Source organism: Rhizobium sp. Root274, from assembly GCF_001429245.1.
Taxonomy (GTDB): Bacteria; Pseudomonadota; Alphaproteobacteria; order Rhizobiales; family Rhizobiaceae; genus Allorhizobium.
The window spans coordinates 1-105,127 of record NZ_LMJE01000001.1 but is presented as its reverse complement, the minus strand read 5'-3'; the positions used below and the strand labels follow the sequence as shown (position 1 = coordinate 105,127).

Sequence of the window (105,127 nt, the reverse complement as noted above, 5' to 3'; positions counted from 1 at the left end):
AAACAGGGCTTGGGCGATGAGCGCAGCAGCGGTAGCCTTAAGCGCATCAAGCAGCAGGGTTGCGGCAGCCAGCTTCTTGTTGCCGGTGCGCAGAACATTGGTCGCGCCGATATTGCCAGAGCCGATCGACCGGAGATCGCCGAGTCCGGCCATCTTGGTCAACAGCAGGCCGAACGGGATCGAGCCCAGCAGGTAGCCGAGCAGGAGCACGATGGCGACATTGGTTGGGCCGAGAGCGGAATAATCGACGGTAGGCATCAGTGTCCCCTTTTACGAAAGCGAGTGCACGCAGCGTCCTGCGACATAGGTCGCGACGGCGCGGCCCGAAAACCGTGCATCCTCGAAGGCAGTATTTTTCGACCGCGCCAGCAGGCTGTCGCGCGACACGAGCCACGGCTCATCGAGATCGATCAGCGCGATATCGCCGGCAGCGCCCGGCTTCAGCGTACCGCCGGGCAGACCGAAGATCTGCGCCGGTCGCGTCGACATGGCATCGATCAGCCGCATCAGCGGCACCTGGCCGGCATGATGCAGCCGAAGCGCAGCCGACAGCATGGTCTCAAGCCCGATCGCGCCGTCCGCGGCCTCGCCGAAGGGCAGGCGCTTGGTGTCGACATCCTGCGGGTCATGCGAGGAGACGATGATGTCGATCTGCCCCTTGGCCAAAGCCTCGACCATCGCCATCCGGTCGTCTTCCGAGCGCAGCGGCGGATAGAGCTTGAAGAAGGTCCGGTATTCGCCGATGTCGTTTTCGTTGAGGCTTAAGTGGTTGATCGAAATGCCGCAGGTAACCTTGGCGCCGCGCTTCCGCGCCACTTCGATCGCCTCGACCGATTCCGACACGGAGATCTGAGATGCGTGATACTTGGCGCGGGTGAGGCCGGCGATGCGCAGGTCGCGCTCCAGCGGAATGATCTCGGTTTCGCGCGGGATGCCGCCGAGCCCGAGCCAGCTTGCCAGCAGCCCCTCGTTCATCACGCCATTGGCGCCGAGATACTTTTCCCGCGTTTCAAGCGCGATAACGGCATCGAATTCGCGCGCATAGGTCATCGCGCGCCTGAGAACCTGGGTGTCGTTTAAGCCATGCCGGCCATTGGTGAAGGCGACGGCACCGGCAAGCTGCAACAGCCCCATCTCCGTCATTTCACCGCTGGTCATGCCCTTGGTCAGCGCCGCTGCCGGATAGACATTGACGTCGGCAGTATCGCGGGCGGTCTTCTTGACGAATTCGACCAATGCGATGTCGTCGATAACGGGATCGGTTTCCGGCATCATGATGAAGGAGGTAATGCCCCCGGCCGCAGCCGCCCGGCTGGCCGAGGCGATCGTCTCGCGATGCTCCGACCCCGGCTCTCCGACAAAGACGCGGGCGTCGACAAGGCCCGGAACGGCGGTGAGACCTTGTGCGTCGCGGATATCGGCACCCTCGGGCGCGCCTTGATTCTGCGCATCGGCACCGGCCGCCAGGATCAGCCCGTCATGGCCGACAATGATCGTCCCGACCTCGTCGAGCTTGCGCGACGGGTCGATGATGCGGGCATTCTTGAGGACGAGCGGTTTCATCATGCGCCCAATCCTTCCGAACGCGGCCCCTGGTTCTGCGACACAAGCAGCGTTTCCATGACCGCCATGCGCACGGCAACGCCCATTTCCACCTGGCTTTCGATGACGCTCTGCGGACCATCGGCTACTTCCGAGGCAATCTCGACGCCACGGTTCATCGGACCCGGATGCATGACGAGCGCATCTTCCTTCGCAGCTTTGAGCTTTTCGGCGTCGAGTCCATAGAAATGGAAGTATTCGCGCACCGACGGCACGAAGGAGCCGGACATGCGCTCGCGCTGCAAGCGCAGCATCATGACGACATCGGCATCTTTCAGACCTTCCTTCATGTCGTGAAAGACCTCGCAGCCCATGTCGGCGATGCCGGCTGGCAAAAGCGTTGCGGGCGCCACCACCCGAACACGGGCACCCATGGCATTGAGTAGCAGGATGTTGGAGCGCGCGACGCGCGAATGCAGGACATCTCCACAGATCGCAACGATGATGCGCGACAGCTTGCCGCGGGCGCGCCGGATCGTCAGCGCATCGAGCAACGCCTGGGTCGGATGCTCGTGCTGGCCGTCGCCGGCATTGACCACCGAGCAGGCCACCTTCTGCGCGAGCAGCGCTGCGGCACCTGCCGAGGAGTGCCGCACGACCAGCACGTCCGGCCGCATGGCATTCAGCGTCATCGCCGTATCGATCAGCGTCTCGCCCTTTTTCACCGACGAGTTGCCGACCGACATGTTCATCACATCAGCGCCGAGACGTTTTCCGGCAAGCTCGAACGAGGACTGGGTCCGCGTCGAGGCTTCGAAGAACAGGTTGATCTGGGTGAGGCCCCTCAGCGTGGAAGTCTTCTTCTCCCGCTGGCGGCTGATTTTGACGGCTTCGTCCGCCTTGTCGAGCAGGAACGTGATGTCCTGTTCGGTGAGGCCCTTGATGCCGATGAGATGGCGATGGGGAAAGAAGACCATGGAGACGTCCTCCTGAGATGTCACGCGGTCTATAATGATTGCCATGCAGGGGAGCAAGCATATGCTATGTGGATTGCGGCGCGTTCCCCATGTAATAGGAGCCAACTGCGGCTATGCAGGGCCCTTATGCAGCCGCATACCTAGGACCGGCATGCTCTATGGAAATTCGAGGCGGACCGCTGAAAGATCAGCGGACGCTGATTACGAGATCGGCTTTTGTTGAATGAACCGGACTGAAGAAAAACTCGCCGCCCTGAACCAGCCCAAGCCTTGGTCCGGCATCAATGCCTATCGCGCCGATCCGCTGCTCGTCGATCTCTCGTCTTCGCTGCCGCGCCCGCTGCGCGAGGAATACGATGTCATCGGCAAGTATGTGACCTCGCCGGAAGCGCAGGAACTGGCCCGCATGGCCAATGCCAGCCCGCCGCAACTGAGAACCCATGGCGTGCGCGGCGAACGGCTCGATGTCGTCGAGTTTCACCCGGCCTGGCACGCACTGATGCGCCGCTCCATGGCGTCGGGCCTGCATTCCTCCGTCTGGGAGGACCAGTCCGAGGCGCGGGGCCACGAACACAAGGCCCGCGCTGTCCGCTTCTTCCTGACGGCCCAGTTGGAATCGGGGCATCTCTGCCCGCTCACCATGACCAGCGCTTCGGTCGCTGCCCTCGTTGCATCGCCGGCCGTCCAAAAGGAATGGACGCCGAAGATCCTGTCGCGCAAATACGACAGCGGCAACAAGCCGCCGATGCAAAAGACCGCCGTCACCATCGGCATGGGCATGACGGAAAAGCAGGGCGGCACGGATGTGCGCGCCAACACCACGACTGGCGAACGGGTAGGCGAGGGCATCTACCGCCTTTCCGGCCACAAGTGGTTCATGTCCGCCCCAATGAGCGACGCCTTTGTCATGCTCGCCCAGACCAAGGACGGCATGGGCTGTTTCCTGGTGCCGCGCCTGCTCGAAGACGGCTCCGCCAACGGCCTCGAATTCCAGCGACTGAAGGACAAGGTCGGCAACCGATCCAATGCCTCGTCCGAAGTCGAATTCTCGGAAACCTTCGGCTTCCTGCTTGGCTCTCCGGGCGACGGTGTGCGCACCATCCTCGACATGGTGACGCTGACCCGCCTCGACTGCGCGCTGTCTTCGGCCGCGATGATGCGCGCCTCGATGGCCGAAGCCGTGCATCACGTGCGTGGTCGCGCCGTCTTCGGCAAGAACCTGATCGACCAGCCGCTGATGACCCGCGTGCTGGCCGACATGGCACTCGATGTTGCTGCCGCGACCGCACTCGCTTTCCGCCTGGCCGACAGTTTCGACAAGGCGCGCGAAAACCCTGTCGATGCGGCCTATGCCCGCGTCATGACGCCGGTTGCCAAATACTGGATCTGCAAGATCGCGCCCGGCCTGATCTACGAGGCGATGGAATGCATCGGCGGCAGCGGTTATGTCGAAGAGCGCCCGATCGCCCGCCACTACCGCGAAGCCCCGGTCAACGCGATCTGGGAAGGCTCCGGCAATGTCATGGCGCTCGATGTTCTCAGAGTGCTGAGCCGTGGCAAGGATCTGTTCGAAACCCTGTTTGCCGGCCTGGAGCGTGACCTCGGGCCGTCGGGCAAGAAGACCGTCGAAGTCCTGCGCGCCGCGACCGCACTTGCCGACCGCGACGAAGGGGCAGGGCGCCTGCTGATCGAGCAACTGGCGCTCGCCGCCGGTGCCGCCGAACTCTATCGTTTGGGCGCCGGCAAGATCGCCGATGCCTTTCTCGAATCGCGGCTTGCCGGCGGCTGGCGCCATACCTATGGCGTGCTCGATGCCCGCTTTGATTCGCGCTACGTGCTCGACTTGCTTTACCCGCCGGCCACCTGAGCCACGAAGTAGAGCACGACCGGAATGGTGAAGAAGGCAGCGACCGTCTGCACGGTGGCCGCTGCCGCATACAGCTCGGCGTCTCCACCCATTTGGCGGGCCAGCACATACCCGTTCATCGCAGTCGGCACGGCCGCCCCGAGCGCGATCATGACAACGGTCTGGCCGCTAAGCCCCGCCGCGAGCGCAAGAGCCACCGAAACCATCGGGAATAACACCAGCTTTAGCGCCACCGACAGGATGACCGCGCCACTGGGCCGCAGCGCATCGGCGATGCGCAGACCCGCACCGACATTGACCAGCCCGAGCGGCAGGGACGCCGCAGCCAGCAGTGCGATCGTCGTCAAAACCGGATCATAGACGGGGATGCCGCCCAGGTTGAGGATTACACCGAGGCCCGATCCGAGGATGATCGGATTGGTGATGATGCGCAGAGCAAAGGTCTTGAAGCTGCGGCTCTGCCCGGAAAACCAGACCATGACGCCGACATTGATCAGGTTCAGCGGAATGATGATGGCCGCCATGATGACCGCGATTACCGCCAGTCCCTCATGGCCGGCGAGTTTCTCGCCGATGGCGAGCGCTATGAAGCCGTTCCAGCGAGTCGCCGTCTGAAACACTGAGGTATAGGAGGCAGCCGGCATACCGCCTCGCCGCAGCAGGGGCCAGAGCGCCAAGGATACGCCGGTCATGATCCCGACAGCCATCAGCGACACAAGGCTCACCCGCCCGCCATCGAGCGCCGCAAAATCGATCTTCACCATGGTGTGGAAGAGAAGTGCGGGAAACAGCACGTAATAGCCGAACTGCTCAAGCCCGCTCCAGAAACTCTCCTGGATAACGGGCGCACGCCGCAGGCCGACCCCGATCACGACGAGGAGAAAGATCGGCAGCATGCTTTCGAAGATGATCAGCATGCGGGGTCCATGAAAGGGGCCGGAGACGGGATCGTTAAACCCGAGAGCCCCGGCAGGCAATGGCAAACCACCCGCCGCCGTGCGGGCGTCGCAAATCCTTGATCCTGTTCATCCACAGGGGCCGTTAACCTTAACAAAGGGTTTACGTTGCGCCGAGCGGGCGAACAGGACACCTTTTCCATGGGACAGGCGTTGAAAGGCGTAAGCGGTGAAAGTCGTGGCTCCGGCAAGACCGGTGATAACCATCATGATGATGGTCTTCTTCGCGGGGCTGGCACTCGATATCGCCGTGCCGGCTCTCGTGTTGACCACGATGGCCGGATTGAGATGGCTGGTAGAGAACTGGCCGGCGGCGAATGATTCGCTGCTGTTGCGAAAGGCAGAGACGGCATGAAGACATTTCTGCTCTTGTGGGCCATGCCCATTGCGTTTCTTGGCGCCTGGTACAGCCTGTCCTATTACGACATGAGCTTCGGCATCTTCATGCTCACGCGTCAGGCGCACGACCTCGTCTTCCAGATCTATGGCAATGTGCTCGGCATTCCGCCGGAAACCATTCCGCCGCTCGTCATGCGCGCGGTGGTCGTCGATAGCCTGGTGCTGTTTGCCATCATGGCCTTCCGTCGCCGCAAGGCGATCAAGGCCTGGTGGACTGCCCGTCAGGCGTCATCACCGGACGTGGCGGAAACCCGCGCCAGCCCGGAAAGCCTGTCCAGCGCGCCCTGAAGGATGAAGCTGGCGGCGGCCGAATCGATCCGTTCGCTGCGCTTGGCGCGTGAGACATCCATTTCCAGCAGCGCCCGTTCGGCGGCAACGGTCGACAGCCGCTCGTCCCAGTAGACGAAGGGAATGTCGGTTTTATCCGCCATGGCCCGCACAAAGGCCCTGGTCGCCTGGACCCGCGGCCCGGAAGAGCCGTCCATGTTGACCGGCAGCCCGATGACGAAGGCGACGACCCTCTCCTTGGCGGCAAAGGTCAGCAGCAGTTCGGCGTCCTGGGTAAACTTGATCCGCTTCAGCACCGGGCGAGGGGTCGAGAAGCGGCGCCCGAGATCCGAAACGGAAAGCCCGATCGTCTTCGTGCCGAGATCGAGGCCCGCAATCGCCTGGTTCGGCTGAAGCTGCTCGGCCAGTTCCTCGATGGTCAGTGTCGCCACGTCTCTTACCCCTTCAAAGCCTCAGCGCTTGCGAACGAACTCGGTGCGCAGCACCAGTCCCTTGATCGCATCATGCCGGCAGTCGACTTCTTCCGGATTGTCGGTGAGGCGGATCGAGCGGATGACCGTGCCCTGCTTCAGCGTCTGCCCGGCGCCCTTGACCTTCAGGTCCTTGACCAGCACGACGGAATCGCCGTCGGCCAGAATATTCCCGGACGCGTCGCGGGCTTCTGGCTTGGCATTCTTCGCCGCAGCCTCGGCTGCCGACAGCCATTCGCCCGTGGCCTCGTCATAGATGTAATCGTCGTCGGCCATGGTCTGTCCCTTTTCTTCCGCAGCAATACGGCTGCCATGAAGGTCGCATAGACCAGCGCTGACCCTTGCGCAACTGACGCAGCCTTCCAGCAGTTGCCGGGCTTGGCATTTGCCATATATTGCCGCGCAACACTGCAACCCGGAGATATCCCATGAAGATCACCTGGCTCGGCCATTCCGCCTTCCGCCTCGACAGCGCGACCGCTTCGATCCTGATCGATCCGTTTCTGTCCTACAATCCAAGCTTTGCCGATCTCGATCTCAAGGACCAGACGAAAGGCGTGACGCACATCCTGCTCACCCACGGTCATGGCGACCATGTCGGTGATACCGTCGCGCTCGCCAAGGAGACCGGCGCAACCGTTCTCGCCAATGCCGACCTCGCCGCCTGGCTGGGCTCCAAGGGCGTCGACAAGATTGAGATGGGCAATACCGGCGGCACCATCGGCTTCGAAGGTTTCTCCGTCACCTTCACCAACGCCCTGCATTCCTCCGCCCAGATCACCGAGGACGGCGTCTCCCACGCGCTTGGCAACGCCAATGGCCTGATGCTGCATTTCGACGACGAAGCTTCGCTGCTGCACATGGGCGATACTGACATCTTCTCCGACATGCAGTTGATCAAGGAACTGCATCAGCCGGATATCGGCCTCGTGCCGATCGGCGATCGCTTCACCATGGGCGGTGCAGTGGCAGCACTTGCCTGCCAGCGTTACTTCGACTTCAAGACCGCGATCCCCTGCCACTACGGCACCTTCCCGATCATCGACCAGACGCCGGAGAAATTCGTTGCCGGTCTCGATGGCACACGCACCCGCGTACTGACCCCGAAGCCGGGCTCCTCGGTCGAGGTCTGACGAAACCCCGTTGCCTCAGCGCTTGACGGCCATTATAGCGAAGAAAACAGTCCATCCGGAGAATGCCCATGTCTGTCGATCTCGCCACCGTCAAGCGCGTTGCCCGTCTTGCCCGTCTCGCCGTCAGCGAGGAGCAGGCCGAGCGCATGACCGGTGAACTGAACGGCATCCTCGGCTTCGTCGAGCAACTCGACGAGGTAGACGTCACAGGCGTCGAGCCGATGACGTCGGTGACCCCCATGGCAATGAAGAAGCGCGCCGATGTCGTGACCGACGGCAACAAGGCCGACGCCATCGTTGCCAATGCGCCGGCGACCGACCGCAATTTCTTCCAGGTCCCGAAGGTCGTCGAATAAGATCCGACCGCCGATCGCCTGCCAAGCCTCCGAAAATTCCCGCCCGTTTGGGCGCAGACAGTCTGAAGTGAACCTGCCATGAGCGAACTGACCAGCCTCACCATCGCCGAAGCCCGCGCGAAACTCGCCGCCAAGGAGATCAAGGCCGTCGAACTGACGGATGCCTATCTCTCCGCGATCGATGCCGCCAATGGTGCGCTGAACGCCTATGTTGCCGTCACCCCTGACATTGCCCGCGACATGGCGAAGGCCTCGGATGCCCGCATCGCGGAAGGCAAGGCCGGCGTGCTCGAAGGCATTCCCCTCGGCGTCAAGGACCTCTTCGCCACCAAGGGGGTACACACGCAGGCCTGCAGCCACATCCTCGACGGCTTCAAGCCGGAATATGAATCGACCGTGACGAGCAACCTGTGGAACGCCGGTGCCGTCATGCTCGGCAAGCTCAACATGGACGAATTCGCCATGGGTTCGTCGAACGAGAGCTCGTACTACGGCCCGGCCGTCAATCCGTGGAAAGCCACCGGCTCGGATGAAAAGCTGGTGCCCGGCGGCTCCTCGGGCGGTTCGGCCGCAGCTGTCGCCGCTCACCTTTGCGCCGGCGCAACCGCCACCGACACCGGCGGCTCGATCCGCCAGCCGGCCGCCTTCACCGGCACCGTCGGCATCAAGCCCACCTATGGCCGCTGCTCGCGCTGGGGCATCGTCGCCTTCGCCTCGTCGCTCGACCAGGCCGGCCCGATCGCCCGCGACGTGCGCGATGCCGCGATCCTTTTGAAGTCCATGGCCAGCACCGATGCGAAGGACACGACCTCCGTTGACCTGCCGGTGCCGGATTATGAGAAGGCCATCGGCGGCTCCGTGAAGGGCATGAAGATCGGTATCCCCAAGGAATACCGCGTCGAAGGCATGTCGGAAGAGATCCTGGCGCTCTGGCAACAGGGCATCGCCTGGTTGAAGGAAGCCGGTGCCGAGATTGTCGACATCTCGCTGCCGCATACCAAATACGCGCTGCCGGCCTATTACATCGTTGCCCCCGCCGAAGCCTCGTCGAACCTCGCCCGTTATGACGGCGTCCGCTACGGCCTGCGCGTTGACGGCAAGGACATTGCCGACATGTATGAAAAGACCCGTGCGGAAGGGTTTGGCAAGGAAGTTCAGCGCCGCATCATGATCGGCACCTATGTGCTGTCAGCCGGTTACTACGACGCCTATTACCTGAAGGCCCAGAAGGTCCGCACGCTGATCAAGCGCGACTTCGAATTGGCTTTTGAGGCCGGCGTCGATGCGATTCTGGCCCCGATCACCCCGACGTCTGCTTTCGCGATCGGCGACAAGGAACTCGCCGCCGATCCGGTCAAGATGTATCTGCAGGACGTCTTCACCATCACGTTGAACATGGCAGGCCTCCCGGGCATTTCGGTGCCTGCCGGCATCGACAGCAAGGGCCTGCCGCTCGGCCTGCAGATCATCGGCAAGCCTTTTGAAGAAGAAACCCTCTTCAAGACCGCCCATGTGATCGAACAGGCCGCCGGCAAGTTCACGCCGGCCAAGTGGTGGTAAGCGACTTTACCATTCGTGACATGAGAGCGGCCGATGCTGACAGCGTCGGCCGTGTCGGTTTTGAGGCCTGGGCATCCAATCCGGTGCTGAACGCCTATGGTCAGGACATGGTGGTCCGCATCCGCTCCAGCTTCCACGGCTTCGCCAGGGATCACTTTAACCTCATCACCGTCGGACAACTGGGCGACGAGATCGCCGGATGGATCGCCCGGGAAGGCGAGCGCGACTACATCTCCGACCTCTGGGTGAACCCGGCCTATCAGGGTCTCGGCATCGGCTCGGCCTTGCTGTCGGCCACGTTGCGCGCCATGCGCGCCAAGGGTCTAAAGCAGGCGAGAATCGACACCCACGCGGCCAACGAAGGCGCGATCCGGCTTTACGAAGAACTCGGCTTTGCCGTCGTCTGGCGCGGCCTGTTGCATTCGCCATCCATGGGCATGATGGTGGAGAAGGTGAAGATGCAGCAGGAGCTTTGAAGCGCACACCGCGTCCTTGCCAAGCGGTCATTCCTCGGATGGCGGATAGAGTTTGCGCTGGTGAAGGATGGTGACGATGTCGAGCTCCGCCGTCGAGACCACTCGGTAGATCACAGTATAGGGCAGACCATGGACCGCGAATTCTCGGGTCCCGTTAACAGCTCCAGGCCGCCCCAGAAGCGGAAACTGGCTAAGCGTCTCAGTGATCTGCCGCAACCATGACAGGATCCGCCCGGCAGCAGATGGATCCTGATCGGCGATATAGGTGTGAATGGCAATGAGGTCGGCGGTCGCTTGTGGAGAGAACTTAACGTTCAAAGCCAAAGCGCTCCCAGACATCAGCAGCCGGGATCATCGCATCACGATCCTCGCACTGTTTGAGCGCTTTGGTGACCTTCTCGATCTTCCAGGCTTCATATTCCGCCGGCGACACGTCCGCTGACGGCGGCGCGAAGTCGATCTCGTCGGAAGGTTTTGATCTCGGTTCAGCCATGACGACAGAATAACCCATAGTCGTGCGATCGCCAACAGCGTGAATGGCCAGCCAGCACCGCCTTAAGCAGTGCTGGCCCTAGGCCTATCTGTTATCCAGCTCTGCCCTCACGAGCCGCAAGCCCCGCTCGGTGATCCGATAAGGCCTGCCCTGTCGCGAGCTGATCGCCTTGAGCCGCTTCAGCCTGCGGAAAAGCTCTATGTCGAAGCCGGGATAGAGCCAGCCGTCGCGGGAAAAGCACAGGGCCTTCTCGATTTTGCGGCGTTCGTCGCGGTGAATTTCGATCCAGCCGCCTTGGGCCATGAGATGAAGGATACGCTGATCGTTGCGTGAGATGTCCATGAGATGATGTCCGGAGAAACGCGCTTGTATGCGCGCATGAAAACGGGTCCGGCGCCGCTGGGCGTCGGGGCTTCGTTTTCTGGCCCTGACCGCAGTGTCCGTGAAGGATCGCGGGGCAGGGCCTTTACCGGGTCTCGGACAAACCGAACATCAAAACTCCTATAGACGGCCAAGCGATAGCACATGGGGCCGAAGCCGTCCACGCCAGCGCCCGGGCCGCTCTGGCCACGAATCGTTGCAGGTGTTTAACTGCCGCAACAACGAGGGATAAATGATCACGATCCGCAAGGCGCGACAGGAGGAAGCCGAAACCCTGGCCGAAATCGGCCTGCGCGCCTGGCAAAAGGCGATGATCCCGGTCGGCGAAACGCTGGACATGACCGAAAATGCCCGAAATGCCTTTCTGCGTTTTGCCCGCGACGGCTGGATCTGCATCACCGTAATCGAAAAGTCCGGCCAGCCTGCGGGCTGGGCGGCTCGCGAAGATCTGGACGAGACGATTACGGATTTCTGGATTGATCCCGACTTCGAAGGGCAGGGGCTCGGCACCGAACTGCTGGCCGCCGTGGAAGCCGAAATCGTCGACAAGGGATTTTCTAAGGCCAGCCTGCAGACGCATGCCATGAACGCACAAGCCCTGCGCTTCTTCAAGAAGCACGGCTATGCGGTCAATTGGCTGACGGTCACCTACAATCCCAAGCTCGACAGAGACGTGCAGTCGGTGGGGCTGTCAAAGCAGTTGGCCCAGCAGGAAACGCGCGGATACGGCCAGGAGTTCTAGCCTTGGTTGGGCCTCGGGCTCAGGCTGAGATCAGCGGCCGCACCAGCTGCACGGCGGCAAAACCAGTCGCTAGGAATCCATGCAGCCCCGCCATGACCGGCAGCAGAAGCGGAAAGAGGCCTTTACGCGTCTTGTGCCGCATCCATCTTTGGCAGGAGAAAGCACCGATCCCGCCGCCGGCAACGGCAAGCAGGATCAACGTATCCTCGCGCACGCGCCAGCCGCCTCCGCGCGCCGCCAGCTTGTCGTAGGCGTAGAGGCAGAACACGACGAGGTTCCACAGTGCGAAGACTGCCAGCAGGGTGAGAAGCGTTTGAAACGGCATGCCGCGCAGAATAGCCGCCTTAGCTTAAGCCTTCGTGCAGCCCCTTTCTGCCGGTGATCGCCCCCGGCGAATGGCCCACAAGCCTTGCACCTTCGGCACAATTGCTCTACCTCACGACACGAAACGTCCACGCATGACACGAGCATCCGATGACCCTGGTAGACACGCGCACGCCCGACCCGAAACGCTTCATTCCCGGTGCCACCGGCGATTGGGAAGTCATCATCGGCATGGAAGTCCATGCCCAGGTGCTGTCGAAGTCCAAGCTGTTTTCCGGCGCCTCGACCGTCTTCGGCAATGCGCCCAATTCCAACGTCTCGCTCGTCGACGCCGCCATGCCCGGCATGCTGCCCGTGATCAACGAGGAATGCGTGGCCCAGGCCGTGCGAACCGGTCTCGGCCTGAAAGCCCAGATCAACAAGCGCTCGATCTTCGACCGCAAGAACTATTTCTATCCAGACCTGCCGCAGGGCTACCAGATCTCGCAGTTCAAGGATCCGATCGTCGGCGAGGGCAAGATCATCATCTCGCTTGGCCCCGATCGTCAGGGCAATTTCGAGGACATCGAGATCGGCATCGAGCGCCTGCATCTGGAGCAGGATGCCGGCAAGTCGATGCATGACCAGCATCCGACCATGTCCTATGTCGATCTCAACCGTTCGGGCGTGGCACTGATGGAAATCGTGTCCAAGCCCGACATGCGCTCGTCCGACGAAGCCAAGGCCTATATGACCAAGCTTCGCTCGATCGTGCGCTATCTCGGCACCTGCGACGGCAACATGGACGAAGGCTCGATGCGCGCCGACGTCAACGTCTCCGTGCGCAAGCCCGGCGGCGAATTCGGCACGCGCTGCGAAATCAAGAACGTCAACTCGATCCGCTTCATCGGCCAGGCCATCGAATACGAAGCCCGTCGCCAGATCGCGATCCTGGAAGATGGCGGCGTGATCGATCAGGAAACCCGTCTCTTCGACCCGAACAAGGGCGAGACGCGCTCCATGCGCTCCAAGGAAGATGCGCATGACTATCGCTACTTCCCCGATCCGGACCTGCTGCCGCTCGAATTCGACGATGCCTTCATCGAGAACCTGAAGAAGGATCTGCCGGAGCTGCCCGATGACAAGAAGGCACGCTTCGTGTCTGAACTCGGCCTCTCCGTCTACGATGCCTCGGTGCTCGTCTCGGAAAAGGCGATCGCTGACTACTTCGAAGCCGTGGCCGAAGGCCGAGACGGCAAGACGGCCGCCAACTGGGTCATCAACGACCTCCTGGGTGCGCTCAACAAGGCCGGCAAGACGATTGAGGAAACCCCGGTTTCGCCTGCACAGCTTGGTGGCATCATCGACCTCATCAAGGCCGAGACCATCTCCGGCAAGATCGCCAAGGATCTCTTCGAGATCGTCTGGAACGAAGGGGGGAACCCGGCGGAGATCGTCGAGAGCCGCGGCATGAAGCAGGTGACCGACACCGGCGCCATTGAAAAGGCCGTCGATGAGATCATCGCCGCCAACCCCGACCAGGTCGCCAAGGTGCTGGCGAAGCCCACGCTCGCCGGCTGGTTCGTCGGCCAGGTGATGAAGGCAACCGGCGGCAAGGCCAATCCCCAGGCTGTTCAAGCGCTGGTCAAGGCTAAGCTCGGCCTGCCGGAGGAGTAAGCGATTGTTCTTCGTCCGCACGGCCACCGACCGGGATGTCGAACCGCTCCGCGCCCTGCTGACGCAGAGTTTTCACGCGACCTACGATGCGCTTTACGGCGTGCCAAAGGTCGCTGAACTGATCGCTGCCTGGCATTCACCGGCGGAGATCAAGTCCCGGATCCACGCCAAGGGCGGCGAATACCTCGTTGCCGACGATGGCAAGCGGATCGGCGGCATGGCTTTTGCGGCCATGTCGGAAAAGCTGACGAAGACGGCGGTCCTGCATCAGCTCTATGTGCATCCGGATCACCAGCGCCAGGGCATCGGCCGCGATCTCTTCGCAGAAATCGAGACCTGCTTTCCCGATGCCGAAATTCTTCGTCTCGAGGTCGAGCCGAAGAACACAGCTGCCATCGCCTTTTACGAGGCGCATGATTTTGTTGAGGTAGACCGGACGAAGAATTGCGGCGGTCCGGGCAGCGGGATCGAGGCTCTGATCATGGAAAAGCCGCTCACGTGAGCGGCTTTTTTGCTGGCGGTATTGTCGTCAGTTGAACGGCGGTTCCGTAACCTTGCCATCCTCGTCGACCAGCTGCACAGCCGAACATTCTACGAGCCCATCCTTCTGTGCCGTGCTGCAGGCAAGATCGGCCGCCTTGATGGCGAGTTCCTTGGTCTGCCAGCCGCAGGAATATTGATGCCAGTGCGGCCCGCCATCGGCCATCATGAAGATGTCGACGCTCCAGTTGCCGGGAAAGCAGGTGGCATCGACCTGGCAGTCCTCTGCGGTGCCGCCGCCGTCGATGCATTGCTTCATCGCACAGTCGATCGCGCTCGCCGTGTCCTTGCCGACGCACTGGCCCGCACTCATCTCCGGTGCCTGGACGAAGGCAATCGCCTTGCGACCGCCTTCCTGGGCAGAACCCGTGGTGGAGATGAGCGTAGCGCACAGGATTGTTGCGAGCCGCAGCATTGGTGTCATCAAAACGTCCCCCGATAAAGATAGATCGGGGCAGACTAACGCAGGGAGAGGTGCGGCATGCAAGTCCAAACGCTGCAGATACGCGAAGCGACCGAAAATGATCTGGAAGCGATCATCGCGCTCTTCGCCGATGACCCGCTGGGCGGCCATGGCGACACCACCGACCTAGACGCCCAACCCAAATATCGCGCCGCCTTTGCTCGCATTGCCGCTTCTCCCAACGAAACACTGTATGTGGCCGAGCTGGACGGCGAGGTGGTCGGCACGTTCCAGACCATGATCACCACGACGATGACGGCGCTCGGCAGTTCCAGCATGATCATTGAGGCGGTCCAGACGCGCGCCGACATCAGGGGGCGGGGAATCGGCGCTGCGATGATCGGATATGCTGTCGAAAGGGCACGGACCGAAAGCATGCGCCTGGTCCAGCTGACCTCGAATGCCGCGCGCAAGGACGCCCACCGCTTCTACGAGCGCCTCGGCTTCGCCCCCTCTCATCTCGGCTTCAAGCTCAAGTTGAAATGAGGGGGCTGCGACCCAGAATCACTGGACAAGCGAAAGGCGAGGCGGCATAAGCGGATGCAAGATCGGTGGCCGCCCGCGGCTGCCAGCATAGCCACGGCAAAGCCCAAGGACACGCCATGAAGCAGTTTCTGTTGCAGATCTTCACCTGGTGGAACGGTCAGACCATGGGGACCCGCTTCTTCACCTGGCGTCAGGGCAAGCGGGTCGGCGAAGACGAAGCCGGCAATGTCTATTACGAAGGCCCGATGACAAGCTGGGGCCAGCCCAAGCGCTGGGTCATCTACAACGGCTATGCCGACGCCTCCAAGATCTCCGCCGGCTGGCACGGCTGGATGCATTACCGCACCAACACGCCGCCGTCGAAGGAAGACTACAAGGCCCGGGAATGGGAAAGGGCGCATCGTCCGAACCAGACTGGGACGGCAGACGCCTACCGCCCGCAGGGTTCGATTGCGGCAGCCGGCGAACGTCCGCGCGTCACCGGCGATTACGACGCCTGGACCCCCGGCAACTGAGCCGGTTACCCGATTTGGCCATAATCCGGCATTAGGGCCTCATCCGTGGGGCCCTTGTCATATCTGGCCTGCGGAACTCCCTTGGTAGTGGATTGACGAAAGCGAGCGGGACATGAAGCATAGCGTTTGGAGTTTGGCCGTTCCGGTTCTGGGATTTGCCATGCTCGCCCCGCTTCTGGCACCGGTGCCCGCCAATGCCACTCGCCTCGAAAATCCGGTGGCCGAATTCGCCGGCATCGACAAGATCACCGGCCGCATCACCACTTTTGACGTTTATGTGAACGAGACGGTGCAGTTCGGCGCGCTCCAGGTGACGCCGAAGGTCTGTTATTCCCGCGACGAGAGCGAAGCCCAGAAGATCGACGCCTTCATCGAGGTCGACGAGATTACCCTCGACCGCAAGATCCGCCGCATCTTTTCCGGCTGGATGTTTGCCGACAGCCCCGCGCTCAACGCGGTCGAACACCCGATCTATGACGTCTGGCTGACCGGCTGCAAGGTGAAGTCCGACGTGCCGGCCCCTCCCGGCGTCGAGGTCGCAGCGAAGCCAGCCCCGGAACCCGCCAAGCCCGATGCGGCGGCGACCTCAGCCCCGGCGACCGCCGCCCCGGCGACCGATCCGAACGCAGCATCCGATCCGAACGCCGTCCCGGGCAGTGGCCCGACCGCCGATCCGAATGCCGCACCACTGAGCGACATCGCACCGGCAGAGCCGGCGCCGGGAACCGTCCCGCCACTGGAAGCCCCGCAGGACGTGCCGGACGAGACCTATGGTGGCGCCCTGCCGCCCCCGGATGGCTACCCGCAGGACGGCGACCCGGCATTGCAGGATGGCGTCCCGCTGCTGCCGGGCGAGCCGCAGCCGACCGCCCCCCCGCCGACCCCACCCGGCGGCGTCGGCCTCTACTGAGACCGTCTTCGGCTCTCCCGACGTCTGGCAAGGCGTACGCATTCGTCCCGGCGTCTTTCTCGACGTTGCATCTCTTCTGAGCGAGATGAGGGGCAGACCAGTGCCGATCTCGTCACGCTGTGAATTCGGGGCGACCGGCGACCCAACCAATCTCCGCCCTCGAGGGGGAGATGCCCGGCAGGGCGGAGGGGGGACGTCACGCACCGCCTTTACTGATTGACATCCCCGACAATTGAGAACATTGAGAGAACAAATAGGAGTTCTCCGCCATGACGCTCGCCGAAAAATTCATCGTTCTTCCCTTCAAGAAGAACCGGGGCAACATCGTGCCGGGCGAGATGCGCCAGGCTTCGAGCGCCGCCGCCGCTGAAAAGATCGCCACCGCCATGTCCGCCCGCCACCTCGGCGTGGCCGCCTATTCTATCCAGGTCGATGAGGAAAGCGGCGACATGACCAGCCCCAAACTGATCGTCGCCTTTGGTGAGACGGCGGATCTGACGGTGAACTGAAGGCAGCTTCGGCCGCCTGTTGATCAGGTTTGACCGTTGCCAATCGTCATTTTTGGTTACAAAGATGACGCCATATTTTGTTCAATCGGGTGATATTGAGATGACTGATAGAGCCATGCAGTCCGGCGTCGTGGCGAGTGCATCCGTTGCCAAGATGAATGGCGAATTGCGGGCAGCAGATCCACTTCTGGTCGCAAACGATGCCCTGCTTGCAAGGCCGAAAAAGCCGAAGAGGCGCTCGAGTTCGTTTGGGAGGAAAGCGACGGGCCGCTTGTCGATACGCCGAAGACGGAAGGGTTCGGCTCCAAGCTCCTGTCACGGGTGCTGGCGGCCGATTGCGGCGGCCATGTCGATGTGCGTTACCACCCGACCGGCCTTGTCTGCACCATGAAGGCGCCGCTGCCCCAATAGGCGAGGGGAAGGCGGTAACGGCCCACCCATACACCCTTGACGCATTCCCCAGACAGGCGTGCAATGCCTCCTCATCCGATCTTTGGGAGGAGACATCATGCCAACACCGAAGAACACCATCTGCCTCTGGTACGACCGCGATGCCGAGGACGCCGCGCGCTTCTACGCATCCGTCTTCCCCGATAGCGAAGTGAAATCCGTCCACCGCGCGCCATCGGACTATCCCTCCGGCAAGGCGGGCGATGTCCTGACCGTGGATTTTACCGTCGCCGGCATCCCCTGCCTCGGCCTCAACGGTGGCCCTGCCTTCAAACAGTCGGAGGCCTTCTCCTTCCAGATCGCAACGGATGATCAGGAAGAAACCGACCGCTACTGGAACGCCATCGTCGGCAACGGCGGCCAGGAGAGCGCCTGCGGCTGGTGCAAGGACAGATGGGGCGTCAGCTGGCAAATCACCCCGCGCACGCTCACACAAGCACTGGCGGCCGGAGGTGCCGAGGCCAAACGCGCCTTCGAGGCGATGATGACGATGGGCAAGATCGACGTGGCGAAGATCGAGGCGGCGAGACGAGGGTGAGACTGTGCCTCAAGCGCACCGTCTGCTCCCCTGCCATGCGCACCTAAACAGACGGAACAGGCCCCGCATCAGTTGCCGGGCCACCCAGAAGTCCCGGGACCCTGGGGCGGTTAGAGACGGCTGGGCGATTCGATCGAATTTTCCCGCCAGGGCTGGAACCACACAGAGCCGCTGACATTCTCGCTCCAGCGCGATGTTGCTCGCTGCAATCTTGTCCTCGCCACCTTTGTAAGCCGGAGCGAAGTGGCTATGGTTCGAACTGCAGGTGAAGCGACGGTTGCGCTAGCCGATTCTGGCGACCCGGTGTCTGGAGTATCTGATGGCGCTTCCCCCTATGTTTTCGCCCGCCCGAAACTGCTGGCGTATCGAGACTGCCGACGATTTCTCCATTCTGGTCGATGCGGACAATTATTTCGCATCGGTCCGTGCGTCGATGATGGCTGCCAAGCGGTCGATCTTCTTTGTCGGATGGGACTTTGATGCGACGGTCGCGCTTGGCCATCCCAAGGTGGACGACGGAGCACCGCGCCGTGTCGGAGACTTCCTCCTCTGGCTGGCGCGTCGCACCCCGGGCCTTGAGATCAGGATTTTGCTGTGGAGCCCGGCGCCGCTTGCCAGCTGGGCAAGGCCGGCGAACCTTCCCTACCTTCTGCGCTGGAAGTGGAACCGGCAGATTTCCGTGCGCCTTGACGGCAAACATCCCCTTGGCAGCTCGCACCATCAGAAGATGCTGGTGATCGACGATGCCGTCGCCTATTGCGGTGGCATCGATGTGACCCTCGATCGATGGGACACGCGGCGCCATCTCGACGATGACCCCGACCGGCGCCGTCCCAACGGCAAGCCTTATGGTCCCTGGCATGACATATCGAGCCGGTTTACGGGTCCTGCCGCGCGTGCGCTGGGCGACTTGTGCCGGCATCGCTGGACGCGTGCCGGCGGAGAACATGTCCCTTTCGTCGAGCCAAGAGCCGTCGCCGCGGACGACGCCCCACATTTCTCCTTCGGCAAGGTCGATCTCGCGATCGCCCGCACAAGCCCGGCCTATCAGGATGAAACCGCCGTCACGGAGATCGAGCAGCTTGCACTCGATATGATCAATGCCGCGAAACGCACGGTTTATGCCGAAAGCCAGTATTTCGCCTCACGCGCCATCGCCCAGGCAATTGCCCGAAGGCTCGACGAACTCGACGGGCCGGAGATCGTGCTGATCAATCCGACGACATCCGACAACTGGCTCGGCCAAATCGCGATGGACACCGCCCGTGCCCGGCTTTTCGAATCCTTGCGTCGACACGACAAATCCGGGCGGTTCAAAATCTATCATCCCGTCACGGCGAAGGGCGAGCCGATCTACGTGCATGCCAAGCTGATGATCGTCGACGACCAGTATCTCCGCGTCGGCTCGTCCAACATCAACAACCGGTCGATGCGCTTCGACCAGGAATGCGACGTCGCGCTGGAGGCGGGCGCATCAGAGGCGCTGTCGGCAAGGATCGCGCGCTTCAGGAACGATTTGCTGGCCGAGCATCTGGGAACCGCACCCGAAACCGTCGAACAGACGATCCAGCAGGAGGGATCCCTGATCGCAGCCATCGAGCTCTTGCGTCAACGGAGCGGAGCAAGCCAGGGCCCAACCCTCAAGCCCTACGAGACCCCAGAGATCTCGGACATCGAAACATGGCTCGCCGACCACGAAATCCTCGACCCTGAAGGCTCCGACGCCGTGTTCGAGCCGATCGAGAAACGCGGGCTGTTTCGCGGAAGGCTGAAGCGGCCGCGGCGGCGGAAGGTGCGGGGGTAGGGGCTGGGTGCGCGTCGGGTAAAGGAAGCGGTCAGCAGCAAAAATCATGCCGAATGCAGAGTAAACTGGGCGCACAGCAGGCCACTGAGGCAAAGTGGACGCTACTTGGATTAAAGAGACAGGGAAAGTTGACACAGCTACACGGGTAGATGGCGCACGCTTAAGCTACGAGTGAAGTTTGGAGGGGCAATCCTATTTTTCGGTAGACTTCACAAGCGACCATATAATTTTTTTGCTATCGCCGTAGAACGTTTCAACACCCGCCAAACCTTTGTTACCATCTCCGCCATGGGCGATAGCATTCCTAATGGCATAAGCTGACGTCAACGACGAAATCCATTCGTCATTTGCATCGATTATTGAACGAAATTGACTTTCCCAATCTTGATCAAAACGGACCAAAAGTTGGCATATCGCCTCACAATCGTAGTTGGTGCCCCGCTTAAAGTGGGATTTTAAGAATTGAATTATGCGAGGGTGCGCCTTTTGGGAAAGGCGCTCAAGAATGATCACCTCCACGCATCGTTCAACAAAGCCACAGACCAGCACTGTACCGTATCGCGCCAAATCTGATTGCAACTCGCCATCTTCCACAGATCTCGCACGAGCGAAAAATCTGTCCAGCTTGCGCTCACGACTTTCGATAGCGTGCCGCATCACGTTTCCGCAAATGCTTCAGTCGCTAATGCGATGCGCTTACGAACGTTCTCTTCATCAGCCGTGGCGCGCTCGCAAGCCTGTCTAAATTCATCGGTTGCGATCAGCGAATTATACGCTGCCGCAACGTTTTCATCTGATGGGATTGCACCTGCATCTAGGCGTTTGGCCAAGCCAACCATTACAGCGTCAAAAGCAGCGGCGTTAAGTGCGCGAATTATGCGAAATGCACGCGAGCCAACTGCTGAGTTAATCTTATCGATTGTGCGCTCAAACACTCCAGCCAAACGATCGAGTTCTGCGTCCCCCACCTTGTTCATCTGGGCTGAAAACTTGTTTAGAAAACCATTCATTGGCCGAGAGTATTTTCCCCCGTCGCGGTACAACGCAAAAAATCTGACAATAAGCTCTTCGTCTTTGGCGCGATTGTTTTCGCTCGCGAAAACCGCCCGCCATGACGAATCCTTGTTAAGGAGGCGCACTCTTTCAATAAATGGTCCCAAACTAATGCAATTACGAATTTCCTGAGGGGAAAGCCTTATTCCTCCAGTGTTGATCCGCTCAAACACAAAGTATATGCTGTCAAGAACGTCTTCGGGTTTGTCCTGCTTGAAAACAGTCGCATGAACAATTGAGTCGTCAAGCTTCAAGACATCAGCGGCATCAAGAGTTTTGTATGTACGATTCAGCCAAGGTTCTCGGACCCCTTGAAGTTTAAATTCTTTGCCACGCAAAACTCCATCGTAAAAAGCCTGCAGAGTTCGCAATCGCTGTTGGCCGTCAATAACTAGATGTTCGTTTGTGTCGGCTTCTTTGTACAAAAAAACGCCTGGTACGGGTAGTCCCATCAACAAAGACTCGATGAATTTAGACGCATGTTTTGCGGTCCACACGAACTGTCTCTGGAAGTCCGGGACTTTGAATGCTCCGCCTCGCATCCGCTTTACCAAACTGTCTACGGTATAATCTGCGCCGTAGCTTGAGATGCTGAACTTAGTGGCTCCGGGATCTTCAAGAAGAGTCTCGTCTTCGATCCCTTCTTCAAGCGCCAGATCAAACTCGTCCTTTCGTACGTCGTCATCCCGATTGCTTTGAGGGGCTTCGGCTGTCATCGTTTTTCCTTGTCAGAAGTTCATTGAGCGTGATGACAACACGCCACGGTTTCTTCTGCAAGTCTGAGTTGGGTGTGCTTTCTATTAATTCGTTGGGCGATCATACGAAACCTACCGGCTTAAGCTAAAACCTCACCGTATCCCCCTCCATCGCCTTCTCCAGCAACACCCCATAGTCAGCCTTCGGAATATCCACCGCCCCAAACGTCTTCAGATGCTCGGTGGTGAACTGTGTATCCAAGAGCGTAAACCCGCGCTCCCGCATCCGCTCCACCAGATAGACGAGACAGATCTTCGACGCATTCGTGCGCCTTGAAAACATGCTCTCGCCAAAAAACGCCGAGCCGAGCGACACCCCGTAGAGACCACCAACCAGTTCCTCGCCTTCCCAGGCCTCGACGCTGTGCGCATGGCCGAGGCGGTGCAGTGCGCCATAGAGGTCGCGGATGGTCTGGTTGATCCAGGTGCTGGGCCGGTCAGGCGCCGCTTCCGCGCATTTGTCCACCACGGCGTCAAAGGCGGTGTTGACGCGGATGTCGAAGGGGCGTTTGCGGATCGCCTTCAAAAGGCTCGCGGAGACATGGAATTCGTCGAGGGGGATGATCCCCCGGATTTCCGGCTCGACCCAGAAGAGCTCCGGGTCGTCGGCGGAATCGGACATCGGGAAGAGCCCGATGGAATAGGCGCGCAGCAGGAGCTCCGGTGTTATCCTTTGATCCCGGCTGCGGCGCCCAGCCATGGTTTACGTGGCCGAGGTTTCGGCCAGATAGTGTTCCAGCCAGTGGATGTCGTAGTCGCCATTGGCGATGTCCTGGTTGGCCACGAGATCCTGGAACAGCGGCAGCGTCGTCTTGATGCCGTCGACGACGAATTCGTCGAGCACGCGGCGAAGGCGCATCATGCACTCGACGCGGGTGCGTCCATGCACGATCAGCTTGCCGATCAGGCTGTCATAGTAAGGCGGGATCTTGTAGCCGGCATAGACGCCAGAATCGACGCGAACGCCGAGACCACCCGGGGCATGGAAATGCGTGATCGTGCCGGGCGAGGGCACGAAGGTGCGCGGATCCTCGGCATTGATGCGGCATTCGATGGCATGGCCCGAAAAGACGATCTGATCCTGCGTGACCGAGAGGCCGGCGCCGGAGGCTACGCGGATCTGCTCATGCACGAGGTCGATGCCGGTGATGGCTTCGGTGATCGGATGTTCCACCTGCAGACGGGTGTTCATCTCGATGAAGAAGAACTCGCCGTTTTCGTAGAGGAATTCGATCGTGCCAGCGCCCCGGTATTTCATCTTCTTCATCGCGTCAGCGCAGATCTGGCCGATCTTCATGCGCTGCTCGACGTTGAGGGCAGGGGAGTTCGCTTCTTCCCAGACCTTCTGGTGGCGGCGCTGCAAAGAGCAGTCGCGTTCACCGAGATGGATGGCATTGCCGGCACCGTCGCCGACCACCTGCACCTCGATATGGCGCGGCTTGCCGAGATATTTTTCCATGTAGACGGCGTCATTGCCGAAAGCGGCCAGCGCTTCAGAGCGGGCAGTCGACACGGCTTCTTCCAGCTCAGCCTCGGTCTTCGCCACCTTCATGCCGCGGCCACCGCCGCCGGCGGTCGCCTTGATCAGAACCGGGAAGCCGATCTCGCGTGCGATCTTCATCGCGTTTTCCGGCAGCACTTCGCCATCCGAACCCGGAACGACCGGGATGCCGAGTTCAACCGCGGTCTTCTTCGCCGTGATCTTGTCGCCCATCAGGCGGATATGCTCCGCCGTCGGTCCAATGAAGGTGATGCCATGGGCGTCGAGGATATCCGCGAACTTGGCATTCTCCGACAGGAAGCCGTAGCCGGGATGCACGGCGTCAGCGCCGGTGATCTCGCAGGCCGCGACGATCTGGTGGATATTGAGATAGCTGTCGCGCGACGGCGGCGGGCCGATGCACACGCTTTCGTCGGCAAGGCGCACATGCATGGCGTCCGCATCGGCCGTCGAATGCACGGAGACGGTCGCAATGCCGAGTTCCTTGCAGGCGCGCAGAACACGCAGCGCGATTTCGCCGCGGTTGGCGATGAGGATCTTCGAGATATTGCTCATCGGCTTACTCGATGATGACCAGAGGCTCGCCGTATTCGACCGGGCTTGCATCGTCGATAACGATCTCGACGACCTTGCCGGACTTGGGCGAGGGGATCTGGTTCATGGTCTTCATGGCTTCGATGATCAGCAGCGTCTGGCCTTCCTTGACCGTCGCGCCGACTTCCACGAACGGGCGCGCGCCCGGAGCGGGCGACAGGTAGACGGTGCCGACCATCGGTGCGGTCACGGCCTTGGAGAGATCACGGCCGGCAGGCGCTGCAGGGGCAGCAACAGCGGCAGGCGCTGCGGGAGCAGCCGGTGCCGGTGCCTGATAGGCATAGCCCTGCATCTGCTGCGGCATCATGACAGGCGTGCCGTTGCGCGAAACGCGGATGCGCAGGTCGTCCTGCTCCACTTCGATCTCGGTCAGATCCGTGTCGTTGAGGATGTTTGCGAGATCGCGGATCAGCGCCTGGTCGATACCCGTTTTCTTGTCAGCCATGGATGGATGTCCTGTATTCTTGTTATTGCGTGAGGGTCTTGAGCGCATGGAGCGCCAGAATGTAGCTATGGGGGCCAAAACCGCAGATGACGCCCTTTGCGGCGGGCGCTATCATCGATTTGTGGCGGAATTCCTCGCGTGCATGCACGTTGGAAATATGCACCTCGATCACCGGCAGCGGCGAGATCGCGCGGATGGCGTCATGCAGGGCAACCGAAGTGTGGGTATAGGCGCCGGCATTGAAGGCCACGCCTGCTGCTTTCTCGCCGGCTTCATGCAGCCAGTCGACGAGCATGCCCTCGTGGTTCGACTGGCGGAAATCGACGATCAGGCCAAGGTCTGCGCCCGCCTTTTGGCAATCGGCCTCGATATCGGCGAGCGTCTTGCCGCCATAAATCCCCGGTTCCCGCTTGCCCAGCATGTTGAGATTGGGGCCGTTCAGCACGAAAATGGTTTTGCTCATCTACGCTTCCGTCGACTTTCAACCGCCTCCTATAGACCGAGAGCCCCTGCAGGGAAAGCCCTTAGGCCGGATCACGGCGCCCCATCCCCTGAAATCGGGGATAAGGTTAAGTCGACGGGCCCTGGCGCGCGTCCGATCTCAGCAGGAGGCCTTGCCGCAAGAGCGCACATTGCCGACCTTCTCTTCGATCGCGTCGGAGCCCACGGCACCCGGCACCATCTCGTTGCCGATGACGTATGACGGCGTGCCGGTGATGCCGAGGCTGGTGGCGAGCGCATAGGTTTCCTGCACCGACTCCTCGTTCGGGCTCTCAGCCATCTTGGCGCGGATGGCGTCTTCCTTGACGCCGAGACCGCCGGCAATCGCGATCGCACTTGTCTCATCGGCGCGTTCGCCCGAGGTCATCATCGCGCGGAAGAAGTCGCCGTATTTCTGAGGCGCCAGCTTGCGCACGGCATCCGACACCTTGTGGGCGGCGAGCGAATCCGGTCCGAGGATCGGGAATTCCTTCAGCACATAGCGGATGTTCTTGTCCTTCTCGAGCACCGCCTCCATGTCCGGATGGGCGCGACGGCAATAGCCGCAATTGTAGTCGAAGAACTCGACCACGGTGACGTCGCCCTTGGGATTGCCGATCGCGAGATCATGGCCGGATTCGAAGATCGTCTCCTTGTTGGTCGAGACGGCTGCCGCCGATTTCTCGATCCGCGCGGCGTCCTGCTTTTTCTGCAGCGCGTCCTGCACCTCCAGCATGATCTCCGGGTTCTCGATCAGATATTCCTTGATGAAGGCGCCCATTTCCTTCTTCTGCGCATCGTCGAGCGCGCTCGCAGGAAGCGGCATCAGAGCCGGCAGGAGAGCCACGGCGGTCGCGGCGATCATCTTGAAGTTCAGGCCCATGGTGTGTCTCGTCCTCGTATCTGCAAACAAACTCGTCCAGCCGGCCGCACTCGGCGGGCTCGCCTGCCTAGCCTAATGGCAAGCCTTGGCAAGGGAAATCCCATTTTTGCGGGCAACTGTCCCATGCCTCCATTGTGATGCCACGCGCTTTGCGGCAAATGTCTGGCAATCCTCACCGCGGAGCAGGAAACCTTGATCTCGATTTCAAAGCGCAGTGCCGTAGAACCCTTTCACGCCATGGATATCCTGGCCGAAGCCACCCGCCGCAAGGCGGAAGGGCGCCCCGTCATCTCCATGGCCGTCGGCCAGCCGGGTCATCCAGCCCCGCAGGCAGCGCTCGCCGCCGCCCGCACAGCGCTCGAAGGCGGCCGCATCGGCTATACCGACTCGCTCGGCATGACGGCACTGCGCAAGGCGCTTGCGGAAGAATATCAGCGCCGCCACAGCGTTGCCGTCGACTGGAACCGCATCGTCGTGACGACAGGCTCCTCCGCCGGCTTCAACCTCGCCTTCCTCTCGCTCTTCGACGTCGGCGATGCCGTGGCGATCGCACGGCCAGGCTACCCGGCCTATCGCAGCATCCTGGCGGCACTCGGCCTGAAGGTCATCGAAGTCGCCGTCGGCGCCGACACCGGTTATACCCTGACGCCTGAGAGCCTGGAGCGGGCGCAAACCGAAGCCGGCGTCCGGCTCAAGGGCGTGCTCCTCGCAAGCCCCGCCAATCCGACCGGCACGGTGACGACACGGGCCCAACTCGCCAATGTCTACCAATATTGCCAGGGGCAGGGGATCACGCTGATTTCAGACGAGATCTATCACGGCCTGACCTATGGCGCGGAGGAGACGACGGCGCTGGAGATCGGCGATGAGGCCGTCATCATCAACTCTTTCTCCAAATACTATTGCATGACCGGCTGGCGCATCGGCTGGATGGTCCTACCCGAAGACCTGGTCCGCCCGGTCGAATGCGTTGCCCAAAGCCTCTATATCTCGGCGCCCGAACTCTCCCAGATCGCAGCCCTCGCGGCCCTCAGCGCCACCGCCGAACTCGACGGCTACAAGGCCGCCTGCCGCGCCAACCGCGATTTCCTCGCCAAGCGCCTGCCGGAACTCGGCCTGCCTTTACTCTCCCCGATGGACGGCGCCTTTTACGCCTATGTCGATGCAAGCCGCTTCACCAATGACAGCATGGCTTTTGCCAAACGCATCCTTGCTGAGACCGATGTTGCCGTCACCCCCGGCCGCGATTTCGATCCGCTCGAAGGCCATCTGGCGCTCCGCCTCTCCTATGCAGGCACCATGCAGGAGATGGTCGAGGCGACGGAGAGGCTGGCGAAGTGGCTGGATTAAGCATTTCGGCAATTCGCGAAATGGATTCGTGGCCAACGACTTGGCGGCGTTTCCGGATTCACTTTCTCAAGGTCTTGAATCACCTTGTGAACGCGCCGACGACTGAAAGGCAGAGACCACGATGACTTCAGGACTTTCGCCCGCCACAAACACGGCACCCGAAATCCTCACCGCACGTACCCGAATGCGCGGTCATCGCGTCGGCGATTTCGATGCCATGGTCGCGATGTGGCGCGATGATATCGTGACACGCTACATCCTCGGTCGCCCCTCGACGGCAAGCGAAACATGGAGCCGGCTCTTGCGCTATGTCGGCCATTGGCAGGCCCTCGGCTTCGGCTACTGGGCCATCGAGGATCGCGACACCGGCCGCTTCATCGGTGAGGTGGGTTTCGCCGATTACAAGCGCGACATCGAGCCGAGGCTTGGAGACGCTCCCGAAGCCGGTTGGGTTTTGGTGCCGGAGATGCATGGCAAGGGCATCGCTACGGAAGTGATGACGGCGGCCCTCGACTGGGTCGATCGCAATGTCTCCGATCCGAAAACCGTCTGCATCTTCGACCCCGAGCATCAGGGCTCGATGCGGGTGGCGGAAAAACTCGGCTATCGCCCAAGCCATCTCGCCACATTCATGGACAAGCCGACCCAGGTGATGACGCGTCTGCGCCCGGGCGGCTGAGGTCGAACCTAGTTAGGCGAGGGCATATGTAGCCCTTGCCGACATCAACTCTTGCCCAAATGCAGAAGGCCCCGCGCGAGCGGGGCCTTCGACGTTTCAGTCTTTGCAGGCGGTTCTCAGAAGAAACCGCGCTTCTGCCACCATCCGCCCTTCTTGGGCTTGGAGGCGTCAGGCGTCTCTTCGGTCGCCTTGGCCGAGGTGACCACCGGCTCAGAGACGGTGACGTTGGATTCGCGATTGGCGCGGACCGGCTTTTCGTCGGCAACAACAGGCTCTTCCGCCACCGCAGGTGTTTCCATGACCGGCTCTGCCACAGCGACCGGTTCTGCCGCGACAACAGGCTCGGCAACTGACGTCGGTTCATGAGCCGGTGCGACTGCCTCGGTCACCACAGCTTCGACAGGCTCGGCAACAGCCTTGGCCTTGCGGGTCCGGCGCGGCTTCGGCCTATCGGCAACGACGGCAGCCTCTTCCTCGACGGCAGCCATGACCGGCGTCACTTCGACGACGCGCTCATGGGCGGCTTCTTCGGCCGTCTCGTCATCGCTGTCGGCGTCGTTATCGTCGCCTTCCTCGCCATTGCCCTCGATCGAGCCTTCTTCGCCCGGGCGATTGCGGCGACCACCGCGCTTGCCGCGACGGCGGCGCTTGCGCTTCTGGCCGTCTTCACCAACGGTATCGCCGTCGGCATCGGTGCGTGCTTCGCCATTGGTCTCGATGGCATCGTCTTCGCCTTCGTCGCCATCCTCGTCATCGGCATCGCTGCCATTGTCGTCGGAGGCCTGGCCTTCGATGCCGCCATTGCCGTTCTGGCCATTCTTGCCGCGACGGCGACGACGGCGCTTGCGCTTGCGGTTGCCCTGTTCGTCGCTGGAAGCGGCCGCAGCAGCAGACGGTGCACGAGCGGCAGGCTCGGCGGAGACGATGACGTCATCCTCCTCATCCTCGTCCTCAGGCTCCGGCACGTAATCGTCTTCTTCTTCGATCTCCGGCAGAAGCGACAAGAGGCTCTCGATCTTGACCGGGTTCTCGACTGCTTCGCCACGCTCGATGGTGAAGTGCTGCGAGCCGCCATGCTGGGCCGGCATGCCGCCATCGATCACGATCGAGACGCCGAAGCGCCCCTCGTAATCGACGATCGTGTCGCGCTTCTGGTTGAGGAGGTAGAGCGCCGTTTCCGGCGTCGTGTGCACGGTGATGTCGTGCGTGGTGCTCTTGAGCAGGAATTCCTCGATGCCGCGCAGAACATGCAAGGCGACGGAAGACTGCGAGCGGATGAGGCCGGTGCCTGCGCAATGCGGGCAGACCTGCGTCGTCGATTCCAGCACCGAAGCGCGAATGCGCTGGCGAGACATTTCGAGCAGGCCGAAATGCGAGATCCGGCCGACCTGGATGCGGGCGCGGTCGTTCTTCAGGCAGTCCTTCAGCTTCTTCTCGACAGCGCGGTTGTTGCGCTTTTCTTCCATGTCGATGAAGTCGATGACGATCAGGCCGGCGAGGTCGCGCAGACGCAGCTGGCGGGCGACTTCTTCGGCCGCTTCCAGGTTCGTCTGGAGAGCGGTGTCCTCGATCGAGTATTCGCGGGTCGAGCGGCCGGAGTTGACGTCGATCGAAACCAGCGCTTCGGTCTGGTTGATGATGATGTAGCCGCCGGATTTCAGCGTCACCTGCGGTTGCAGCATCTTGTCGAGCTGGGCTTCGATGCCCGAGCGCGCAAAGATCGGATGCAGGTCGCGATAGGGCTGAACCACCTTGGCATGGCTTGGCATCAGCATCTTCATGAAGTCTTTCGCTTCACGATAGCCTTCTTCGCCCGAGACGATGATCTCGGAAATGTCCTTGTTGTAGAGGTCGCGGATCGAGCGCTTGATCAGCGAACCCTCTTCATAGACCAGGCACGGTGCAGTCGAAGCGAGCGTCAGCGTGCGGACGTTTTCCCACAGGCGCATCAGATATTCGAAGTCGCGCTTGATCTCGACCTTGGTGCGGTTCGCGCCGGCGGTACGCAGGATCACGCCCATGCCCTGCGGCACTTCGAGACCACGAGCGATTTCCTTCAGACGCTTCCGGTCTGTCGGCTGGGTGATCTTGCGGGAAATGCCGCCGCCACGCGCGGTGTTCGGCATCAGAACCGAGTAACGACCGGCAAGCGACAGATAGGTGGTCAGCGCTGCACCCTTGTTGCCGCGTTCTTCCTTGGCGACCTGCACCAGCAGGATCTGCCGGCGCTTGATCACTTCCTGGATGCGATACTGCTTGCGCGGCTTGCGCACGACGCGATCCGGAACCTCTTCCATCGCGTCTTCGGCGCCGACGGATTCGATCTCTTCCTTTTCCTCGATATGGTCGTCGTCGTCATCATCGTCGTCATTGCGACCACGGCGACCGCCGGCATCTTCTGAAATCTCATCCATGTCGACCATGGCAGCAATCGTGCCGCCGGACGCGTCGTCGTCGGACGCTTCGTCCGACGTTGCTTCTTCGCCAGCGGCAGCCTTCTTGGCGCGCGGCTTGCGGACCCGCTTCGGCTTAGCCTTAGGCGCAACCTCTTCTTCAGCTACAGGTGCAGGATCGGCTTCGACTTCAACAGTCTCGGTTACGGCCTCCGGTTCTGCAGCCGTCTCATTTTCTTCGGAAGCAGCGGCAGCCTGGGCAACGATGCCGATGTCGGGCTGGTCCTGCTGGGCAGGGTCGTTGAAGACTTCGTCGCCTTCGACGTCGTTTTCCTTGCGGTGCTCTTCGGCTTCGGCACGAAGCAGAGCCTGACGGTCGGCAAGTGGGATCTGGTAATAGTCAGGGTGGATTTCGGCGAAGGCCAGGAAGCCGTGGCGGTTGCCGCCGTAATCGACGAAGGCGGCCTGCAGCGAGGGCTCGACCCTCGTTACCTTCGCGAGATAGATATTGCCTCGAATTTGCTTCTTGTGTTGGGACTCGAAGTCGAATTCTTCAATACGGTTACCGCGAACAACGACTACGCGCGTCTCTTCCTCGTGAGACGCGTCGATCAGCATTTTGTCTGCCATTTAAGCTGTGCTCCTCGGCGCCCTCGGTCGGTGGTCCACCCGCGCGCTGTACAAAGAAGCGGCTGGAACCTAGCGGACTGTGCGCCGGATATAGATGTGGACGCACGGAGGACCGGGTTTGCAACATCCGGACGGTCCTCGGGAAAACTTGAGTTCCCGGTCCGTTCGTGGTCATGTCAACCTGTTGCAAAGACATCAAAAACCGTACGTCAACGACAATGATATGGATCCCTCGGGACCCGATGAATGCTCGGTCAAGAGCGTTGGTGGAGAGCCACCGTTGATAGGCCGGCCAAGCCGGCATGTTGAACCAGTTTCAGGTAAAAAGTGCCGAGACGGCAGATGAACGTTCCGGCTGAACAGGCGCCAAATCCAGTGTTTGAGGTTGGCAGCCGTGGCGGAAACTCTATCCCGTTTGCACTTTTATCCCTCGTTTGCCTTGTATGTTTTCTGCGTCACAATAGCAAGAGCAAACGGATTTATGCCATATTGGCAGTCGATTAGAGCAGTTGCTTCAATCGCAGTGATTCAGTCGAAAACGAGGTCACATGACGAGATTTTCCGTCATGATTTGGTCATGGAGACGACACAGGCGGCATGCAAGCGGATGAAACGGCGCAAGGGGCGCGAATGTGACATCGATCACAAGCGATTGTTCCGCGCGATGGGGACGGGTTTTGAACAGCGAATTTCTGCACGCCGACGGCAAGGGAGCCGCCTCGATGGCCCGAATCGTCCTGGCGATCCTCTGGCTCGTGGCGCTGGTTCTGGCAGGGCAGGGGCCTGCCTTCGCATCTGCGACGGACGCGCCCACCGAAAAGCTGCTCGCTTATGCCGCACGCATTGCCGGTGACGATGCCCGCACCCGTATCGTCATCGATTTCGATCAGAAGCCCGAATTCGAGATCCGCTATATCGCAAGCCCCGACCGCATCGTCGTGGACCTGCCCGCGACTGCCTTCGGCTTTGCCGCAGAGACACTGGCCCCGACAGGCCTGTTCAGCGACATCCGCTACGGCTCCATGGATGACGCCTCCGCCCGTCTGGTCCTGACCGCCGCCCGGCCGGCCCGTCTCGTCACCGCGGAAGCAGTGGAGAATGAAGACGGCAAAGGATATCGTCTGGTCCTCGATGCGGAACTGGTGCCGCAGCAGGACTTCGCAGCCCTCGTGGCGGCCCAGGCCTGGACGCCCGCCGAAGCTCCGTCACCCCCGATCGACCCCGCCCAACTCCCCGTCGCTTCGGCTGCCTCCGACTTCGTCATCGCCATTGACGCCGGCCACGGTGGCATCGACACGGGCGCGACGGGTGCCACCAGCAAGACCGCTGAGAAGGACATAACGCTTGCCTTCGCCAAGGTGCTGCACGACAAGCTCGGCAGCGAGCCCGGTATCCGCACAGTTCTCACCCGCGATACCGATCGCTTCCTCTCCCTCTCCGAACGGGTCGTCGTGGCCCGCCAGAAGGGCGCCCAGCTTCTGATTTCGCTGCATGCCGACACGCTACGTCAGAGCGACATCCGGGGTGCGACCGTCTACACGATCTCCGACAAGGCGTCCGACCATATGGCGGCCCAACTTGCCGAGCGGGAAAACTTCTCCGACACGCTGGGCGGCGTCGAGATGCCGGCCGAGACGGAGGAGGTCAACGACATCCTGCTCGACCTCACGCGTCGTGAAACCCAGGCCTTCTCGATTTCGCTCGCCCAGGCCGTCGTCGGCTCCTTCGAAGGGCAGATTTCGCTGATCAACAATCCCCATCGCCACGCCGGTTTCCGGGTGTTGCAGGCGCCGGACATGCCGTCCATTCTGCTGGAGCTCGGTTTCCTGTCCAACAAGGATGACGAGAAGCTGCTGCTCGATCCGGCCTGGCGCGAGAAGGTCGCAGATCTACTGGTCGAAGCCGTCAGGCGCTACCGGGCGCCGCTCGTCGCCAATGGCGGATAGGTCACACTGGCGTGTAAGCTGTTGAGGCCGGTGGCAGATCCTTGAATCGGCCCTATTTTCCTCACAATGTGCCCGTTACTCGAACGCTCGTGTCTCACGGTCCACCGCGCCTCGAATCGCTTTGACCGTGCGAGTGCCTCGCATGTCTTGCCAACCATCGCATGACGTGCAAAACGCCACGGGGTGTGCGAAGCTTTTCGCGGCGCGCTGACCCTGAAGCCATAGCCGGTAGCGGAACATGATCAGACTGATTGGATATCTCTTCGGATTGGCGTCCGTGCTGGCGCTCGGCCTGGCTGTCGTCGTGGCCATCTATCTGAACGGGATGACCAAGGACCTGCCGAACTACGAGGTTCTGGCAAGCTACGCGCCGCCGGTCACCACCCGCATCCATGCCGGCAACGGCGCGCTGATGGCCGAATATGCCCGCGAACGCCGCCTCTTCCTGCCGATCCAGGCCATCCCGGATCGCGTAAAGGCAGCCTTCCTCTCCGCCGAAGACAAGAACTTCTACAATCACCCCGGCGTCGATATCTATGGTCTCGGTCGCGCCATCCTGGTCAACCTGCAGAACTTCGGCTCCGGCCGCCGCCCCGTCGGCGCCTCGACCATCACCCAGCAGGTTGCGAAGAACTTCCTGCTTAGCGCCGACCAGACCATGGACCGCAAGATCAAGGAAGCGATCCTCTCCTTCCGCATCGAGCAGACCTACTCCAAGGACAAGATCCTCGAACTCTATCTGAACGAGATCTTCTTCGGCATGAATGCCTATGGCATCGCCGGTGCAGCACTCACTTATTTCGACAAGTCGGTCACGGAACTGACCGTCGCCGAGACCGCCTATCTCGCGGCGCTCCCCAAGGGCCCGAACAACTATCATCCCTTCCGCCGCGAGGCTGCCGCCATCGAGCGCCGCAACTGGGTCATCGACCGCATGGTCGAGAACGGCTTTGTGACCAAGGAAGAGGGTGAGAGCGCGAAGCAGCAGCCACTGGGCGTGAAGATCCGCCGCACCGGTTCCTATCTCTTCGCCTCGGACTATTTCTCCGAGGAGGTCCGCCGCCAGATCATCGAAAAGTATGGCGACAAGGCTCTGTACGAAGGCGGCCTGTCTGTCCGCACCTCGCTCGATCCCGACATGCAGGTCGCCGCCCGCAAGGCGCTGCAGTCGACGCTCCTGACCTATGACCAGCGCCGTGGCTATCGCGGCCCGCTCAAGCAGATCCCGCTGACGCCCGATTGGGGCGTACCGCTCGCCGAGATCCCGACCTTGGCCGACGTTCCCGAGTGGAAGGTAGCGGTTGTTCTCGACGTGTCGTCCGATGGCGTCGACATCGGCCTTCAGCCCTCCAAGGAAGGTGGCGGCAAGGTCGCGGCCGAGCGTACGCGTGGCCGCATCGAGCCCGACAATATGGAATGGGCTTACCGCTCCGCGAGCGGCGATCGCAAGTCTGCGAAGTCGCCCCAGGGTGTGCTGAAGCCTGGTGATGTCGTCTATGTCGAGGCGCTTGAGCCGAACGGCAATTCCTATCGCCTGCGCCAGTTGCCCAAAGTCCAGGGCGGCCTCGTTGCCATGGACCCGCATACCGGTCGCGTGCTGGCGATTTCCGGCGGCTTCTCCTATTCGCAGTCGGAGTTCAACCGCGCCACCCAGGCCATGCGCCAGCCCGGTTCCTCCTTTAAGCCCTTCGTCTATGCGGCAGCACTCGACACCGGCTACACCCCGGCCTCGGTCATTCTCGATGCGCCGATCGAATTCGTCTCCGGTGGCCAGGTCTGGCGCCCGCAGAACTATGGCGGCGGTTCCGCCGGCCCGCAGACCCTGCGCATGGGCATTGAAAAGTCGCGCAATCTGATGACGGTGCGGCTTGCCAACGACATGGGCATGAACCTGGTCGCCGAATATGCGGAACGCTTCGGTGTCTATGACAAGATGAACCCGGTGCTCGCCATGTCGCTCGGCTCGGGCGAAACCACGGTGCTGCGCATGGTCTCCGCCTATGCGGTCTTCGCCAATGGCGGCAAGCAGATCAAGCCGACGCTGATCGACCGCATCCAGGACCGTCACGGCAAGACCATCTTCCGCCACGAAGACCGGATCTGCGAAGCCTGTAACGCCGAGACCTACAACGGCCAGGAAGAGCCGGCGGTCGTCGACAATCGCGAGCAGGTCCTTGATCCGATGACCGCCTACCAGATTACCTCGATGATGGAAGGTGTCGTGACGCGCGGAACCGCCGCCGGCAAGATCAAGCTCGACCGTCCGGTCGCCGGCAAGACCGGAACGTCGAATGACGAAAAGGACGCCTGGTTCGTCGGCTACACGCCCGACCTCGTCGCAGGCGTCTATATCGGCTTCGACAATCCGGCACCGCTTGGCCGCGGCTCAACGGGTGGTGCTCTGGCCGCACCGATTTTCAACGACTTCATGCAGATGGCAACGGCAAATACCCCGCCCGGCAAGTTCTTCGTGCCGGCCGGCATGAGCTTCATCCCGGTCAACCGCACCACCGGCATGTTTGCGCTCGAAGGCGAGCCGGACACGATCATCGAAGCCTTCAAGCCCGGTACGGGCCCGGCGGATTCGCTCTCGGTCATCGGCATGGACGGCTATGCACCGCCGGAGGAAATTCTGAAGGCCTCGCCCCAGGCGAACCAGGCCGTGACCTCGGGTGCCGGCGGCCTCTTCTGACCTGACACCATCCATGTCCCTCCGCGCCGGCTCTTTACATCAGGGGCCGGCGCAACTATTCGAGGGTCCAGTTTTTGCCCTGTCTCTCATCGAGACGCACTTTATCGAGGTTGAGAACCAGACTTATGCGGAATGAAATCGAGAACGTAGTCGACGAAATCAAGCAGGCCATAACCCTGCTGAGGAGGCATCTTTGACTGGGACCAGGCGATAAGACGACTGGACTGGTTGAACAACAAGGCCGAAGACCCGAACCTCTGGAACGACGCGCAGGAAGCCCAGAAGCTGATGCGCGAGCGTCAGCAACTGGATGACAGCATTGCCGGGGTGAAGCGTCTCGAACAGGCGATGAATGACAACATCGAACTGATCGAGATGGGTGAGGAAGAGGGCGACGAATCGGTCATCAAGGATGCCGAGGACCAGCTCAAGGCGCTGAAGACGGAAGCAGCCCGCCGCCAGGTTGAGGCCATGCTGTCGGGCGAGGCTGACGGCAACGACACCTATATCGAAGTCCATTCCGGCGCCGGCGGCACGGAAAGCCAGGACTGGGCCAACATGCTGTTGCGCATGTACACCCGCTGGGCCGAGCGCTCGGGCTTCAAGGTCGAAGTGCTGGAAGTGCATGACGGTGAAGAAGCCGGCATCAAGTCTGCGACCATCCTGGTCAAGGGCCACAACGCCTATGGCTGGATGAAGACCGAATCGGGCGTGCACCGCCTGGTCCGCATCTCGCCCTATGATTCGAACGCCCGTCGTCACACGTCCTTCTCGTCGATCTGGGTTTATCCAGTCGTCGACGACTCGATCAACATCGAGATCAACGAAAGCGACTGCCGCATCGACACCTATCGCTCGTCGGGCGCCGGTGGCCAGCACGTCAACACGACCGACTCGGCCGTCCGTATCACGCACATCCCGACCGGCATCGTGGTCGCCTGCCAGCAGGAACGCTCACAGCACAAGAACAAGGCCAAGGCCTGGGAAATGCTGCGTGCCCGCATGTACGAGGCCGAACTGATGAAGCGGGAGGCCGCTGCCAACGCCGAAGCCGCCTCGAAGACGGATATCGGCTGGGGCCACCAGATCCGCTCTTACGTCCTGCAGCCTTACCAGCTGGTCAAGGACCTGCGCACAGGCGTTGAAAGCACCGATCCGGATAGCGTGCTGAACGGCGAGCTGAACCCGTTCATGGAAGCAGCCCTTGCCCACCGCATCAGCGGCAAGGCCTCGGAAGTGTCGGACATCGACTGATCCTCAGGCGGCGGTAGATCTAAGTAAGAAGGCGGCGTGTCCCGGGACATGCCGCCTTTCGTCTGTCAGGGTCGATCGCGGTGTGCGATCAAAGGCCGGGCCGGGGGGACTCTTCAGTTGCTCGCCCGCTCGACCCTGATATCGCCGAGTTCGTCAATCAGCACCGTCCATTCCTCGACCGGATCGCGCGTCGGGTCGGTGCGCAGATAGACCGTCGCCATAAAGCCGGGCGTGCCGGACACTCCGCTGGTACTCTCCGGCTGGATACCCGTGACATAAGGCTTGATTGCCGTGAACTCTTCCAGTTCGACACTTTCGACGAGCCGCGGCCCGCTCTCTTCTGCGGCGATCATCTGGAGATAGACGCGCGCTGTCCGGTCCGGCTGGCGGATCGCGACCAGCTTGTAATAGCCGCGGCCATTGGCGGAGGCGTTTGCCGCATCCCCGGCCTTGGCGCCCGGCGCGCCGTCGACGCCGCCTTCCCAGTAACCGCCGCTCACGACAAACGTGGCCGTCACTGGCAGCTGGTCGATATCCTCCGCCCGCGAAAGGGATGCTGCGGCGAGGAAAACAATCAGGCTGACGGCAATGCGCTTCATCGACACCTCAATCGGAAAACTGTTCGGCAAGGATGCGATCCGACCAGGACCGATCGGGATCGGACAGGATATGCGCGGTCGTATCCTCGGACTGGCGGATCTCCACCCTCAGAACGGATTTCACCTCATAATGATCCGCAACTGCGTTGACCGGCCGCTTTTCCGGCTCCAGCACTTCCAGCACGACCGTCACCTTGTTCGGCAAGAGCGCGCCCCGCCAGCGGCGCGGACGAAAGGCGCTGACCGGCGTCAGTGCCAGAAGCGGCGCCTCGAGCGGTAGGATAGGGCCGTGGGCCGAAAGATTATAGGCGGTCGAGCCGACCGGGGTCGCCACCATCAACCCGTCGCAGATCAGCTCTTCGAGCCGCACCTGCCCGTCGATCAGCACCCTGAGCTTTGCCGCCTGATAGGACTGCCGAAGCAGCGACACCTCGTTGATCGCAAGTGCAAACGAGGTGGAGCCGTCGGCATTTTCCGTGGTCATCTGCAACGGATGGAAATCATTCTCGACCGCTTCGGCAATTCGCTCGCGCAACCCCTCGACGGCATAGTCGTTCATCAGGAAGCCGACGGACCCCCTGTTCATTCCGTAGATGAGTTTCCCGCTGTTCATCGTATCGTGCAGTGTCTGCAACATGAACCCGTCACCGCCGAGCGCGACGATCACGTCGGCATCGCGCGTGTCGGTATCGCCATAGGTGCGAATCAGCTCCTGCCGCGAAGCTTGCGCTTCTTCGGTGTTGGAAGCGATGAAGGACAGCGACCGGAACGTACGCGACATGGCAGGCCCTTGTGGAACAGGCGCCAGTGGTACATGACAAATGCCTGTAACCACAAGTCATTTGCAGCCGCAAACGGTTCGCCCCATGGGGTCTCGGCCGTCAGAACCTCGTGAACGCCATTCACCATACACGCTAACCGTCCGTCGATTTTTTGCTTTACGACAAACCTATTTCCGCCTAAAGACGCCTCACTGCCCTTGTAGCTCAGTTGGTAGAGCACCTGATTTGTAATCAGGGGGTCCCGGGTTCGAACCCTGGCGGGGGCACCACAAATCCCTTATTCTTCATACTATGCGCCATTCCTCCAATGGATGGCGTTTTACCGCGTGTCGCGCGTTTTACAGTTTGTGCTCACTTTGTCCCGCGGCTGATGGCGTCAACCACCTCCTGTCCTGCCAGGTAGTGCCGCCGAATGATCCCCTCTGCATCCTCCCTGGAATGCCCAGAGATCTCGGCAATGAGCTGGATCTTTTCGCCATGTGGCCGGTCCAGCATCGCATAGGCGTATGTGATTGCCGTCCCTCTGAGGTCATGGAACGTCACGCCCGAAATCCCCAGTCGCGCAATTTCCTTGCGCCACGATGCCTTGAACCCGCTCGAGGTCCAGTTCTGGCCGTAGGAGTTCACAAGCACCCTCTGGCGCCCTTCCTCCTTCGCCTTTCTCAAGATCGGCAGGATATCCGTTGCCGCCGTGATTCTTACCCGGGCCCCCGTCTTCTGCTGTCGGATTGACACCCGCTCATTGTCAAAGGCCAGTGTTGGCATCGTCAACAGATCCGACTGTCTCTGCATCGTCCAGAGTGCCATGCAGGCCACGTCCCTGATGTGCGGTGCGCCTTCGGTCAGGATCTTGTTGATCTGGTCAAGGCTCCAGACGGTATCACGCCGGCTGCCCTCGTGAAGCTTCTCGACACGTTCGAGCGGGTTGCGCAGGATGATCTCGCTATCCTTCGCCCACGCAAAGACCCTCGCCAACAAGCCTAGATGCATGTCAGCGGAGCGTGGAGCGTCCTTCATGGTGTCTCTCCACTCCAGGAACCTCTTTCGGCTTCCACGGGCTTCCACGGCGGAAACAATAAGAGAGCCGAAGTCTTCTCTGATTAGCCCGAACATGCGCTCATAGTCCTTACGAGTGGACGCGGCCAACGCCTTGTATTTCGCCGTTGCGCGAAATTCATCGATCAGGGACCCAATTGTCCCCTCGGTTGCCGCACTGGTGGGCCGGTCCCGTGTCAAGCGGATGAACTCTTGGGTGAATGCCTTTGTCCCAGGCTTTGCCATGATCCGGGGGGCACCTTTGCCCCGCCATGCGTAGTAGTAAGTAACCGGGGTGCCGTCAGCCAGCTTCGTATCAACCTTATGGACGCCCACGAGCTTTCCTTCCATTCTCCCAGTCCTTCCAAGCTTTTTCCGCTGTATCTTCTTCTCGATCGACCACAGCGAAGCTCTTCGGGGCGAATTCGATTTCGCCTGATGGGTGCATCACCACCCGAACGTTGTGCATTGCTGCGGCGGCCGCAGCATCGGAGATTTCCGTCTTGGTGTAAGTGCGGGCTCGGCTCATGGTGCTCTATCCACATTGTTTCCACAGGCTGGGGAGCCAAGAGGCTCGGCCCCCCCCTCCCGTTGAGCGGGCGGCAGGGGTGATGATTGGAACCTCGGCGCCTCGTTTCTGTTGGAAGGTGACAGTTCGACGGAGGCAGCATGCCCAGATACTATTTCCACGTCCGACGACACGATGTTTTCGAGGAGGACCCGATGGGTTTGGAGTTTCCCTCGCTTGACGTCGCCCACAATGAAGCCGTCCTGGCTGCTCGCGAGATGATTTCCGAGAAGGTCCTTACCGACGAAGTTATTGACGCTCAGAGTTTCGAGATCACTGCTGAGGACGGAGATGTGCTCGATACCGTGCCCTTCAGGTCGGTTCTCCGTTTCGAATAACACCGCCGCCCTCGGTTGGGGCGGTGGGCATCGGACAACGCGGCGGAAGTGATGGGCGTATGCACCGACCGCCTTCCAGTATGCCGCCATCGGACCTTTGTTCTTCGCCCAGCTCTGCTGCGCTCTGGTTCTGGCGTCGATGACCAAGTCGCCGAGTATGTCGGCGATGACGGCCCGGGCCTCCGGTGAAAGCTCGTCGAGCCGCTTCACTGATGGCAGGGACAGGACGGGGTTGCGCACCTCGCGGCGATTGCTGCGGTCGCTCATGCTGCGATCCTCGATTGTAGCGATTGGGTTGCGCCAACTGAAATCCCGTGTTCAGTTGGGGTAGAAACCAAACCGGCACAGGAGGGCTTGATAGTGTACGACGCTATGGACAGTTTCTTGAAAGTTGAGACTTGGCACACCAACCATCCGCTTGACGAGGAACGCTTTTTTAGAGCGCTTTCAACCATAGTCCGCCGTCCGGATTTCAACTCCGACGACATGCGCCAATACATGCGAAGCCAGAAGAACATCACTACCCATGATGGCAGCAACGGGTTCGAACGTGTTGTCGATGAGTTGGCCCTCAAGGCATCGGCCGTAAGAGAGTACCTAAAAATTACCGGGGAGTAGCTTTCAGCTCGTCTCATCCTTCCGAGCCCCCCGTGGTTTCAGGGAAAAGGATCTCCTGCGCTTGGGTGAATAGCCCCATCAGGCCCACGTCGGGGTTCCGACGGGAGCTGCCTGACATTCCGTCGCCCATGCAGACGTCTTGAAGGTTCGCTAGAAAGTTGCGAACGTGCCGAGATATTGGGTGGCTGGGAGATTCAACGTGGACGGACGTGATCGGAAGTTTTTTAGCGCTTTGCTCGTTGGCGGCATTGTCTACGGCGTTGCGACTTTTGTTGACGTCAAGGCGGCTCTCGCCCTCGGCGTGTTCTTGATTCTTTTCAGGATCGAGCTTCTTTCTCTCGAAAGGAAGTGATCCCCCCAAATAATGCTCGGAATATACAAGGAGGAGGCCGCGATGGGATGGACTCTGACCAGGGTGATTGTTGCAGGTAGTCTGCTGACGTTCGTCTGTTTGCTGCTCCCAGCTATTTTCGGCGGGCGGGATGACGTTTGGGGGCAGTTCATCTACGACTACCAGTCGCTGATCGCAGGCATGCTGGCTGTGTTTGCCGCTGCGATTGCTGTCAGTCAGTCGGCAGTTGCCGAAGCGTCTCAGGAGAGACGCCACCGGGAACAGATGTTTCTTAGCCAGCGCCGCGATCTTTTTGCCATCAGCCGCATGGCAAACGATCTGACTCTTCGCTTGAATTACGTAGCCGAACGCTCCCGCGAATTCGACGAGTTCGAGCTGCCGAACAGCGTGGACGGTTGGTCGCGCGAGGCTTGCACCACTTATCTTTCTTTGCTTCGTTCCGCGTCGCGCCTCTTCGATCGGATTGAGACAATCGGCGACCTGGAGAGGGGGCTTTTTGATGCGGAGCTTGAAGTCTCGTTTGTGCTCTACCGTCGACAGCTTGAAGAGCTGCTTCAAAACTTCCCCGACAGGGACAGCGGATTTCCTGAGCAATATCCTAACTCTAATCATGCTCCCGCAAAGTATGATCAAGGAATACGAGCCCAATGCATTGGACTGGCGAATGATAGTCGAGATTTCTTGAGCCAACTCCAGCGGTGGCGCGATGAGATTGAGAAAATCTACCAGACTTGACGATCGGGTCAGCTGACCGGGATGAGCAATGGGTCGATCTGAGATGATCATTTAGGGTTACCCACCACATGTGTTGAGGGCGGTGGGGGCAGCATAACCCGAAGAACCTCGCCTGAGCGCTCCTGATATCCGCGACGGATATCCTCGCCCACCACGTCGCGGCCAAGTGCGCCCGGTTCAGACATCCTCGATTGGAAATCTGTCACCGCGACCCTCACGACCACAGCTTGGGCTTCTGTCAGTGATGTGCCGTTCACGGTGATAGCTGGTTCAAGCATCAGTGTTCTCCTTCTCGAGTTCGGCGATGAGAGCGTCAGCATATTGCTTGGCGAAGAAAGCAGCATCTCCGCCACCGTTGATGTCATCGTGAGGGATGGTGTCTGCGAACCTTCCAGCCAGGATGCCCTGAAGGGCCAGACCGGCGTAGTGCTGGCGAAGCGTCATCCCAGGATGGCCGCCATAGGCGTCGGTGTACTGGGCGTTCTGGATCGGAAACGCGGGGGTGTTGGCGATCTTGCTCACTGGTCGATCTCCCTGAGTGCTTCATCGCGGGCGCGGTTCAGCTCCGACATCTTTTCGTGGGAACCGTCCGGCTTGTCGGGGTGGTAATCGCGAGCCATTTCCCGATACAGGAGGTCGATCTCTTGTCGGTCCAGAGTGGCGTTGGCCGAAACCATGAACACCTGCCGCCACGTCCGCCTGACTACGCCTCCGGGAGCCGGCAACGCAGTGAAGCCAGTGAATGTGGCTTTGACCAGCGCCAGCGTTCCGTGGCGCAGCTCGGTGCGACGGGCCTCGACGATGTGATGGATCGCCTGCAGGTTCGCTTCGACCTTGCTGTATCGATCCACCGGAATGCAGAGCGTCAGGCCATCCCAGGTGAACCAGACCGCCACGCCGGGATCGCTTGGCTTGTCGACGCCCAAGGTCACGTTGCTGGAGATTACGGCACCGGTGAGGGGCTTGCCGCTGTCCGATGCGAAAAGCTTCAAGCTGCCCTGCACGTTTTTGATCGCAGCCGAGAGGCCGGTGCGGAAGTTCCCGGGTTCACGCGGTTTCGACCAGCGAGGCATCGTGTCCGGCCACTGGAGTGGGTAAGGGATCATGATGTCACCTGCTCGTTATCGAGGAGCACCGTGTCCTTCGCTGGAAACGTCTGCATGGCTTCGTTGTCGAGCTTCACCCAGACGTAGCCGTCGACTACAGCCTTCACCTTGCCTTGAGGACTGGGCTCTTCGTTTTCCAGCTTGAAACCGACACGATCGCCGACGTTGAAATGAGGGGTGACGAGCTGAACGCTGGTCTTGGGGACGAACAGCTTCTCGTAGTGGCCGACGAGCTCGAGCCTGACCTTGGGTCCACCATCGCCCCAGACCTTGTCATCTCCCTGGTATTCGTCATCGGCGATCGTCGCATGGACGGTGACGATGTCACCCTTGCGGTAAATGTGGGTCATGCTCCACCGCCTTCCGCCGGAAAGAAGCCGACATGAGCGACGTGCAGGGCGTTCATCTTCGCAACGGCATCTTCGCCGCGCTTCACGATGAACCAGGTGATGCCGTAGCTGCCGAGGTTTTCGGTCTGCTCCTCGATTGAGGTAACCTCATTGCACCCGACGAGGTAGCACCACCCATATTCGCCCTCGCGATGCGGCTCAGGCCCGTCGATCCTGTTGATCTTCATGCTTCCTGCTCCTTCAGAACCTTGACCTTGGTGATGATGGCGCCGGGGCGAAGGGCCTTTGCTCTCTCCCGCGCCTCGGACGCGGTCAAAGCCTCGACGTCGACCTGGTCTGCCTGCATGTGGATCCGGAACTTCGTGAGCTCCGGCGCTTCAGGTGTCTTGCTCATAGCTCCCTCGTCGGAAGTTTGCCCCGCATCGCGAGGTGCTGGTTGATAATGGCAACGGCATACGGCTCAGCGTCTTCACCGTGATCGGACCAGACCCCGAACAGGGAGAGGGCCAGGGTGTGGGGATCGACGCCGTGGCGCGCCCAGAAGCCGAGTTCGTTTCCTTGGTGCTGCTCCCGATGAAGATCGGGATGCAGGGGGAGCGCCCACCTGTCAGGCGCCTTCGTTCCCTTGCCCCTTCCGTAGTGTCCCATCGGAGGGTTCGCCGTGGAGAGGTGAGCGGCCTCAACAGGCCGCCGGCCGGAAACTGCGCAGGGCAGGGACCGGATGAAGTCGAGGTAGTCGCCCCGCTTCTTCGGTTTCGCCTTCGGGACCGGCGTCATCGATTGCTTGCGGATCTCAAAAGCCATCAGGATTTCCCCTCGAGCTTGTCGGCCAGTTCCCGCAGGTTTGCTGCGACGCGGGCAACTGCGGACGGTGAAGCCGGCACCAAGGCGGCGACAGGGGCGCGGAGATCTTCGAGAACCGCCTCACGGCGCATCTCATGCTTGATCTCCACCAGCGCCTTCTCCAGGCGCATGTTGGGGCGGCGCTGGGCGAGCGCCTCGGCGATCGCAAGAGGGTCAGCCATTGACCACCCCCACGATCCAGTCGGCCAGTTCGCCGACAGTTGCCTCCCGTGCAGGAGCGTTGGCATCGGGGACCTCCTTGTCGAGGTCGAGCTCCATCTCAACTCCGAGCAGAAGCTCGAGATATTCCAGGCTGTCGCCACTGAAGTCGGAGATCTTCATCTCCTCGGTGACAGCGGGGTGGAGGTTGAGCATGCTGGCTGAGGCGACGATGGCCCCCAGCACCTGGGTGCGATCGGTCACCATTGGCGCGGCCCTCCGAGATTGTGGAAGAGGTAGAAGGACACCCTGCCGGCCACCAGCGCGAGGCCGAGATAGACGCCGCGCGGGAGTTCCCTGTCCGCTTCCTTGGCGTTCACCAACAGCAGGGAGGCGAGCGACATGAAGCCGGTAAAAGCGCAGGTCAGCCAAGCAGCAAACGAGAGGGCGAGGAGGATCATGCCTTCCTCCCGGAGCGCTCGACGAGCACCTTCTCCTCGACGCCCACGATTCCGGCAACGATGGCAAGCCCATCGGAAGGCTCGACTTCACCCGCCACTACAGACATGCAGTGGTTGAACGCAGAGTTCGCCTTGTCGCGGAACTGCTTAGGGATGCCGGATGGATCGTAGCAGTCCATCGCGATCTTCTTCTGGGACTTCAGCAGTTCCTGGTCACCGTTGAAGTTCGTGGCAGCCCAGAGCATGCCGGCAACATCGAGCAACCATTGCTTCCCATCAGGTTCGGAGGGAGCCGAAGACTCACCGACTGCAACATCGGCTCCCTCTCCACCTTTGCCGGCCTCGGGGGCAGGGCCGGAGTCAACCGAGGTGGAAGCCGTGGGGGCAGCCTCCACCTCATTGGCGGAGGTGCCATCACCTGCCACCTCCTCACCACTGCGCGGCGGCGCAGCGGAATTCAGATCCTTGTTGACGCGATCCGGATCGAAGCCGTCGGCGTTCTTGCTCTGGTTGGCCTTGAGGCGATCGATGACGGACTGGCCGGCGCCTGCCGTGGGGGCGGCGGGCGTGATGTCGCGGGCGTTGTAAGCAGGATCGTATTCATCCTCGGTGATGACCCCCAGCATGACGCCGGGTTCATAGATGCGGGCGAACTCCCGGGTGCCGCGGTAGACCAGCATCACGCGATTGCGGCCGACGCGCCAAGGGGTGTTGGCCCCTGTCGTCTTCCATCCCCCGACGTGCCCGTCGACGAACCGCCCGGTGAACACTGCCACGCCGTCTTCGTTGTATCGTCCTTCACCGATCCGGATGGCGAGGGCATCGCCAGTTCCGTCCTCGCCAAGAATGCAGGCCTCTTTTGCCGGGTCCCACTTGCCGTAGGTATGGACCAGTTTGATGCCGAGCTTGGCCTCGATGACGGAGGAAACCAGCTTGCCCTCGAACATCAGGCGCCCATGAACAACCGAGCTGCACTGCGCCACCGCGAAGGGGTCCATGCCCCAGTTCACCGCCTGGTTCGCGACCAAGAAGCAGTTGGCGCGGACAGTCTCGGGTGCCAGGGGCTTCTTCTTGTCCCCGGACCCCTCGTAAGCCAAGCTCTCCGGGATCAGCGAGGCGGAAGCCATAATGGAGGCGATCTCCGCGATCTGCTGAAAGGTCTCCTTGTCCATCAAGGTGCTGGGGCGAGCGCTGATACCGCGCTCCTGGTATGTGGCCAGTTCGTTCACAGGCTGAATCCTTCTTGCTGGAGGGCGGTTTCGATGCGCTTCCGCGACCAATCGTTCATCCCGATCGGAAGGTTTTCGCGGGCGTAGGTGCTGATCCCAGGCCACTCGCCGGTAGCGAGTCCGTGCCGGATCTTGGAGAGGCCGTAGCGGATCACCTTCTCACCCAGGAGGATGTCGCCCTCGTAGGCGACGCGAAAATCGGAGTCCGCGTACCCATCGGTCAGGGTGTAGAGGAAGGTGAAGCTGGCAAATGGGATGCCGAGGAGGTCACAGACCATCTTCGTCATCGCAGGCTGTAGGTAGTAGCCGGCATCGTGGAACTGGCGTTCGAGGAACTGCTGGTCCAGAGATCCAGCAGTCTTCAGGTCGACATAGACACCGTCGGCCGCGAGGTTGTCCGGGCGTGACTTTAGCCAGATCCCGGTCACCGGATCCTTGGCAAACATTGAGACTTCGACCTGACCGTTGAGGCCGCCGGCGATGACCAGAGGGTGCTGGGCGAGATCTTCCGCCATGAGGCGGATCTGCTCGATCTGCTCCTCGGTGATAACGGTGAGGCCTTCCTGTTCCTGCTCCCGGTACCAGCGCTTCCAGACCGTCTTCTGGCCGTGGTAGGTCTCGCCCTCGACCTTCTCGGGCCGGATGATGAACTTCTCGTCGAAGACTTCGTCCCCAAGGATCAGGGCGTGGACGGCCTTGCCGAAGTCCATCGCCTTGGAGGACTTCGACTTCACTCGCCGGGGGTTCCCGGCCCATGTCTGCCAGAACTGCTTCGGGCTACCATCGGGAGGAGCGATAGCCTTCAGGGAGGACTTGGAGACAGAGGGGCCGGGGAGGAGGCTCTGGTCGTTGTGATAGGTCTCAAGCGGGATGCCGGAGTAGAGCCCGGGCTCATTGATGACGGTCCCGTCCCATTCGATGATTTCCAGCATGGTCATGCCTCAAACACGAGATGCGGGATCGTCTTCTCAGCGATGGCATCAACGACCTGCCGGCAGACGTCAGCGCTCTGAATGAACGGGAACAGAGCTTGGACGGCCTTTGCCTTCGATTCCTCGATGCAGGCTTCTGCTGCAGCGGCGCGCCGATCGCGTTCCGCAGCAATCTTCCGATCCTCCTCGGCCTGTTGCTCAGCCTTGATGCGCTCGTCCTCGACCCGACGTTCTTCAGCAGCGCGTTCCTCGTCCTGCCGGCGGCGTTCGTCCTCAACGGCCTTCGCCTCGCGCTCCTGGGCTTCCTTCGCAGTTTTCTCGGCGTCGGCAGCTTTGCGGTTTGCCTCGTCAAGCTGGCGCTGCAGTTCGGCCTGCTTGCGTTCGGCCTCCGCCCGTTCGGCCGCAACTTTCTCATCCGCCTCACGCTGCGCCTGATCGCGACGTGCTTCCTCGGCCTTGCGCTCCTCTTCCGCAGCGCGTTCCTTCGCGAGCCGTTCCTCCTCAGCCTTCTTCAGGCGGGCGAGCTCGGCACGTTCTGCCTCTCGCTCGGCCGCTTCCTTCTCCGCGTTGAGTGCGGCGGTCTTTGCAATCGAAAGACCGTTGAACGCAGCTTGGATGACGAGATCAGCCTCGTCTTTGAATTCGGCATACCAGTCGAGGTCGTGGGTAGGGAGCTTGTCCATCCGATCCTGGATCTGCCGGGAGGTCTCACCGAAGCGGACCTGGCCGAGCGAACGGGCATCCTCGATCGTCTTCCGGATGGTTTCGACGCGGAGCTTCTCCGCCTCCTCCCAGTCCGTGAGGGGCTGGCGAACCGTGGTGTGGAGCTCCTCGAGGCGCTCGACCATGGCGGCGCCACGGGCATTGATCGCCGAAATCTGCTTCCGCATATCCTCGGTGAGGTCGGTACGAACATCGTCAATACGGGCCTTGGTCTTCCGGATCTTGAAGCAGAACGATTTGTGTTCCTTGCGGCCCTTGGCGGAGGTGAGGTCTGGCTTCACTTCCTCGGCCAGCGCCTTGATCGAGGTGAACATGGCCTCAAAGGCCTGCTCGTCGGTGAAGGCTTTGAGAGCGTCTTCGCGCTCGATGACAATCAGTTCGTCGCTCATTTCAGCGTCCTGTGATCTGGAGAAAGACTGTGATTGCTGCGCGGGCTTCTTCGATGAAGTAACTGCGCACCTGTGGCTTCAGGTTGGACCAGCGGCGGTCCAACTCGTTCGGGTCACTGATGCGACGGAATTGCCCGTACACATGCTTCCCGGCTTCCGTGATTGGATCCGCGTCCATGAATTTCCTCGTAGAGATTGTGGTATTCGGTGATGGCGGCAGCGCGCTGGGCGCGGTCGGTCTCGTTGCAGATCAGCCATTCAAGCTCGTCGAGCCGGCTGTGCTTTTGGAGGGACGGGGTCATGCCGCTTCCTCCGCACGTTCGACCTTTTTGATTTGCGCGCGCACGGCTTCGATCTCGTTATCCCGCATCCGCTTGCGGCCGGACGTGAAGTAGCTGTCGTCCGACATCGCGGACTGCTCCTGACCGGACTGCAGACGTTTGAGTTCAGCGCGGAGGCGCATCAAAACTTCGGCGCGGGACAGGGCTTGGTCGGCCGCGAGGGACGCCTGCTGCATTCCGATGTCGGGATTCTTACGCTTCGCCTTGATCTGGGCTTCGCGGACGTTGATCCGGCGTAGGCATTCGTGAGCGAACAGGGCCTCATCAGCGGAGACGAACCCGGCAAAGCTGCCTTGCAGGTTCACCCGCACGGCGCCCTTGATGACGGACTTCAGATAGTTTGGACCACCGCAGTAGTCGCGGAGGAAGGCGTCGATCAGTCGGCGAGACAGCGTAGGGAAGTGATCCCGAGCTGCAGCCATGAGATCCTGACGGATGCCAATCTTGAGGGGTTTCTTCTTGCCGCTTTTGCGGGCGATGCACTCCGGGAATGCCAGCGATAGCGCTGCACGGACCTGCTGAATTTCGGGCTTGGAAGCCTTGTTCTTGCTCATGCCACTGCTCCGTTCGATTTTCAGAACGTAGCAATGACCATGTTACGTGTCAACACACAAAATGTTTATTGGCAGAAATCGTGTTGACATAAACACGGAAGGTGGAGCAAATAAAAAGGCCTCCGAGGAAAACCCTGGAGGCCTTGCAAGCTTTGAACGTGGCATGTTCGGGATTCGTTCTATCAGCGAATCTCAGTTCCATCAATCCCTTGCAAGTCCAAGTCGCAGGTACAGGGTGCAAATCCCTTACTGGTTCGTCTGCGGGCGCGGGGAGCGAAAGTCCTACTGTGCTGCCAGAAAATGAGGACGGATTGCTGAGAGGCGTCCTGACACGTGTCCCATCCCGGCTCCGGCCTTCAGGATGTGTCATGCGCTCCTCCTTCCTCCTTGGGGTTTCCTGAGGGGGAGGGGGGAGCTTTGACCGGAACCCTCCCTCACCATCCTTCAAAACCTCCAGTTTAACTCAACCTTAATGATGTCTCCTTCATCAGAGACATTGAGATTCAGGAGAATCGTCATGGCTGATACCTCTATCGAATGGACAGACGCGACTTGGAATCCGGTTGCCGGCTGCAGCATCATGAGCGCGGGCTGCACGAACTGCTACGCGATGCGGATGGCCGCGCGCCTCGAGGCCATGGGTGTCGAGAAGTACCGCGGACTGACGCGGAAAAGCGGCGGCAGGGCGAAGTGGACCGGTGATCTATATCTCGACGACAAGGCTCTTGAGATCCCAGCCAGCTGGTCGAAACCCAGGAACGTTTTCGTAAACTCGATGTCAGATCTCTTCCACCCGGATGTCCCGGTGGATTTCATCCGCAAAGTTTGGGATGTGATGTCCGCAACCAAGCGTCATACCTACCAGATCCTGACGAAGCGGCCGGACCGAATGGCCGAAATCCTGTCGGATGGGTTCTCCGTCCTGCCGAACGTCTGGCTGGGCACCAGTGTTGAAGATGGCAAGGTCATTCATCGCCTCGACGAGCTGCGCGCCGTCCCTGCAGCTGTGCGCTTCGTCTCGTTTGAGCCCCTGATCGGCTCAGTTTCCGCCGGTCGGCTCGACGGAATCCAATGGGCGATCGTCGGCGGTGAGAGCGGACCTGGTGCCAGAGCAATGGATCCAGCTTGGATCGACGAGATCTTCGATATGTGCGAGGAAGCAGGGTCAGCGTTCTTCTTCAAGCAGTGGGGCGGGAAGAACAAAAAAGCTGCAGGCAGGTCATATCGTGGCCGGACCTGGGATGAGATGCCTCAAGCCGCTGTTATGGCTTGAGGATGCTATTGCCAATCCTGGTGGCCAGCCCGATCGCTTTCGGAGCAGGGTTCGAGATTGCCAGGAAGAGCGAAAACATTGGGACGCCCCGTCCATTCTTCAGTCGAAGCGGCTTGAGGACTTTGGGAAACAGCTTCCCAAGGCGATCCCCGACAAATTTCTCTATTTGCTCAACGTTTGCAGTGCGTTGATGGACTTCATCGAAGACGCCCAGAAGATCTTGTTTCTGCGGTGAGTCGTACCAGGCATCAAACCATTCGTCGGTGCCAAGCATTCGGGTGATAGCCGCCCGCTTTTTCTCATCTAGCTTCGTAGGGTCCAGCGTCGCTTGCCTGAACAGGCCGGCCAGAGAAACCAGGTACCAGACATCTATGGCCTCAGTGGCGCGGATCTCTTCCAGCGTGGTCCAATTCAGCTCCATCCCATATGGGTCGAGAAACATGACTGCCCGCTTGCCGGCCCAGCGAATGTCTCGGATAGCGGATGTAACAGCCTCATTGGCGTCACCTTTGACAATGTCAATCTGGCGCCCCGGATACTGCTCCCGCAAGCCCTCAAGGGCTTTGCAGTAAGATCTCTTCTTCTCCATGAAAACGACGCGATCGAACGCTGGCTGCACGTCGAGCGCAATCCGGGCTGATCCACGGCGTCTTTCGATCTTTTCTTCGAGCCCGGGAAGCAAATCATCCGGTGTAGCTTGCTGCTTCACCACTCGCTCGCCAGTCCCAGCGAAAGCGTCGATGTACCACAACTCGGAGAACTGCGGCCGCAGCGCCGTAGCGAACGCCTTCAGGTATTCCTCGATCTTGGTCAGCTTCAGATCGGTAGAGACGTTGCCAAATGCATGGTCTGCCACGAGTGCCCCTTGTGCTATTCCCGAACTTCAGCCTGTTCATATCCGAGAGCGAAGAGATGGCCGTTCTCATTCACTGTGGCTTTGAGGTAGAGCCGACAGCTCGGTCTCACTGTCCCTGATGGGAGGCGGCCGTTCCCGCATTCGGTCACCAGATCCGCCCCGGCTTTCGGGTCGATCTGCTCAAGGAAATACATCGCGCGTCCGGACTCCTCGTCGACCTCGTTGAGGACCGCGCACTGGATTGCAGTGACATCAACCTCGATTGCGAAGCAAAGGGCCTCTATCTCCTTGCCGACGAACGGGGCGCTATTGATGGCGACCTCAAGCCCGGTTCTCCGGGCGGCCTCGTAGCGTCCGTCTGAAGCGATTGCTGCGCTAGAAAGCAACGCGGCAGATATAGCGACCCAGTATGCTGATCTCATTGAGCAGCAACTCCTTGTCCCGGTAATGCGGGTTGTCGGACGAGACACGCACCATCACATCTTCGTCTCGAGGCTTTGAAATCACTTCAAGTCTTTTCACTACGACCCCGCCAAACTCGTCGGCGATCGCATAAATTCCTGGCGGCGAGGGGACCCGATGACGGGTGTCGATGAAGATCACGTCGCCGTCGCTTATCGTGGGGGACATGGAGTCGCCCTGACAGGGGAAGCAGGCGACGTTGTGGGCCCGAACGTTTAGCTTGCTGAGGACCCAGGACGGCATCTCCCAGTGAGCCCTTACCACTTCGGACTGAAACGAAATGCCGTTGGCCGTAGAAATCTCTGTAGCGGCAAGCCCGCCTCCACCCATGCCGGCGACAAGGTCTATCTCAGCGATCTTTCCGCTCTCACGCCCGTCTGCAAATGTCCTCGGCTCCGACGCAGCAACAGCCCCACGCTCTTCGGCTCGGTCGCGGGCACCGCGCCACCCGATCGGTGTCTCAGAGATCGGAGGAGGTTGCACAAACTCGCCGTCCACGAACAGTCGGCTCTCGTCGTCTGCCTCATCTGCCGGTGTCCGACCGATAGCCCGAACCATGCCCATCTGGGCGTGTCTGTCGCTTGGCTCAATGGGCACGCCTGTCAGCAGCCAACTCGCGGACACTCCGAAGGCGGACGAGTAAAGTTCAGCATCTCGCGGCTTGAAGTTGTTTTGTCCGTTCTCATGGGCGCCATAGGTCGAGGGATTGATGCCGATCGCCAACGCTGCCGAACGCGCGCTGTTGTAGCCTGCAAATTCCCGGGCAAGCCGGAGCCTGTCGCTCATCGAGTGATTCATAAATTCCACGCTAGCTCCTTTCGCGACAGAAATCATGTTGACACGCAACCACGTTTCATGTTCACATGCTCAACATGAGCAATGTTGATAAAATTCGATCCGTAGCCGATGTCATTGAAGCCCTTGGCGGTAACGCCGAGATCGCACGCTACATGGGCTGGCAGCCCAGCCGTGTCAGCGAGATCAAGCGCCGTGGCCAGATGAAGGCTCAGGACTTCCGTTCCTTCCTTCGTATGGCCGAGGACAAGGGTGTCGGGACCATCACCGCCGACCTGCTCATCGATTTGCACTGGGTCCGCCCGGAGCGCTTCGCATGATGTCCATCTCCTTCCGTTCGTTTCGTCGAGCCGGAGATAGCAGGGAGGCGCTGTCGTGAGGGCCATTCCTGTTTCCGTATTCGCCAAAAGTGTTTCCCCGGAGAACGTGGTCGAGACCGCCACGTTTTGGTCTGAGGAAATGCAGAAGGTCTTCTTCCGCGGCCTCGGGGATACCCGTGACGCGGCCCGCGGGCGCCTCGCCAGAGAGATCGGGGTGCCGGAGAGCTATCTGAAGCGCCTCCGATACAAAGTCCGCGATCTCTCTGACATCCCGGGCTCGATCCTGATCCGTCTCGCCATCGGCTACGACCGGATCTGCTTGTCCGCTGAGCAACGGGCCGACGCCATAAAGGCGGAACGCGCCGAACTGAAAGCACCCCATGCGTCTCATCAGGAGCTTGGTGGCTCTTGCCACTGAATGGCTGCTTCTCCGCTGGGAGAGGCTGAAACAGAGGAAACGGAAATGACTGAATCAGCAAAGGCAGGCCACAACAGCGGCCTTGATCCCGCCCAGGAGCGTGCCTTCATCCGAGAATTCGGCGCCGTCAAGGAAGCCGAGGCTGAAATGGCCGAACAGAAGGGCGTCCTCTCCGGCGTCTACAAGCGGCTCGAGAACGCCGGCTTCACCAAGGATGACGTCAAGTGGGCCAAGGATCTCGAGAAGAAGAACGTCTCCGAGGTCGTCGCCACCATGCGTCGCCGCATCGCGATCGCCACCATCATGGGCCATGCCGTTGGCCGGCAGATGGACATCTTCGAAAAGGACCGGACCCCGCTCGAAGATGCCGCATACCTCGAGGGTCTCGGCGCCGGCCGCATGCGCAAGGCGAACGCGAACCCATACGGCATGGAAACCGCTGCCGGCCAGAACTGGCAGAAGGGTTTCAATGAAGGGACCGCAGAGGCTAACCAGGCGCTCGCCGAGGCCATGAACGACAACCTGATCAAGGCTGGCGATGAAAGCTCCGAAGACGGCGAGGGCGGCGATGCCCCGGAAACCGAGACCGAGGAAGCAGAAGGCGCCGAGGAAGACGATGACTGGGAAGCCTCTGCTCCCAAGCCGGAAGCGGCCGAGTAAACTGGACTGACACCGCTGGCGGCCCGGATATGGCCGCCACTCATTCCCTACATCGAAATGGACCGAGGCCATGGCCAAGGAATTGAAAGCAGAGTTCGCCTCTGAGGCGGAGCTTTGCGCGACATTCATCAAGCAGCTGCCCCAGGGCTGGACTGCCTACCCGGAAACGGCTGGCTTCGATATCGTCCTGGTTCGCGATGCCGACGGTGCGCAGATCGGCGTGGAGGCAAAGCTCTCCCTGAATGCCAAGGTCGTTCTGCAGGCCGCTGAGAGCCGTGGAAGTTATCACGTTGACTGGGCAGGCCCCGATTTCCGCGCCGTGCTCGTTCCTTTTGGCAAGGCAGGCTCGGAGTTGTCTGCGGTATGCCGACTCCTCTCCATCACTGTCATCGAGATGAAGACGAAGGTTGTCTTCCAACAGCAGCAGTGGGGCCAGAAGAAGAAGTTCACCCCAGATCTCCCCGTAACCGGAGAGCACTACTGGCGAGAGGACTGGTTCGACTTGGCGCCGTGGAAGCGCTGCCCACTGCCGGAATATGTGCCGGACGTCACTGCCGGCGCGTCCGCTCCGTCGACGCTGTCCAGCTGGAAGATCTCGGCAATCAAGATCTGCATTCTGGTCGAGCGAACTGGGTTCGTGACGCGGACCGATTTCGCCCAGCTGAAGATCAATCACCGTCGCTTCCTCGACATGGGCTGGCTCAAGCAAAGCGATGAGCGCGGCAAGTACGTGCTCGGCCCATACCCCCTGGATCTCCGTGCGCAGCATCCGACGGTCTACCCACAGATCGAAGCTGATTTCGATAAATGGTGCCCGACGGATCGGCTGAACTCGCCACTCCTCCAGAAGCAGGAAATTCTCCTATGACCGTCGTCGCATCCGGCTACGAGCGCCGGAAGAATGAGCTGTACGAAACCGAGCGTTGGGTGACGAGCGCATTCTGCCGCCACTTTCCCGTCTACGGCATAAATATGTGGGAGCCAGCTGCTGGCAACCATCTCATCGTCAAAGAACTCGAGGCCAAAGGGGCCATAGTCACCACCTCAGACATTGAGACCTATGACGTCGGGCACGACTTCCTGTTCGACTTCCTCTCCGACCGCGAGGACTACGAAGTCTTCGACGGCATCTTCACGAACCCGCCCTTCGGCAAGGGCAATCGAATGGCTGTCTCTTTCGCCGAGAAGGCATTGCAGCGCTGCGGCGGTCTAGTTGGTCTAGTCCTCACAGCCAAGTTCGATTCCGGCTCCTCGCGCCGTCACCTCTTCCGAGACAATCCTCGCTTCGCAGCGAAGATCGTTCTGACCGATCGCATCAGTTGGACCCTCGATGGCATCACCGGCACCGAAGACCACGCGATCTACGTCTGGACCGAGAGGCCGCGCCTCCCTCGTCAACCCGTCATCCTCTACGCCGGCCGCCGTGACGCGGCTCAAGGAGAAGCAGCATGATCAATTGGTACTGGCTCCTCGTCATCGTGATCATGGTGATGATCATCACCGCCGCCTTCTTCGTTGACAGCGACGATTTCTGAGGAGGTGGAGATGACGCGAATCCTCGCCTTGGACCCTGCGACCGTCATCGGTTGGTCGCTCTATGACACCGAGAACCCGATCTCCGCGATCCAGTGCGGTTCGATCACCCTTGAGGGCAAAGGAGCCTTCGAGAAGGTGAAGTCGGTCCGGCAACTTCTGCCGAAGCTGATCAGAGAGCATCAGCCGGATTTCATCGTTTTCGAGACCCCGCTTTCTCACATCCCCCAATACGAGAAGAAGGGGAAAGCCGACATGCTGGGCAACGAGCAGGTGTCCACCACGATCAATGCCGGCACCATTCTCCAACTCAACCGGATCTCGGGTGCCGTCCAAGCCGTCATTGAGGGCTTCAACATCCCCTGCGAAGAGGTCCGGCCGATGACGTGGCAGACCGTGATCCCGAAAAAGATCAAGGGTGGCACCAAGGATCGGGTCCGCCAGTTCTGCGACATGTTCAACATCATCGGCAAGAACGCCGATGCCCGCGACGCCGCAGTAATCGCGCTCTGGGCCGCCGGCCGCAGTCAAGTTCTCAAGCTCGAGAAGAACGCGGGGAGGGCGGCATGAAGGCGGTTCCTCGTGTTCTCGTCGGCTGTGAGTACTCTGGCATTGTCCGCAACGCCTTCCTGGAGCTGGGTTTCGACGCTTGGTCTTGTGACCTCCTCCCGGCAGAGGACCGCAGTAATCGGCATATCCGGGGCGACATCCGCGATGTGCTCTATGACGGCTGGGACTTGCTGGTCGTCGTTCATCCACCTTGCACAAGGCTGTGTCGATCCGGGCGCCGCTGGCTGTCCGGCCCGGGCAAAATGACCCCTCCTAAATCCTTGCCAAGAGGTCGGACATGGCAAGATCTGCAAGACGAGTTCGATGCTGGTGTCGACCTCTTTCTTGCCTGCTGGAAAGCGCCGATCGTCCGGGTCGCGATCGAGAACCCGGAGATGCATGAACTGGCGCGGGATCGCATGCCGGCGGACCTGCCGGCGCCGCAGATCGTTCAGCCGCACTGGTTCGGTCACCCCGAATACAAGGGCACTGGCTGGTATCTTCGCGGCCTGGACGCTCTCACGCCGACAGACAAGCTCCTAGAGCCAGAGAAGGGCTCTGAAGAGTGGAAACGCTGGAACCGGGTTCACCGCATGCCGCCCGGTGCTGATCGCGGCAAGGAGCGAGCTCGTTTCTTCCCAGGCATGGCTCGCGCGTTGGCGGCGCAGTGGGGCGTGCAGGCAATGATGGAGATGATGGGCGTCGAGCACGTCCGCAATCACGTCGACCTGCAGCTGGCTCTGGCATTTGAGGGGCAGATGGCATGACCACAGCCCTGGATACGGCCCACCAATTCATTGCAGCAAACCCAGAAGCCGCTGAGATCGTGCACCAGCTCATCTCCGACCGTCGCAAGCTTGGGCTGACGGAGAGGCAGATCGAAGTGCTGGATTTCATCCGGGTCTATTCGGTCACCAACGGCGTGATGCCTACGTTCGCCGAGATCGCTGACCACTTCGGTTTGGCGTCAAAATCCGGGGTCCACCGCCTCATCACTGCGCTCGAGGAGCGCGGCCACATCGAACGCATCCCGGGACGGGTCCGGGCAATGAAGCTGAAATGATCATGACAGAACGTGAGCGCCACCAGGCGCCTTACAAAGCCGCCCGCGAAATGCCCAACAACATTGAGGCCGAGCAAGCCCTGATCGGGGCCGCTTTGGTGAATAACCAGGCCTACCACGTCGTCTCCGCCTACCTGATCCCGGAGGACTTCTACGAGCCTATCCACCAGAAGATATGGAAGGCGATCGCTGAGATCACCCTAACCGATCGCGTCGCCAACCCGGTCACCGTCAAGGCGCGATTGAAGGATGTAGATATCGGGGACATGAAGCTCTCCGACTACCTTGGCATCCTTTCCGGCGCTGCGGTGAACATCGTCAACGCTCCCGATTATGCCTCGGTTGTCCACGACCTCTCCCTTCGACGCTCAATGATCGTCATCGGGGAGGAGATGGTGAACAACGCCTATGATGCGGAATACTCCGAACCGATCCAGGGGCAGATCGAGGACTTGGAACAGCGGATCTTTGAGCTCTCCGCAGCACACCGCGAGCAGAGCGGGAGCGGACGATTTGCTGGGACGACAATGCTCACCCAGTACCTCGAGCACGTCACCCCGGATCCGCAGAGGCGGACCATGCACGGCGTCCCCATCGGGCTTCCAGAACTTGCCACAGTCCTCTCGGAGCGCGTTTTCGAACCCACCAACGTCTACGGCATGATCTCCTCCTCGGGCGAGGGGAAGACTTCCTTGGTCCTGGTCCTGATCCGACACGCCGTCGCCAAGGGGAACCCAGTCCTGTTCCTGTCCTACGACCAGAGCGGGACGCAGATCGTCTCCCAGATGGTAGCGCAGGAGCTCGGGATTGAAACCCGGATTCAGCGCGCCGGCAACATGACGGAGAAGCAGATCGACAGGGCGGCCGACTACGTCCGGAAGTTGGCCGGGGCTCCGTTCGAGGTCAAAGACTGCGATTCCTCCAAGGACACCCCGAAGCGGCTCTCCAGGTACGTCAAGGAATTCATCCGGAAGAACAGCAACGGGAAAACCCCGCTCGTCGTCATCGACCACGCCGGCACCATTCGCCCGGAAAGAGAGGATGCCAGCTCAGATCAGGGCACCAAGGCTCGCAATGCCATCCAGGAGCTCAAGGCCTGCGCCAAATCCACCAAGGCCGCCATCCTGGTCCTGATGCAGCGCAGCTCGGAGGGGATGAAGAGGTTCAATCCACGCCCCACGAAAAGCGACGTCTATGGCGGGCAGTCAGCGGTCCAGCCGTATGACGGGATTTTCTATCTCTACCGCGGCGAGTTCCACCTCGAGGAGCAGAAGAAAACCGCCAAGGACGAGAAAGAGCAGATCGCGATCGAGACCAGGTTTCTTCAGCAATACGGGCCCGACATCGAGGGCACCGCCGAGCTCGGCGCCGTCAAGGTCAGGTTCGGCACCAATTCCCAGCGGCGAAAAGTCCGCTTCATCCCAGAATTCACCCTCTACGAGTCGATGTATCGACCGGAGTACGATCAGGAGGCCATGTTTTGAAGTCCGATTTTCTCCCCGAGTACGGTCACATGTCCCTGCACGGGCAGTATGCCGCCCTCTACCGGTTCTTCACCAACCAATCCTGGCGCCACGTCTGCGATCCGAAGACGAAGAAGCCTCTCCTGTTCGGGAGCGTCGGCAAAGCGATCGAGGCAGCCAAAGAGCACGTCCGCGAGAAGCTGAATCCCGATCTCAAGAGTGCGGAACCCGTCGTCGACGAGGACGATAAGGCTCTGCAGGACGTCCTCGGCATCGAGCAGTGGCGCGCTGCGAAGGTCGAAGAAAGGGCCGAGAACCAGATCATCCGAAACCGCAAGACCAAGTCCCGCGTCCAGGTCGAACGCAAGGGGGAGGGCCGGCGCCGTGTCGGGAAAAAGGTCTAAGCCGCCTCCGACGAAGAGGCACCATTCCGAGCGCTTCCGGTTCCCAGGGGCGCGGACTGAAAGATGGACAAACGCGAAGGCGGCGTGGATCGCCTTCCACCTCGGGCAGCAGCTTTCCTCTGTGGATGTGGCGGAACTGATGCGGGACGGCACCTCCGCCCCGACAATCCGGAGGATGATTAAGCTCTGGGGGCTTCCAATGAAGGGCATGCGGCGCGGAATTGTGGTATCCATCCCACGCCAGAGCCGTGTTAGGCTCGAAAAGCTGGCTTCCAAACGTGGCATCACCCCAGAGCGTTACTTGGATCGGATCTGCTTCTTCGCGATCCGGGACGACATGTTCGATGCAATCGTGGACGAGGGCGGCGATGACGACTGAATGGACACCTGAATTGGTGAAGGCGGCTTTGGTCGACGCCTTCGAAATCGACTACGACACCGGCGGTCGGGTCGGGCCGAAGATGTATGGCTCGGCAATGCCGGAGTACCTGGTCGACTCCAAGGATCTGTGGTGGCAACGGGAATCCGGCTCGAACAAGGTCGGCCGCATGCGGGCGAAGGTGCAGCGGCGATCGGTAGAGATCTCCCGCATGGAAATCGTCCTCCTAGGTCATAGGGACCCGCGCGGCCGAGATCTGCCGAATTGGCTGGGTGGTTATCTCAGGGATATGGAAGGCCCGCGGAATTGCCTCGAGGCGCATGCAGTGAATTCCGCGTTCTGGAACATTCGGGGCAAGAGTTTCGACGCCAAGCGGTTCTGCAAACGGGTGGGCTGGTCATACTGGACATTCCGTTCGCGCCGCGATCGAGGTGCTGCGATCATCGCTCATCACCTCAACGAGCTTGGGCTTGCCCCGTGGAGGTAACCTCGCCTCCCGTTTCTAGGCCTCAGGACGTCACTGAATAGGCTTGGCAAGCGGTTAGTGCCGAAACGGTTCGCTACAAACTGGTGTTGTCGCTCGTTGGTGGAGTAGACAAAACGCCCCGCGCCCTCAACGACGGCCCGGTTTGTCTCTCTCGCCAGCAAGTGCCGGTCGACCCGCTCCATTTCGGCAAGGAACTTCGTATCTTCTGACGCCAAGAAAAGCTTTCTGGGACCTATCGGAATCGCGATGTGACCGTACGGTGGCTTCAAGGCATTGCTTCGGATTATGGGCCGATCTGAGGTAAGCAGCTCGTGCGCAGTTCGAGGAATCTCGATCACTCGCCAGTCCATATTGTTGATCGTACCCCCGAGGCGATGATTGTCGATGAGACTGAAAAAGATCTCAAACTGATGCTTTTCGATCAGCTGCAACGGCGCTGTACTGAGCCATTCTGCAAACGTTTCTGGATCGTCGGGCGTTTTCATGACCCGGTATCGGGCTTCCATTTCGTCCGTCGTTTCAACCCAGTCTTTACGATACTGCTTTCTGAAAGTGGCTATGTCGTCAGGCCCTCTCAGCAGCATCGAAATCATGAACCTCGTCCAGGCTGACCTTGATTCCACTGTCCAGGCAGCCGCGTTACCGTGCGTATGCAGGTTCTCCAGCGCGTCAGCAGCCATGGTGTCGACCGGCTTGAAGAAACGCTCCTCCACCTGTTGCGCAAGCTCTGGCTCGAAGCCTTCTAACTCGTATAATCGTTCCTGAAACCCCGTGTACTCAGGGCCTACTGCCTTTGCGATGACCGTTTTGTGAGGCATGGAGAACTCTACCACCCTCCCGTTTACTGCCCATCGTCTCAAGTAGAATGCTGGTATGAAATGATGCTTTTTGGGTGGGTTTTGCACGGGTTAAACGCTCATATACCTATCAGTTGAGAACAAACGAAAGCGCGGTAACTGATCCAACGAAAACGCCGGACCAAAGGCAGATTTGTCGGACATAGTGGCCTTTTCCGAGACTGCGTGGAGCCCTCGGCGCGAAGTCCGGCACGAATTGAGCATAGGAGCCGGGAACCCAAGGTTCGTTGGTCTCCATCGCCGGACGGGCCAGTCCGCGCGCCTCGCGCATCCGGTCACGGAACCGCCAGATCGCTTCCTCCGAATTCTCCACATCAGCGTAGCGAGCGAGAAGGGGTGTCGAGGCCATCACGGCATCCCGTTCCATCTGGGAAATCGGCCCGACCTGGGCTGAGGGCGGTAGGATTTCGACCTTCTCCACCTTGGTGGGGACAACGGTATCGTCGAGCACCGAGATCAGAGCCTCACCGACTGCCAGCGCTGTGATCTCCTTGCGTACATCGACCTCCCTGTTCTCCCTGAATGCCTGGGCCGCCGCCTTCACCATCCGCTGGTCCTTCGGGGTATAGGCGCGCAGCGCATGCTGGATCCGAGAGCCGAGCTGGGCCAGCACGGTGTCCGGGATATCAGCCGGGGACTGGGTGACAAAGAAAACGCCGACACCCTTGGAGCGGACGAGACGGACGAGGCGTTCAATTTGCTGCACCAATTCCTTCGGGGCATCAGAGAACAGCAGGTGAGCCTCATCGAAAAAGAACACCAGTTTCGGTTTATCGACGTCGCCGGCCTCCGGCAGAACCCGAAACAATTCGGTCAGGAGCCATAACAGGAAGACGGCGTAAAGCTTTGGGCATTCCATCAGGGTGTCGGCATGGAGGAGGTTGATCACCCCTCTACCGAAATCGTCGACGCGCATGAAGTCGGTGATGTCAAAAGGTGGCTCCCCGAACAGCTTGTCCCCACCCTGGCTATCCAGCGAGAGCAATTGCCGCTGGATCGAGGCAATGGAGGCCGAGGTGATGTTTCCGTACTGCCGGCAGATATCCTCGCGGTTATCCATCATGTCGTTCAACGACCAGCGGAGATCGTCGAGGGTCAGCATCCAGTCCCGATCATCCTCGGACTTCCTGAAGCAGATCTCGAGGGCGCCCTCTTGGGTCTGGTTCAGCTTCAGCATGCGGGCGAGCAGTCCGGGACCAATTGCCTGCACCGAGGTCCTGATCTTGGTGCCGTGCGTCCCGAAGATGTCCCAGAGCTGCACCGGAAACCGGTCCGGGGTGAATCGCCCCGCCATCGCCACAGCGCGGGCAGCCAGCGGGCTTCCATGATCACCAAGGGCGGCGACACCGGAGAGGTCCCCTTTGACGTCAGCGGCGAACACAGGGACCCCAGCGCGCGAGAATTCTTCTGCAAGCCGCTGAAGCGTTACCGTCTTGCCGCCGCCGGTGGAGCCGGTAACGAGTCCGTGGCGGTTGGCCCGGGCGAGGGGGAGCGAAACGATCTTCCCGGACGCGGTCTTGCCGATATCAATTCGCATCGTCGCCCTCCTTGGCAAGGAAGGGGTATTCGCCATCCTGGGGCCGGAAGTTGTCGCGGATAATGATCTCTGCAGCGGCCTGACGCGCCTCCGGGATCGCCCCGGAAACATTCTTCAGCATCTGGAGCACGGGGAATACCCAGATCGGCACCTCCTGCTCTCCTGTCGTCCATTGCCGGATCCGCTTCTCCTCAAACCCGAAGATGCGGCCGAAAGCCAGCGGGGGCATGCTAATCTGGTCGAGACCGGTCCGGAATTCCTCCGCAGTCATGCGGCGATAATCGTAGCGTCTGGACACGTCATTCCTTTCGAGTTGGCCACAATTGGCAGGGGAGAGCATAGCAGTTCCTTTCATAATTGGCACAGTTGCCGGGAGAGAATTTGGTGGCTCCAGCCATTCACAGGGCCGGGGGCTGGAGCCGATGACCGGCCAAGATCAATAGGCGGCTTTCAGACGACCCGCCGCATGGCTGCCTCCCTCGTTTCGTTGATCGAGGCGGTGGATTTCAGACGCGCTGCGCTCTGCTCCAGCAGATCGGCATAACGCTCGTGAATGCTGCTGACTGTCAGGTGCTGGGAATTGAAGCCGTAGAGGTCGCTGATCTCGTCACGAGTTGCAGCGAGAATTGACGCCTCGTCGTCCGTCAGCATTCGGGTCGGCCAGCCCTTCACGTAGAGCATCGGTTTCGTGATCCGGGCCTCGATCTCTTTGCGGAGAGCGGCACGTTGTTTCGCTGCCGCCAATTGATCCCGCTGTACGTTCGACAGCAGGCCCGGGGCGACGTCGCCCAGCCACCTGGAGCCCTGGAACGCGAACCCGCTTACAGCCTCCAACGATACCATGCGGCGGTAAAGCTCTTGACTTTCGGGCACAGCAGTGGCGGCCGTTAGATCTGCGATATTGGACATTATGCAGAACCGGCAGGAAACCCGGCTCATGCCATGGACGCGATAGGCCGGATGAGGACGCAAGCCGGACGCGTCGATCATCGCGAAAACGTCCTCGGTCTTGAGATCTATAATTGGGCGCCAGGTCCACACCTGTCCGCCGGCATCGCGGTCGGCCACGGCCATTCTTGCCCGGGCTGCGCTTTCCTCTCGACGAACGCCAATTACGTTGAGAACCCTTTGCCCTTTGAACCTGCGTTTCAGCTCGGACATGATGACATGCGTCTTGAGCTCAGAGGTGCAGAACCGCATTGCAGGCGTCGACCAGCAAGGGACCAGCGTGACAGTGCTAAGCTCCTCGTATCTGGTCTTGCTGGAGAGCCAACGGCTTTCCCAGCGTTCCATGAGTCCGCCAGCCTTGCGCCGAACGACAACCAAATCGCATTGCAGGTGCTCGGCCAATTCCTCGCAGATGTCTAGGCTGTCATCCCATTCGACAGTGCCGAGATCAGCATGCACAAGAATTCGCGGGCCGCTGTGGCCGACCTGGTCGAGGTGTCGGACTGTGGCCAGAGCTGCGGCCTGGCTGTCTTTCCCACCTGACACGCCAATTGCTACCGGTGCATTCTCTGCAATGAGGGCGCGCACGTCTTCAGTGATGGCAAGATTTTCCATCGTAAAATCCTTTTCTGAGCGGGCACAATTGCCCTGAGGAAGTTCAGGCCGCCGCTTGCTGCGGGGGCTCGAGTTCTAGTGTGATGACGCGGGCGTCCCAGCCCTCGAGGAACAGCCGTTCGAATTTGGCTGCTGCTGTGGGGCTCATGATGTAAGCCCCTTCGCGCCCGGTGTAGCGGCCCCTGGCAATTGCACCGGCGAGCCGAGCTGCACGGGTTTTCCATCCATCGATGGACGGGCAGCGAATGGCCAGCTTGCCTTTCGCGTACCGAGCAAGGGAAACGGTGTAATCCATGGTCACACCTCCGCCTCTATACGGGCCAGGACGGTTTCGGCCTGCTGGACCTCGGCAAAGTCAAGCCACCGAGATTTGCAGGTCTCGACGAGCGCCCGCAGCGCGCTTTCCAGATCGCTGGCCAGCCATGCGGCGCCCTCGCTGCAGTCGATGACCCGGCCCCCTTCGCCGTCCATCTCCTCGCCGTATTGCTCCGCATAGGCCTGGCGCATTTTATCCCGTGCCTTGGTCTCTGCGTCGTCGTACCCCGTGGCCCGGACATAGCAGCCGAATTCGCCCTGGTCGGGGTCGTTGTCTTGCCAGGCCAGAAGGACGGAGAAAGTCTTGAGCTCAGCCATTGGCGCGGCCCTCCGCTTTCTCGATTGCCGAATCGACCAACCGGCAAGCGGCCTGCTCAAAGGGTGATGCGCCGCAGTTTCCGCGCGCTTTCTTGATCGCCTTCAACGCTGCCAGCATGTCGGGCGCGGCTTCGCGGACAGGATCCGGGGTGTACTCGGAGGGGTGCCATTCCATGCCGGCGCGTAGGTTGACACCTTTCAAAGTCGCGATGGCGTCCGGCGTAGCATATGCGCAGTGGCTCGGGGCTCCGTCTCCCTTGTGCGCAACGTTCCAATGGCCGGAATCGTCGCGCCAAAAATCATAGCCGTCACAGGTGAAAATCTTTTGCATTGCATTCAGCCTTTCAGATGGGGCCACAATCGGCCCAGGGGTTAACCGTGGATGGCTCCGGCAATCGCCGGTAGCCAGAGAAAGAGAGCGGCAAGGAAAGAAGCCAGCGCCGCGAATTCGAGGGCGGCGCGGGTCATGGGCGTACGATCCGAATGATTTTCGTGTTGACCTTTGCCGTTGCGAAGGTGTCCGGGGGCAAGATCTCCACCGTTTCGGCGTCGTCGTTCTGGTAGGTGATCGGCACCAGTGCGACCAGAACGGGCGCGGTATCGTGGCCATTCCTGCCCATCAGAGACAGAGCCGCCGCGATGTGAGAACGAACCGCGCTGAATGGCGGGTTCATGATCACCCGGGGGAACTCCACTTTGCCCCGTGCTTCCGCCGCATATTCGAGAAAGCAACGCTGGAAGACTGGACCCAGGCGCCGTAGCTCCGAGGCGAGGGCGTGGTGTCGCTCGACCATTGTCAGCTCAAAGCGGCTATGACCGGCGGCGAAGAGCGCGCGGACAAGCTGCCCCGTGCCTGCGCTTGGCTCCAAGGTGAGAAAGTCACCTTGCGGGCCCAGATAGCGCACCATGCGCGCGGCCACGTCGTCGGGGGTGACATGGCATTCCGTCGCCTTGTCCACGATCAGCGGAGCGGGCACGTCGCCTTTCTTGATCTCGGTGAATTCCTCCCGCGTCTTAACCGGAATTCGCATCGGCTTTGCCGGTCGCTTGTAGAGATCACGCCGCATCGGTCTTGCCCTCTTCCATCGGGGAATAGGACGGCGGGACGTCGTGCGCCTTGGAGTCCGTTAGGAAGACGGCAACCCATCCGCGCTGATATGCGGGGCCGGTGTGCGACGGGTCCAGGCAGATTTTGAACCTGAATTCCCCGCAGATGGATTCGCGCGTTCCCCTGTAATCGGTGCCGATCTTGGAATATTCCGCCTTCGTCATGTGGGCGACGCGAAACCGGTTGATTTCCTTGGTGCGGTTCCATTTGTTGTATGCGTAGAGTTCCGAGACCTTGAGATTGAGGATCGGCGGTTTTGCATCGGCCTTTGCGGGGACCTCATAGCCGACTGACTGCATGAGTTCCGCCCACTCTTCCGGGGTCATCTCAATTTCGTTTCCATCTGCCAGGTGCACCGGCAGCGCAACAGGGCTTGTCAGCAGGAAAGAACCATCGGGAAGGCGCTTTGCTTCCGGCTTGTAAGCGCCATGCGTCCGCGCGAAGATCTGCAGAGTTGCCGGCGTGATCGTCCCAGCGAAAAGCGGCACAGGTCCCAGCAATTCCCGCTCATATCCAAGGCGGTTCAACAGGTGTTCGATCCAGCGGCGGCGCTTCGGGCCGCTGATTGTCCTGTTCGCCGCCTCGATCGAGCTTTCGCGCACCTGCTGCAATGTCAGCTCTCCCCGCTCGATGCGAGTTCCGACATCCCAGTGAAGGACGGACCCGGTATCAATCGCATTCACGCGGACGACGGCGGCGATCTGTGAATCCGTCGTGCAACGATCCCAGAGGCGCAGAACGTTGTGGGCATGATTGACGCCGCGTTGCAGGTCGCGAAGCTCCGCCAGAAGGGTTTCGATGCGATTAGCCCGGACGCGAGGGCTGTTTTTGAAATTGGCGTGATGCTCGACCGAGGTCGCCCGATACAGCCAGTAATTAGCGTCCTTAGACAGCTTGACGGCGGCATTCATTGCCGAGTGCATCCGCTCTTGCGTCTTGCGGGCCTTCCGTTCTGAGTGGTGCCCAACAAGGATTGGCTGCCCCATGTAAAATGCCTGCGACAACTCGTTAGCGCGGGCATGGAATGCGTTTGCGTCCCGGTTGCGCTTGTGAGCGATCCCCTCCAATCGTTCGGCCTTCAGCTGCGCACGGTCGGCAAGGGTCATCTCTTCCGGTTCGATTTCACCGGCGAGCTCAATGGCGAGATCCTCGCGATCCGGTGTCCATTTCGGAGCGACGAAAAGCTCCTGTTTCGGCGCCCAGATAAAACCGGCTTCCCTCACTCGCGCATAGGTCTCCGCATCCGAGCGAGAGGAGGCATAGAGGCGCAGCTTATTGTCTTCCGGGGAATAGGTCGCTGTAATCGTGGTCATCGGTTGAACCTTTCAAAATCGGGCACAATTGCCCTTGTCTGGCTTGCGGCCATGTATCCGGCCCCCGTGGGGGTGAGGGCCGGTAACATCGCGGCAAAGTCAATGAATGCGGACGGTCAGACCATCGATCAGGAAGGCGGATTTCCGGGCGATGGTGGCGCGCCGATCGTTGCGGCGGACCTTGCCGGGAAGACGCTTTGCAAAAGTATCGCGGCGGTTCTCGTGGGTGGTGGTCATGGGTAAAGTCTCCTCTTCTAGCTGTCACAGTTGACGGGGGTGGAAAGGCTTAGGTCATGAAACTGGTTACGGTGGTTCCGGATCGTCTGCGGCGAGGGCATCACCGGCGATTGCAAGGGCGATACAGGCGAGGAAGGCGCGTCGGTTCATCGGTCACCCTTTCAGAATGCGGAAGATTTCCGCCTTGCATTCCTGATTAGTCGGTTCCCGGCCCAATCTCGCTTTCAGGCGGTTATAGATCGTGCCGGGGTTGTTGTTGGTCACCGTAACGTTGATCTGAATGGCCATGGTCACGGCTCCCAATGTTCGACGGCCTGTAGGATCGCGGCCCAGTCATCGGACTGGATTTCGCCGCTTGCTTCCTGCGACGCGCCATTGACAAAGACCACGGCGAAACGGGCGCTATTCGGATATTCCCGCGCCGATGGCTCGGCATAATCGATGAAGACGTGGGCGAAAGGTCCCTGACAGGTGAAGTCACCGGCCGCGATGAAAGAGGGGCAGATATCACCGGCCCAGCTCGAGTCCTGCCAGCCGCCGGGAATGGCCGGCAATGTGGATTGATCGAATGACGGAAAAGCGTCTGCCATCTGTGGAAAGGTGGTCATGTCACGCGCCTTTCGCGGGGTTAAGGACGGGGGCGGAATCGATCACCTTGCGGACACGTTCAACGCCATGGTTCGAGATGATTTCATCCAAAAGCGCTTGCGCCATCTTCCGATAATCCGGCTTGTGTGCATGGCCTAGACTCATGAGTTGGCGAATGGCGCGATCCTGCAGGTCCCCGGGCATTTTCTGCCCTTTTGCGTAGTGGGTGACATAGCGGGGCCGGTCGTCGATCCCGTCAAACTGCAGAATGAAGCGTTCACGCTTTCCAGCCATATCGAGAAAGGCAACGGCGCCTGTTACGTCGATGGTGACGATTTTCCCGGCTGCCTTGTCGAAAGCGGGGGCTTTGATGGTAGCGGTTTTCATGGTCGCCCCCTTCAAGCCGCGCGACGGATGCGCGGAACATCTGCCAACATTGCCCGGGCTTCCTTAATGGCGGTCCGCACCATGTCCGAAAAATACGAACCATGGCCGCGCGCGTTCATGCCGAGATGATCGCGGAAAGTCTCTACCTGTTGCGCGTAGTAGACGGACCCGCCCAGATAGTCGGCGGAGATCTCGCAACCGTCCAGCAAAACGGAAACCTTGCTGTCGAAAGCGACCATCTCCCCGCTATCGATAGCGGCTTGAATAGAACCGTCTTCGTCGTCGCCATCGTAGCGATAGGAAGGGTCGAACTCGACTTGCCACTTCACAACGAAGCGCGCGGTTTTGAACGTCCAGAGCGTTTCCATGGGTCTTACCTTTCAATACGGCACTGTTGCCAGATAACGGCCCGAAGGCCGTTGCCTCGTAACAGGTCAGAAAGTGAGAAGGGGCAAAGCGAGGCAGGCACAAGCCGCCACGCCGAACCAATCAACGGCAACTGACCCACGGTCGCGCTTGGCCGTCTTGCTGATATGGAATGATCCGCCGACAGAGCCGACGCGCCAGAAATAGATGCCACCAACTTTGCGAATGGTCATGGTCTTAAGCCTTTCAGGTCCGGCACACTTGCCGCTTTCGATGGTTTGACCATACCATGAACACAGATCATGTCAACATAAAACGTGCGAACGATGGCCCGGAACTGCAGAAAGTTTGCCGAAAAATGCTTTCGCACCAATGCGACGGCAACGCCTGGCACTGGGTGCAACATCCAACATGTTAACGTGATCTCTCCGCCGGTCCGCTGCCGTGTCCCTTGATCTTCCCCCGCCTGACTCCACCGCGCCTTTGCCATCGATGCAACTCGAGGGCATAAACGGCACAACAAAACGTTATGATGGCCACAGTCGACGAAGGGCGGGGGCGATACCTTCAAGGCCTGCACCACCATCACCGGCCAAGCCTTCCCGCTGTCCGGTTGCGGGGTGATCACAGGCGGGGGCCAGGTAAGGGCAGGACAAGCACCGGCCACCATGACCCACGGGGCAGGGGCTGGGCTGGGTAGGCCAGCAGCTCACCAAGGGCAGGCAGAGAGCAAAGCCACACAGAGCGCCAGAGACAGCAGCTCGGGCCTGGGTAGTGAGACCCAGCGCGCGACATGAGCGAGACCCTTCCTGGGCCAGCCATGGCGGCAAATGAAGGCTCTAGGGACCGTATGAGGGGCAGGCGGCATGCGGGGCGCAGCACCCCCGATCTTGGCGGAAGTTATTTTGCATAGGGGAGGTCTTCCCCTGCCTAGTTTGCGAGGCCGAAATGGCGCCGGCTGAAGGCGAGAAACGTGACCTCCACTGGCCGGAAACGCGGTCGATGGTTCGGGTCCATGATGCTGAAATCAATGGGAAACCGGGCGCTGTTTGCATCGACGATGCCGGCGAGGTCGTGTTTCACAGCAATAACCGTTCGGCGGTCTGGTTCTTCGTCACCGAGAACGATCTCGAGGCGGTTCAGCTTCACTGATTGAGACGGGAGCGCCGCGATCGGTCCCTTCCTCCTCGTGGGGGTCGAGAAGCCCATCGCCGGTGGTCTCCCAGGCCGGTGGAAACAGCGGCAAAAATGCGGATGTAGCTCAGTGGTAGAGCAGTGGGTTTCCACCCCATGTGCGCGGGTTCAATTCCCGCTTTCCGCTCCATTTCGCCTGACAAGGCCCGAACCGGCGGCCCCGGCAAAAGGAGAAGACGCATGAGCGCCCCAGTATGCAGAGCAAAATTCAAGCTTACCGCCCGCATCGAGAACCAAGTAGGCCATTCCCTGACTTTCGAGCCTGTGACCACCGGCAGCCCGGAGAACGATCAGTTCTTCAAGTGGACGCCGTGGGGCAAGGTCGAGATCGGCACGGTCAATCCTGAAGCAGCCGCGGGGTTCAAAGTCGGCGACGAATACTATCTCGACTTCACGCCGGCCAACTGACGGCGTCGGTCTCAAGACCACTTCGGACTTGGAGTTCCGCAGTGGCTGCTTCCGGGAGCACAGACCGGATAGGAGTAGGCAAGCCTCCAAGGGCGAAACCAGGTGCGGCCTACCTGAGCATACGCCAGCCTGGGGCAGAGACACGGCGCCGATCCCGACCAACCGGGCATCTGCAAAAGGCGCCGCCAATGGGCCTCACCGGGAAACTGGTGGGGCCTGCCTTTCCCCCTATTGCAACTCTCGCATGAGTTGGCCAATTTGAGATGCCAACCATTGAGAGGGGTAGGAAAGTGAAATTCGCATTGACTGTTATCGCAGCCGTGATCGCTGCAAGCCCTGCAGCGGCGGGGATGTCGGCCAGTTTCGACTGGGGGCCGACGAAGAAGTGCTTCGACTCTAAGTCTCCACCGTTCAAGGTGACTGGGGTCCCAGATGGGACCGCCAAGCTCAGTTTCTCGATGACTGATCTCGATGCCCCGGACTACCGTCATGGTGGAGGGAAGGTCGAGTACAGCGGCCAAGGCGACATCCCCTACGGCGCGTTCCGATACAAGGGCCCATGCCCGCCGTCGAAGCACAAGTACCGCTTCACGGTGAAGGCGCTGGATGCAAAGGGCAAAGAGATCGCGAAGACTACGGCAACGAAGTCGTTCCCGTAAGGTAGCGAAACGACAGATTTCAGAGGCCTCGTCGGTGATCCCGGCGGGGCCTTTTGCGTTCCAGCGGTTGCAAAACAGCCGCGAAAGTGCCGGATCAGACGGCAAAACAGCACCAAAAGGTTGAAGCAGTGAAAATCCGGGTCGATGTGCATCAGGCCAAGGGCTTCGAAGCCTTCCTGAACTCGATCGGCACTGAACTTCGTCCAGCCGCGGCCATGGGCCTGAACGAGCATGTCGCCGAGCAGCGCCGTCAGTCCGTTGTCCGGATCTCAGACTTCACCGGCGTCCCGAAGGGGCGCGTCGGGGGGAAGACACGGCTCATCAAGGCCTCAGCAGGCGCCACCATGCAGGCAGTGGTTCGCACCTCTGATATCGCGATCCCGCTTGCTGAATACGGCAACCCGGTCTGGGTTCGGGATCTTAACCCGATGGCCGACGGCAAGCGCGGTGGTTCGGTGTCCTCCATGAAGGGCGCAGAGGCCACAGGCTGGAACGTCCGCCGGCAGTTCCCGGGCGCATTTGTCGCCAACGGCCAGGTCGTCGTCCGCAAAGGCAAAGGGAAAGGGCCTCTCAAGGTCCTCTCCATGGCGGTACTCGCCAACGAACTGGCGAAACCGACGAGACCAAACACGAAAGCGGCGGAGCAATTCGCCGCGATCGACATGCAGAAGCGAGTTATGCGCCATGTAATTCGGGCGCTCGGTACCTGAGTTATGGCGAGTAAGGCGAAGACGGCAGGTCACTGGATCCCGGAGACCTGCACGAAAGCCGACTTGTCCGTCATCCTGGGTATCTCGCTGCGCAGTCTGACCGATCTGGACACCAAGGGCATCCTGGTTCGGGCGCCGAAACGGAACCTGTACCTCACCAAGCCTTCGATGGACGCCTATCTCGGCCGCCTCCGGCAAACAGCCGCAGGGCGATCGGAGGAGGTCCGGAATCCGCTGGCTGATGAGCGTCTCGCCAATGAGAAGCTTGTCCGACAGATGAATGAGCTCAAGCTCGCCCAGATCAAGGGCGAGAACCTGACGCTCGATGAAGTCTCGGAAAGCTGGACCGCGTTTGCGGCTCAGGTGAAGTCGGCGGTGCTGACGATCCCCGGGAAAGCCCGGACTTCGATCCCGCACCTCACCAACCATGATGGTGAGACCCTGAAAAAGATGTGCCGTGACGTCCTCAACGATCTCGCTAACGAGGTCGAGGCAGGGGTCATCGGTGGGAACAAGAACGATGTCAAACCGAAGTAGCGCTGTTCAGCGGCTCTTCGGCGACATCTCCAAGTCGCTGCGGCCCCCGCAGGAGATGTCCTTTTCCGAATGGGCGTCGTCAGGGGCCTTCAGGATCGCCACGGGTGCCTCGATCGGCCGCTTCCATCCTTGGAAGTTCCAGCGCGGCATCCTGGATGCCATGGGAGACCCGACCATCGAGAAGGTGTCCGTCATCAAGGCGGCCCGAACCGGTTACACCCTGTCTCTCGTGGCGACGATCGGGGCTTACGCGGTCAATGACCCCAGCCCGATCATCCTGCTGATGCCCACGGATGATGATGCCAGAGGCATCGCAGTCGACGAAATCGATCCGGCATTCCGGCAGAGCCCAGCGCTCAGAGGGCTGATGAAGGTCGGCCGCTTCGACGGCCGCAACACACTGACGCAGCGCGCGCTCCTCGGCGGTGGCTCGCTCAAGATCCTGTCAGCGATGGCGCCGCGCAACCTGCGCCGTCACACCGCGAAGGTCCTGCTCTGCGACGAAGTCGACGGCATGAAGATCACCAAGGAAGGTGATCCCATAACGCTGGCGATTAAGCGCACAACATCGTTCGCGGATCGAAAGATCATCATGGGGTCCACCCCCACGGATCAGGCGACCTCGATCATCATCAAGCGGTACGAGGAATCGGATCGCCGCATCTTTCAGATGCCTTGCATGCACTGCGGAGATTTCTTCGAGCTGCTCTGGGAGCACTTGGATTGGAAAGCGGGGCTGCCGGAAACGGTGGTCTGTTTCTGCCCGAAATGTGGTCTCGAGATCCAGGAACGGCATAAACCAGCGATGGTGGAAGAGGGCGACTGGTTTGCCACTCATCCCGAGGTCAAGGACCACGCCGGCTTCCGGCTCAATGCCCTGATTTCGATGTTCGCGAATGCCTCCTGGGTTAAACTGGTCGAGGAATACGAGAACGCGAAGAAGAACGGGCCTGCTGACATGCAGGTCTTTCACAACACCGTCCTCGGCAAGGTGTGGTCGAACGCCATCGACTACGTCACCGAGGAGCAGCTCATCGCTCGGGCCGAGGATTTCGGCCTGGCATGGAAGGTCGAGAAGGGCCGTTGGCGCGAGGATATCCCAACGGATGTCGCTTACATCACAGCCGGGGTCGACGTTCAGGTCGATCGCCTCGAGATCAGCTTCATCGGTCACAGCTCGCGCCACCGCTACATCCTTGGCCACCACGTCATCTACGGGGCAACGAACCTGCAGACGACGTGGGATGAGCTCGATGCAGTTCTGGCAACCGAGTTCAAGCATCCGCTTGGTGGCAACATCGGGATTGAGGCCGCGGGGGTCGACTCCGGTGACGGCAATCGGACCCAGTACGTCTACGACTTCTGCGAAGGCGTCCAGAGCCGCCGGATCGTGGCCATCAAAGGGCGCGCCGGCCCGCACAAGGTCATAGAGGCCAGCCGAACGAAACGCAGAAACCGGACGGCCCCGCTGTATCTGATCGCAGTCGACCAGGTGAAAACAGACATTCTTGCTTCTCTGCCCCTCGGGAATGAGGAGGAGCAGTCCATACGCTTCAGCAACGAGCTGACAGCGGAATACTACGACCAGCTCAACTCGGAACGGAGGGAGCTGAAATACAAAAGCGGCCGGCCCGAGATCGTTTTCGAGCGCATCGGCCGCCGCAAGGCAGAAGCGCTGGACACCGTCGTTTACGGCTTGGCCGTGAAGTACCTGTGCCGCTTCGATTTCGAGAAACGCTACGAGGAACTGCGCGGAGCTCCGGTCAGAAAACTGGGGCTGCGAGAGCTGTCCTCGAAACTCCATGGGTAAGAGATGACGGAACTTGCTGAAAAGCCGCGCGTCCGCGTGAAGGCGCGCGGCGCGCAGTCCGCTTTCTTCCAGGGAGGGCGCAACCCACTCATGGTCTCCTGGAACCCGAGCCTTCGGGAGCATCAGGATGATGTGCGGAAGGACTGGGAAAAAGCGGCGGCACGTGCCGTCGAGGGCGTTCAGAACTCGGGCTTCCTGACCAAAGTTCTGGAAACAGAAGTCGGCTCGGTGGTCGGCGCTGGGCTCCGCCTCTCAGCCAGGCCGGATGCTGAAGGGCTCGGTATTTCTCAGGAGGCCGCGAACAAGCTGGCGCGCCAGGTCGAGGGCCTATTCCGGTCCTACTCGCGCAATCCAATCGAATGCGATGCCGGCGGACGGATGTCGTTCGGCAAGATGCAACAGGCATATTTTGCGTCCTACAAGTGCTACGGCGAAGGCTTGGCACTGCTGCCCAAGGTGGTTCGCCCTGGCGCGCGGTACATCAGCAAGGTCGCGCTACTTCCACCGTCAAGGCTTTGCCAGAAGACGGACGAGACCGAGAACATCGTCCAGGGTGTTCGCTGCGATCGCGATTGGGGCTACCCCACGGGGTACGTGATCAAGCGCAAGGATCGCGCGCTTGGATGGCAGGAAGTTGAGATCGCCGCCTTCGACAAGGATGGTGCTCCTCAGGTCGTTCACACCTTCGACCCAGCCATGGGGGTCACGCGTGGCATCTCCCCGATGGCGCCGATCCTGAAGGTCGTCCGCCAAGTCGATCAGTTCGCTGATGCTACACTGACCACAGCGCTGCTGCAGACCATCTTCGCCGCAACCATGAAGACCACGATCCCAGGCCTGGCCGGGTTCGATGGTTTGATGACCGGCAAGGACCGAGACTCAGGCATCCTCGACATGGAGGCCTTCGCGTCTGCCAAGGGTGAGTGGTACGACGGCGCAAAAATTGACCTCACCCAGCATGGGCGCATCGCCCAGCTATTTCCGGGTGACGAACTCGTTTTCAACGAGGCTAAGGCGCCGGGAGCGCAATTCGACCAGTTCATGGGCTGGTTGATGAGGGAGATCGCGGCTGGCGCCGGGGTAACCTACGAGAGTGCCACTGGCGACTATCGCGGGGCCACCTATTCGTCGATCCGCATGGCGGGCGCCATTGAATGGCTGAACGTCCTGCGCCGGCGGGAGAACATTATCCAGCCGTTCTGCCAGGCTGTCTATGAGGCCTTCCTCGAGGAGGCCATCTTCACAGGGCGGGTGCAGTTCCCGGGTGGTTACTCGAACTTCCTTGCCAAGCGCGAAGCCGCCTGCCGAGCCTCTTGGTCGGGCCCAGCCCAGCCTCAGGCCGACGACTTCAAAGCGGCTCGCTCGCACGAAGTCCTCAAGGATATGGGCGCCACCACGCTCATGGAGATCTCGGCCTCCTACGGTCGGGACTGGGACGACGACATGCGCCAGCGCGCCGAGGAGAATCGCTTGGCCGAGGAGCTTGATCTCCCGCTGCCGTGGGCCCCGACGGACCCTCTGGAGACCAAGGACGGCCAGGAGCTCGCGCTCAAGGCCCCGCCGGCAGGTGAGGGGGAAAAGAAGCAGAGCGGGAACCGAAAGAAGTCCACACGGAAGGGCGCCGAGGATCCGCCGCAGCGCGATCCGGCTGATGCCCTCGAGGATGAACTGCAGGCCGACGTGGAGAGCAACGATGGCGATTGATTACACGACCCTGTTCGGGTCCGAGGAATACGATCCCTGTGCCGCTCTTCAGGCCCTTCGTCCCGTCTACATGAAACTCCGCGTCGAGGGAGGGGTGCAACGCGTCACCTTCCGCGATCGCACCGTCGAAATGTCGCGTCCGGACATCACCGGGCTCGGAAGCCTGATCGCCCAGCTCGAGAGCGAATGCGCTGCGAAGAGCGGACGTGGCCCCACCCGGTTCGCCATCACGGCCGGCAGCCGCCACATGCGGTCATAGGAGACCACCACGATGAAATTCATGGATGTCGTAGCGTCCCAGCCTTGGGCGCTCGAGGGCTCCCGCGCGCAGGAGTACAAGGCGATCCTCGAGGGAGAAGGGGACGTCAGTCCTCAGGCTCTGGAAGCCTACCGTGCCCGTGCCTCGGCCCGTGGCGAACGGATGGGTGTCCGCGACGGTGTTGCCATCCTCAACGTTGAAGGCCCGCTGTTCAAGAAGGCGAACCTGTTCGTCGAGTTCTGCGGGGCAACCTCCTACGAGATCCTGCGGCGCGATCTGCAGGCCGCCCTCGATGATCCCTCCATCACAGCGATCCTGCTCAATGTGGACTCGCCCGGTGGTGAAGCCAACGGCTGCGATGAGCTCGCTGCCGCGATCTATGACGCCAGAGGCAAGAAGCCGATCACCGCTTACGTCAGCGGCATGGCTGCATCAGGTGGCTACTGGATCGCCTCTGCTGCCGATCGCGTCGTCATCTCCGAGCTCGCCGTCTTGGGCTCCATCGGTGTGGTTCTCGGCGTCGAGGACCGCAGCAGCGCGGATGAGCGCCGGGGCGTCCGGAAGGTGGAGATCGTCTCCTCTCAGTCGCCAGGCAAGCGGCCAGATGTGAACACGGAAGAGGGCAGGACCCAGATCCAGACCATGGTGGACGACCTCGCTGAGGTCTTCGTCTCCGCCGTGGCGAAACACCGTGGCGTCTCGTCCGAGGACGTCATCAGCAAGTTTGGCGCCGGTGGCGTCAAAGTCGGGGCGAAAGCAGTGGCATCCGGAATGGCCGATGAAGTCGGCCAGTTCGAGGCCGTGCTGGCGTCCCTCTCCCCCAGCGGCTCGGGCCGCTTCTCCAACCGATCGAAAGGGACATTCGTCATGACCGATCAGAACACCGGCCCTACCGCAGAGGAAATCGCTGCCAAGGCCACCGCAGACACCCAGGCCCGCATCAAGGCCATCGTCTCTTCCGACCTCGGCAAGACGATGCCGACGCTCGCCAATCATCTCGCCTTCGACACCACGATTACCTCGGAAGTCGCGGTGAAGATCCTGGAGACCGCCAAGGCCGACATGCCGGAAAAGAAGCCGGAAACCGGCGGCGAGCAGTCCCAGAGCAAGACCTACGAGCAGCAGAAGGCGGAAGCCGGCGCTCTCGGGCTCGCCCAGCCGCAGGGCACCAATGCCTCGGCGCCCAATGTCGACCCCTTTGCCAAGGCGGTCGCCAACCACAATCGCAAGTTCGCCTAAGGAGGGTGACCGATGCAGAAGGTTTTCAATGAAGGCCGCCATGCGGCTGAGTTCCTGCTGTGGGAACAGGGCATTACCTATTCCCGCGACAACATCGTGATCGTCTCCGGCGCCGGCATCCTCAAGGCAGGCACCGTGCTCGGCAAGATCACGACCGGCGGCAAGTATAAGCCGTCGACCGCTACCGGCTCCGACGGGGCTCAGACCGCCGCAGCTGTCCTGCTCTACGACGTCGATGCCACCAGCGCTGACGTAAAGGTTGCCGCGATCACCCGCGGTGCCGAAGTCAACGGCAAGATCCTTGCCTACGACGCAACCGTCGACGACGACGCGAAGAAGGCGGCCAAGGCCGTCCAGCTCGCCGCCGTCGGCATCATCGTTCGCTAAGGAGGCGAGACATGCTCGATATCTTCAATGCTGACGCTTTCAGCGTTGTTCGCCTGACCCAGGTGATCAACGATCTGAAGCACAAGCCGTCCCGCATCGCGGAACTCGGTCTGTTCGACGAGGAGTCTCAGGACACCACCAAGGTCTCGATCGAAAAGAAAGGCGAGATCCTCGTTCTGGTGCCGCCGACGCCTCGTGGTGGACCTGGCATCACCATCGACAAGGAAAAGCGCGATCTGCGCATCCTCAATGTGCCGCACTTCGAAATCAACGATGCTGTCTATGCTGAAGAGGTTCAGAACGTCCGCGCTCTGGGTCAGGAGGCCGCACTCGAAACCGTGGCGGCAAAGGTTTCCAACCGCCTCGTTACCCACGTGAACTCTCATGCGGTTACCGAGGAATATTCCCGCATGGGCGCGATCAAAGGCGTGGTCACCTATGCCGACAACTCGACGCTGGATCTCTTCGCCGAGTTCGGCGTGTCGGCAGAGGCCACGGTCGCGTTTGACCTCGCAGCAGCTTCGCCGGCCGACGGTGTTCTCCGTGAGAAGTGCGCTGGCATCACCCGCAAGGTGGCTGACATTCTGGGTGGCCTCCCGTTTACGGGGCTCCACGCCTTCTGCGGCGACAACTTCTTCGACTCGCTGCTGAAGTTCAAAGAAGTCCGGGATACCTATAAGGGCTGGAACGAGGCGACCATCCTCCGCGATAGTTACATCGGTCCGAACCGCTCGAGCTACGGTATCTTCCAGTTCGGCGGGATCGTGTTCGAAAACTACCGTGGCAACGTCAACGGCACCGCGTTCATCGGCACCGATGAATGCCAGATCTTCCCCCTCGGGGTTCCCGGGCTCTTCAAGTCGGTCCGCTCGCCGGCTGACTATATCGAGACCGTCAACACGATGGGCGAGCGCCTCTATGCGAAGCAGTACCGCATGCCCAACGACAAGGGCGTTCACCTGGATAGCCAGACGAACTCGCTCCACTACTGCTCGCGGCCCAAGGCCCTGATCAAGGGCGTTCGGACCACGGTCTGACCCAGGCACAAAGGCGGACCTGAGCCATGACATCACTGTTCGCGGGTCTTGAGGAGCTGGTCTCCTCTGCTGTCGATCGCTTCCACGGTGAAACCACCGTGATCGTTCGCCAGCAGAAGGGCCAGTATCTCGCCCGATCCGCGGACAGTTCTCGTCCCGACCTCGAGGTAGACGGCGTCGTCGACAGGAACCCGGTTACTGCAAAGCCTCAGGATGAAGGTGCATACGACGGCTTTCAGCCCTCCATCGGCGGCGACCGCTTCCATGTCTCCTACAACAAGCGCCTTTTCGCCAGCCGTGATGAATGGCCAGCGCAGGGCGATCACATCGAAATTCCGACCAACCCGTCGATCCCGACGCTGAAGGTGGTCAAGACCCCCGAAGACGACGGTATCGGCCGCATCGTCTGCATCTGTGAGAAAGCCTGATGAGCCTCGTCGCCCAAGCGCTTTGCATCACTGCGCAGAACCTCATCAAAGGTCAGACGTGGGCCGGCAACGATGTCCTCCTGCAGCCGGTTTATCCGCTCGAGGCAGTCATGAGAGAAGGCCGTGACGCCGCCCCGGTGATCGCGGTGTTTGCGGAGCACACCAAATTCGACGTCGAGGGCAGGGCCACTCAGGGGCGTGAGGCCCGGGTCGAGCTCAAGTTCTTCGTCTACAACGCGCCGGGAACGCAGCGCATCATCATTGATGGCGCCGAGGCCATTGAAATCAGCCTCGACACCGAGACCGCTGGCCTGACCCTGAACGCCGTTGCCCGCCAGATCGATGCTGCCCTCCATTTCGGGCCGGATCTCTGGCTGGAGTGCTGGAACAAGATGGTTCTGTCCATCGATGACCGTGAAATCCGCTACGTTCTCATCGAGATCGAGGACGGCGTAAAGATCCCGGCGGCTGAGATCGGCTACACCCTCAAGGCCATCCCTGACCCTGACTTCGGCGGTGCGCTGACGGTGGCCTGGCAGAAGTTCGATGCAGCCTTGAAGGCCACGGCTGAGGGGGCCTTAGTCGCCAGGCTGTTCGAGACGCTAATCACCGACCCCATGGGTCTACCGGACTGGCAGCTGGTTAAGCGTAATTTCGGCCTGACCTCCGGTGCAATTGGCACGATCGGTCTCGGACCATACCAGGGCGTCACGCTGCCCGATGGTGAGGTTCCTCCCTTCAACGACCACACCGTCACTCCCGACGCGCTGGAGCCCTGATGTCTGCGCTGGTCAGAACGCTGCTCAGCCGGATCACCGAGCTCGAGCGGCGGATCGGTGGCATGAACATGAAGGGCAGGGTGACCGACGTCGACCCAGCCACCAAGAAAGTCCGGTTCGAGATCGGGCAAGATGAGGACGGCAATCCGGTGAAGTCGCCGTGGGTGCTGGTCAAGCAGCGGGCAGGGGCTCTTAAGATCTTCAGCATGCCGTCCGTCGGTGAACTGGTGGAGGGTGCCTCGGATTGCGGCGATATCGCCCAGGCTACGGTCTCGCCCTGCCATTGGACCGACGACAATCAGTCTCCATCGGACGATGGGGAGATCCACAAGCTCACCTTCGGAGACGTCGCCTTCACGCTCACCGGTGACGGCGTCCTGCTGGAAGCTGGGGGCGTCACCTTCCGTTTCGATGGCGCCGGCTTCGTCCAGGACGGCGGCAAGCAAGAGCACAACGGCAAGAACGTTGGCTTTGACCACAAGCACGTTACCGCACCTCCAGGGCCTCCTGGAGTGGTGCTTTAAGGAGTTCAGATATGCCCAAATTCATCGTGACCAAGCTCGCCGGCAAGGAAGTCGCTGGGTTTCCGAACCCCGGCGCAGGAAAGGTGATCGAGCTTACGGACATCCAGGCCCAGCATCCTCTTCGGATCGGCCACCTCGAACGGGACAAACCGGCCGCACCGGCCCTGTCTACCAAGCCTAAGGACTGACGGATGACCGGCATCAACGCGCGCACCGGGGAGGTCCTGACCGGCTTTCCCGAGGTGCTGCAATCGCTGCAGAAGGTCTTCTCGACCTGGCAGGGCGAGCGCGTGATGCGGGAGTGGTTCGGCAATCCTGGGCTCAAGCTTCTCGGGGAGAACCAGACCGAGGCAACGGTCATCCAGTGGTTCAACATTCTCTACATGCTCACTGAGCTCTTTGAGCCCCGCTACAAGATCTCGCATTTCGAGGCCAACGACATGACCCAGCTCGGGTTCAGCGATTTCACCTTGGTTGGCCGGTACCGGCCGTATGCGCACCTGGATTGGGAGCAGGCTAGGGCCTTCGTTTCCGTCCGGGGCGACACCATCACCTTGAGGGCGGCGAACTGATGTTTGACCTGACGACGCTGCCGCCGCCGGTCGTGATCGAAGAGCTTTCGTACGAGGCCGTCAACACTCGGCAGATCGCGCAGTTCAAGTCCCACTGGGCGGAGCTGCGGATCACGTACCCGGAGCTCCCGGATTACGACGTCACCATGCTGGAGACCGATCCGGCGGTGATACTAACCGAGACGGAGTCCTACCGTGAATTGCTGCTGCGCGCCCGTATCAACGAGGCAGCGCGCGCCAGGTTGCTCGCCTTCGCTCAGAAGGGGGACCTCGACCAGCTCGCCGCTTTCTATGACATCGTCCGACAGCCCGGTGAGGCCGACACCCGCCTCAAGCTGCGGGTCATCTTGGCGATCCAAGGCCGCTCAACCGGTGGCCCGAAAGAGCGCTACAAGAGCATCGCAATGAACGCGGACATCCGCGTTGATTCCGTCGAGGTGTATCGGATCTACCGATCGCCGCTGATCTACGTTGCCGTCTATTCCACTGAGCCAAACGGGGTGGCGAGCCCCGCGCTTCTTGAAACGATCCGGGGGGCCTTGACTGATGAGGACGTGCAGCTCGTCAATGACGAGTTCGTCGTCTCCTCTGCCATCTTGAATGTGGTCAATCTGGCTTTCGACATCTGGCTTCTTCCGGATGCCGACGAAGCCACCGTCACCAGAGCTATTGACGCATTGAAAACCGCTTGGGCGGTGGAGCAGTCACTTGGCCGCGATCTCGTCCGGGAATGGTGGGTATCCAAGCTCATGATCTCCGGTGTCCACAAGGTCACCCCGACTGCGCCCATGGCTGATGTCATCGCGCCGCCTTCCGAGGCTCTGGCTATCGGCACCGTCACCCCCAATCTCCGAGGGAGAGCATTTTGATGTCGCTTCTGCCGTCCTCTGCTGAGCCGTTTGAGCTCGCTATCGAGGAGACGCATCGCGGACGGTGGGACAGCATGAACGCAGCCGTTCCGGCAATCACCACGGCAAAGGAAAACCCGCCACCATCGTTCCTACCCTTCCTGGTGTGGGAATACGGCTTGGGCATGCTGACCCCTTACGTCGGCAACCTCTACAACCTGATCAACGAAGGCGTGGCGTGGGAGCGAGTTCGCGGAACCTATGCCGGCGTCAGGCGCGGGCTCGCATTCATCAACATCACGGCCACCGTGGAGCCGGCTTGGCATGGTCGGGTCTGGTGGAACTCCAGCCAGCTCCGCTTTCCGGAACTCCCTGCCAACGACAATCCTCTCCTCGAAAACATCGAGGGGATCACACGTCTATCTCTGCCGTTCCGGTCAGATCTTCGTCGCGGCGTCTTTGAGTACGACATCCCGCCGGCCGAAGCTGATGGCACTGCCCTTGATGAAGCGCACCTCGAGGAGGAGAGCGGCATCAAGCTGAAGACCAACGGCACCGTCTGGTCTTTCGGACGCACCACGGAATTCGACCATTTCCTCACCGAAGAGGAAGGCACCGCCATCGGCAACTGGCTCGAGATCCCCGAAGAAGGCGGGATTCCATGGGCCAGCATGACCTATCCCTGGGTCACGGCAACGTTCAAATGGGCAGACAATCCGGAGGCGCAGAGACGCTCCCTGATGGCTGCCTGGTTCGAAGATCATGAGATCTTTGTGGCTTTCCGGGATGCTGACGATGAGGTCATCGGCTACCGGCGCGCCCGGGCGTGCCGACCCGTCACACCGATCTTCGGTGGCGTCTATTCGCTTGCCGGGCAACCCTATGCGCCGCAGGCCGGCGGCCAGCGTGTCTATCTCGAGGCGATGACGGACTTCGAAGAGAACTTCGATGTCACCGCCACATCCGTTGCTCTCATCGCAAATGCAGACCGCGCCTCCGGCATTCCGGCTGGCCGGCTGTGGCTCGCGCCGTCAGAGCTCTCCGGCGGCCAAGCCTTCGCTCAAAAAGCAGTTTCCATACCGCTCCGGAAGACAGTCCGTGAGCGGATCAAGTTCATCGTGAGGTTCTGATGGCATTCGAACATTCCAGCGGGCTGCCCAACGCCTTTGACCGGGCGCAGGGTCGCAGCGAGTGGCAGGGTGTCGTCCATTACGGCGATCGCCATTTCATCCAGGGGGCGGAGCTCAACGAGGCTCAGACCATCCAGCGCGCCCGAACCGAGCGCATCGGTCGGCTTGTGGTGAGCGATGGTGACCGCATCGAACGCGGAGAGGCCGTCGTCGACCAGGAAGAAGAAACCGTCATCCTGACCGCCGGCCGCGTTTACGCCTCTGGCGATGTCTGGGACGTCGAGGGCGCAACCCTGATCGATGTCCCCATGACCGGACGCGTCGAAGTCGGCATCCGGCTGGTGAAAACCTACATCACCCATGAGGATGACCCGACCCTGGTTGGCCTCGTCCCGGGTTCGGCTGCTGAGGGCGAACCGGGTGCTGCGCGAGAAGTTGGCACCGCCGCTTGGGCCTGGGAAGGCGATGATGGCGAAGGTGAGTTCTTTGCCGTCTACACGCTGCAGGACGGTGTCATCCTTGACCAGGTCGGGCCGAACATCCTGGCGCCAGCGCTGCAGGCCATCCAGGAATATGACCGGCCCAACGGGAACTACATCGTCTCCGGCTGCAAGGTGACGGCGCTCGGCGCCAATGCCGGCAACCAGGTCTTTACGATTTCCGAGGGCGAGGCGAACATCAATGGACTGAAGCGGACGCGGCTCGTCTCGCTGCGCCATCTCGAACCCCTGGAGTGGGACGAACTCGCGATCCCTGGAGAGACGGCTACCTATCCCGGCGGTGCATCCCACACTTATACCGTTGCCGAAGGACCGATCGGGGTCATCAACTCGATCCTCCTCACCAAAGAGAAGACTGTGAGCGTCACCCGTGGCGCGATCGCCAACGGTTCCGATGGACTACCAGATACCAGCGTTATCGAGATTATCTCGGTCGTCCAGGGCGGCACCACCTATGTCCAGGGCGTTGCCTACACCCGGGTGAACAACTCGGTGGACTGGGGTCTTGCCGGGCCGGAGCCGGCTGTCGGGTCGAGCTATACCGTCACCTATCGGTACCGCGCTTCCGTCGTTGCCACCAGTTATACTAATTACACGATCACGGTTTCGGGCGGGGCGGCAGGCGGTGATATTATCACTGCCTATACAAAGAAGATGCCGCGTGTAGACCGTCTTTGTCTCGCTGAAGATGGCTCACCGCTCTACGTGAAAGGGATTTCGGCCCGCAGCAATCCACGGGCTCCATTTTCACCGGCGAATGCACTCAATCTCGCCAAGATCGAGAACAACTGGGTCGACACGCCAGTCGTTACCAATGACGGCACTCCATCATTGAGCTGGGATCAGCTCTGGCCTTACCTTGACCGGATCGTTGACCTCGATCGCTTGATACAGCTCGACCGCCTGAAGAATGCGATCGACTTCCGCGAACCTGTCGCCAAGCGTGGCACCTTCGTCGATCCATTCATTGATGACACATACCGGGATGCCGGCACGGCCCAGACCGGCGCGATTGCGGATGGCATGCTGACGCTTGCCATTGCTCCAACCTTTTACACTGCCGCTCTGAACGCACCGGTGATGCTCGATGCGATCGAGGAGGTGATCATCTCGCAGCCGCTGAAGACGCTTTGCGAAAAGATCAACCCTTATGCCAACTTCACACCGCTTCCCGGTGCGCTCAGCCTGACGCCGGCAGTCGACTTCTGGACTGTGAGCCAAACCCAATGGCTGTCTGCTCAAACGCAGGAGTTCAACCGGGGTACGACCACGGCCAGTGGGCCGCTTGTGACTACGACCGCGGAAAATCGCCTGGTCGACCGCCGTGTCGAGCAGGCTGAATTTCTTCGGCAGATCAGCGTGGCTTTCACGATCTCTGGCTTTGGGGTCGGTGAGGTTCTCCAGGAACTGACCTTCGACGACGTCAACGTGAAACCGGCAGGGGTTCAAACTGCGAATGGCGCCGGACAGATCTCAGGTTCCTTCATCATCCCGACGAACATCACGGCCGGCACAAAGACCGTCTACGCGAAGGGTGCCGGTGGGACTGAAGCGACCGCTCTGTTTACTGGTCAGGGGACAGTCGAGATCGATGTGATGCGCCGGGTCACGACGATCAACAGATGGACCCGTGCTCAGGTCGAAAGACGCGAGTCGGGCGGCGGAACCCGTGATAACGGTTCAGACCCGCAGGCACAGATCTTTGCCCTGACGGAGCTGCGCCAAATCGCTGGAGTGGATTTCCGCCTCTGCTCAATCGGCAATACCTTGAACAACATCGTCGTTGACCAGGTCACGACGGACAATGGCTATCCAACCACCGATATCGTCGCCGAGGCCTTCGTCCCGATGGCAGGCGCTGTCGTCGGCTGGAAGTCGGCGCGCTTCAATCTCCCCGCAACCACGGGCCCGGAGGCGAAGCATGCGTTTGTCATCAAGACTGACGACAACGAGCATTCTATCTCGATCGCCAAGCTCGGTGGGTTTGATACTGACCTACAGCGCTTCGTCACCTCGCATCCCTATGTGACCGGTCCTCGCTTCTCGTCTGTGAATGCTGAGACCTGGACCGCACACCAGGACGAGGCCCTCGCGTTCCGTGTCGTAGCAAACCGCTACCCTGTCACTACAAAGACAGTCGAGCTTGGTTCCTATGCGCTGGTCAACTGCTCTGATCTTCAGGTCCGGGCGGCCGTCGAACTGCCATCTGCCGGTTGCTCGGTCGTCTTTGAAATCGAGCGGACCAACGGGACGATCTACCGTCTTGCACCCTTCCAGGTGCTGCAACTGACCGAGTTCATCACTGAGACAGTCGAGCTGCGTGCGGTGCTCATCGGGACCGAAAAACTGTCGCCAATCCTGTTCGCACCGATTGAGTTGATCGCCGGGCGGATTGAAACCGCGTTTACATACGTGACCCGCGCGTTCGATCTCGGGACCGCCGTCCGCATTGCGACCTACCTCAAGTCCTATCTGCCGGGAGGATCGACGTTGACGCTTGCCCTGTCAAAAGACGGCGGAGCTTGGACCAATATGCCGCTGGTGGAGACGGTCGCACTGGCTGAGCCGCTCTGGACAGAGCGCAAATACGAACTGACAGGCCAGACGGCAACATTGGCGCGCCTGAGGATCTCCGGCACGGGCGGGCCTGCGGCGCGTCTCATCGTCGGCGATCTCGGCGCCGGGATTATGTGAGGTTAGAGCATGGCACAGACAGCAAATTTTCTCCTCGAAAAGCCAGACGCATCGCGAGACGTCGACGAGGAGTTCCTGCAGCTCCAGGTGACCTTGGACTTGCTGGACGCCATTCTCAAATCGCTGCTTGACGCGGTCAACGCAAAAGCAGCCGCGACCCACACCCACGCGATTTCTCAAGTCGTTGGTCTGGCAGCGGAGCTCGCAGCGAAGATGCCGGCGAGCCAAACTTTCAAACTTGATGACCTGACCGACGTCTCCGGGGCGGATGCTGCTTCCAACAACTATATCCTGGTGAAGTCGGCGTTGGGCTGGATCCCGTCATCGGCGCTTGCCGCACTTGGCACCCACGGACATCTCATATCCGAGATCAGCGGCTTGGTATCCGCTCTGGCTGCGAAAGCCGACGCTTCATCCCTGGCGGCTGGGCTTGGCGGGAAATCAGACGTCGGGCACAGCCACGCAATATCGGACGTCACCGGGCTGTCAGATGCTCTACTCGCTGCCGTGCCAGCCGGGCTGGTCGCTGCGTTTGCCATGTCTTCGGCCCCGACAGGGTGGCTCAAGGCGAATGGCGCCGCAGTATCACGAACCACTTACGCCGCACTCTTCGCTGCAATTGGTACGACCTTTGGCGCCGGCAATGGGTCAACGACTTTCAACGTTCCCGACCTTCGCGGCGAATTTGTTCGTGGTCTTGACGACGGCAGGGGCGTTGACGCGAGCCGCGCTCTTGGGTCGGCGCAGTCCAGCCAGAACCTTTCGCACAGCCACACAGGGACTGCGGACAGCGCCGGAGCGCATACCCACCCTATCGATGCTTACGACAGCAATTCGGCCAGCCCCGGCTCGGGTCGTGCGGAAGTTTCTTCTCAGACTGCCACCTCGACCATCAACACCGGCTCTGCCGGAGCACACGCACACAATCTGACTATCGCCGCGAACGGAGGCACCGAAGCTCGCCCCCGCAACGTCGCGCTGCTGTTGTGCATCAAGTTCTAAGAGGTTCAGATGAACGTTTTTCACTATCACCCAGAAACGGGTCACTATCTTGGGAGTTCAGAGGCCGATGAAAGCCCGCTGGAGGAGGGTGTGTTTCTGATACCCGCGCACGCGACAACCGAAGCCCCACCCGAGGAACAGGCGGGGTTTCTTCGCAGGTTTTTCGAAGGCGCCTGGGGCTATACACCCGTGGAGGCACCCGAAGAACCTCCAACTGACGAGCCTACCGTTACCTCCGCAATGGTCAATGGTGAACGCGACCAACGGATCGCGGCCGGCTTCACCTTCAACGGCGTTCACTACGACTTCGACTCCCGCGCGAAAGCCAATATCTCGGGCGCCGCTCAACTCGCCTTCATGGCAATCGTTGCGGGCGCCGAGGCGGGAGACCCGATCTGGAACGGAGGCGTCGATCCGTTCAAGTGGATTGCGGCTGATAACACGCTGGTGACCATGGACGCGCAAACCGTCGTTGAGTTCGGCCGAGCTGCGGCGCAGCGCGAACAGGCTCACATCTTCGCGGCCCGTGCTTTGAAGGATTTCGATCCTATCCCGCTCGATTACACGGATGATGGCTACTGGCCCTGAAGGCTGGAGCTCGACGCTAAACCCAAACCGCCCTGACCGGCGGGTTTTTTTGTTGCCCAACGGCCGAGGTCGGCCACTGAACTGAATGGAGAGTACGATGGCCCAGGTCATGGGAATCAAGCATATCCGTGACGGCGTCGAGGCTCAGGCAGTCCTCGGCGCCGACATGAGCGTAATCGCGGTCATCGGCACCGCGCCGTTGGCGAATGCCACCACGTTTCCGCTGAACCGTGTCGTGCTGGTTCGCACAAACGACCAGGCGCTGCGGCAGGCCCTCGGTAGCACCGGCACCATTCCGGATTCCTTGTCCGCGATCTCTGCCCAGATCACGGATGCTGCGGCTAAGGTCGTTGTCCTCCGCATCGAGGACGATGAAGACGCTGATGCGGTCATCGCGAACATTCTGGGGTCCGAGGCAAACGGTACCGGCATGTGGGCGCTGCTCGATGCGCCGGAAGAGCTTGGGGAAACTCCGAGGCTCATCATCGTTCCCGGGTACACCTCGCAGACGGAATCAGGTGTGACTTCCATTGCGGTTTCCAACGGTGGATCCGGCTACACGGCAGACTTCGCGGTCACAGGCACTGGTGGGTCCGGTACCGGGTTCGCCGGGGTCGCCCGTGTGGCCGATGGTGAGGTCCAGTCGATCGACATCATCAACCCCGGTAAAGACTACGCGACGGCACCGACCTTGGTGCTCACCGCCGGTGACGGAACTGGTGCGGCTGCAACGGCCACGGTTGGTGATGCCGCCAATCAGATCTGCCAGACCTTGCCGGCGATCGCTGAGCGATTGAAGGCCCAGTTCGTCCCGGAGGGGCCGACGGCGTCTCGCGCGTTGGCGCTGGCATGGATGGAAACCCTTCCTCGCTCTGTGGCTATCACGCACCCGCTGCGCCAGGACGCCAAGGTGTCCGTCAACGGCTCCGTGGTGACCAAGCCGCTGTCCCCCTTCATCATCGCCCAGTACGCGCGGCGCGATGCTGAAGTCGACGGCATCCCGAGCCGGTCCATCGCAAACCAGTCCATCAACGGTCTTGTTGGGGTGACCCCGAAGATCCGTCTCGACATCACGTCGGATGCTTCCGAGGGCATGGCGGACATCGAGGCCCGGTTCGGCATCGTGGTCCGTGGTGAGGCTGGGGTCGATGGCTCCCTGTCTGATGGCGGCTACGTCTTCTGGGGCACCGATACCTTGTCGGCGGACAGCCAGTGGCTCTTTGCCAACGTGGTCCGGCTCCGCTCCTACGTCGAGATCAACCAGATCAAGGCGATCCGGTTCTACCTCGGCCGCTACAATCTGACGGTCCAGACCGTGCAGGCCGTGGCGAACACGATGGAAACGATGCTGTCAGGCCTCCGCGCCGAGGGTCACATCATCGATTACCGGGTTCTGTTCGAGCCGGACAATAACAGCCCGGAAGAGCTCCGCCTCGGCTTCCTCGACATCACCTTCAAGATGGAAGAGCCGGCGCCGCTGCGGAAGGTCACCATTCGCTCCCGCCGGTACCCGGAGGCCCTGGACACCATGGTTTCCAACATCGCCATCCAGCTCGGCACTCTGACCGCGGCGTGAGCCGTGGCTATTGATCAGGAGAATTGATCATGTCCGCTACCATTTACAATCTGGATACGGCGAACCTCTTCGTGGGGGACGACAATCCGGACACCTCTCAGTTCCTCACGCTCAACGGGGTGAAGATCCCGATGCTCGAGGAATCCACCCGCACCATCAACCCCGGCGGCGGCATCGTGGCGATGGACATCGGCATGCGGAAGATCACGATCTCCCCGCTGACCTTCAAGCTGAACGGCTTGAACCCGGATGTCATGCCGAAGTTCATGACGACGCGTCGGATCAAGTACACGATCCGGGCCAACGTCTCGAACGTGCGGACTCAGGAGGACATCCCTCTGGTGGCCGTGGTCGAGGGCCGGATGATCAAGGTCGACGTTGGTGAGTTCCGCAAGGATACCGAGGTCGACACCGACTACGAGATCCGGGAGATCGTCCATTACATGCTGAAGCTGGGCGACCAGGAGAAGTATTATCTGGATGTCTTCGCCGGTCCCAACGGCGTCCGGATCGATGGCAACCCCATCTTCCGGGATGTCGCCCGCAACATCGGCCTCGGGGTGTAATCCATGACGGAACAGAACACGGCTGACGGCTCCACTAAGGAGCCGCCTGTTGCTCGTATCGTGAACCCGGCGGGGCGCTCCACGGTGGTGCCTCTCCAGTTCCCAGTCGAGTTCGATGGAAAGCACTGGGAAAGCGTCGAGATCCGGCGCTGCACCGGCAAGGAAGTCCAGGACTATCTGGAAGGCATGGGAACGGCTGCCGAGTTTGTGCTTCCTCCAGTGATCCAGTGCCCCCTCGCGGTCTGGCATGCGATGGATGCCGATGACCAGTACACGGTCGACGAGGCCGCCCAGGCTTTTATGCCCCGCCGTTTGAAGGCGGCGGTAGAGCTGCTGTCCGGAACTGGCGCGAATACGTCGGACAAGTAAGCAGCACCTTCTCCACTCCGATCCCGACCGTCCTCTCATGGGACTGGAACGAGATCCTTGAGTGGTTCTGCGAAGCATACAACGTCGAGGTCACCAAGGCCTCGTTCCAGGCCCGGATCGCGGGCATGAGGTTCAACGGCTAATGCGCACTTTCATCGGCGAGCTGATCTTCCGATTCAAGGACGATGCCAGCGGCAAGGCGAAGCAGACGGCACAAGCTGTCGGCGGAGCTGTATCCTCAATTGAGCAAGCAGCTCGCCGTCTGAACTCCATGCCGTTCGGCGGTCGCTTCACGGCTCAGCTCGACAAGCTTGGGGCCTCGGCGTCCGATCTCGACAAAGTCCGGGCGGCGTGGGAGCGGCTGCATTCATCCATGGCAAGCCGGAACCTGTCCAAGGCTGCGGCGAAGTCGGAGATCGAGAATTTCAAAGTCGCCACGCTCGGCCACTTTGCCGCGATCCAGAACGCCTCGAACGCTCACTTCCGCGAGATGGAAAAGCGGACGCGCAGCTTCTCGAGCAACCTGCAAATGATCATGAAACCGGCCCTGGTTGCTATGGGTGGCTACACCGGCGCGTATATGGTTGGTGTCGGTGCCCGGGCAGGGATCACGGCATCCTCTAACGAGCAGCGTGAACGGGCTCGCCAGCACTTCGCTGGGCTCCCGGTTGGCGAGCAGCAGCAGATTGAAAAGCAGTCCGGTGAACTGGCGCAGCGCTTCCGTATTGCTCAGGCCGATGCAATGGAGATCATGCGCGAGGCACGGCTGGCCATGCCGAGTGCTGAGGCTGCCTTCGGTGTCGCCGAGGAGATGGTGCAGGCCTACAAGATGCTGGGCCTGTCCTTCGGATCTGACCAGGCCATCACCGGTCTCCGCGCCTTCAACAAGGCGATGGATAACATCAACGTCACGGAAGATACCGGCCTCTACAAGCAAATGCTCGATGCCTTCGTCCGTGCCCAACAGATCACGGGCAAGGACATGGACCCCGAGGCTTTCGCCCAGGCGGTGAAATACGCCCGGACCTCCGGCAAGGTCTTTAGTCCGGACTTCCTGCAGAACATGCTTCCATTCCTCATCGCGGAATCCGGCGGATCAGACACCGGTACCCAGCTCCGGGCCACGTTCGATAACTTCGTTGGGGGCACCGCGACGAAGTCCGCTCTCGGGGAGCAGGGCCGCCTGGGCCTCCGCGACCAGAACGGCATCAAGGACGCCGAAGGGTTTGCTCAGGACCCCCTGAAGTGGGTGAATGATAACATCGTGCCGGCGCTGCAGAAGGATGGCGTCGACCTCAACTCCGAAGTTGCGATTGCCCAAGCGGTGCAGAAGTTTGCCAGCAACCGGCTCGCCCGCGATTTCATCCAGCGCGCCATCACCCAGCGCGATGTCTACCTCCGTCTCTCCGGGATGATGCAGGGCGCCATTGGGCTTGAGGGGGCGTCATCAGTCGACGCACTGGACCCATTTTCCGCATTCAAGGGGTTCAAGGACTCGATGTCTAACCTGGCCGCCGCCATCCTGCCGGCCGAGCAGATCGCCGCTGGTCTGAATACACTGGCCGACGGGATCAACGCTCTCCAGCGGTCTTGGCGCGATGGCGACACCGCCACCCGCCTCGGGATCGGTGCTGCCGGCGCCGGTGCTGCGTTCGGAGCATGGAAGGTGACCGCTGCGATCTGGGGCCTCATGACCGCCGGCACCAATTTAAACGCAGCTGCGGTCGCGCTACAGGTCGCCGCCGCGAACCTCAACGGTGGATCCGGAGCCAACGTCGCGAACGGCGGAAAGGGCAAAGGCTCCGCATTAGGGGGCTGGGCAGCGCTTGTCGGTCGAATTGCGGGCGTCGCCGGTCTCGGAACGCTGCTCTCCGGCTCATCTGGTCCAGTTGACCCGAAGGCGCGCGATAACATGCTCCGTCGTGATTTCGAGGAGTGGGTGAAGACGCACCCTTTCATTCCCGACAGGAAGGCAATCCAGGAGCAGCCCGCCATCCCTTATGGCTCGCTAGTCCGAGACCCGGGCGCCCACGGCGATCGCCTTGCCAATTACCCAGGGGTCGATGCTGCAAAGCATGCAGGTCAGCAGATCCAGGACTCGCTCAATGTCACCGCGAAGCCAAACGTCGATAGATCCGACCTCGAGGCCACATTGGCTCTGATTAACCAGATCAAAAGCGGGCTCGGAGGCATCGGTGCTGCCATGTCAGGAGCTGCGCAGAGGGCTCGGCAGCAAGCTGATGCAGAAGTCCGCCGCTCGTTCTCTGACTATGGGGTGGCGCCGTAATGCTTTGCTGCTTGGGTCCCGTTGCATTTGACGTCAAGAACGATCTGCAGTCGATTGATTTCGATACACAATCGAATTTCGCTCGGCATGAAGTGATGGGGGCTGGCCCGGTCTATGAAGATACCGGCGACGGGGAGTCGACCATCACCCTCAGCGGCACTTTGCTCCCGTTCTTCTTCACTGGCGCGCTCCAGGGGATATCGCTGCTGGAGGCCGCCCGCCGGCAGAAGGTGCCGCTCACCATGATCCGCGGCGACTTCACTCCCATGGGCTGGGTGCTGATCGATTCGATCTCGCACTCCCATAGCGATCTCGACGCCCGAGACGGTGTCGGTCACGTCGTTGAATACACGATCAACCTCCTCCGGGTGGCCACGCCGGCTTCAGGAGCCATCTCAATATTGAGGCTGTTCCAGTGACCGAACTTCGTGAAACCGTCTGGATCGAGGACTGCACCTTGGCAAATCTGATCTGGCGCAAGCTGGGGAAGCAGCCCGACGGGTTTATTGAAAAAGTGATCAATCGGAACCCTGGGCTCTCAGTTGATCAGTACATCCCGGTCGGGACGGAGATCATATTCCCGGTGAGCGAGATCGCAGAGACCTCTGCGACGGCTGACGTGGTGAGGCTCTGGGACTAATGGGCTTCGTCTCGAATGACTATGCTGTCTGGCTCAACGGCCAGAACGTAACGTCGCGCCTTGATCCGCTTCTCACCTCGATCAAGGCCACTCGCGCTGCCGATGCAGCGGCTGATACATGCGACATCTCCCTTGCGGATGCTGATGGGCGGATCGCATTGCCAGGCGAACGGGCGCCTGTCTTGGTCTTCATCAACGGGGCCCGAGTCTTCAGCGGGTTCGTTTCCGACGTCACAGCTTCGTTCGGCAAAGGTGAGGGTCGGACAATCGATGTCAGCGCCAGCTCTGTTCAGAACGGTTCGAAGGTCACGGAGCCAGTGCTTCGGAGCGCCGACAACCTCTCCTTCACCGATGCTGCGAAGCAGTGGGGCGAAAAAGCTGGGCTGTCGGTGACCGTGGCAGGCAGCATCGCCTCAGTGACCCGGCCGTACTGGATCATGCAGAACGAGAGCTTCATGTCCTGGGGCCAGCGCATGGCTCGGGAGATCGGCGCTTCCTTCAAGATCCTTGGTTCCGAGGCATACTTCGTCGGGGTCAATGAGGGCATCTCCGGATCCGGCAAGACGTTGACGCCGATCGATGCCGTTTACGGTGACAACCTGATCTCCGGCTCTATCAGCCCCATCATCAGTCGGCCAAAGTTCAAAAACGTCGAGATCTCCTACTTCGACGTCCAAAAGGGTAGGCGGGTCAACGTCCCGGTAGAGACCGGCATCGACGATGTCGACACCGCGCTGCGCACCGTGATTTCCGCTGCAGACGAGGCCGAGGCCAAGCAGAAGGCTCAAGCCATCGGCAAGCAGTCCGATCGCGAAAAAGGCGGCGGCTCCGTGGTCATCCTCGGCGCCGAATATGCTGAGCCGGAAGCGATCTGCAACATCCGTGGGGTCCGCCCTGGGGTCGACGGCGGCTACCGCATCGCATCCGTCACCCATGAACTCACCAAGAGCGGTGGCTTCCTATCCACCCTCGACATCAAACAGCCGCAGGGCGGCGCCGGCACCGACACCAGGTAGCCCGTTCAGAGGACATCGCCATGAACTTCATTGGAACCGGGCACACGCTGTCCGGAGAGGACTTCGCGCGCGCTGCTGCCACCATCGGCTGCGATGACTCCGTTATCAGAGCGGTGACTGTCGTCGAGGCGCGAGGGCAGGGCTTCGATACGAAGAAGCGCCCCGTCATGCTGTTCGAGCCCCACGTCTTCTGGCGCTGCCTGCCGAAGTCGAAGCGGGGCGAGGCGCAGCGGCAAGGGCTCGCCTATCCGAAGTGGAAGCCGGGCAACTATCCCGACACTCAAGACGAGCGGTATGTCCAGCTTGCCCGCGCCATGGTCATTGATCGTGATGCCGCGCTGAAAGCCTGCAGCTGGGGTATCGGGCAGGTCCTCGGTGAAAACTGGGAGATGTGCAAATTCAACTCGGTAGAGGCCTTCGTTCGGAAGAACCAGGAAGGCGAGGGCGGCCAGCTCGATGTCATGGTGGCCTTCATCATCGGTGCCGGTCTTCGCAATCATCTGCGTAATCGGAACTGGGCGGCCTTCGCGCGTGGCTACAACGGTCCGAAGTTCGCCGAAAACAAATACGACCAGAAGCTGGCTACCGCTCACGATCGCATCATTCGGGGAGCGCCAGCCGCATATAACCCGCTTGCGGACGGGCTCTTGTCTATCGGGGACAAGGGCGACGTCGTCAAGGCGCTGCAGCGCGCGCTCGGCCTCCATGCCGATGGCGACTTCGGTCCTCTAACCGCGCAGGCTGTGGAGCGCTTCCAGCGCGAGCATGGGCTGACCCAAGACGGCAAGGTCGGCAAGCAGACCGGATCGCTGCTGGGGCTCCACTTCTGGGGTTCAGCGCCGGTCTCGACTGATGTCCCAGTCCCGGCTCCTGCCGCGCCAACGCCTGTTGCCCCTGAACCTACCCCGGACCCGAAGCCAGGGCCGGCCAAAGCGGATCCCGTGAAGGTTTGGGGGACCATCGCATTCGCAGTCTCAGCGGCCGCAGTCGGTTTCTGGGACGATCTCACCACCTGGATCGGAGGGCTTTTCCAGTGACCGTACACGCTCGCATCATTCTCTTCATGCTCGTTGGTTATCTGTACGCGGCCGGCTGGATCTCGGAAGAGATCAAGACCATGCTGACCACTGACCCGGAAGTCGCGTCGGCCTTGCAGGTGGCCCTTGCAGCTGTCGCGGCGGCAATCGGGTACGGCTGGCGCTGGGTGGCCAGGAAGATGGGGTGGAGCACCTGATGCTGGCCGCTCTTGTTTCAAAGCTCCTCGGGGCGGCCGGAACGGCTTTCCTCGATCGCGTCCTCACCCATGTCGAGCGCAAGGCCGACAGCGAAACGGAGCGGCAGCGCATTCATGCCGCCCGTGAGAAGGCGGCCAATGCGGAGTCATCCGGGGTGATCAAGGAGGCGATGGCCCATCGGATCTTCTGGGTCGTGTGGTTCATCGCGGCCGCCCCAACCGCACTCTGGTTCGGGTGGGGCATGCTGGACTCCTTCATGAATGGCCAGCTTCGCGACGTCGCCGCGCTGCCGCCACAACTGAAGACCTATGCCGACATCGTCTTCACCAATATATTCTACGTCGGCGGAGGCGCCGTCGGCCTTCAGGCTCTGGCAAAGGCGATCGGCAGACGATGAGCATTGAGACAACGCTGGCGGAACTTGCCGTCGAGATCCGCCACATGCGCGAGGATATCGGCGAAATGAAAAAGCAGACCGAGCGCGACCAGGACAGGGCTGATGTCAGCCGCACCAAGGTTCACGCCCGGCTCGACGAGGTCGCAAAATCGGTGACAGTGCTCGAACAGCAACGCAAAACCGACGCCGAGAGACTGGGCGCGCTTGCCACCGCCACGGCAGAGCGGATCGATTCCATCGAGTCGGTGACTAATGAGGTGAAGCGGTGGAAGATCATGGGCATGACCTCGATCTCGATCATCGGGATTGGCGCAGCGGCCTTTGGTGTCACGTTCTCGGACGCGATCAAGCGGCTGTTCATGCTTGTGACTGGCAGGCTTTGAGGTGCCGTTCAGATGCTGGGCTCGCGCCCGAGCTTCCAGCGGATCATATCCGGAAAAGATACGCCGCACACTTCGTTGAGGCGGCTGATGTCGTTCGTCTTGCTGCAGGTCGATTCGAAGCGGCGGCGCAAATCCATGAAGCTTAGGTCGGCGCCGTGTTCCTCGATTAACCGAACTGTCGCATAACGTCCTGAGCGCCAGCATTTGCGGCAGACCACCTCGACATAGGGATAGGGGAAGTCCCCAAGCGTCGAGGACTTGTTGTCGGGAAGCGGGATCTGGCGCGTCATTTAAAAAAGCCCCAGACGTGGCCGCCCACGGACACGAGAGCCATAACGGCAAGAACCGCGATCAGGATAAGTTCGTATCTCATCGATCTCTGAACCTCGCTATCAACCGATCGGTTTCTTCATTCTCTCCGATTGCCAGCATTCGGTTTTCCGCGACCGCCACGATCGCAGCTACGGCCTCAACCTCCCCCCAGCCTGCTGCCACCGCCCTTTCCACCAGATCCAGAACAGCGCCCTCAAGCGCTTCCTGCGCGTCGAGCAATCTATCTGGATACTGTGGCGGTTGCGCAGGTGGGTTGATTGCCATGAGCAATGATAGTGCCCTTGGCGCAATCTAAGCAAGCTCGTCCGAGGTGTCGTTTCCGATTCGGCCATGCAGGTTTTCGACGATCTCTTGCAATCTTGCGACCAACTGGTTGAGGTGGATCGGCACCTCAAATAGATCATCCAATGTGATGGCGCGCAGATCGCGGCGGCCGCCAGATTTGGAAAATCTGGCGAAGATCACCCGTCTTGTTTCCTCGACATAGGCGGTAAGCGTTCCGTGACAGACGGTGTGCCTGAACTCTCCCAGTTGTTCGCATTGTGCAATGGCCGCTTCGATTTCTTGCAAGATGGGAGCGGCGGCTGGTTCGGTGCGCAACGCTCGCTTCAAGAATTTCATTTTGTCAGCGAAATTTGTTGGTTTGGCGCGCGCTCCGTTGCGATCAACTTTAAGGTGTTTTGCAGCCCCCGGCGTCTCTGCCATCATCGAGACTAGAATATCAACGATGCGGTCCACAAAAGACCATGTGACCACAATCGCTCCCACTGGTGTCGATAGGAGGCTAAGCACCTCCTCTGTAAAGCCTTGGTCATCTGAAGTTGATTGCAACTGGTCCGCCTTGGTAGAGTCTCTGGGGCTACAGAGGTAGCAGCACGAGGTCGTGAGAGGGGAGTGGCCGCTGGAGCGCCTTCGCCTCCGCCCAGGGCGCATTCAGCCACACGTCTATTTCTTCCTCGGTGGTCAGAATGACAGGCATGGCCTTCGGGTGGATCGGCTTGACGATTGCGTTCGGCTCACAGGTGAGAAAGCCGTAGAGTTCATGCTCGCCCGGCCTCGGATTCTTAATAGAGCCGCGCTCTCCGTGCCACGTGGTCCAGATGCCGGCGAAGAAGGCGATGGGCTTTTCCTCATCGATCGCGAACCAGCGCTTGGTCTTCTTAGGCTTAGTGTCTTCCCATTCACAGAAGCTCGTCCAGGGCACGATGCAGCGGTTCTCAGGCCCCAGCCAGCGGCGCCAGTGCGGCGACGCGGTATTGCGGATGTTGGTTACTCCGGTGTCCGGCTTCCCCTGGGTGATGGATGACGGGGAGGGCATGCCCCAAGTCAGGCGCACGATCTCCCGGCCCTCGGGCGTTGACCGGATGACAGGCGCTGGCCGATCCGGATAGACGTCGAGCGACGGCTCCAGATTGCCGGCATGGTCGATCATCGCGCGAGTGATGGCGCGTAGCGCTTCTTGGTTCGTGGTGATGTTGTAGAGATTGCACACCTGAACTCCTCCTAAGGCCGTGTTCGTTTGGCCTGCAGGTAACCGTCACTCAGGTGTGCGGCCTACCATGTTGGACCGCGCCATCTCAGCTCTTTCAGTTTTTGAAAGAGGCGCGATTCGCGGCACGCTGGATCCAAAATGCTTTTTCAGTTCGGCGGACATTTGAGAAACCAATTGGTCTGCCTCCTCGATGTAGAACGGCAGGAAATTCAGCATAGAATTGCCGAGAGTGTCGATCTCCAGCATTACGGTTCGCGCTTCGGAGGACAATGTCCGATAGTCGGAAGAAGCAACAGAGCCTTCCACATCGAATACCTCCACAATTCCTCCCAAATGAATGCGACGGGCGCTGTAGTGGTCAATTGCATCACATACGGCTTTGTGCCGCATGCTGACTGTCATCATCCGCTCCACCAAGCTGTAAAGACCAAGCTCGCTGAAGGTTAGAAGATCGTCAGAGGTCATGACGATTGGCTCGCTCTTTCCCGGGACAGGCGGGACCTTAGTCCAAAGGGCGTCGTCTGCGCGACCCGAGAGGTCAGCGTTTTCAATTGCGATTAGGAAATGGTCTTGAACGTTCCTGAAATCCGACCCTATCAAGGAGGCCTTTAGTAGCGCTTTCACTGCGTTGGACCGGCTAACTTCACGCGACTGCAGTCTGAACTGGAAGTAGCTCGCGACGAAAGTCGCCAATCCGCCAGCAAGGGCTCCCACAAGTCCTCCGGCAAGTGCTGAGGCAAAAGCCACCCAATCAGATGTGGAAAGTTCCGGTCCCATGCAACTATCTGCTCCACTCAATTGAATGGTGTCAACCGCTCAGAGCGGTATGGAACAAAAGTTGCGCACGCCCTTGATTGTCACCTAGGCGAGCAACACATGTAGCGCGCCATAACTGAGGAGGCGTCTATGACTGAAACCCTGCTTGCCGCGATGTACGAGACGAAGAGACAAAATTTTCTAATTGGATTCGTGAACAATCCTGAGCGCTTCGACCCCGCGCTGGCTTTTGCATACTACCATCGGATGGCTCCGATATTCCATGAGGACGACCTCAGAGAGACCGAGGGCGGGGATCCGTTTGAGTCTATTTACAGCGTGAAGCGGCAGTTCGTCGTGGACGTTACCAATCACATCGACGAAAACTGGCTCAACCGAACGACCGATAATGTCCAGTTCAACAAGCTAGAAGATCGCTTCGGGGGCTACAAGGCCAACCGAATGGAAATCCTTGTTGTGCTTGAGTATTCCCGGATTGCTGGACGGTTTGATGACGAACTCTTCGACGCAGTGGTGAAGGGCGCTCCGATAGAGGCCAGCAAGATCGACGCAACCTTTAGGCCGGAAGATATCTATTTCGATTAAAGAGAGGGGCGCGCATGATCGCTGAGACCTTGATGATATGCGCGTCCTTGACCGTCTACGATGGTGACACAGTCCGCTGTGACGGCCAGCGGCTTAGGCTGCTCGGAGAAGGTGTTGTCGACGTGCGAGGCATCGACACGCCGGAACTCTCACGATGGAAATGCGAGAAAGAGCGCCGGCTCGCGAAAATCGCCAAAGCTCGACTGAAGCAACTCATCGACGGCAAGAAGGTGAAGATCGTCTCTTTCGGTCCTGGGCGTGGTGACACCCGACCGCTGGTGAACATCTACCTTTCTGATGGGCGGGAAGTGGGGCAAATCCTTCTGAAAGAAGGGCATGCCCGCGTCTGGCTCCCGAAGCGGAAGAACGATTGGTGCGATTGACCTCGGGCGGGCTTATCCACAGCGGTCTATTTCTGTGGATTTCATTTTGCAATTCGTTGTTGACAGAACAGAATTGATTGAGCTTTTTCGGCTGCACTTTACAGCCCGCATTTGCGGATGCCTTTGATATCCCCCGATATGCGATCGGATTTGTAATCAGGGGGTCGCGGGTTCGAACCCTGCCGGGGGCACCATCCTTTCTCGCCATATGACGGATTTTTCGCTGTTGTGCCGCGCGTTTCTTTGGCATGCTTTCGCCGCACCGAGGACAATTGCATGCGAAGACATTTCCTGGCCGGCCTGGCGTCCCTGATCCTGTTTCATCTGGCTTCCACACTTTCCGCCCAAGCCGCCGACATCCGTTATGCCTGCGACAATGGCACAGTCCTGACCGTTGCCTTCTCCGAGGCGGCGGCCAATGTGACTTTGCCCGACGGTGCCAAGGTTTCGCTGCCGCAACAGGTGTCCGGTTCCGGTTTCTGGTATTCCAATGGCCGCTACGAATTGCGCGGCAAGGGGGATGAGGCGCAGTTTGCGATTGGCCGCATGGCACCCGCCAACTGCAAGGTCGACGGCCAGCCCGCCGATGTCTTCGATCGCTCGACCCGCGCGGAAGTCGACGTTCCGGCCGGCGAGACCGGCTTCGATATGCCGGGCAAGCTCACCTGCCTGCGTTACCCCAACTTCGCCCTGAAGCAGCTGGATCTCGGAGAAAAGGGCGCAGCCGGCCTGTACATCGCGCCGTCGGAAGGCCCCTGCAAGCTCGATCCAGCCGTCGACCGCAAGATCGTCGATGATGCGGCCGGTTATCTCTGGGGCGCGGTCGGCCCTTACGCCATATTCCGGGGTGCCGATGGCTGGAACGGCGGCATGCCTTTCGTCGTCTACGACGCCCGCACGGCAACCCGTCTTCTCGACGATGTCGTTGCCGACAATTTTGAGTCCCTCACACTTGCCGGCGAGGAGCTCACCCTGCGCTATCGCCGGACCTATGGCGCTGAATGCTCGCTGCTCGCCGATCCGCAAGGCTGCGCCAAGACAATCCGCGAGGCGCTGGGCCTCGCCCCCGACCGCGCCATGCCTGACTGCCGGTCTGCCTACAAGCCGGCGATCGATGCCGACCCGAAGGCGGCCAAGGATATCGAAGCCTGGCCAAGCGTCATTGATTACCCGGTGCAGCGCCAACTCACTCCCACCGGCACGACACTGACGCCCGCCGAAGGTGAACTCACCTGCCGCCCGTCGATGTAATCCGGCACCAGGCCGTGTCACGGGACGGCAGGCGCGGATAGACGGTGGACTCAGTCCTCGGCGTCCAGCCGTGCTGCTTCCTGAATGTCGCGCAAGAGGTCCGGAAGCGCGCTTTGCACCCGGTTCCAGCTGGGCATGAAGGGCGTTGCATTCGGATTGTCGAGATAGACCTGACCAGCTTCGATTAGATTGGCGGCAAACAGCTCGACCGCCTGTTCTTCGCGATGCCGGTCGGTAGTGAGCCCGTTCATCCGCGCATCGTGATAATAGGTCTCCACCAGGTCGAGCGCCGTCCGGTAATAGGTTGCCTTCAGCGTCCTGAACGCATCCTGGCTGAAGACCACGCCATCGGTCGCGAGCTTGCGGTAGAGCGCCTTGGTGATGTCGATCGACATGCGAGACAGCCCCTTGGCCGCATCTTCCGGCGACAGCGGCTGATGCTTGTGGTCATAGGCGTCGGCGATATCCACCTGGCAGATCGCATGGTTGGACTGGTTGCGCCACAGCTCCGAAAGCACGCCGATTTCCAGGCCCCAGTCGGAGGGAATGCGGATATCCGAAAGGATCTGTGTCTGCATGGCGAATTCGCCGGCGAGCGGATAGCGGAAGGCCTTGAGGTAGTCGATATAGGGATGGTGGCCGATGACCTTTTCGAGGCTGAGCAGCAGCGGCGTGACCAGAAGCCGGGTCACGCGACCATTGAGCGACCGGTCGGCGATCCGCGGATAATAACCTTTGGAAAAAACGTAAGGAAAACGCGGATTGGCGACGGGATAGACCAGCCGCGCCAGCATGTCGCGGGAATAGGTGACGATATCGCAGTCATGCAGGGCCACCACGCCCGCCTGTCGACCCGCCAGCACATACCCCATGCAGAACCAGACATTGCGTCCCTTGCCCGGCTGGTCGGGCGACAGATCCTCCGCCTTCAGCTTTTCGTCGACGGCGCGCAGCCGCGGGCCGTCATGCCAGAGAATCGTATGTTTCTGCGGAAGGCGGGAGAAATATTGCTTGGCATGGCGAAATTGTTCTTCATCCGCCTGATCCAGGCCGATGACGATCTCCGCAATATAAGGGGCTTGCGAGAGTTCGGAAACGATATGCTCAAGGGCAGGGGCTTCGAGCTCGGAATAGAGCGACGGCAGGATCAGCGTGATCGGCCGCGACGAGGAAAAGACCGTCAGCTCCTTTTCCATCCTTTCCAGCGAACGCTCCCTGAGATTGTGCAGGGTGGCAACCACGCCATTCTGATGAAAATCCGCCATGTCTGAAATCCTTTCGTGATGACGCCGGTTGCGGCCGGCTCAGAGAAACCCCGTGGCAACGAGTTCATGGATCATGATGTTCCAGCCATCCGGGCCGGAGCGTTCCGAACGCAGGATAGCTCCCGCTCTTTCCCGTTCTGTCACGGGCAGCGGCGAATGCGCCGGATTGGCGATGATGATGCCGCAATCGGCAGCTTCCAGCATGGCGAGATCGTTGGGCGCATCGCCCAGTGCAACCGTGCGCACAGCTTCATCTAGTCCGCACTGATAATGGGCGACGACCTCCGCCATCCGCTCGGCCTTGGACGTCTTTGGCATCAGCGTGAAAAAGCGTCCGCCCTGGGCCGCGGTGAAGCCTTCCGACTCAATCGCCCCGAGAAAGGCCCGCTTCTGCGCTTCGTTCCCCTTAAAATGCCCCGGCTCGGAAAACCGTCGCTGTCGCGCAAGTTCCGCAGACGCCAGCGGAAGCCCGGTTTCCCGCGAAACCCTGAGAGCGTCCCAGTCGCCAAAGCCCTCGAAACAACCGCCAAGTTCTTTAGGTAATTTCCGAAGAAGCGAGCGCAGCTGGTTGTAGGGACTCGATGAATGCGCGTCCGGCCTCTCTCCGTCCTGCCCCAGCCCGACGACGCCCGCACCGTTTTCCACGATCATCGGGTGATCGATCCCGATCGCCTCGGCAATCGGGAGCATTTCCGCTTCGGTCTTGCTGCTGGCAAGGATCAGGGGAATGCCCCGCGCCTTGAGAAGATCAAGCGCCGGCCGCGCCGCCTCGAAGGAATAGCTGTCGTGATCGAGCAGCGTCCCGTCGAGGTCGGTGAAGACGAGCTTCATCAGCCCTTGGCCGCCAGATGCTGCCGCGAGGCGTAGAGGGCAATGGCGGCGGCATTGGATACGTTGAGCGACTTGATCGCGCCCGGCATGTCGAGACGGGCGAGCGCCGAGACGGTCTCACGCGTCTTCTGCCTCAACCCCTTGCCCTCCGATCCGAGCACCAGCGCGATCCTGTCGCCGACAAGCGTGCCTTCCATCGGGGCGGGCCCTTCCGAATCGAGGCCGACCGAGAAGAAGCCGAGCTTGTGCAGTTCATTTAGTGCGTCGGCGAGATTGGTCACCTGGATATAGGGAATGAGTTCGAGCGCCCCGGAGGCCGATTTCGCCAGCACTCCCGATTCCGTCGGGCTGTGCCGCTGCGTCGTGATGACCGCGCCCGCATCGAAGGCGACCGCCGAGCGCATGATCGCCCCGACATTGTGCGGATCGGTGACCTGGTCGAGCACCAGGATCAGCGGGCTGTCCTTCAGCGCCTCCAGCCGGCGAACCGGCAGCGGCCGCGTTTCCAGCATCACGCCCTGATGGATCGCCTCCGGTCCGAGGATCTTGTCGAGGTCCTGTGGTGTCACCGTTTCGAACGGGATGCCGAGCTTTTCCACAGATTGAATTTCGAGCCTGACCAGCGCGTTCTGCGTCGCCAAAAGCTTAATGAGCTTGCGCTCCGGATTGTCGAGAGCGGCGCGCACCGTATGCAGCCCGTAGAGCAGAACCTGCTCTGGCGCCAGCTTCGGCGGGGTCCAGTCCGCATTGCTCTTGCGCGGCTTTTGCGGCCCGGGCGTGGGGATTTCGCCCCGCTCACGCTTGGCATCGCGCACCTGTCGGCGCAGCGTTGCATAATGGGTGTCACGGGCGGTTTTATCGGTTTTGGGATCTTTGGCCATGCGCTCTTATAACGAGGGGCAGGGGGCGGGCATAGACCCGGCCGCAAATTCAGGCTCATGTCGGGCCTATGAAACTTTTCGGAATTTTTCGTCAAACTTCGTGTTGACATGAGCCGGTTGGGCCGTCATATACCCGCCGCAGATCAGGGGGCGACGCACTCTGATCGAGACTGAAAAGCTTGGTCGCCAGATCCGGACGAAAGAATGGAGAGATGCCCGAGTGGTTAAAGGGGACGGACTGTAAATCCGTTGGCTCAGCCTACGTTGGTTCAAATCCAACTCTCTCCACCATTCGTCCTCGGATCTGAATATGCGGGTATAGCTCAATGGTAGAGCAGCAGCCTTCCAAGCTGAATACACGGGTTCGATTCCCGTTACCCGCTCCAGATCACACTCTCTTATAACAGTCTGATTTATTTCCCTTTCGATCTTCGGTCTCGTGCAGTGCATGCCGCTTTCCGTAAGGTCAGTCGAGCGCCTTTCACCACCCACAGTTCCGGCCCGAAGTGGCCCCGCATTTAAGGCTTGCGCATTGCGAGTGAAAGCCTTAAACGGCGGGACCAAACCGGTTCGCCGGGGTAACCCCGTTTCGTTCACAGGAAGCATTCAAATGGCAAAGAGTAAGTTTGAGCGCACAAAGCCGCACGTCAACATTGGGACGATCGGCCACGTCGACCACGGCAAGACGTCTCTGACGGCAGCGATCACCAAATACTTCGGTGAATTCAAGGCCTATGACCAGATCGACGCTGCTCCGGAAGAAAAGGCACGCGGCATCACCATCTCGACGGCGCACGTCGAGTATGAGACGNAAATGGCAAAGAGTAAGTTTGAGCGCACAAAGCCGCACGTCAACATTGGGACGATCGGCCACGTCGACCACGGCAAGACGTCTCTGACGGCAGCGATCACCAAGTACTTCGGTGAATTCAAGGCCTATGACCAGATCGACGCTGCTCCGGAAGAAAAGGCACGCGGCATCACCATCTCGACGGCGCACGTCGAGTATGAGACGGCCAACCGTCACTACGCCCACGTCGACTGCCCCGGCCACGCCGACTACGTCAAGAACATGATCACCGGTGCTGCCCAGATGGACGGCGCGATCCTGGTTTGCTCGGCTGCCGACGGCCCGATGCCGCAGACCCGCGAGCACATCCTGCTCGCTCGTCAGGTTGGCGTTCCSGCRATCGTYGTCTTCCTCAACAAGGTTGACCAGGTCGACGACGCAGAACTTCTGGAACTCGTTGAACTCGAAGTTCGCGAACTCCTGTCGTCCTACGACTTCCCCGGCGACGACATCCCGTTCGTCAAGGGTTCGGCTCTGGCTGCCCTGAACGACAGCGACAAGAAGATCGGCGAAGACGCCGTTCGCGAGCTGATGGCTCAGGTCGACGCCTACATCCCGACGCCTGAGCGTCCGGTTGACCAGCCCTTCCTGATGCCGATCGAAGACGTGTTCTCGATCTCGGGTCGTGGTACGGTTGTGACGGGCCGCGTTGAGCGTGGTATCGTGAAGGTTGGCGAAGAAGTCGAATTCGTCGGCATCCGCGACACAAAGAAGACGACGGTTACCGGCGTTGAAATGTTCCGCAAGCTGCTCGACCAGGGCCAGGCCGGCGACAACATCGGTGCACTCGTCCGTGGTATCCAGCGCGACGACGTCGAGCGTGGCCAGGTTCTCTGCAAGCCGGGTTCGGTCAAGCCGCACAAGAAGTTCATGGCTGAAGCCTACATCCTGACGAAGGAAGAAGGCGGCCGTCATACGCCGTTCTTCACCAACTATCGTCCGCAGTTCTACTTCCGCACCACCGACGTGACCGGCATCGTGTCGCTTCCGGAAGGCACGGAAATGGTTATGCCGGGCGATAACGTCACGGTTCAGGTTGAGCTGATCGTTCCGATCGCGATGGAAGAAAAGCTGCGCTTCGCGATCCGCGAAGGCGGCCGCACCGTCGGCGCCGGTATCGTTGCCTCGATCATCGAGTAATCGATT

At 60.6% G+C, this 105,127-nt stretch carries 137 protein-coding genes, 4 tRNA genes and 2 pseudogenes (1 of these 143 cut by a window edge); 79 read left to right on the top strand and 64 right to left on the bottom strand.

Features of this window, described 5'->3' with window-relative positions; genetic code table 11:
• The 3 genes in view from plsY to ASE36_RS00655 are tightly spaced (at most 12 nt apart) and all read right to left on the bottom strand, a layout consistent with a single transcriptional unit that may run on beyond the window.
• On the bottom strand, positions 1-258 hold the start of the coding sequence (gene plsY / locus ASE36_RS00665; RefSeq protein WP_062274531.1) for a glycerol-3-phosphate 1-O-acyltransferase PlsY. It extends 360 nt beyond the left edge of the window; the window shows 258 of its 618 coding nt (coding positions 1-258); its start codon is at positions 256-258; the stop codon falls past the left edge of the window.
• A gap of 12 nt (positions 259-270) precedes the next feature.
• Entirely contained in the window at positions 271-1,566 is a 1,296-nt protein-coding gene (locus tag ASE36_RS00660) for a dihydroorotase (RefSeq protein WP_062274528.1), read from the bottom strand.
• On the bottom strand, positions 1,563-2,519 hold the full coding sequence (locus ASE36_RS00655; protein ID WP_062274525.1) for an aspartate carbamoyltransferase catalytic subunit: 957 nt from the start codon (positions 2,517-2,519) through the stop codon (positions 1,563-1,565). Before ASE36_RS00655 ends, ASE36_RS00660 begins: the two co-directional genes overlap by 4 nt.
• A 223-nt stretch (positions 2,520-2,742) precedes the next feature.
• On the opposite strand from ASE36_RS00655, the gene ASE36_RS00650 reads away from it, so the two are divergent.
• Complete coding sequence (locus tag ASE36_RS00650; protein WP_062274521.1) at positions 2,743-4,386, top strand: acyl-CoA dehydrogenase family protein; 1,644 nt, start codon at positions 2,743-2,745, stop codon at positions 4,384-4,386.
• Here ASE36_RS00650 and ASE36_RS00645 read toward each other — a convergent pair.
• Entirely contained in the window at positions 4,368-5,303 is a 936-nt protein-coding gene (locus tag ASE36_RS00645; protein ID WP_062274518.1) for an AEC family transporter, read from the bottom strand. The two genes, ASE36_RS00650 and ASE36_RS00645, sit on opposite strands and share 19 nt — an antisense overlap.
• 247 nt (positions 5,304-5,550) lie before the next feature.
• Here ASE36_RS00645 and ASE36_RS22820 point away from each other — a divergent pair, with 247 nt between their 5' ends.
• On the top strand, positions 5,551-5,697 hold the full coding sequence (locus tag ASE36_RS22820; RefSeq protein WP_200945145.1) for a hypothetical protein: 147 nt from the start codon (positions 5,551-5,553) through the stop codon (positions 5,695-5,697).
• Positions 5,694-6,029 carry a DUF6105 family protein gene (locus ASE36_RS00640; RefSeq protein ID WP_062274515.1) on the top strand — a complete coding sequence of 112 codons (336 nt, stop codon included), beginning with the start codon at positions 5,694-5,696 and terminating at the stop codon, positions 6,027-6,029. The genes ASE36_RS22820 and ASE36_RS00640 overlap by 4 nt, the downstream gene beginning before the upstream one ends.
• Here the strand turns inward: ASE36_RS00640 and ruvX are convergent.
• Both ruvX and ASE36_RS00630 read right to left on the bottom strand, forming a co-directional pair.
• Positions 5,963-6,460, bottom strand: a complete 498-nt coding sequence (gene ruvX / locus ASE36_RS00635) for a Holliday junction resolvase RuvX (RefSeq protein ID WP_062274511.1) — start codon at positions 6,458-6,460, stop codon at positions 5,963-5,965. The two genes, ASE36_RS00640 and ruvX, sit on opposite strands and share 67 nt — an antisense overlap.
• 21 nt (positions 6,461-6,481) lie before the next feature.
• Entirely contained in the window at positions 6,482-6,775 is a 294-nt protein-coding gene (locus tag ASE36_RS00630; RefSeq protein WP_062274507.1) for an alkylphosphonate utilization protein, read from the bottom strand.
• Positions 6,776-6,927: 152 nt separating this feature from the next.
• Here ASE36_RS00630 and ASE36_RS00625 point away from each other — a divergent pair, with 152 nt between their 5' ends.
• The 4 genes from ASE36_RS00625 (at position 6,928) to ASE36_RS00610 (ending at position 10,024) form a co-directional block, all read left to right on the top strand.
• Positions 6,928-7,632, top strand: coding sequence for a metal-dependent hydrolase (locus ASE36_RS00625; RefSeq protein ID WP_062274504.1), 705 nt, complete (start codon positions 6,928-6,930; stop codon positions 7,630-7,632).
• 68 nt (positions 7,633-7,700) lie between these two features.
• Positions 7,701-7,988, top strand: a complete 288-nt coding sequence (gatC, locus tag ASE36_RS00620; protein ID WP_062274501.1) for an Asp-tRNA(Asn)/Glu-tRNA(Gln) amidotransferase subunit GatC — start codon at positions 7,701-7,703, stop codon at positions 7,986-7,988.
• A gap of 78 nt (positions 7,989-8,066) precedes the next feature.
• Positions 8,067-9,548 (top strand): Asp-tRNA(Asn)/Glu-tRNA(Gln) amidotransferase subunit GatA, encoded by a 1,482-nt coding sequence (gene gatA / locus ASE36_RS00615; RefSeq protein WP_062274498.1) that lies wholly within the window; start codon positions 8,067-8,069, stop codon positions 9,546-9,548.
• A gap of 20 nt (positions 9,549-9,568) precedes the next feature.
• Complete coding sequence (locus ASE36_RS00610) at positions 9,569-10,024, top strand: GNAT family N-acetyltransferase (protein WP_062274494.1); 456 nt, start codon at positions 9,569-9,571, stop codon at positions 10,022-10,024.
• Positions 10,025-10,051: 27 nt separating this feature from the next.
• Here the strand turns inward: ASE36_RS00610 and ASE36_RS00605 are convergent, their stop codons facing one another.
• The 3 genes from ASE36_RS00605 to ASE36_RS00595 form a co-directional block, all read right to left on the bottom strand.
• Complete coding sequence (locus ASE36_RS00605; protein WP_062274492.1) at positions 10,052-10,342, bottom strand: type II toxin-antitoxin system RelE/ParE family toxin; 291 nt, start codon at positions 10,340-10,342, stop codon at positions 10,052-10,054.
• A complete protein-coding gene (locus ASE36_RS00600) occupies positions 10,332-10,517 on the bottom strand; it encodes a hypothetical protein (protein ID WP_156378539.1) in 186 nt (61 codons plus the stop codon). Before ASE36_RS00600 ends, ASE36_RS00605 begins: the two co-directional genes overlap by 11 nt.
• An 84-nt stretch (positions 10,518-10,601) precedes the next feature.
• Complete coding sequence (locus ASE36_RS00595; protein WP_062274486.1) at positions 10,602-10,859, bottom strand: YjhX family toxin; 258 nt, start codon at positions 10,857-10,859, stop codon at positions 10,602-10,604.
• A gap of 271 nt (positions 10,860-11,130) precedes the next feature.
• Between ASE36_RS00595 and ASE36_RS00590 the strand changes: the two genes are divergently transcribed.
• Positions 11,131-11,640: a GNAT family N-acetyltransferase gene (locus tag ASE36_RS00590; RefSeq protein ID WP_062274484.1), complete on the top strand. Its 510-nt coding sequence runs from the start codon at positions 11,131-11,133 to the stop codon at positions 11,638-11,640.
• A 19-nt stretch (positions 11,641-11,659) separates the two neighbouring features.
• Here ASE36_RS00590 and ASE36_RS00585 read toward each other — a convergent pair whose 3' ends face one another.
• Complete coding sequence (locus ASE36_RS00585; RefSeq protein ID WP_062274481.1) at positions 11,660-11,965, bottom strand: DUF1294 domain-containing protein; 306 nt, start codon at positions 11,963-11,965, stop codon at positions 11,660-11,662.
• 149 nt (positions 11,966-12,114) lie between these two features.
• Between ASE36_RS00585 and gatB the strand changes: the two genes are divergently transcribed.
• Both gatB and ASE36_RS00575 read left to right on the top strand, forming a co-directional pair.
• Positions 12,115-13,620, top strand: coding sequence for an Asp-tRNA(Asn)/Glu-tRNA(Gln) amidotransferase subunit GatB (gene gatB, locus ASE36_RS00580; RefSeq protein WP_062274478.1), 1,506 nt, complete (start codon positions 12,115-12,117; stop codon positions 13,618-13,620).
• A 4-nt stretch (positions 13,621-13,624) separates the two neighbouring features.
• A complete protein-coding gene (locus ASE36_RS00575) occupies positions 13,625-14,122 on the top strand; it encodes a GNAT family N-acetyltransferase (protein WP_062274476.1) in 498 nt (165 codons plus the stop codon).
• A gap of 27 nt (positions 14,123-14,149) precedes the next feature.
• Here ASE36_RS00575 and ASE36_RS00570 read toward each other — a convergent pair whose 3' ends face one another.
• Entirely contained in the window at positions 14,150-14,584 is a 435-nt protein-coding gene (locus ASE36_RS00570; RefSeq protein WP_156378538.1) for a hypothetical protein, read from the bottom strand.
• Between the two features lie 57 nt (positions 14,585-14,641).
• Between ASE36_RS00570 and ASE36_RS00565 the strand changes: the two genes are divergently transcribed.
• The 6 genes and pseudogenes from ASE36_RS00565 (at position 14,642) to ASE36_RS00540 (ending at position 19,835) form a co-directional block, all read left to right on the top strand.
• Entirely contained in the window at positions 14,642-15,109 is a 468-nt protein-coding gene (locus ASE36_RS00565) for a GNAT family N-acetyltransferase (RefSeq protein WP_062274470.1), read from the top strand.
• 116 nt (positions 15,110-15,225) lie between these two features.
• Positions 15,226-15,624 carry an NADH:ubiquinone oxidoreductase subunit NDUFA12 gene (locus tag ASE36_RS00560; RefSeq protein WP_062274467.1) on the top strand — a complete coding sequence of 133 codons (399 nt, stop codon included), beginning with the start codon at positions 15,226-15,228 and terminating at the stop codon, positions 15,622-15,624.
• Positions 15,625-15,736: 112 nt separating this feature from the next.
• Positions 15,737-16,171: pseudogene (locus tag ASE36_RS22970) on the top strand (DUF2155 domain-containing protein); the annotation flags it as partial.
• 632 nt (positions 16,172-16,803) lie between these two features.
• Entirely contained in the window at positions 16,804-17,043 is a 240-nt protein-coding gene (locus tag ASE36_RS00550; RefSeq protein WP_062274461.1) for a hypothetical protein, read from the top strand.
• A 508-nt stretch (positions 17,044-17,551) separates the two neighbouring features.
• A complete protein-coding gene (locus tag ASE36_RS00545; RefSeq protein WP_062274458.1) occupies positions 17,552-18,031 on the top strand; it encodes a VOC family protein in 480 nt (159 codons plus the stop codon).
• Positions 18,032-18,350: 319 nt separating this feature from the next.
• Entirely contained in the window at positions 18,351-19,835 is a 1,485-nt protein-coding gene (locus ASE36_RS00540) for a phospholipase D-like domain-containing protein (RefSeq protein WP_082510723.1), read from the top strand.
• Between the two features lie 192 nt (positions 19,836-20,027).
• Here ASE36_RS00540 and ASE36_RS00535 read toward each other — a convergent pair whose 3' ends face one another.
• The 7 genes from ASE36_RS00535 to ASE36_RS00505 all read right to left on the bottom strand — a co-directional run bounded on the left by ASE36_RS00535 (position 20,028) and on the right by ASE36_RS00505 (position 25,546).
• On the bottom strand, positions 20,028-20,492 hold the full coding sequence (locus tag ASE36_RS00535) for a HEPN domain-containing protein (protein ID WP_062274452.1): 465 nt from the start codon (positions 20,490-20,492) through the stop codon (positions 20,028-20,030).
• The gene (locus ASE36_RS00530) at positions 20,492-21,604 is read right to left on the bottom strand and encodes a DUF262 domain-containing protein (protein ID WP_062274449.1); all 1,113 of its coding nucleotides are present in this window, start codon (positions 21,602-21,604) and stop codon (positions 20,492-20,494) included. The genes ASE36_RS00535 and ASE36_RS00530 overlap by 1 nt, the downstream gene beginning before the upstream one ends.
• A 124-nt stretch (positions 21,605-21,728) precedes the next feature.
• Positions 21,729-22,343, bottom strand: coding sequence for a leucyl/phenylalanyl-tRNA--protein transferase (gene aat / locus ASE36_RS00525; RefSeq protein ID WP_062274446.1), 615 nt, complete (start codon positions 22,341-22,343; stop codon positions 21,729-21,731).
• A gap of 3 nt (positions 22,344-22,346) precedes the next feature.
• Positions 22,347-23,699: an acetyl-CoA carboxylase biotin carboxylase subunit gene (gene accC / locus ASE36_RS00520; protein ID WP_062274443.1), complete on the bottom strand. Its 1,353-nt coding sequence runs from the start codon at positions 23,697-23,699 to the stop codon at positions 22,347-22,349.
• A 4-nt stretch (positions 23,700-23,703) separates the two neighbouring features.
• Positions 23,704-24,183 carry an acetyl-CoA carboxylase biotin carboxyl carrier protein gene (gene accB, locus ASE36_RS00515; protein WP_062274440.1) on the bottom strand — a complete coding sequence of 160 codons (480 nt, stop codon included), beginning with the start codon at positions 24,181-24,183 and terminating at the stop codon, positions 23,704-23,706.
• 22 nt (positions 24,184-24,205) lie between these two features.
• Positions 24,206-24,646, bottom strand: a complete 441-nt coding sequence (gene aroQ, locus ASE36_RS00510) for a type II 3-dehydroquinate dehydratase (RefSeq protein WP_062274438.1) — start codon at positions 24,644-24,646, stop codon at positions 24,206-24,208.
• A 138-nt stretch (positions 24,647-24,784) separates the two neighbouring features.
• The gene (locus ASE36_RS00505) at positions 24,785-25,546 is read right to left on the bottom strand and encodes a DsbA family protein (protein WP_062274435.1); all 762 of its coding nucleotides are present in this window, start codon (positions 25,544-25,546) and stop codon (positions 24,785-24,787) included.
• Between the two features lie 192 nt (positions 25,547-25,738).
• Between ASE36_RS00505 and ASE36_RS00500 the strand changes: the two genes are divergently transcribed.
• Both ASE36_RS00500 and ASE36_RS00495 read left to right on the top strand, forming a co-directional pair.
• Positions 25,739-26,896: a pyridoxal phosphate-dependent aminotransferase gene (locus ASE36_RS00500; protein WP_062274432.1), complete on the top strand. Its 1,158-nt coding sequence runs from the start codon at positions 25,739-25,741 to the stop codon at positions 26,894-26,896.
• A 121-nt stretch (positions 26,897-27,017) separates the two neighbouring features.
• The gene (locus tag ASE36_RS00495; RefSeq protein ID WP_062274429.1) at positions 27,018-27,575 is read left to right on the top strand and encodes a GNAT family N-acetyltransferase; all 558 of its coding nucleotides are present in this window, start codon (positions 27,018-27,020) and stop codon (positions 27,573-27,575) included.
• A gap of 116 nt (positions 27,576-27,691) precedes the next feature.
• Here the strand turns inward: ASE36_RS00495 and ASE36_RS00490 are convergent, their stop codons facing one another.
• Entirely contained in the window at positions 27,692-30,598 is a 2,907-nt protein-coding gene (locus ASE36_RS00490; RefSeq protein WP_062274426.1) for an Rne/Rng family ribonuclease, read from the bottom strand.
• A 722-nt stretch (positions 30,599-31,320) separates the two neighbouring features.
• Here ASE36_RS00490 and ASE36_RS00485 point away from each other — a divergent pair.
• From ASE36_RS00485 to prfB, 3 genes are all read left to right on the top strand, one after another.
• The gene (locus ASE36_RS00485) at positions 31,321-32,544 is read left to right on the top strand and encodes an N-acetylmuramoyl-L-alanine amidase (protein ID WP_062277773.1); all 1,224 of its coding nucleotides are present in this window, start codon (positions 31,321-31,323) and stop codon (positions 32,542-32,544) included.
• Between the two features lie 238 nt (positions 32,545-32,782).
• Positions 32,783-35,236 carry a penicillin-binding protein 1A gene (locus tag ASE36_RS00480; RefSeq protein WP_062274422.1) on the top strand — a complete coding sequence of 818 codons (2,454 nt, stop codon included), beginning with the start codon at positions 32,783-32,785 and terminating at the stop codon, positions 35,234-35,236.
• Positions 35,237-35,361: 125 nt separating this feature from the next.
• Positions 35,362-36,490, top strand: a protein-coding gene (prfB, locus tag ASE36_RS00475) for a peptide chain release factor 2 (RefSeq protein WP_162244198.1) whose coding sequence is annotated in 2 segments (ribosomal slippage) — positions 35,362-35,430 and positions 35,432-36,490 — 1,128 coding nt in all. Because the reading frame shifts where the segments join, the coding sequence is not laid out codon by codon here.
• 113 nt (positions 36,491-36,603) lie between these two features.
• Here prfB and ASE36_RS00470 read toward each other — a convergent pair.
• A complete protein-coding gene (locus ASE36_RS00470) occupies positions 36,604-37,089 on the bottom strand; it encodes a hypothetical protein (protein ID WP_062274416.1) in 486 nt (161 codons plus the stop codon).
• 7 nt (positions 37,090-37,096) lie between these two features.
• Positions 37,097-37,870, bottom strand: coding sequence for an NAD kinase (locus ASE36_RS00465; RefSeq protein WP_062274413.1), 774 nt, complete (start codon positions 37,868-37,870; stop codon positions 37,097-37,099).
• Positions 37,871-38,064: 194 nt separating this feature from the next.
• Here ASE36_RS00465 and ASE36_RS00460 point away from each other — a divergent pair.
• Positions 38,065-38,140 (top strand) — tRNA-Thr (locus ASE36_RS00460).
• An 82-nt stretch (positions 38,141-38,222) separates the two neighbouring features.
• Here the strand turns inward: ASE36_RS00460 and ASE36_RS00455 are convergent.
• Both ASE36_RS00455 and ASE36_RS22470 read right to left on the bottom strand, forming a co-directional pair.
• Positions 38,223-39,257 (bottom strand): tyrosine-type recombinase/integrase, encoded by a 1,035-nt coding sequence (locus ASE36_RS00455; RefSeq protein ID WP_062274411.1) that lies wholly within the window; start codon positions 39,255-39,257, stop codon positions 38,223-38,225.
• Complete coding sequence (locus ASE36_RS22470; protein WP_156378536.1) at positions 39,229-39,435, bottom strand: hypothetical protein; 207 nt, start codon at positions 39,433-39,435, stop codon at positions 39,229-39,231. The genes ASE36_RS00455 and ASE36_RS22470 overlap by 29 nt, the downstream gene beginning before the upstream one ends.
• Positions 39,436-39,575: 140 nt before the next feature.
• On the opposite strand from ASE36_RS22470, the gene ASE36_RS23235 reads away from it, so the two are divergent.
• From ASE36_RS23235 to ASE36_RS00440, 4 genes are all read left to right on the top strand, one after another.
• Positions 39,576-39,812 carry a DUF6894 family protein gene (locus ASE36_RS23235; RefSeq protein WP_062274408.1) on the top strand — a complete coding sequence of 79 codons (237 nt, stop codon included), beginning with the start codon at positions 39,576-39,578 and terminating at the stop codon, positions 39,810-39,812.
• Between the two features lie 360 nt (positions 39,813-40,172).
• Complete coding sequence (locus ASE36_RS00445; RefSeq protein WP_156378535.1) at positions 40,173-40,430, top strand: hypothetical protein; 258 nt, start codon at positions 40,173-40,175, stop codon at positions 40,428-40,430.
• Between the two features lie 199 nt (positions 40,431-40,629).
• Positions 40,630-40,782 carry a hypothetical protein gene (locus tag ASE36_RS22465; protein ID WP_156378534.1) on the top strand — a complete coding sequence of 51 codons (153 nt, stop codon included), beginning with the start codon at positions 40,630-40,632 and terminating at the stop codon, positions 40,780-40,782.
• Between the two features lie 42 nt (positions 40,783-40,824).
• On the top strand, positions 40,825-41,517 hold the full coding sequence (locus ASE36_RS00440; RefSeq protein ID WP_156378533.1) for a hypothetical protein: 693 nt from the start codon (positions 40,825-40,827) through the stop codon (positions 41,515-41,517).
• Positions 41,518-41,564: 47 nt separating this feature from the next.
• Here the strand turns inward: ASE36_RS00440 and ASE36_RS00435 are convergent, their stop codons facing one another.
• The 15 genes from ASE36_RS00435 to ASE36_RS00375 all read right to left on the bottom strand — a co-directional run bounded on the left by ASE36_RS00435 (position 41,565) and on the right by ASE36_RS00375 (position 48,604).
• Complete coding sequence (locus ASE36_RS00435) at positions 41,565-41,795, bottom strand: hypothetical protein (protein WP_062274400.1); 231 nt, start codon at positions 41,793-41,795, stop codon at positions 41,565-41,567.
• Entirely contained in the window at positions 41,788-42,039 is a 252-nt protein-coding gene (locus tag ASE36_RS00430) for a hypothetical protein (protein ID WP_062274396.1), read from the bottom strand. The genes ASE36_RS00435 and ASE36_RS00430 overlap by 8 nt, the downstream gene beginning before the upstream one ends.
• Entirely contained in the window at positions 42,036-42,623 is a 588-nt protein-coding gene (locus ASE36_RS00425) for a molecular chaperone DnaJ (RefSeq protein WP_062274393.1), read from the bottom strand. Before ASE36_RS00425 ends, ASE36_RS00430 begins: the two co-directional genes overlap by 4 nt.
• Positions 42,620-42,973: a hypothetical protein gene (locus ASE36_RS00420; RefSeq protein ID WP_062274390.1), complete on the bottom strand. Its 354-nt coding sequence runs from the start codon at positions 42,971-42,973 to the stop codon at positions 42,620-42,622. The genes ASE36_RS00425 and ASE36_RS00420 overlap by 4 nt, the downstream gene beginning before the upstream one ends.
• The gene (locus ASE36_RS00415) at positions 42,970-43,200 is read right to left on the bottom strand and encodes a hypothetical protein (protein WP_062274386.1); all 231 of its coding nucleotides are present in this window, start codon (positions 43,198-43,200) and stop codon (positions 42,970-42,972) included. The genes ASE36_RS00420 and ASE36_RS00415 overlap by 4 nt, the downstream gene beginning before the upstream one ends.
• Complete coding sequence (locus tag ASE36_RS22460) at positions 43,197-43,367, bottom strand: hypothetical protein (RefSeq protein WP_156378532.1); 171 nt, start codon at positions 43,365-43,367, stop codon at positions 43,197-43,199. The genes ASE36_RS00415 and ASE36_RS22460 overlap by 4 nt, the downstream gene beginning before the upstream one ends.
• Complete coding sequence (locus ASE36_RS00410) at positions 43,364-43,777, bottom strand: DUF968 domain-containing protein (protein ID WP_062274383.1); 414 nt, start codon at positions 43,775-43,777, stop codon at positions 43,364-43,366. Before ASE36_RS00410 ends, ASE36_RS22460 begins: the two co-directional genes overlap by 4 nt.
• The gene (locus ASE36_RS00405) at positions 43,777-43,998 is read right to left on the bottom strand and encodes a hypothetical protein (RefSeq protein ID WP_062274381.1); all 222 of its coding nucleotides are present in this window, start codon (positions 43,996-43,998) and stop codon (positions 43,777-43,779) included. The genes ASE36_RS00410 and ASE36_RS00405 overlap by 1 nt, the downstream gene beginning before the upstream one ends.
• Positions 43,991-44,242, bottom strand: a complete 252-nt coding sequence (locus tag ASE36_RS00400; RefSeq protein ID WP_062274378.1) for a hypothetical protein — start codon at positions 44,240-44,242, stop codon at positions 43,991-43,993. Before ASE36_RS00400 ends, ASE36_RS00405 begins: the two co-directional genes overlap by 8 nt.
• Entirely contained in the window at positions 44,236-44,436 is a 201-nt protein-coding gene (locus ASE36_RS00395; RefSeq protein WP_062274375.1) for a hypothetical protein, read from the bottom strand. Before ASE36_RS00395 ends, ASE36_RS00400 begins: the two co-directional genes overlap by 7 nt.
• A complete protein-coding gene (locus ASE36_RS00390; protein WP_062274373.1) occupies positions 44,433-45,665 on the bottom strand; it encodes a hypothetical protein in 1,233 nt (410 codons plus the stop codon). The genes ASE36_RS00395 and ASE36_RS00390 overlap by 4 nt, the downstream gene beginning before the upstream one ends.
• Entirely contained in the window at positions 45,662-46,597 is a 936-nt protein-coding gene (locus tag ASE36_RS00385) for a PD-(D/E)XK nuclease-like domain-containing protein (RefSeq protein ID WP_062274370.1), read from the bottom strand. Before ASE36_RS00385 ends, ASE36_RS00390 begins: the two co-directional genes overlap by 4 nt.
• Before the next feature lie 2 nt (positions 46,598-46,599).
• Positions 46,600-47,709, bottom strand: a complete 1,110-nt coding sequence (locus ASE36_RS00380; RefSeq protein ID WP_062274368.1) for a hypothetical protein — start codon at positions 47,707-47,709, stop codon at positions 46,600-46,602.
• Positions 47,710-47,822: 113 nt separating this feature from the next.
• A complete protein-coding gene (locus ASE36_RS22455) occupies positions 47,823-48,011 on the bottom strand; it encodes a hypothetical protein (protein ID WP_156378531.1) in 189 nt (62 codons plus the stop codon).
• Positions 48,008-48,604, bottom strand: a complete 597-nt coding sequence (locus ASE36_RS00375; RefSeq protein ID WP_062274365.1) for a ProQ/FINO family protein — start codon at positions 48,602-48,604, stop codon at positions 48,008-48,010. Before ASE36_RS00375 ends, ASE36_RS22455 begins: the two co-directional genes overlap by 4 nt.
• Before the next feature lie 517 nt (positions 48,605-49,121).
• Here ASE36_RS00375 and ASE36_RS00370 point away from each other — a divergent pair.
• Positions 49,122-49,877: a DUF5131 family protein gene (locus ASE36_RS00370; RefSeq protein WP_062274363.1), complete on the top strand. Its 756-nt coding sequence runs from the start codon at positions 49,122-49,124 to the stop codon at positions 49,875-49,877.
• On the opposite strand, the gene ASE36_RS00365 is transcribed toward ASE36_RS00370, so the two are convergent.
• From ASE36_RS00365 to ASE36_RS00355, 3 genes are read right to left on the bottom strand one after another with little or no spacing between them, the layout of a single operon-like run.
• Positions 49,867-50,733: a three-Cys-motif partner protein TcmP gene (locus tag ASE36_RS00365; protein WP_062274360.1), complete on the bottom strand. Its 867-nt coding sequence runs from the start codon at positions 50,731-50,733 to the stop codon at positions 49,867-49,869. The two genes, ASE36_RS00370 and ASE36_RS00365, sit on opposite strands and share 11 nt — an antisense overlap.
• Before the next feature lie 14 nt (positions 50,734-50,747).
• Positions 50,748-51,155, bottom strand: a complete 408-nt coding sequence (locus ASE36_RS00360) for a hypothetical protein (protein ID WP_156378530.1) — start codon at positions 51,153-51,155, stop codon at positions 50,748-50,750.
• Positions 51,109-51,993: a S24 family peptidase gene (locus ASE36_RS00355; protein ID WP_062611222.1), complete on the bottom strand. Its 885-nt coding sequence runs from the start codon at positions 51,991-51,993 to the stop codon at positions 51,109-51,111. The genes ASE36_RS00360 and ASE36_RS00355 overlap by 47 nt, the downstream gene beginning before the upstream one ends.
• A gap of 65 nt (positions 51,994-52,058) precedes the next feature.
• Here ASE36_RS00355 and ASE36_RS00350 point away from each other — a divergent pair, with 65 nt between their 5' ends.
• The 12 genes from ASE36_RS00350 (at position 52,059) to ASE36_RS00295 (ending at position 59,266) form a co-directional block, all read left to right on the top strand.
• A complete protein-coding gene (locus ASE36_RS00350; protein ID WP_062274353.1) occupies positions 52,059-52,310 on the top strand; it encodes a hypothetical protein in 252 nt (83 codons plus the stop codon).
• Between the two features lie 55 nt (positions 52,311-52,365).
• Positions 52,366-52,728 carry a hypothetical protein gene (locus ASE36_RS00345; protein ID WP_062274350.1) on the top strand — a complete coding sequence of 121 codons (363 nt, stop codon included), beginning with the start codon at positions 52,366-52,368 and terminating at the stop codon, positions 52,726-52,728.
• A 45-nt stretch (positions 52,729-52,773) separates the two neighbouring features.
• Positions 52,774-53,388, top strand: a complete 615-nt coding sequence (locus tag ASE36_RS00340) for a hypothetical protein (protein ID WP_200945143.1) — start codon at positions 52,774-52,776, stop codon at positions 53,386-53,388.
• A 70-nt stretch (positions 53,389-53,458) separates the two neighbouring features.
• The gene (locus ASE36_RS00335; RefSeq protein WP_062274343.1) at positions 53,459-54,256 is read left to right on the top strand and encodes a hypothetical protein; all 798 of its coding nucleotides are present in this window, start codon (positions 53,459-53,461) and stop codon (positions 54,254-54,256) included.
• On the top strand, positions 54,253-54,840 hold the full coding sequence (locus ASE36_RS00330) for a hypothetical protein (RefSeq protein ID WP_062274340.1): 588 nt from the start codon (positions 54,253-54,255) through the stop codon (positions 54,838-54,840). The genes ASE36_RS00335 and ASE36_RS00330 overlap by 4 nt, the downstream gene beginning before the upstream one ends.
• A 93-nt stretch (positions 54,841-54,933) precedes the next feature.
• The gene (locus tag ASE36_RS00325; protein ID WP_062274337.1) at positions 54,934-55,491 is read left to right on the top strand and encodes a hypothetical protein; all 558 of its coding nucleotides are present in this window, start codon (positions 54,934-54,936) and stop codon (positions 55,489-55,491) included.
• Positions 55,488-56,237, top strand: a complete 750-nt coding sequence (locus ASE36_RS00320) for a hypothetical protein (RefSeq protein ID WP_062274334.1) — start codon at positions 55,488-55,490, stop codon at positions 56,235-56,237. The genes ASE36_RS00325 and ASE36_RS00320 overlap by 4 nt, the downstream gene beginning before the upstream one ends.
• Positions 56,234-56,533, top strand: a complete 300-nt coding sequence (locus ASE36_RS00315; RefSeq protein WP_062274330.1) for a LexA family protein — start codon at positions 56,234-56,236, stop codon at positions 56,531-56,533. The genes ASE36_RS00320 and ASE36_RS00315 overlap by 4 nt, the downstream gene beginning before the upstream one ends.
• Complete coding sequence (locus ASE36_RS00310; protein ID WP_062274328.1) at positions 56,530-58,017, top strand: replicative DNA helicase; 1,488 nt, start codon at positions 56,530-56,532, stop codon at positions 58,015-58,017. The genes ASE36_RS00315 and ASE36_RS00310 overlap by 4 nt, the downstream gene beginning before the upstream one ends.
• The gene (locus ASE36_RS00305; protein WP_062274325.1) at positions 58,014-58,400 is read left to right on the top strand and encodes a hypothetical protein; all 387 of its coding nucleotides are present in this window, start codon (positions 58,014-58,016) and stop codon (positions 58,398-58,400) included. The genes ASE36_RS00310 and ASE36_RS00305 overlap by 4 nt, the downstream gene beginning before the upstream one ends.
• Before the next feature lie 199 nt (positions 58,401-58,599).
• A complete protein-coding gene (locus ASE36_RS00300; RefSeq protein WP_156669296.1) occupies positions 58,600-58,779 on the top strand; it encodes a hypothetical protein in 180 nt (59 codons plus the stop codon).
• Entirely contained in the window at positions 58,769-59,266 is a 498-nt protein-coding gene (locus tag ASE36_RS00295; protein ID WP_062274319.1) for a hypothetical protein, read from the top strand. The genes ASE36_RS00300 and ASE36_RS00295 overlap by 11 nt, the downstream gene beginning before the upstream one ends.
• Here the strand turns inward: ASE36_RS00295 and ASE36_RS00290 are convergent.
• The 15 genes from ASE36_RS00290 to ASE36_RS22445 form a co-directional block, all read right to left on the bottom strand.
• Positions 59,230-60,171, bottom strand: a complete 942-nt coding sequence (locus ASE36_RS00290) for a DUF4238 domain-containing protein (protein ID WP_062274316.1) — start codon at positions 60,169-60,171, stop codon at positions 59,230-59,232. The two genes, ASE36_RS00295 and ASE36_RS00290, sit on opposite strands and share 37 nt — an antisense overlap.
• A gap of 22 nt (positions 60,172-60,193) precedes the next feature.
• On the bottom strand, positions 60,194-61,660 hold the full coding sequence (locus tag ASE36_RS00285; protein ID WP_062274313.1) for a helicase HerA-like domain-containing protein: 1,467 nt from the start codon (positions 61,658-61,660) through the stop codon (positions 60,194-60,196).
• On the bottom strand, positions 61,650-61,958 hold the full coding sequence (locus ASE36_RS22755; RefSeq protein WP_162244197.1) for a hypothetical protein: 309 nt from the start codon (positions 61,956-61,958) through the stop codon (positions 61,650-61,652). Before ASE36_RS22755 ends, ASE36_RS00285 begins: the two co-directional genes overlap by 11 nt.
• Before the next feature lie 152 nt (positions 61,959-62,110).
• Complete coding sequence (locus tag ASE36_RS00275; RefSeq protein ID WP_062274308.1) at positions 62,111-63,223, bottom strand: phosphoadenosine phosphosulfate reductase family protein; 1,113 nt, start codon at positions 63,221-63,223, stop codon at positions 62,111-62,113.
• Between the two features lie 43 nt (positions 63,224-63,266).
• Entirely contained in the window at positions 63,267-63,518 is a 252-nt protein-coding gene (locus ASE36_RS00270) for a hypothetical protein (RefSeq protein ID WP_062274306.1), read from the bottom strand.
• Between the two features lie 2 nt (positions 63,519-63,520).
• Positions 63,521-63,856 (bottom strand): hypothetical protein, encoded by a 336-nt coding sequence (locus ASE36_RS00265; RefSeq protein WP_062274303.1) that lies wholly within the window; start codon positions 63,854-63,856, stop codon positions 63,521-63,523.
• Positions 63,849-64,187, bottom strand: a complete 339-nt coding sequence (locus ASE36_RS00260) for a hypothetical protein (RefSeq protein WP_062274300.1) — start codon at positions 64,185-64,187, stop codon at positions 63,849-63,851. Before ASE36_RS00260 ends, ASE36_RS00265 begins: the two co-directional genes overlap by 8 nt.
• Positions 64,188-64,320: 133 nt before the next feature.
• Entirely contained in the window at positions 64,321-64,923 is a 603-nt protein-coding gene (locus ASE36_RS00255; protein ID WP_062274297.1) for a hypothetical protein, read from the bottom strand.
• Positions 64,913-66,277, bottom strand: coding sequence for a DUF3560 domain-containing protein (locus tag ASE36_RS00250; protein ID WP_062274294.1), 1,365 nt, complete (start codon positions 66,275-66,277; stop codon positions 64,913-64,915). Before ASE36_RS00250 ends, ASE36_RS00255 begins: the two co-directional genes overlap by 11 nt.
• A 99-nt stretch (positions 66,278-66,376) precedes the next feature.
• Positions 66,377-66,514, bottom strand: coding sequence for a hypothetical protein (locus ASE36_RS22450; protein ID WP_156378527.1), 138 nt, complete (start codon positions 66,512-66,514; stop codon positions 66,377-66,379).
• A 153-nt stretch (positions 66,515-66,667) separates the two neighbouring features.
• Positions 66,668-66,802 (bottom strand): hypothetical protein, encoded by a 135-nt coding sequence (locus ASE36_RS23135; RefSeq protein ID WP_274533370.1) that lies wholly within the window; start codon positions 66,800-66,802, stop codon positions 66,668-66,670.
• Between the two features lie 2 nt (positions 66,803-66,804).
• The gene (locus tag ASE36_RS00245) at positions 66,805-67,122 is read right to left on the bottom strand and encodes a hypothetical protein (protein ID WP_062274291.1); all 318 of its coding nucleotides are present in this window, start codon (positions 67,120-67,122) and stop codon (positions 66,805-66,807) included.
• A 1-nt stretch (position 67,123) separates the two neighbouring features.
• Positions 67,124-67,489 carry a hypothetical protein gene (locus ASE36_RS00240; RefSeq protein ID WP_062274289.1) on the bottom strand — a complete coding sequence of 122 codons (366 nt, stop codon included), beginning with the start codon at positions 67,487-67,489 and terminating at the stop codon, positions 67,124-67,126.
• 11 nt (positions 67,490-67,500) lie between these two features.
• Positions 67,501-67,857, bottom strand: coding sequence for a hypothetical protein (locus ASE36_RS00235; RefSeq protein ID WP_062274287.1), 357 nt, complete (start codon positions 67,855-67,857; stop codon positions 67,501-67,503).
• Between the two features lie 66 nt (positions 67,858-67,923).
• Positions 67,924-68,088: a hypothetical protein gene (locus ASE36_RS22445; protein ID WP_156378526.1), complete on the bottom strand. Its 165-nt coding sequence runs from the start codon at positions 68,086-68,088 to the stop codon at positions 67,924-67,926.
• A 715-nt stretch (positions 68,089-68,803) separates the two neighbouring features.
• On the opposite strand from ASE36_RS22445, the gene ASE36_RS22440 reads away from it, so the two are divergent.
• From ASE36_RS22440 to ASE36_RS00205, 6 genes are all read left to right on the top strand, one after another.
• Entirely contained in the window at positions 68,804-69,007 is a 204-nt protein-coding gene (locus ASE36_RS22440) for a hypothetical protein (RefSeq protein WP_062274284.1), read from the top strand.
• Between the two features lie 98 nt (positions 69,008-69,105).
• Positions 69,106-69,179: transfer RNA gene (locus ASE36_RS00225), tRNA-Gly, on the top strand.
• Positions 69,180-69,229: 50 nt separating this feature from the next.
• Positions 69,230-69,457, top strand: coding sequence for a hypothetical protein (locus ASE36_RS00220; protein WP_062274281.1), 228 nt, complete (start codon positions 69,230-69,232; stop codon positions 69,455-69,457).
• Between the two features lie 263 nt (positions 69,458-69,720).
• Positions 69,721-70,116, top strand: coding sequence for a YbhB/YbcL family Raf kinase inhibitor-like protein (locus tag ASE36_RS00215; protein WP_244474623.1), 396 nt, complete (start codon positions 69,721-69,723; stop codon positions 70,114-70,116).
• A gap of 128 nt (positions 70,117-70,244) precedes the next feature.
• Positions 70,245-70,826 (top strand): hypothetical protein, encoded by a 582-nt coding sequence (locus ASE36_RS00210; RefSeq protein ID WP_156378525.1) that lies wholly within the window; start codon positions 70,245-70,247, stop codon positions 70,824-70,826.
• A gap of 63 nt (positions 70,827-70,889) precedes the next feature.
• Positions 70,890-71,363: a hypothetical protein gene (locus ASE36_RS00205; RefSeq protein WP_156669295.1), complete on the top strand. Its 474-nt coding sequence runs from the start codon at positions 70,890-70,892 to the stop codon at positions 71,361-71,363.
• Between the two features lie 6 nt (positions 71,364-71,369).
• Here the strand turns inward: ASE36_RS00205 and ASE36_RS22965 are convergent, their stop codons facing one another.
• Positions 71,370-71,525 carry a hypothetical protein gene (locus ASE36_RS22965; RefSeq protein WP_244474705.1) on the bottom strand — a complete coding sequence of 52 codons (156 nt, stop codon included), beginning with the start codon at positions 71,523-71,525 and terminating at the stop codon, positions 71,370-71,372.
• On the opposite strand from ASE36_RS22965, the gene ASE36_RS00200 reads away from it, so the two are divergent.
• From ASE36_RS00200 to ASE36_RS00075, 27 genes are all read left to right on the top strand, one after another.
• Complete coding sequence (locus ASE36_RS00200; protein ID WP_244474686.1) at positions 71,524-73,173, top strand: phage terminase large subunit family protein; 1,650 nt, start codon at positions 71,524-71,526, stop codon at positions 73,171-73,173. The genes ASE36_RS22965 and ASE36_RS00200 overlap by 2 nt on opposite strands.
• Positions 73,174-73,176: 3 nt before the next feature.
• A complete protein-coding gene (locus ASE36_RS00195; protein WP_062274268.1) occupies positions 73,177-74,877 on the top strand; it encodes a phage portal protein in 1,701 nt (566 codons plus the stop codon).
• On the top strand, positions 74,867-75,136 hold the full coding sequence (locus tag ASE36_RS00190) for a gpW family head-tail joining protein (protein WP_062274266.1): 270 nt from the start codon (positions 74,867-74,869) through the stop codon (positions 75,134-75,136). Before ASE36_RS00195 ends, ASE36_RS00190 begins: the two co-directional genes overlap by 11 nt.
• Positions 75,137-75,148: 12 nt before the next feature.
• The gene (locus tag ASE36_RS00185; protein WP_062274263.1) at positions 75,149-76,375 is read left to right on the top strand and encodes a S49 family peptidase; all 1,227 of its coding nucleotides are present in this window, start codon (positions 75,149-75,151) and stop codon (positions 76,373-76,375) included.
• Between the two features lie 12 nt (positions 76,376-76,387).
• Entirely contained in the window at positions 76,388-76,762 is a 375-nt protein-coding gene (locus tag ASE36_RS00180) for a head decoration protein (protein WP_062274260.1), read from the top strand.
• An 11-nt stretch (positions 76,763-76,773) separates the two neighbouring features.
• Entirely contained in the window at positions 76,774-77,799 is a 1,026-nt protein-coding gene (locus ASE36_RS00175) for a major capsid protein (RefSeq protein ID WP_062274257.1), read from the top strand.
• Between the two features lie 26 nt (positions 77,800-77,825).
• Complete coding sequence (locus ASE36_RS00170; protein ID WP_062274254.1) at positions 77,826-78,227, top strand: hypothetical protein; 402 nt, start codon at positions 77,826-77,828, stop codon at positions 78,225-78,227.
• On the top strand, positions 78,227-79,006 hold the full coding sequence (locus ASE36_RS00165; protein WP_062274251.1) for a hypothetical protein: 780 nt from the start codon (positions 78,227-78,229) through the stop codon (positions 79,004-79,006). Before ASE36_RS00170 ends, ASE36_RS00165 begins: the two co-directional genes overlap by 1 nt.
• On the top strand, positions 79,006-79,530 hold the full coding sequence (locus ASE36_RS00160) for a phage baseplate assembly protein V (protein WP_062274248.1): 525 nt from the start codon (positions 79,006-79,008) through the stop codon (positions 79,528-79,530). The genes ASE36_RS00165 and ASE36_RS00160 overlap by 1 nt, the downstream gene beginning before the upstream one ends.
• Before the next feature lie 11 nt (positions 79,531-79,541).
• Positions 79,542-79,718, top strand: coding sequence for a hypothetical protein (locus ASE36_RS22435; protein ID WP_156378523.1), 177 nt, complete (start codon positions 79,542-79,544; stop codon positions 79,716-79,718).
• A 3-nt stretch (positions 79,719-79,721) separates the two neighbouring features.
• Entirely contained in the window at positions 79,722-80,102 is a 381-nt protein-coding gene (locus ASE36_RS00155; protein ID WP_062274245.1) for a hypothetical protein, read from the top strand.
• On the top strand, positions 80,102-80,971 hold the full coding sequence (locus tag ASE36_RS00150; RefSeq protein ID WP_062274242.1) for a baseplate J/gp47 family protein: 870 nt from the start codon (positions 80,102-80,104) through the stop codon (positions 80,969-80,971). The genes ASE36_RS00155 and ASE36_RS00150 overlap by 1 nt, the downstream gene beginning before the upstream one ends.
• Positions 80,971-82,080, top strand: coding sequence for a phage tail protein (locus tag ASE36_RS00145; RefSeq protein WP_062274239.1), 1,110 nt, complete (start codon positions 80,971-80,973; stop codon positions 82,078-82,080). Before ASE36_RS00150 ends, ASE36_RS00145 begins: the two co-directional genes overlap by 1 nt.
• Positions 82,080-85,274 carry a DUF4815 domain-containing protein gene (locus ASE36_RS00140; protein ID WP_062274237.1) on the top strand — a complete coding sequence of 1,065 codons (3,195 nt, stop codon included), beginning with the start codon at positions 82,080-82,082 and terminating at the stop codon, positions 85,272-85,274. Before ASE36_RS00145 ends, ASE36_RS00140 begins: the two co-directional genes overlap by 1 nt.
• Positions 85,275-85,283: 9 nt before the next feature.
• Positions 85,284-86,276, top strand: a complete 993-nt coding sequence (locus ASE36_RS00135) for a tail fiber protein (protein WP_062274234.1) — start codon at positions 85,284-85,286, stop codon at positions 86,274-86,276.
• Positions 86,277-86,285: 9 nt separating this feature from the next.
• Positions 86,286-86,864, top strand: a complete 579-nt coding sequence (locus ASE36_RS22075; protein ID WP_082510716.1) for a DUF4376 domain-containing protein — start codon at positions 86,286-86,288, stop codon at positions 86,862-86,864.
• A gap of 97 nt (positions 86,865-86,961) precedes the next feature.
• On the top strand, positions 86,962-88,440 hold the full coding sequence (locus ASE36_RS00125) for a hypothetical protein (RefSeq protein WP_062274228.1): 1,479 nt from the start codon (positions 86,962-86,964) through the stop codon (positions 88,438-88,440).
• A gap of 29 nt (positions 88,441-88,469) precedes the next feature.
• Positions 88,470-89,006, top strand: a complete 537-nt coding sequence (locus ASE36_RS00120; RefSeq protein ID WP_062274223.1) for a phage major tail tube protein — start codon at positions 88,470-88,472, stop codon at positions 89,004-89,006.
• 3 nt (positions 89,007-89,009) lie between these two features.
• Positions 89,010-89,375, top strand: coding sequence for a phage tail assembly protein (locus ASE36_RS00115; RefSeq protein ID WP_062274221.1), 366 nt, complete (start codon positions 89,010-89,012; stop codon positions 89,373-89,375).
• 142 nt (positions 89,376-89,517) lie between these two features.
• Positions 89,518-91,662 (top strand): hypothetical protein, encoded by a 2,145-nt coding sequence (locus ASE36_RS00110; protein WP_062274218.1) that lies wholly within the window; start codon positions 89,518-89,520, stop codon positions 91,660-91,662.
• A gap of 11 nt (positions 91,663-91,673) precedes the next feature.
• Positions 91,674-92,081: a phage tail protein gene (locus ASE36_RS00105; protein WP_162244195.1), complete on the top strand. Its 408-nt coding sequence runs from the start codon at positions 91,674-91,676 to the stop codon at positions 92,079-92,081.
• Entirely contained in the window at positions 92,078-92,302 is a 225-nt protein-coding gene (locus tag ASE36_RS00100) for a tail protein X (RefSeq protein ID WP_062274212.1), read from the top strand. The genes ASE36_RS00105 and ASE36_RS00100 overlap by 4 nt, the downstream gene beginning before the upstream one ends.
• Entirely contained in the window at positions 92,302-93,318 is a 1,017-nt protein-coding gene (locus tag ASE36_RS00095) for a phage late control D family protein (protein ID WP_062274209.1), read from the top strand. The genes ASE36_RS00100 and ASE36_RS00095 overlap by 1 nt, the downstream gene beginning before the upstream one ends.
• Positions 93,319-93,338: 20 nt before the next feature.
• Positions 93,339-94,355, top strand: a complete 1,017-nt coding sequence (locus ASE36_RS00090) for an N-acetylmuramidase domain-containing protein (RefSeq protein WP_062274206.1) — start codon at positions 93,339-93,341, stop codon at positions 94,353-94,355.
• The gene (locus ASE36_RS00085; protein ID WP_062274203.1) at positions 94,352-94,552 is read left to right on the top strand and encodes a hypothetical protein; all 201 of its coding nucleotides are present in this window, start codon (positions 94,352-94,354) and stop codon (positions 94,550-94,552) included. Before ASE36_RS00090 ends, ASE36_RS00085 begins: the two co-directional genes overlap by 4 nt.
• Positions 94,552-94,950 carry a hypothetical protein gene (locus ASE36_RS00080; RefSeq protein WP_062274200.1) on the top strand — a complete coding sequence of 133 codons (399 nt, stop codon included), beginning with the start codon at positions 94,552-94,554 and terminating at the stop codon, positions 94,948-94,950. Before ASE36_RS00085 ends, ASE36_RS00080 begins: the two co-directional genes overlap by 1 nt.
• Positions 94,947-95,333, top strand: coding sequence for a DUF1515 family protein (locus ASE36_RS00075; RefSeq protein WP_062274197.1), 387 nt, complete (start codon positions 94,947-94,949; stop codon positions 95,331-95,333). Before ASE36_RS00080 ends, ASE36_RS00075 begins: the two co-directional genes overlap by 4 nt.
• A gap of 8 nt (positions 95,334-95,341) precedes the next feature.
• Here ASE36_RS00075 and ASE36_RS00070 read toward each other — a convergent pair whose 3' ends face one another.
• From ASE36_RS00070 to ASE36_RS00050, 4 genes are all read right to left on the bottom strand, one after another.
• The gene (locus tag ASE36_RS00070; RefSeq protein ID WP_062274194.1) at positions 95,342-95,623 is read right to left on the bottom strand and encodes a hypothetical protein; all 282 of its coding nucleotides are present in this window, start codon (positions 95,621-95,623) and stop codon (positions 95,342-95,344) included.
• 334 nt (positions 95,624-95,957) lie between these two features.
• Positions 95,958-96,497 (bottom strand): hypothetical protein, encoded by a 540-nt coding sequence (locus ASE36_RS00060; protein WP_156378522.1) that lies wholly within the window; start codon positions 96,495-96,497, stop codon positions 95,958-95,960.
• A gap of 28 nt (positions 96,498-96,525) precedes the next feature.
• Positions 96,526-97,158, bottom strand: a complete 633-nt coding sequence (locus tag ASE36_RS00055; protein ID WP_062274186.1) for an SOS response-associated peptidase — start codon at positions 97,156-97,158, stop codon at positions 96,526-96,528.
• A 45-nt stretch (positions 97,159-97,203) separates the two neighbouring features.
• Positions 97,204-97,935, bottom strand: coding sequence for a hypothetical protein (locus ASE36_RS00050; protein ID WP_062274183.1), 732 nt, complete (start codon positions 97,933-97,935; stop codon positions 97,204-97,206).
• A 129-nt stretch (positions 97,936-98,064) separates the two neighbouring features.
• Between ASE36_RS00050 and ASE36_RS00045 the strand changes: the two genes are divergently transcribed.
• From ASE36_RS00045 to ASE36_RS00035, 3 genes are all read left to right on the top strand, one after another.
• On the top strand, positions 98,065-98,520 hold the full coding sequence (locus ASE36_RS00045; protein WP_062274180.1) for a hypothetical protein: 456 nt from the start codon (positions 98,065-98,067) through the stop codon (positions 98,518-98,520).
• A gap of 14 nt (positions 98,521-98,534) precedes the next feature.
• The gene (locus tag ASE36_RS00040; protein WP_062274177.1) at positions 98,535-98,903 is read left to right on the top strand and encodes a thermonuclease family protein; all 369 of its coding nucleotides are present in this window, start codon (positions 98,535-98,537) and stop codon (positions 98,901-98,903) included.
• Positions 98,904-99,179: 276 nt separating this feature from the next.
• Positions 99,180-100,154, top strand: a complete 975-nt coding sequence (locus tag ASE36_RS00035; protein ID WP_062274175.1) for an MliC family protein — start codon at positions 99,180-99,182, stop codon at positions 100,152-100,154.
• Between the two features lie 50 nt (positions 100,155-100,204).
• On the opposite strand, the gene ASE36_RS00030 is transcribed toward ASE36_RS00035, so the two are convergent.
• From ASE36_RS00030 to rlmB, 3 genes are read right to left on the bottom strand one after another with little or no spacing between them, the layout of a single operon-like run.
• Positions 100,205-101,419 carry a hypothetical protein gene (locus ASE36_RS00030; protein ID WP_062274172.1) on the bottom strand — a complete coding sequence of 405 codons (1,215 nt, stop codon included), beginning with the start codon at positions 101,417-101,419 and terminating at the stop codon, positions 100,205-100,207.
• Positions 101,420-101,458: 39 nt separating this feature from the next.
• Positions 101,459-102,250: an HAD-IIB family hydrolase gene (locus ASE36_RS00025; RefSeq protein WP_062274169.1), complete on the bottom strand. Its 792-nt coding sequence runs from the start codon at positions 102,248-102,250 to the stop codon at positions 101,459-101,461.
• On the bottom strand, positions 102,250-103,131 hold the full coding sequence (gene rlmB, locus ASE36_RS00020; RefSeq protein WP_062274166.1) for a 23S rRNA (guanosine(2251)-2'-O)-methyltransferase RlmB: 882 nt from the start codon (positions 103,129-103,131) through the stop codon (positions 102,250-102,252). Before rlmB ends, ASE36_RS00025 begins: the two co-directional genes overlap by 1 nt.
• Positions 103,132-103,337: 206 nt before the next feature.
• On the opposite strand from rlmB, the gene ASE36_RS00015 reads away from it, so the two are divergent.
• The 4 genes and pseudogenes from ASE36_RS00015 to tuf all read left to right on the top strand — a co-directional run bounded on the left by ASE36_RS00015 (position 103,338) and on the right by tuf (position 105,121).
• Positions 103,338-103,422: transfer RNA gene (locus ASE36_RS00015), tRNA-Tyr, on the top strand.
• Positions 103,423-103,443: 21 nt separating this feature from the next.
• Positions 103,444-103,517, top strand: a tRNA-Gly gene (locus ASE36_RS00010).
• A 62-nt stretch (positions 103,518-103,579) separates the two neighbouring features.
• Positions 103,580-103,942, top strand: a pseudogene (locus ASE36_RS23230) (GTP-binding protein); the annotation flags it as partial.
• A gap of 3 nt (positions 103,943-103,945) precedes the next feature.
• Entirely contained in the window at positions 103,946-105,121 is a 1,176-nt protein-coding gene (gene tuf / locus ASE36_RS00005; protein WP_062274162.1) for an elongation factor Tu, read from the top strand.
• The last annotated feature ends 6 nt before the right edge of the window (positions 105,122-105,127 follow it).

Excerpts from the sequence above, each read along its gene's own strand:
- ASE36_RS00540 (WP_082510723.1), top strand. The coding sequence starts at position 18,351 with ATGGCGCTTCCCCCTATGTTTTCGCCCGCCCGAAACTGCTGGCGTATC.
- ASE36_RS00355 (WP_062611222.1), bottom strand. The coding sequence starts at position 51,993 with ATGAATCACTCGATGAGCGACAGGCTCCGGCTTGCCCGGGAATTTGCA.
- ASE36_RS00255 (WP_062274297.1), bottom strand. The coding sequence starts at position 64,923 with ATGCGGCGTGATCTCTACAAGCGACCGGCAAAGCCGATGCGAATTCCG.
- ASE36_RS00120 (WP_062274223.1), top strand. The coding sequence starts at position 88,470 with ATGTCCGCTACCATTTACAATCTGGATACGGCGAACCTCTTCGTGGGG.
- ASE36_RS22075 (WP_082510716.1), top strand. The coding sequence starts at position 86,286 with ATGAACGTTTTTCACTATCACCCAGAAACGGGTCACTATCTTGGGAGT.
- ASE36_RS23135 (WP_274533370.1), bottom strand. The coding sequence starts at position 66,802 with ATGGCCATTCAGATCAACGTTACGGTGACCAACAACAACCCCGGCACG.
- ASE36_RS00040 (WP_062274177.1), top strand. The coding sequence starts at position 98,535 with ATGATCGCTGAGACCTTGATGATATGCGCGTCCTTGACCGTCTACGAT.
- ASE36_RS00610 (WP_062274494.1), top strand. The coding sequence starts at position 9,569 with ATGAGAGCGGCCGATGCTGACAGCGTCGGCCGTGTCGGTTTTGAGGCC.
- ASE36_RS00560 (WP_062274467.1), top strand. The coding sequence starts at position 15,226 with ATGAAGCAGTTTCTGTTGCAGATCTTCACCTGGTGGAACGGTCAGACC.
- ASE36_RS00350 (WP_062274353.1), top strand. The coding sequence starts at position 52,059 with ATGCTCAACATGAGCAATGTTGATAAAATTCGATCCGTAGCCGATGTC.
- ASE36_RS00195 (WP_062274268.1), top strand. The coding sequence starts at position 73,177 with ATGACGGAACTTGCTGAAAAGCCGCGCGTCCGCGTGAAGGCGCGCGGC.
- ASE36_RS00330 (WP_062274340.1), top strand. The coding sequence starts at position 54,253 with ATGACCGTCGTCGCATCCGGCTACGAGCGCCGGAAGAATGAGCTGTAC.
- ASE36_RS00340 (WP_200945143.1), top strand. The coding sequence starts at position 52,774 with ATGACTGAATCAGCAAAGGCAGGCCACAACAGCGGCCTTGATCCCGCC.
- ASE36_RS00135 (WP_062274234.1), top strand. The coding sequence starts at position 85,284 with ATGGCACAGACAGCAAATTTTCTCCTCGAAAAGCCAGACGCATCGCGA.
- ASE36_RS22820 (WP_200945145.1), top strand. The coding sequence starts at position 5,551 with ATGATGATGGTCTTCTTCGCGGGGCTGGCACTCGATATCGCCGTGCCG.
- ASE36_RS00075 (WP_062274197.1), top strand. The coding sequence starts at position 94,947 with ATGAGCATTGAGACAACGCTGGCGGAACTTGCCGTCGAGATCCGCCAC.
- ASE36_RS00335 (WP_062274343.1), top strand. The coding sequence starts at position 53,459 with ATGGCCAAGGAATTGAAAGCAGAGTTCGCCTCTGAGGCGGAGCTTTGC.
- ASE36_RS00415 (WP_062274386.1), bottom strand. The coding sequence starts at position 43,200 with ATGAAGATCAACAGGATCGACGGGCCTGAGCCGCATCGCGAGGGCGAA.
- ASE36_RS00285 (WP_062274313.1), bottom strand. The coding sequence starts at position 61,660 with ATGCGAATTGATATCGGCAAGACCGCGTCCGGGAAGATCGTTTCGCTC.
- ASE36_RS00625 (WP_062274504.1), top strand. The coding sequence starts at position 6,928 with ATGAAGATCACCTGGCTCGGCCATTCCGCCTTCCGCCTCGACAGCGCG.
- ASE36_RS00115 (WP_062274221.1), top strand. The coding sequence starts at position 89,010 with ATGACGGAACAGAACACGGCTGACGGCTCCACTAAGGAGCCGCCTGTT.
- ASE36_RS00490 (WP_062274426.1), bottom strand. The coding sequence starts at position 30,598 with ATGGCAGACAAAATGCTGATCGACGCGTCTCACGAGGAAGAGACGCGC.
- accC (WP_062274443.1), bottom strand. The coding sequence starts at position 23,699 with ATGAGCAATATCTCGAAGATCCTCATCGCCAACCGCGGCGAAATCGCG.
- ASE36_RS00295 (WP_062274319.1), top strand. The coding sequence starts at position 58,769 with ATGACGACTGAATGGACACCTGAATTGGTGAAGGCGGCTTTGGTCGAC.
- ASE36_RS00545 (WP_062274458.1), top strand. The coding sequence starts at position 17,552 with ATGCCAACACCGAAGAACACCATCTGCCTCTGGTACGACCGCGATGCC.
- gatB (WP_062274478.1), top strand. The coding sequence starts at position 12,115 with ATGACCCTGGTAGACACGCGCACGCCCGACCCGAAACGCTTCATTCCC.
- ASE36_RS00455 (WP_062274411.1), bottom strand. The coding sequence starts at position 39,257 with ATGGAAGGAAAGCTCGTGGGCGTCCATAAGGTTGATACGAAGCTGGCT.
- ASE36_RS00160 (WP_062274248.1), top strand. The coding sequence starts at position 79,006 with ATGTCTGCGCTGGTCAGAACGCTGCTCAGCCGGATCACCGAGCTCGAG.
- ASE36_RS00175 (WP_062274257.1), top strand. The coding sequence starts at position 76,774 with ATGCTCGATATCTTCAATGCTGACGCTTTCAGCGTTGTTCGCCTGACC.
- ASE36_RS00045 (WP_062274180.1), top strand. The coding sequence starts at position 98,065 with ATGACTGAAACCCTGCTTGCCGCGATGTACGAGACGAAGAGACAAAAT.
- ASE36_RS00030 (WP_062274172.1), bottom strand. The coding sequence starts at position 101,419 with ATGGCGGATTTTCATCAGAATGGCGTGGTTGCCACCCTGCACAATCTC.
- ASE36_RS00110 (WP_062274218.1), top strand. The coding sequence starts at position 89,518 with ATGCGCACTTTCATCGGCGAGCTGATCTTCCGATTCAAGGACGATGCC.
- ASE36_RS23235 (WP_062274408.1), top strand. The coding sequence starts at position 39,576 with ATGCCCAGATACTATTTCCACGTCCGACGACACGATGTTTTCGAGGAG.
- ASE36_RS00170 (WP_062274254.1), top strand. The coding sequence starts at position 77,826 with ATGACATCACTGTTCGCGGGTCTTGAGGAGCTGGTCTCCTCTGCTGTC.
- gatC (WP_062274501.1), top strand. The coding sequence starts at position 7,701 with ATGTCTGTCGATCTCGCCACCGTCAAGCGCGTTGCCCGTCTTGCCCGT.
- ASE36_RS00220 (WP_062274281.1), top strand. The coding sequence starts at position 69,230 with ATGAGCGCCCCAGTATGCAGAGCAAAATTCAAGCTTACCGCCCGCATC.
- ASE36_RS00275 (WP_062274308.1), bottom strand. The coding sequence starts at position 63,223 with ATGGAAAATCTTGCCATCACTGAAGACGTGCGCGCCCTCATTGCAGAG.
- ASE36_RS00025 (WP_062274169.1), bottom strand. The coding sequence starts at position 102,250 with ATGAAGCTCGTCTTCACCGACCTCGACGGGACGCTGCTCGATCACGAC.
- ASE36_RS00090 (WP_062274206.1), top strand. The coding sequence starts at position 93,339 with ATGAACTTCATTGGAACCGGGCACACGCTGTCCGGAGAGGACTTCGCG.
- ASE36_RS00200 (WP_244474686.1), top strand. The coding sequence starts at position 71,524 with ATGGGAGACCCGACCATCGAGAAGGTGTCCGTCATCAAGGCGGCCCGA.
- ASE36_RS00080 (WP_062274200.1), top strand. The coding sequence starts at position 94,552 with ATGCTGGCCGCTCTTGTTTCAAAGCTCCTCGGGGCGGCCGGAACGGCT.
- ASE36_RS00155 (WP_062274245.1), top strand. The coding sequence starts at position 79,722 with ATGACCGGCATCAACGCGCGCACCGGGGAGGTCCTGACCGGCTTTCCC.
- ASE36_RS00485 (WP_062277773.1), top strand. The coding sequence starts at position 31,321 with ATGGCCCGAATCGTCCTGGCGATCCTCTGGCTCGTGGCGCTGGTTCTG.
- ASE36_RS00425 (WP_062274393.1), bottom strand. The coding sequence starts at position 42,623 with ATGATCCCTTACCCACTCCAGTGGCCGGACACGATGCCTCGCTGGTCG.
- ASE36_RS00300 (WP_156669296.1), top strand. The coding sequence starts at position 58,600 with ATGAAGGGCATGCGGCGCGGAATTGTGGTATCCATCCCACGCCAGAGC.
- ASE36_RS00470 (WP_062274416.1), bottom strand. The coding sequence starts at position 37,089 with ATGAAGCGCATTGCCGTCAGCCTGATTGTTTTCCTCGCCGCAGCATCC.
- ASE36_RS00260 (WP_062274300.1), bottom strand. The coding sequence starts at position 64,187 with ATGCAAAAGATTTTCACCTGTGACGGCTATGATTTTTGGCGCGACGAT.
- ASE36_RS00050 (WP_062274183.1), bottom strand. The coding sequence starts at position 97,935 with ATGGGACCGGAACTTTCCACATCTGATTGGGTGGCTTTTGCCTCAGCA.
- ASE36_RS00310 (WP_062274328.1), top strand. The coding sequence starts at position 56,530 with ATGATCATGACAGAACGTGAGCGCCACCAGGCGCCTTACAAAGCCGCC.
- ASE36_RS00070 (WP_062274194.1), bottom strand. The coding sequence starts at position 95,623 with ATGACGCGCCAGATCCCGCTTCCCGACAACAAGTCCTCGACGCTTGGG.
- ASE36_RS00180 (WP_062274260.1), top strand. The coding sequence starts at position 76,388 with ATGCAGAAGGTTTTCAATGAAGGCCGCCATGCGGCTGAGTTCCTGCTG.
- ASE36_RS00585 (WP_062274481.1), bottom strand. The coding sequence starts at position 11,965 with ATGCCGTTTCAAACGCTTCTCACCCTGCTGGCAGTCTTCGCACTGTGG.
- ASE36_RS00165 (WP_062274251.1), top strand. The coding sequence starts at position 78,227 with ATGAGCCTCGTCGCCCAAGCGCTTTGCATCACTGCGCAGAACCTCATC.
- ASE36_RS22445 (WP_156378526.1), bottom strand. The coding sequence starts at position 68,088 with ATGACCATTCGCAAAGTTGGTGGCATCTATTTCTGGCGCGTCGGCTCT.
- ASE36_RS00385 (WP_062274370.1), bottom strand. The coding sequence starts at position 46,597 with ATGCTGGAAATCATCGAATGGGACGGGACCGTCATCAATGAGCCCGGG.
- ASE36_RS22435 (WP_156378523.1), top strand. The coding sequence starts at position 79,542 with ATGCCCAAATTCATCGTGACCAAGCTCGCCGGCAAGGAAGTCGCTGGG.
- ASE36_RS22440 (WP_062274284.1), top strand. The coding sequence starts at position 68,804 with ATGGCGCCGGCTGAAGGCGAGAAACGTGACCTCCACTGGCCGGAAACG.
- ASE36_RS00245 (WP_062274291.1), bottom strand. The coding sequence starts at position 67,122 with ATGACCACCTTTCCACAGATGGCAGACGCTTTTCCGTCATTCGATCAA.
- ASE36_RS00530 (WP_062274449.1), bottom strand. The coding sequence starts at position 21,604 with ATGACAGCCGAAGCCCCTCAAAGCAATCGGGATGACGACGTACGAAAG.
- ASE36_RS00375 (WP_062274365.1), bottom strand. The coding sequence starts at position 48,604 with ATGAGCAAGAACAAGGCTTCCAAGCCCGAAATTCAGCAGGTCCGTGCA.
- ASE36_RS00315 (WP_062274330.1), top strand. The coding sequence starts at position 56,234 with ATGACCACAGCCCTGGATACGGCCCACCAATTCATTGCAGCAAACCCA.
- ASE36_RS00270 (WP_062274306.1), bottom strand. The coding sequence starts at position 63,518 with ATGGATTACACCGTTTCCCTTGCTCGGTACGCGAAAGGCAAGCTGGCC.
- ASE36_RS00215 (WP_244474623.1), top strand. The coding sequence starts at position 69,721 with ATGCCAACCATTGAGAGGGGTAGGAAAGTGAAATTCGCATTGACTGTT.
- ASE36_RS00420 (WP_062274390.1), bottom strand. The coding sequence starts at position 42,973 with ATGACCCACATTTACCGCAAGGGTGACATCGTCACCGTCCATGCGACG.
- ASE36_RS00630 (WP_062274507.1), bottom strand. The coding sequence starts at position 6,775 with ATGGCCGACGACGATTACATCTATGACGAGGCCACGGGCGAATGGCTG.
- ASE36_RS00095 (WP_062274209.1), top strand. The coding sequence starts at position 92,302 with ATGGGCTTCGTCTCGAATGACTATGCTGTCTGGCTCAACGGCCAGAAC.
- ASE36_RS22470 (WP_156378536.1), bottom strand. The coding sequence starts at position 39,435 with ATGAGCCGAGCCCGCACTTACACCAAGACGGAAATCTCCGATGCTGCG.
- ASE36_RS00640 (WP_062274515.1), top strand. The coding sequence starts at position 5,694 with ATGAAGACATTTCTGCTCTTGTGGGCCATGCCCATTGCGTTTCTTGGC.
- ASE36_RS00370 (WP_062274363.1), top strand. The coding sequence starts at position 49,122 with ATGGCTGATACCTCTATCGAATGGACAGACGCGACTTGGAATCCGGTT.
- ASE36_RS00235 (WP_062274287.1), bottom strand. The coding sequence starts at position 67,857 with ATGGAAACGCTCTGGACGTTCAAAACCGCGCGCTTCGTTGTGAAGTGG.
- ASE36_RS00590 (WP_062274484.1), top strand. The coding sequence starts at position 11,131 with ATGATCACGATCCGCAAGGCGCGACAGGAGGAAGCCGAAACCCTGGCC.
- ASE36_RS00565 (WP_062274470.1), top strand. The coding sequence starts at position 14,642 with ATGCAAGTCCAAACGCTGCAGATACGCGAAGCGACCGAAAATGATCTG.
- ASE36_RS00140 (WP_062274237.1), top strand. The coding sequence starts at position 82,080 with ATGGCATTCGAACATTCCAGCGGGCTGCCCAACGCCTTTGACCGGGCG.
- ASE36_RS00395 (WP_062274375.1), bottom strand. The coding sequence starts at position 44,436 with ATGATCCTCCTCGCCCTCTCGTTTGCTGCTTGGCTGACCTGCGCTTTT.
- gatA (WP_062274498.1), top strand. The coding sequence starts at position 8,067 with ATGAGCGAACTGACCAGCCTCACCATCGCCGAAGCCCGCGCGAAACTC.
- ASE36_RS00505 (WP_062274435.1), bottom strand. The coding sequence starts at position 25,546 with ATGGGCCTGAACTTCAAGATGATCGCCGCGACCGCCGTGGCTCTCCTG.
- ASE36_RS22450 (WP_156378527.1), bottom strand. The coding sequence starts at position 66,514 with ATGACCACCACCCACGAGAACCGCCGCGATACTTTTGCAAAGCGTCTT.
- accB (WP_062274440.1), bottom strand. The coding sequence starts at position 24,183 with ATGGCTGACAAGAAAACGGGTATCGACCAGGCGCTGATCCGCGATCTC.
- ASE36_RS00240 (WP_062274289.1), bottom strand. The coding sequence starts at position 67,489 with ATGAAAACCGCTACCATCAAAGCCCCCGCTTTCGACAAGGCAGCCGGG.
- ASE36_RS00185 (WP_062274263.1), top strand. The coding sequence starts at position 75,149 with ATGAAATTCATGGATGTCGTAGCGTCCCAGCCTTGGGCGCTCGAGGGC.
- ASE36_RS00440 (WP_156378533.1), top strand. The coding sequence starts at position 40,825 with ATGGGATGGACTCTGACCAGGGTGATTGTTGCAGGTAGTCTGCTGACG.
- ASE36_RS00250 (WP_062274294.1), bottom strand. The coding sequence starts at position 66,277 with ATGACCACGATTACAGCGACCTATTCCCCGGAAGACAATAAGCTGCGC.
- ASE36_RS00650 (WP_062274521.1), top strand. The coding sequence starts at position 2,743 with ATGAACCGGACTGAAGAAAAACTCGCCGCCCTGAACCAGCCCAAGCCT.
- ASE36_RS22455 (WP_156378531.1), bottom strand. The coding sequence starts at position 48,011 with ATGACCCCGTCCCTCCAAAAGCACAGCCGGCTCGACGAGCTTGAATGG.
- ASE36_RS00535 (WP_062274452.1), bottom strand. The coding sequence starts at position 20,492 with ATGCGGCACGCTATCGAAAGTCGTGAGCGCAAGCTGGACAGATTTTTC.
- ASE36_RS00125 (WP_062274228.1), top strand. The coding sequence starts at position 86,962 with ATGGCCCAGGTCATGGGAATCAAGCATATCCGTGACGGCGTCGAGGCT.
- ASE36_RS00410 (WP_062274383.1), bottom strand. The coding sequence starts at position 43,777 with ATGGCTTTTGAGATCCGCAAGCAATCGATGACGCCGGTCCCGAAGGCG.
- ASE36_RS00265 (WP_062274303.1), bottom strand. The coding sequence starts at position 63,856 with ATGGCTGAGCTCAAGACTTTCTCCGTCCTTCTGGCCTGGCAAGACAAC.
- ASE36_RS00660 (WP_062274528.1), bottom strand. The coding sequence starts at position 1,566 with ATGATGAAACCGCTCGTCCTCAAGAATGCCCGCATCATCGACCCGTCG.
- ASE36_RS22965 (WP_244474705.1), bottom strand. The coding sequence starts at position 71,525 with ATGGCATCCAGGATGCCGCGCTGGAACTTCCAAGGATGGAAGCGGCCG.
- ASE36_RS00495 (WP_062274429.1), top strand. The coding sequence starts at position 27,018 with ATGACTTCAGGACTTTCGCCCGCCACAAACACGGCACCCGAAATCCTC.
- ASE36_RS00360 (WP_156378530.1), bottom strand. The coding sequence starts at position 51,155 with ATGAGATCAGCATACTGGGTCGCTATATCTGCCGCGTTGCTTTCTAGC.
- ASE36_RS00465 (WP_062274413.1), bottom strand. The coding sequence starts at position 37,870 with ATGTCGCGTACGTTCCGGTCGCTGTCCTTCATCGCTTCCAACACCGAA.
- ASE36_RS00035 (WP_062274175.1), top strand. The coding sequence starts at position 99,180 with ATGCGAAGACATTTCCTGGCCGGCCTGGCGTCCCTGATCCTGTTTCAT.
- ASE36_RS00645 (WP_062274518.1), bottom strand. The coding sequence starts at position 5,303 with ATGCTGATCATCTTCGAAAGCATGCTGCCGATCTTTCTCCTCGTCGTG.
- ASE36_RS00320 (WP_062274334.1), top strand. The coding sequence starts at position 55,488 with ATGAAGGCGGTTCCTCGTGTTCTCGTCGGCTGTGAGTACTCTGGCATT.
- ASE36_RS00480 (WP_062274422.1), top strand. The coding sequence starts at position 32,783 with ATGATCAGACTGATTGGATATCTCTTCGGATTGGCGTCCGTGCTGGCG.
- rlmB (WP_062274166.1), bottom strand. The coding sequence starts at position 103,131 with ATGGCCAAAGATCCCAAAACCGATAAAACCGCCCGTGACACCCATTAT.
- ASE36_RS00405 (WP_062274381.1), bottom strand. The coding sequence starts at position 43,998 with ATGGCTGACCCTCTTGCGATCGCCGAGGCGCTCGCCCAGCGCCGCCCC.
- ASE36_RS00150 (WP_062274242.1), top strand. The coding sequence starts at position 80,102 with ATGTTTGACCTGACGACGCTGCCGCCGCCGGTCGTGATCGAAGAGCTT.
- ASE36_RS00380 (WP_062274368.1), bottom strand. The coding sequence starts at position 47,709 with ATGAGCGACGAACTGATTGTCATCGAGCGCGAAGACGCTCTCAAAGCC.
- ASE36_RS00400 (WP_062274378.1), bottom strand. The coding sequence starts at position 44,242 with ATGGTGACCGATCGCACCCAGGTGCTGGGGGCCATCGTCGCCTCAGCC.
- ASE36_RS22460 (WP_156378532.1), bottom strand. The coding sequence starts at position 43,367 with ATGAGCAAGACACCTGAAGCGCCGGAGCTCACGAAGTTCCGGATCCAC.
- ASE36_RS00325 (WP_062274337.1), top strand. The coding sequence starts at position 54,934 with ATGACGCGAATCCTCGCCTTGGACCCTGCGACCGTCATCGGTTGGTCG.
- ASE36_RS00190 (WP_062274266.1), top strand. The coding sequence starts at position 74,867 with ATGGCGATTGATTACACGACCCTGTTCGGGTCCGAGGAATACGATCCC.
- ASE36_RS00595 (WP_062274486.1), bottom strand. The coding sequence starts at position 10,859 with ATGGACATCTCACGCAACGATCAGCGTATCCTTCATCTCATGGCCCAA.
- ASE36_RS00145 (WP_062274239.1), top strand. The coding sequence starts at position 80,971 with ATGTCGCTTCTGCCGTCCTCTGCTGAGCCGTTTGAGCTCGCTATCGAG.
- ASE36_RS00600 (WP_156378539.1), bottom strand. The coding sequence starts at position 10,517 with ATGGCTGAACCGAGATCAAAACCTTCCGACGAGATCGACTTCGCGCCG.
- ASE36_RS00570 (WP_156378538.1), bottom strand. The coding sequence starts at position 14,584 with ATGACACCAATGCTGCGGCTCGCAACAATCCTGTGCGCTACGCTCATC.
- aroQ (WP_062274438.1), bottom strand. The coding sequence starts at position 24,646 with ATGAGCAAAACCATTTTCGTGCTGAACGGCCCCAATCTCAACATGCTG.
- ASE36_RS00435 (WP_062274400.1), bottom strand. The coding sequence starts at position 41,795 with ATGCTTGAACCAGCTATCACCGTGAACGGCACATCACTGACAGAAGCC.
- ASE36_RS00655 (WP_062274525.1), bottom strand. The coding sequence starts at position 2,519 with ATGGTCTTCTTTCCCCATCGCCATCTCATCGGCATCAAGGGCCTCACC.
- ASE36_RS00550 (WP_062274461.1), top strand. The coding sequence starts at position 16,804 with ATGACGCTCGCCGAAAAATTCATCGTTCTTCCCTTCAAGAAGAACCGG.
- aat (WP_062274446.1), bottom strand. The coding sequence starts at position 22,343 with ATGGCTGGGCGCCGCAGCCGGGATCAAAGGATAACACCGGAGCTCCTG.